The sequence below is a fragment of the Microbacterium algihabitans genome, assembly GCF_032464975.1.
GTDB classification, from domain to species: domain Bacteria; phylum Actinomycetota; class Actinomycetes; order Actinomycetales; family Microbacteriaceae; genus Microbacterium; species Microbacterium algihabitans.
This window is the reverse complement of record NZ_JAWDIU010000005.1, coordinates 1-113,898: the sequence shown is the minus strand read 5'-3', so window position 1 is coordinate 113,898 and position 113,898 is coordinate 1. Positions and strand designations below refer to the sequence as shown.

Genomic DNA, 113,898 nt, shown 5'->3' with positions numbered 1-113,898 from the left:
GAACTCCTCGGCGTTCGACACGGTCGCCGACAGCGACACGAGCTTGACCGACGGCGGGAGGTGGATGATCACTTCCTCCCACACCGCCCCGCGGAAGCGGTCGGCGAGGTAGTGCACCTCGTCCATCACGACGAACCGCAGTCCGCGCAGCGCCGGGGAGTCGGCGTAGAGCATGTTGCGCAGCACTTCGGTGGTCATCACGACGATGCGCGCCGAGGCGTTGATGTTGGTGTCGCCGGTGAGCAGGCCGACCTCGTCGTCGCCGTAGATCTCCTGCAGCTCGTGGAACTTCTGGTTCGACAACGCCTTGATGGGCGTGGTGTAGAACGCCTTGTCGCCGGGCTCGAGCATCGCGAGGTGGATCGCGAATTCGCCGACGATCGTCTTGCCGGCACCGGTGGGAGCGGCCACCAGCACGCTCCGGCCATCCTCGAGGGCGTGGCATCCGGCGATCTGGAAATCATCGAGCTCGAAGCGCTGCATCTCGGCGAAATCCGCCGTGTGCGGGTGCGTGGAACGGGCGGAGGCGCGCGCGAAACGCTCGGCCGGACTCGGCGAACTCACGCGAGAGGCCCCGACGGCATCTCCGCCGCGGCGAGTCGGCGGGCCTTGCGCCGGTCGAACAGCATCGAGACGCCGGCGGCCGCGAAGAACAGCACGGTGAGGATGCCGGCGAGCAGGAACATGCTGATGATGTCGGCCGCGGGGGTGGCGAGGGCCGAGAACAGGGTGGCGATGAGGATGGCCACGCGCCAGCCCTTGAGGATCGCCTTGCCGCTCATGACGCCGGCCACGTTGAGGGCGACGAGGAACACCGGCAGCACGAACGCGACGCCCACCACGATCAACAGCTTGAACACGAAGTCGTAGTAATCGACGGCGTTGTAGAAATTGACGCCGCCCTCGGGGGTGAAGCCCCACATGAGCTCGATCACGTGCGGGACGATCAGCAGGCCCACCCAGCAGCCCACGAAGAAGAGCGGGACGGCGGATGCCACGAACCCGACCGTGTAGCGGATCTCTTTGCGCGTGAGCCCGGGCATGATGAACGCCCAGATCTGCCAGAGCCAGACCGGCGCCGAGAGGAAGATGCCGATCGTGAAGGCGATGCGCATGCGCAGATCGAACGCCGAGGTCACCGAGGTGAAGTTCAGCGCCGAGAAGTCGTCGCCACGCCTCTCAGCGATCACGCGGATCGGCTCGGTGATGAGGTGGATGATCGGGTCGGTGATGACGAAAGCCACCACCATGCCGACGACGAGCGCCAGCGCGGCGATCATGAGCCGCTTGCGCAGCTCGACCAGGTGCGCCCCGATCGACATGCGCTTGTCGCGCCGCGGCCCTTCGGGCACGTCGATGCGCGGCGGACCTGCCGTCACCACGGGTTAGACGGTGGGGTCGGTCGACCTGCGCGGCTCGGGGGCGACAGACGGCGCAGTGCCGGCGTCGGTGGCGCGCGGGGCTTCGGGGGCGGCAGCGACCTCGTCGTCGCGCTTCATCTCTTTCATCTCGCTCTTGAACACGCGGGCCGACTGGCCCATGCTCTTCGCGAGCGCCGGCAGCTTGGCGGCACCGAAAAGAAGGAGGATCACAGCGAGAACGGCGAGCAGGTGCCATCCGGTCAGACCTTGCAACATGAGGACTCCTCGACTCGTTCGTGCGGAGCTTCAGTCTAACCCGCGTGGTTGCGGCGGGCTTCAGCCACGGCGCGCGGGCGGAAAACGGCCGCGATCAGCGGTACTGCGCCAGTCCGGCCGCCGCCCAGGCGGCCGCGGCACGACGTGCCCCGGCCGGTTCGAGCAGTTCGACCTCTCCCCCGCGGCGGGCGGCGAGGCGTTTGAGGCTCTGCTCGTCGGCGAGGCGGAGGGATGCCACGGCGGTGCCGTCATGATCGTCGTCGACCTCGGCGCGCTCGAGGTAGTCGGCCAGCAACGGCGCGACCGCGCGGGGGAAGCGGAAACGCGCGACCACCTCGTCGTCGCTTGGGGCGAACAGCTCGGGCACCGGGTCGGCTCCGTGGATCGCCGGGGTGTCGGTCACGCTCGGCGCGCTCACGCGGTCGAGGTGGAACGTGCGCACCGCCTTCCGAAGGTGGTCCCAGCCCTGCAGGTACCACTGGTCGTTCGCGATGTGCACCTTGATCGGATCCACCGTGCGGGTGGTCGGCTCGGCGCCCGGCGCGCGGTAGGTGAAGGTGACGGCCACGCGGGCGCGCAGCGCGCGGTCGACCACGTCGCGCACGCCGTCGACCGGGCCGGGCGCCACGATCACCGGCGGCGGTGCGGTGGCGGCCCCTCGCGCGAGCTTGGCGAGCAGCGCCGTGACGAGTTCGCTGTCGCCGAAGCCCGGCAGGCTGCGGGCGAGCTGGAGCCCGGCGAGCAGAGCAGCGGCTTCGCGCGCGGTCAGCCGCGGCGACCGTTCGAGGCCCACGGTGTTGGTGATGGCGATGACGTCGTCGCGGTCGAGCAGATCCCAGTCGATGTCGAACAGGTCGTGCGGCAGCTGCCAGTAGCCGCGTTCTCCGGGAAGACCGATCACGGTGAGCCGCTCGACCATCGCGCGCATCTCGTCGGGGGTCACGTCGAAGTCGGCCGCGGCCTCGGCCACGGGAACTTCGCCCTTGCCGAGCAGGTAGGGCACGAGCTGCAGCAGCAGGGCCGCCCGGTCGAGGGCGGCGACGGGGCGTTCGGGGATCACGCGGCGCCCCCGTGCAGCACGACGGTCGCCTCGAGGCGGCGGATGACCTCGGCCCGCAGGTCGGCGGGCTCGACCACGCGCACCTCGGGTCCGTACGAGGCGAGTTCGTCGGCGAAGACGTGCAGGTCGACGTAGGGCACGACGATCCCCTGCGGGGCGTCCTGCGGCGCCTCCTGGGCCCGACGCGCGAGACGCAGCGAGGCCTCGGTGCCTGGGTGCACCTCCAGCAGGGCCCGCTGACGGGCGGCGACCGCACGGAGCCCCGCCACCGCGCGCTCGCCCGCGCCCGCGAGCAGCTCGGGGGCGAACTTCTCGCGGCGCACGGTCACGTCGCCGACGATCCGCGAGAGCAGGAACGTGCGATCGGCGTCCATGTTGAGGTCGAACCCGTACACGTGCCAGCGCGCCTCGTACTCGACCAAGGCGAGGGGGCGGATGCGCCGCTCGCGCGGCTGCGCCTCGCCCGGGCGCAGGTAGGTGAAGGTCACGACGCGGTTCTGCTCGATCGCGCGCTGCAGCGTCGGGAACGAGGCGTCGCGCACGCGGATGCGCGGGGCGTAGCCGATGATCGGCTCGTCGACGACGATGCCGAGCGCGCGGATCTTGCGCAGGCCGCTGCGCGCGTCGGCCGAGAGTGATTCGCTCCCCCACACGCCGCCGGCGATGTTGAGCAGCGCGACCTCGGCCGGACTGAACACGATGTCGTCGGGGAGCGCGTACTCCGCCGTGGGCACGCGGTAGCGCGCCTCGCGCAGGTCGTCGGGGTCGGCGCGGTTGCCGATCGTCTCGATCGGCACGCCGAGTCCGCGGAGGTTCTCTTTATCGCGCTCGAACATCTTCTCGAGCGCGTCTTTGGAGGCTCCGGCCTCGAGCTGCTCTCGGTAGCCGGTGACCGACGACAGGATCGTGTCCTTGGTGAGCCCCTGCTCGGTCGCCATGAGCGCGACCACGAGGTTCACCAGGCGCTCTTCGGGAGCGCTACGAGACGCAGTGGCGGACACTCGCCCATCCTAGGCGCGGTTGCGCGGCCCGCCGCGGTGCCGCGGCAGGCGGATCGTCGGGCTCAGCCGACGGTGCCGAGGATGTCGACCACGTAGACCAGCGCGCTACCGGCCGGCGCCTTGAGGATCTGCTGGTCCTGGTCGGTCTGATCGGCGGGGACGACGACGAGCACCTGGGAGCCGACGGTCTGCCCCTCGAGGGCGCTCGCGAGCGCCGGCGGCAGGCCCGAGACCTTCGCCTGTCCGGGCGCGCCGTTCTTCCAGGTCGACGCGAACGTCGTCTTGGCGCCCCACGCGACACCCTGCAGGTGGATGATCACCGAGGAGTCGGCGGTGACGGTCTCGCCGTCGCCCTTCTCGATCGTCTGCGAGCGCTCCTGGGTGGGCGCGTCTCCGGCGGGCATGACCACACCGGGCGTGCCGTCGGGTGCGCGCACGACCGAGGGCATGCCCGAGTCGGCGTTGTACTGGTCGGCGCCGTTCGCAGCCGGGAGGAACACCTTGCGCACGTCGAAGACGAAGATCGCGCTGTCGCCCTCGTCGATGCCGAGCGCCTGCGCACCCTGCGCGCCGAGCTGGTCGCCGGGGAGGGCCACGGCCACGCGCGAGCCCTCGGCCACGCAGTGCAGCATCGGGGTGAGCGAGGGGATCGCCTGCGTGAGACGCACGATCGGGGTCGCCGAGGCCACGTCGGACGGGTACTGCGTCGCGATGACCTGCGAGCCCGTGGTCGCGTCGAGCACGGTCACGTCGACGAACGCCAACTGGTCGTCGGCGGTGATGCGCTGACCGTCACCCTCGATGAGGGTCTGCGTCCCGGCCTGCGAGGGGACGAAGGGCGAGCGCACCGAGACGGTGGGCGCGGAGCCGAAGTCGCCACTGGCGTCGACCACCGCGGCGATCGAGCTGTCGGTGGGGGTCGGGCACGACGAGGCGGCGGATGCCGAGCACCCGACGAGGCCCATTCCGGCCAGGGCGGTCACGGCAACGAGAGCGGGGAGTCTGCGCACCGGAACAGTTTAGGCGGTCGAACCTGTGTCCTCCGACGCAGCCCCCGCGACGGACTGCCGCACGCCCTCGGCCGACTTCTGCGCCTCGCGCACGCGCTTGCGCAGGTTCTTGTCGGTGATCTCGCGATCGCCCACCGCGCCGGGGGTCCACAGCTCCACGTCGTCGTCGCCGTAGCTCGACTTCGACGCGCGGCGCTTGACCTCGGGCGGGATCGCTCCGGGTGCGAGACGGCGCGCCGTGATGAGGAAGCCCGTGTGCGCGACCATGCGGTGATCAGGGCGCACCGCGAGACCCTCGACGTGCCAGCCGCGCACCATCGTCTCGCTGGCATCCGGCTCGGTGAACAGCCCCGTCGCGCGGATGTACTCGGCCACGCGGCTGAGCTGCGTGGCGGTGGCGATGTAGCAGAGCACGACGCCGCCGGGGGTGAGCGCGTCGGCGACGGCGTCGATGCACTCCCACGGGGCGAGCATGTCGAGCACGACGCGATCGACGGATGCCGGCTCCACGGCATCCGGAAGGCTCTGCACCAGATCGCCCACGACGACCTCCCACGTGGCGGGGGCCTCACCGTGGAACGTCTCGACGTTGGCGCGGGCGACCTCGGCGAACTCCTCGCGGCGCTCGAACGACAGCAGACGGCCGGCCGGTCCGATCGCGCGCAGCAGCCACAGCGAGAGGGCGCCGGAGCCGACGCCGGCCTCGACGACCGTGGCCCCGGGGAAGATGTCGGCCTGCGCGAGGATCTGCGCGGCGTCCTTGGGGTAGACGATCGCCGCTCCGCGCGGCATCGACATCACGAAGTCGCGCAGGAGCGGGCGCACGGCGAGGTAGTCGTGGCCTGCGCTGTTGGTGACGACGCTGCCGTCGGGCTGGCCGACGAGCAGCTCGTGCTTCAGCACGCCGTTGTGGGTGTGCAGCTCGCCCGCCTCGCGCAGGGTGATGGTGTGCATGCGACCCTTGGGGCCGGTCAGCTGCACCCGGTCGCCGACCCGGAAGGGGCCGCTCAGGTGGGGGGTCTCGCTCATCGGGTGATCCGCGTCTCGTCGGGGTGGATGGGGGTGTGCGCGGCGTGCAGCGCGCGGAGGTCGGAGGCGGTGCGTCCGGAGAGGCTGGGCCACAGCTGCGCGGCGCCGACGCCCTCGAGCGACACCATGTGCGGCACGCCGAGGCTCACGGCCCCGCTGGCGATGGCCGAGCGCAGCCCGTTGGGCGAGTCCTCGATCGCGACGGTGTCGGCGATGTCGACGCCGAGCGCCGCGGCCGCCTGCAGGTAGGGGTCGGGGAAGGGCTTGGGACGTTCGACGTCGTCGCCGGCGACCACGACGTCGAACGCCGGGAAGTCGATCAGGTCGGCGACCGTCAGCGCCATGCGGCGCATCGACATGGTCACCAAACCGGTCTTCACACCCGCCGCGCGCAGGTCGGCGAGCAGCTCGTACGCGCCCGGGCGGAACGGCACGCCGACGGTCGCGAGCTGGCGCAGCACCTCGTCGGTCAGGTACGCGATGATCTCGTCGACGCTCCACGGCACGCCGGCGTTCTGCAGGAGCCCGGCCGAGTCTTCGAGCGCGAGGCCGACCATGCCGAGGGCCTGTTCGTGCGACCACGTGCCGCCGAAGCGCTCCACGAGCGGGGTCTCCGCGGCCATCCAGTACGGCTCGGTGTCGACGAGCGTGCCGTCCATGTCCCATAGGACCGCGGCGAGGGCGGGAGAAGTCATCGTTCCATCGTATCGAGCGCGGGTGTCGCGCCCGCACCCGCTCCCCACCACCGTCGGCGCTTCAGCGGTCGGACCCTCCGGCCGCGGTCTCGCCCGTACGCCTATTCTGGAAGTCAGCCCCGACGGGGCAGAGGAGGTTGCGTGGACGCACTGGGTCGCCGGATCATCGTCGCCGCTTTCGACGGCTGGAACGACGCCGGAGAAGCCGCGTCGGCCGCCGCCGCGATGCTGCGGGCGGATGCCGAGTACGAGGTCGTGCACACGGTCGACCCCGAGCTCTACTTCGACTACCAGTACACGCGCCCGCAGGTCGGACTCGACGCCGAGGGGCGTCGCACCCTGACCTGGCCCGAGGCGAAACTGCTGCGCCCCGTCGAGCGCTCCGACGACGCCGAGATCTGGCTGCTCGTGGGAGTGGAGCCCGCCCGCGCGTGGCAGGCCTTCGCCGCCGAGTTCATCGACGTCGCGCTGCGCGAAGACGTCACCGGCTTCGTCGCGCTGGGCTCGATGATGTCCGACGTGCCGCACACCCGGCCCATCTCGGTCTTCGCCGGCAGCGACAACGAGGTGGTCCGCCAGGAGCTCGGACTCGAGCGGAGCCTGTACGAGGGACCGGTCGGCATCCTGAGCGCCATCGGCGTCGTCTCCGAGACCGTGGGCATTCCCACCGCCAGCCTTTGGGCGAGCGTGCCGCACTACGTCGCCGGTCACACCCCGTCGCCCAAGGCCACCCTCGCCCTTCTCGAGAAGCTCGAGGCCGTCACCGGCATCACCGTGCCGCGCGGCGACCTCGAGGTCGAGTCGCGCGCGTGGGAGGCCTCGATCGACGCCGCCGCCGCGGACGACGAGGAGATGACGGAGTACATCCACCAGCTCGAGCAGACCCGCGACACGTGGGACTCCCCCGAGGCCTCGGGAGACGCGATCGCCCAGGAGTTCGAGCGGTACCTGCGTCGGGGCGGCGACGGCCCGACGAAGCCCGGCCGCGACGACCCGCCGCGTCGCTGACCGCCGGGTCCCGGCCCTTCGACAAGCTCAGGGACCTCGCGTTGCAAGGTGGCTGAGCCTGTCGAAGCCACCGCACCCCACCGCGCCGCCCGGCCACTGACCGCCGGGTCCCGGCCCTTCGACAAGCTCAGGGACCTCGCGTTGCAAGGTGGCTGAGCCTGTCGAAGCCACCGGACCCCACTGCGCCGCCCGGCCGCTGACCAACGGGCCCCGGCCCTTCGACAAGCTCAGGGACCTCGCGTTGCAAGGTGGCTGAGCCTGTCGAAGCCACCGGACCCCACTGCGCCGCCCGGCCGCTGAACGCCTGGTCCCGGCCCTTCGACAAGCTCAGGGACCTCGCGTTGCAAGGTGGCTGATCCTTTCAGGGACCCCTCCACCGCACACGACGACGGCGCCGCCCCGATCGGGACGGCGCCGTCGTGGCATCCGGGATCAACTGGCGATGATCGTCGACTCCGCGGGGATGACGCCGAGCACCAGCAGCACCATGATCAGCACGCCGAGGGCGACGCGGTAGATCACGAACGGCAGGAAGCTGCCGCGCTTGAGGTACTGCATGAGGAACGCGATCACGACGTAGCCCACGACGAACGCGATGATCGTCGCAATGGCCGTCTCGCCGAGCGTGTACGGGCCCGTGCCCTCGTCGAAGCTCTTGTAGAGCTCGAACAGACCGCTGGCGAACACCGCGGGCACGGCGAGCAGGAACGAGTACTCCGCCGCGGCGGTGCGCTTGTATCCGAGCGCGCGGCCGAGCGTCGTGGTGGCACCCGAGCGCGAGACGCCGGGCACGAGCGCGAGGGCCTGGGCGAAGCCGTAGGCGATGCCGTGCGGGTAGGTGAGGTCGTCGAGGTCTCGGCGACGCTTTCCGTAGTGGTCGGCGAGACCGAGCAGGATGCCGAAGACGATGAGCACGATGGCCGTGATCCACAGGCTCCGGAAGTTGTCGCGGATGAGGCTCTGCAGCAGCACACCCAGAAGGGCGATGGGGATCGTGCCGATGATGACGAGCCAGCCCATGCGGGCGTCGGGGTCGTTGCGCGGCACCTTGCCGGTGAGCGAGCCGAACCACCGCGAGATCACGCGGACGATCTTCTTGCGGAAGTAGATCAGCACGGCGAGCTCGGTGCCGATCTGGGTGATGGCGGTGAAGGTCGCACCCGGGTCGGTCTGCGACGGGAGGAACTCGCCCACGATGCGCAGGTGCGCACTGGAGGAGATGGGGAGGAACTCGGTCAGGCCCTGGACGAGCCCGAGGATGATCACCTCGAAGATGTGCATTCGGTCCTTCAGTACGTTCGGAGGAGGTCGGCGAGAACTCGTCGACCGAACTCGAGCGCGTCGACGGGGACGCGCTCGTCGACACCGTGGAACATCCCGGTGAAGTCGAGATCGGCGGGGAGTCGCAGCGGCGCGAATCCGTAGCCGGCGATGCCGAGGGCCGACAGCGCCTTGTTGTCGGTGCCGCCTCCCATCAGGTACGGCAGCACGGGCACGCCCGGGTCGTGTCGGCCGAGCTGGGCGACCATGGCGTCGACGAGGTCGCCCGAGAACGGCACCTCGAGCCCGATGTCCTGGTGCACGATCTCGATGTCGACGTCGGGTCCGACGATGCGGCGGATGTCGGTGAGGGCGGCCTCTTCGGTCCCCGGCAGCACGCGCACGTCGATGAGTGCCTCGGCGCGGTCGGGGATGACGTTGTGCTTGTAGCCCGCGGTGAGTCCCGTGGGGTTGGTGGTGGTCCGCAGCGTCGAGCGGATGAACGCGGATGCCGCGCCCGTGCGCAACGCGAGGGCGTCGGGGTCGCCGGCGTCATCACCGGTGATGTCGGCGAGGCCCGCCAGCAGCTGGGAGGTCGTGTCGGTGAGGCGAATGGGCCACTCGGTGCGGCCGAGGGCGGCGACGGCCTCGGCGAGCTTCGTCACGGCGTTGTCGGGGTGCAGGCCGCTGCCGTGGCCGGCGCGACCGCGGGCGACGAGCTTGAGCCAGACGAGGGCCTTCTCGCCGACCTGCAGCAGGTAGGCGCGACGACCGCCGACGGCGATCGAGTAGCCCCCGACCTCGCTGATGGCCTCGGTCGCGCCAGCGAACCACTCGGGGCGGTCGCGGATGACGAGGGCCGACCCTTCGACCCCGCCGTTCTCCTCGTCGGCGAAGAAGGTCACGATGATGTCGCGCTCGGGCTGCTCCCCCGCGCGCACGAGCTCGGCCACGGCGGTGAGGATCATGGCGTCCATGTCCTTCATGTCGACCGCGCCGCGGCCCCACAGCACGCCGTCGCGGATCTCTCCCGCGAACGGGTCGACGCTCCAGTCCTCGGCGACGGCGGGCACGACGTCGAGATGCCCGTGCAGTACGAGGGCCGGCTTGTCGCGGTTGCGCCCCGGGATGCGCGCGCACACGTTGGTGCGGCGCTCGATCGGCTCGTAGTACTCGGTTTCGAGGCCGAGGTCCTCGAGGTAGGCCCCGACGTACTCGGCGGCCTCGCGTTCGCCGTTCGCCCGGCCTCCGCCGTAGTTGGAGGTGTCGAACCGGATGAGCTCGGATGCGACGTGCGCGACCTCGGGCAGGTAGGGGACGACCTTGGGCATGGCCACTACGGTACCTGCGGCGGGGCCGCTCCCCCGACGCGTGACGCCCCGCGACGCGCTCCGCCGGCGCGCAGGACGCGCCCGGGCTGCTGCACCGGTTCGAGGCGCGGCCCCGGGCATGGTAATGTCGTTCCTCGTTGCGAAAGCGACAAATCACCCAGATGCGCGGGTGGCGGAATAGGTAGACGCGCTAGCTTGAGGTGCTAGTGCCCTTTAACGGGCGTGGGGGTTCAAGTCCCCCCTCGCGCACACACGAGAAAGACCCCCCGGGTTCATCCCGGGGGGTCTTTCTCATTTCTGCGACAGGGTGGGGCTTGGACCCGTGCGGGGTTGGACCCCTGGCGCCCGAGAGGCTCCGCTCGGCTCAGGCCATGCGCCCGAAGGTCGCGTCGATGTCGGCCATCTCCATCGCGGCGGTGGCCTCGATCAGCTCACGCAGGTCGGCGTCGGCTCCGGGCGAGAACTCCTCGAGGCGTTCGGGCGAGATCGTCATCGGCGCTCCCGCGGGAGCCTGCTCGCTGGCGTCCAGCTGCGTCCCGTCATTCGAGGGCGAGGCGCCCTGGAAGATCTTGCCGGCTTCGGACTGGTTGCCGAGGTCGAACGAGTACTGCTTGCTCTGGAGTCCCAGATCGACCAGCCGCTTGACCTCCGGGAACTGCTCGGCGTTGGTCTTCGGGATCGGCAGCGAAGTGCGCCAATTCACCCCGAGCGTCTCGAGCGCCTTGGCGTAGGCGTTCTCGTGAGCCTGATCGCGGACGATCAGGTACGAGATCGTGCCGCGCGCCATCTTGTTGTCGGTCATCTCGTAGAGGCGGCACTTCTGCAGACGGCCGGTCGATTCGAGCATCAGGTTGTACAGCAGGTCGAGGACGAGATTGCCCGAGTTGTACACGTAGCTCCCCGACCAGGGGTTGCCGACGGAGTCGACCGGAAGCGCGCCCTGCGCTCCGACCAGGTAGTGGTGGATGTTCCCGTGGTCCACGGCGATGCTCAGCGGGGTGGCTCCGCCCGCCCCGGGCTGGTCGACGGGGTCGGCGGGCGTGCCGTGGTAGCCGGGCGAACCGTCGAGAAGGCGAGAGATCGTGGTGCCGATCAACTCGACGTGGCTGATCTCCTCCGTACCGATCCCCTGGATGAGGTCCTTGTAGGCCTTTCCCGACGGACCGCGGAAGTTCATGCTTTGGAAGAGGTACTGCATCATGGTGCGCATCTCGCCGAACTGCCCGCCGAGCCCTTCTTGGAGAGCGTTCGCGGCGGCCGGATCCGGCTCGTCCTGAGCGATGTCGTTGATGAATTCCTGCAGGTGAAAATACATGTTTCCTCCAAGGGGGTCGGTGGCCGACAGTGCGCCCGAAACGCTCCGTCGCCGAGCCCGTAGCCATGGCGGGCGTCGGCGACTACCCTGCCCGGTGGCCAGCGGCGCCATCCGCTCTCCCACCCCCACGGCATCCGGAACCCCCGTCCCCGATCCCGTGACGCTGCGGAAACACAGATGTGACATCGCGCGCTTAGCGTCGGGCCATGGCTTCTTTCCACGTGCCCACGATCGACATCTCGGCGTGGGTGGGTCCCGGTCCTGACCATGCCCGCGCGGCGGTGGTCGCGGCGGTCGACCACGCGTGCCGCACCGTGGGATTCATGCAGATCGTGGGGCACGGGGTTCCGGATGCCGTGATGCACGACCTCGAGGACGCACTGGACGAGTTCTTCGGCCTCCCGCTCGAGGCGAAGAAGGCGTACGTGCGACCGGCGGGCGAGAACCGCGGGTACAGCCCGCCCAAGAGCGAGTCGCTCAGCTACAGCCTCGGGGTGGATCCGGTGACGCGCATGAACGACTTCTTCGAGGCGTTCAACGTCGGCACGTCGTGGCAGGAGTATCCGGGGGCGTCGGTGTCGCCCGACGATTACGCGACGAACACGTGGCCCGCCGAGACGGCGCTGTTCGAGCCGGCCGTTCGCACGTACTACGACGAGGCGCGACGGGTCGCCCACACGCTCACCCGCATCTTCGCGGCGGCGTTGCGCGTGCGCGACGACTTCTTCGACGGGCTCACCGACCACTCCATCGACGTGCTGCGGATGAACAACTACGCCCTGCCGCCGGGGTCGATCGAGCTCGGCGCCGAGTTGACGGGCATGGGCGAGCACACCGACTTCGGACTCGTCACGGTGCTGTGGGCCGATCAGGTGGCGGGCCTGCAGGTGCTCGGGCTCGACGGTTCGTGGAACGACGTCGCGCCCGCCGATGGCGCGCTGCTGGTCAACCTCGGCGACGTCGCCGCGCGACTCACCAACGACAAGTGGCTGTCGACCCTGCACCGGGTGAAGCCGCCGGTGATCGACGGCACGATCGAGCGGCGGCGTTCGGCGGCGTTCTTCCACGACGGCAACGCGGATGCCGTGGTGGGCCCCCTTCCGCACTTCGTCACCACCGAGGCTCCCGCGCTGTACGAGCCGGTCACGGTGAGCGAGCACATCGCCGCGAAGCTGGCCGGGTCGCGTGCCGGGCGCAAGAACGTCTCGGCGGTGCGCGAGGCCGCGCGGGTGACCGCGGCGAGCCGAGCCTGAGCGCGGGTGGCGCTGCCCGAGGGCAGCGCCACGCCCGGCGTCAGGCCGCGGACACCCCGAACAGCAGGCCCAGCACGTAGGTGACGGCGGCGGCGCCGAAGCCGATCGCGAGCTGGCGCAGACCCCGCTTCAGCGGCGACGCACCCGAGAGCAGGCCGACCATGGCGCCCGTGCCGAGCAGCGCGATGCCGACGAGCCCCAGCGCGAGGGCGACGGCCGGGAAGCCGGCCATGCCGAAGATCCACGGCAGCACCGGGATAATCGCGCCCGAGGCGAAGAACAGGAAGCTCGACAGGGCCGCTCCCCAGGCGCTGCCGACCACGTCGTGCGAGTTCTCGCCCGGGGCGGCGGCGACCGGTGCGGAGCCCGCCTGCGCGGCGGTGACGACCTCGCGGGCCTTGTCGAACGCGGCATCCGGATCCATTCCGCGCGTGCGGTAGACCAGGGCGAGCTCGTTGGCGTCGAGGTCGAGGTGGGGCAGGGCCGAGTCGGCGAAGTCGCTCTCTTCGGTGGCCTCGAGCAGTTCGCGCTGCGAGCGCACCGAGACGAACTCCCCCGCGCCCATCGACAGGGCGCCGGCGAGCAGACCGGCGATTCCGCTGAAGAGCACGAAGCTCGGCGCGACGCCGGTCGCCCCGACGCCCATCACGAGGGCGAGGTTCGAGACGAGTCCGTCGTTGGCGCCGAACACGGCGGCGCGGAAGGTTCCCGACAGTCGGCGGCGGCCGCGCGCGGCGAGTCCGCGGACGACCTCGTGGTGCACGCGCTCGTCGGCGGCCATCGCGGCCGTGGCGTAGGGCTCGTCGGCATAGGGCGAGCGCGCTTCGGCGTTCTGCGCGAGGGCGAGCACGAAGATCGAGCCGAACCGGCGGGCCATCCAGGAGAGCAGGCGTGTTCCGATGCCGGGCGACGGCAGGCGCTTCGGCGTCTCGCCGAGGAGGTCGATCCAGTGCTGCTCGTGTCGGCCTTCGGCTTCGGCGAGCTCGAGCAGGATGTCGCGCTCCTCGCCGGTGCGGCGCGACGCGAGCTCGCGGTACACGCGCGCTTCGGCGCGTTCGTCGACGAGATAGCGCGCCCAGCGGCGGCGATCGCGGGCGGTGGGTGTGGCGAGGTTCGTCACGGGGCTCCTTCAGGTCGTCCCCCACCGTAATGAGGGCGATCCGGGCCCCCGGGCGCGTCGGTCGATACTGACAGCATTTCGGCTCCCCGAAGCCCGGAAAGACGCGGATGCCGAGGGGCCCATGCCAGCATTTCGGGGTCGCGAAAAGCGGGGTCGCGGGGCCGAGGTCGGGTGACGCGGCCGGCGGCGAGGCGCATCGCTCGGGCAACGGCGTCGGGCCCTCTGTGGCCTTGAAACTGCAGTTCGCTGACGAGTCGGTTGCAGCCTGTCACCGGAATGTCAGCGAGATGCAGTTTCGCGACGCGGAGCGCGCGGGCGGCCCACGCCGACCCGCAGCCCGAACGAGACCGCAACCCGCCCGGATCAGGAGTGCACGCGCCGGCGCAGCACGTCGATGCGCGCCTGCAGCTGAGCGACGGTGGCGTGCGAGACGGCGGGGCCTCCGCAGATGCGGCGGAGCTCTGCGTGCACGAGGCCGTGCGGCTCGCCGGTCTGGCGGGCGTACAGCCCGACCATGGTGTTGAGCAGCTGACGCTGCTCCTTGAGCGTGCGGTGGAGAGGGGCGGGGAGCCCGCCGTCGTCGACCGAGGCCGGCTCGACACCGCTCTCCTTCTCGGTCGCCTCGCGGGTCGAACGGTGGCGCGACTGCCGCGTCGCGCGCGACATGAGCACCTCGTGCACCTGCTCGGGCTCGAGAAGGCCCGGGATGCCGAGGAACTCCTCCTCCTCGATGGTTCCCGGGACCGCGAGCTGCCCGAACTCCTGCCCGTCGAACAGCACGCGATCGAAGTGCGCGAGCGAGCCGAGCGCCTGGTACTCGAATTCCTGCTCGAGCGCGTCGGAGGCTTTGTCCTCGCGCTCGGCGGCATCCATCATGTCTTCTTCGGCGTTCCACTGGTCTTCCGCGTCGCTGTCGCGGTCGAGGGCGTGGTCGCGCTGCGCCTCCATCTCGCCGGCGAGGGCGAGCAGTTGCGGGACGTTCGGCAAAAAGACGCTCGCGGTCTCACCGCGACGACGCGCGCGCACGAAGCGGCCGATCGCCTGCGCGAAGAACAGCGGGGTCGAGGCGCTCGTAGCGTATACGCCGACGGCGAGGCGCGGCACGTCGACGCCCTCCGACACCATGCGCACGGCGACCATCCAGCGCGTCGTCCCCTTCGAGAACGTCTCGATGCGTCCCGAGGCCTCCGCCTCGTCGGAGAGCACGACGGTGACCTTCTCGCCGCTGATGTCTTCGAGGATGGCGGCGTAGGCGCGCGCGGCGGTCTGATCCGTCGCGATGACCAGGCCACCGGCATCCGGAACCGTCTCGCGCACCTCGGTGAGGCGGCGATCGGCGGAGCGGAGCACCGCGGGGATCCAGTCGCCGTTCGGGTCGAGCGCGGTGCGCCAGGCCTGCGAGGTGATGTCCTTGGTGTTGTCTTGCCCGAGCTGGGCCTCCATCTCCTCGCCCGCCTTGGTGCGCCAGCGCATCTGACCGGCGTAGACGAGGAAGAAGACGGGGCGCACGACGCCGTCGTCGAGGGCGCGGCGGTAGCCGTAGGCGTAGTCGGTGCGCGAGAGGCGGATGCCCTTCGAGTTCGGGTGGTACTCCACGAACGGGATCGGCGCGGTGTCGCTGCGGAACGGGGTTCCCGACAGCAGCAGGCGGCGCGTGGCGCGGTTGTAGGCCTCGCGGAGGGCGTCTCCCCAGCTGAGGGCGTCACCGCCGTGGTGCACCTCGTCGAGGATCACGAGAGTCCGGGCATCCATCGTCAGGCGCTGGTGCACCTCGGCCTTCACCGCGACCTGCGCGTAGGTCACCGCGACGCCGTGGTACTGCCGCGAGGGTGTGGCGTGCCGATTGGAGAAGAAGGGATCGAGACGGATGCCGACGCGTGCCGCCGCTTCCGCCCACTGGGTCTTCAAGTGTTCGGTGGGAGCGACGACGACGATGCGGTCGATCACGCGACGACGCATGAGCTCGGAGGCGAGGCGGAGGGCGAATGTCGTCTTACCGGCGCCGGGGGTGGCCGCCGCGAGGAAGTCGCGGGGACCCTTGCCGACGCCGTCGGGCCCGTCGGAGCCGAAGTATTGATCCAGCGCTTCGGCCTGCCATGCGCGCAAGCGCTGCGCGGTTCCCCACGGGGCGCGCTGCGGGAACGACGGAGACAGGTGCTCGGCGGCGAACGAACCGAAATGCGGCTCGGTGCCGTCGAGCGATCCATCGATCTGCGGGTCGGCGATCGCCCCGGGCGCGGGGGCGTCGGCGACGGGTGCGGTGGCGTGCGCCGGGTCGACGGGGGCGTCGGGGGATGTGGGGGCTTCGGGGGCGGATGCCGGGGACGCGGCATCCGGAGTCGTTCTAGGAGGCGCGGGGGCGCCGAGGGTGGCCGGGGCGGGGGTTGCGACCGGGCCGGGGCTGGCGATCGGGCCGGGGGTTGCGACGGGGCCAGGACTTGCGACCGGACCGGGACTCGCGACCGGACCGGGACTCGCGACCGGGCCGGGAGAGGCGATGCGGGGAGTCGCCGTTTCGGCGGCGGGGCTCGTGTGCGGGAGGGCCGAGGTGCGGGCTTCTTCTTCCAGCATCGAACCTCCATCCCTCGCGAGCGCGAACATCCACGATAGGTCACTCCCGCGCTCCCCGTCGCGGGGCGCGGATGGCGGCCCGCCGCCTGTGCGTCGGTCGGAGGTCGCCGGGCGGGCAGAACGCAGGAATTGAGGCATCCGCCCCGTGTCGTGGCCAGTTTCTCTGCATGGCCGGGTCGGGCGCGTCGGAAACTCCTGCGTTGTGGACGTCGGCGCGGGCGGCGGGCGGCGCCGGGGCGGGCCGACGGGGCGCCCGGGGCACGCACCGCTCGCTCGCAGTGTCGGAGGCCGGGGGTACCGTGGAAGGCGGAGGTTTCGATGACACTCGATCCGCACTCGCCCCGCACCTCGCCCACGCCCGACAATCCCGGCCCCCACCCGTGGCGCCGCTTCGTCGCCCTGGGCGACTCGTTCACCGAGGGCATCGGCGATCCGCTGCCCGACGGCGGCCATCGCGGCTGGGCTGATCGCGTCGCCGAGGTGCTCGGCGCGCAGGTCGACGACTTCGCCTACGCCAACCTCGCCGTGCGCGGGAAGCTCATCGCGCAGATCGTGGCCGACCAGATCGAGCCCGCACTCGCGCTCAAGCCCGACCTCATCACCATCTCGGCGGGCGGAAACGACGTCATCCGGCCGGGCAGCGATCCCGACGCGGTATCACGGCAGTTCGAAGACGCCATCGCGCGCCTCAGCACCAGCGGGGCGACCGTCGTCGTGTTCACCGCGATCGACACCGAGTTCACGCCGGTGTTCCGCGGCATCCGGGGCAAGGTCGCGATCTACAACGAGAACATCCGCTCGATCGCCGACCGTTACGACTGCGTCGTCGCCGACCAATGGGGTCTGAAAGAGGTGCAGGACATGCGCTTCTTCGACGACGACCGCCTGCACTACAACTCCCTCGGTCACCACGAGGTCGCCCGCATGGTGTTGCGGGCGCTCAACGTGCCGAACGACCTCGAGCCGATGAAGGCCGAGACCATGGCCATCACCACCTGGCGCGCCGCCCGCGAGAAAGACTTCGTGTGGGCGCGCGAATACCTCGTGCCGTGGGTGCTGCGGCGCCTGCGTCACCAGTCGTCGGGCGATCACATCCGGGCCAAGCGACCCGAGCCGCTCCCGATCGTGACTCTCGCCCCGGGTCCGGATGCCGCGGGCCCCCGCGAGACGCAGGTCTGACCCCCGTGCGCACTCTTCCCGACGCGGTGGGCGCTCTCCTGCAGGCGGCTGATGCCGACACGCTGCTGCGCGACGCCGACGCGCTCGCCGAGGCTCTCGCCGACGCCGGCTGGGCTCCCGAGGTCGAAAGCGGTCGCTTCAGCGCCGACGGATGGGACGTCGTGTCGTCGGCCTGGCCGCCGAACCTGTCGGTGTTCCGCGACGGCGACCTGCTCGATGTGCGTCGAGACGCCCTCGCGATCGCCGCGACGCTGAACGCCGAGCCGCAGCGGTGGGCCTTCGAGACCGAGGGCCCCGACTGGTCGGGCTGGACCACCGACGACCCGCGGTGGGACGACGACCAGATCGACTGGCTTCTCTGGCACGGGCAGGGCGTCGTCGTCGAGCTGTTCACCGCGCCCGCGGTTGCGGGTGAGGTGCCCGCGCACCTGCACCTCGCGATCGAGCGTGCCGACTCCCCGCCCGAGGGGCTGCCGCGAGACGATGTGCGCGACCTCCGCGTGGCATCCGAGGGGAGCATCGTCGAGCGGTGGTTCCTCGTGGGTGAGAGCGACCTGCCCGACGAACTACTCGCCACGCTCGAGGCCGACCCCGATCAGCGCGTCAGCGCAGCCGCGGCGTCGGAGCGCCGGATGCGCGACGGCGGGTTCGACGACCCGACCGGCTGAGCCGCTCTAGGCGGGTCTCCGTCTCAAACCCGCCGCCCCCGCCCGAGCTCCCACAGCGCCACCGCGCTGGCAGCTGCGACGTTGAGCGAGTCCACTCCCCCGGCCATCGGGATCGTCACGACGGTGTCGGCCGCGGCGAGCGCGTGACGGCTGAGTCCGTCTCCCTCGGATCCCATCAGCAGGGCGACGCGTTCGTGCCCGGCGGCCGAGAAGGCGTCGAGGGTGACGGCGTCGTCCGACAGGGCGAGGGCCGCGAGGTGGAATCCGGCGTCGTGCAGAAGGGGCGCGGCATCCGACCATTCGGGCAGGCGCGTCCACGGCACCTGGAAGACGGTGCCCATGCTCACGCGGACGCTCCGCCGGTAGAGCGGGTCGGCGCAGCGCGGCGTGACGAGCACCGCGTCGGCGCCGAGGGCGGCTGCGGAGCGGAACGCCGCACCGATGTTGGTGTGGTCGACGATGTCTTCGAGCACGACGACGAGCCGCGCGTCGCGCACGATCTCTGCGACGGATGCCAGGGCGGGGCGATGCATCGAGGCGAGGAGCCCGCGGTGCACGGTGTACCCGGTCACCTGCTCGGCGATCTCGGCCGCGACCACGTAGACCTCGGCGTCGTCGCCGACCAGGGCGAGCGCGTCGGCGAGGAACTTCTCCTGCACGAGCACCGATCGCGGGCGGTGCCCGGCACGCAGCGCGCGGTCGAGCACCTTGGCGGACTCGGCGATGTACAGCCCACCCGCGGGCTCGCTCACCCGGCGCAGCGAGACGTCGGTGAGGTCGCGATAGTCGGCGAGGCGCGGGTCGTCGGCGGAGTCGAGCGGGATCACGGGCATTCCCCCATCCTCCCAGCACGCCCCGCACGCCCCGCCCGCGCGTTGAGTGTCCACAACACCCCGCCCCCGTCCGTTGCATACGGCGTGCCGTGGACCCTCAACCCCCCGGGGGGGGGGGGGGGGCGCGCCGCGCGTCACGCGACGTGCAGTGCGCGGCCTCCCGCGATCACCAGGGCCCGCTCGGGTTGGCGCACGAGAGCGTCCATGGGGTTCTCGGCATCCACCAGCACGATGTCGGCGCGAGCGCCCTCGACGAGGTCGTGCACGTCGCGGCCGACCGCCCACGCTCCCGCGCTCGTGGCCAGCTTCACCACGCGCAGCAGGTCGTCGTCGCGCACGAGTCCCCCGGCGCGGGCGTACTGCCAGGCGATGCCGAGCGTGTCTCCGGTGCCGTAGGGGCTCCACAGATCGCGGATGCCGTCGGTGCCGAGCCCCAGCGCGACTCCGGCCGCGTCGAGTTCGGCGAGGGGCAGCTGCGTGTTGCGCAAGGGCGCGACGGTGGTCATGCTGACTCCCGCCTCGCCCATCGCCGCGAGGAGGTCGCGACGGCGGGCGGGCGCGAGGTCGGCGACGGCGAATCCGTGCGCGATGTTCACGCGTCCGCCGAGTCCGTGCCGCTGAGTGCGTTCGATGAGGAGCTCGATCTGGAACGCCCCGAGCTCGGCGGGGTCGTGCAGGTGGATGTCGATGCCGACGCCCGTGTCGGCGGCGAGCGCGACGAGGGCGTCGATCTGGCCCACGGGGTCGCGGTCGATCGTGGCGGGGTCGAGCCCGCCCACCCAGTTGACGCCGTCTCGCCCCGCGGCCTCTCGCAGCAGGTCGAGCACACCCGGGCGGCGCAAAATCCCGTCTTGGGGGAACGCGACGATCTGCACGTCGAGGGCGCCCTCGTATCGCGCGACCGCCTGTTCGACCGCCTCGATGCCGCGCAGGCCCACGCCGAGGTCGACGTCGACGTGCGAGCGGATCGCCGTGGTGCCGTGACGCACGAGTTCGCGCAGCACGACGGCCGAGCGTTCGATCGACGGGATGCCGAGGGCATCGCGCTGAGCGCGCTCGTGGCGGATGCGCCCGTCGGTGCCGCCCTCTCCCCCGTACGACTGCCACGGCAGGCCCCACCACGACTTGTCGAGGTGCGCGTGCGCGTTCACGATGCCCGGGAGGGCGAGGAGCCCCCGCCCGTCGAACTCGCGCACACCGATCGGATCGATGGCCGCGGGCCGGATGGCGGTCATGCGACCGTCGGCGATGTCGATGTCGACGGCATCCGCTCCCCACGGCCGCACGCGGCGGAGACAGGTGACATCGAGCATGGCCGGAGGCGACAGGGGGGTCATGGCCCCAGTATCCGTGGGCGAGCGCGCGGCTCGGGGGTGCCGCGCTCGACGAGCGGTGATCCGGATGCCACGACCGGGGCACCCACCGGCCCCTCCCCGCGCGGGTCCGGGTCTGCGGCTCGGGGGTGCCGCGCTCGACGAGCGATGATCCGGATGCCACGCCCCGGGCACCCACCGACCCCTCCCCGCGCGGGCACGGGTCTGCGGCTCGGGGGTGCCGCGCTCGACGAGCGGTGATCCGGATGCCACGCCCCGGGCACCCACACCGACCCCTCCCCGCGCGAGCCGGGGTCGGCGGCCCGCCATAGACTCGATACGACGGAGGTGCGCATGACCGACACGGTGCAGGATGCCGAGTTCTCGGCATCCGTCGATCGTGCCGTCGAGGTTCTGGCGGGCCGTCGCGTGGCCGTGCTGACGGGCGCGGGGGTGTCGACCGATTCGGGGATCCCCGACTATCGCGGCAAGGGTGCTCCCACGCGCACGCCGATGACGGCGCAGCAGTTCCTCTCGAACGCCGATGCGCGTCGTCGGTACTGGGTGGGCAGCCACCTCGGCTGGAAGGTGTTCGCCGCCGCCGAGCCGAACGACGGCCATCGCGCGCTCGCCGCGCTCGAGACGGCGGGTGTCGCCAACGGCGTGATCACGCAGAACGTCGACGGACTTCACGTGCGCGCCGGCAGCGGACGCGTCGTCGAGCTGCACGGCACGATGCGCCGCGTCGGGTGCCTGCAGTGCGGGCAGGTATTCGACCGCCGCGATCTGGCCGAACGCGTCGAGGCCGACAACCCCTGGATCTCCCTCCCCGAGAACGTCGAGCTCGGCCCCGACGGCGATGTCACCCCGGCGAGCGCCGACGGCTTCGTCGTTCCCGTGTGCTCGGTGTGCGGGGGCACTCTCAAGCCCGACGTCGTGTTCTTCGGCGAGTACATCCCGGTCGAGAAGTTCCGCGAGGCCGAGCAGCTGGTGCACGCCAGCGACGCGCTCGTCGTGGCGGGGTCGTCGCTGGTGGTCAACTCCGGTATCCGGCTCGTCGAGCGGGCACGGCGCAAGCGTCTTCCGGTCGTGATCGTCAACCGTGGAGCCACGCGCGCCGATCAGCGCGCGGCCGTGAAGATCGACGGTGGCACGAGCGACGTGCTGAAGGCCTTCGCCGAGCGGCTGCCCGGACTGCTCTGACTCCGGCGACGTCCGCGGCGGCACGAGCGACGTGCTGAAGGCCTTCGCCGAGCGGCTGCCCGGACTGCTCTGACGGCCCGACGCCTCTCGGCATCCGGTCATCCCGCGCCGGTTAGGCTCGAACCGTGACGATTCTGACTCTGGTGCGGCATGGCGAGACGGCGTGGAACTACGAGGGGCGCATCCAGGGGTCGACCGACATCCCCCTGAACGACACGGGTCGTCTGCAGGCCCGTGGCATCGCCGACACCCTCGCCGCGGAGTACGCCGGCCGTGAGGTCGTCGTCGTCTCGAGCGACCTGGGCCGTGCCGCCGAGACGGCCGACATCATCGCCGCCGCCCTCGGCACCGAGGTCTCGCACCGCTTCCCCGGCCTGCAGGAGCGCTCCTACGGCGAGGCCGAGGGCATGGACGCGCCCACCTTCTACGACACCTACGGCCCGTGGCACGCGGCCGATGTGCCCGGCGCCGAGACCTGGCCGGTCGTGCGCGAGCGTGCGCTGGCCGCGCTCGCCGAGGCCGTGGCATCCGCCCCCGACGGCGTCGACGTGATCGCCGTCGCGCACGGGGCGCTCATCCGCGAGGTCATCATGTTCGCCACCGACGGCGAGTTCCCCCGCGAGGGCGAGCGCCTGCCGAACTGCTCGGCGACGACGTTCCGCCTCGATGGCGACCGTTGGGAGATGCTGGCCTACGCCGGCGTCGCGAGCTGACCCGAGCCCAGGTCCCTGAGCCTGTCGAAGGGACCGGAACCCGCGGACACCCCGGACCCCAGGTCCCTGAGCCTGTCGGAGGGACCGGAACGCGCAGACCCAGGACCCCAGGTCCCTGAGCCTGTCGAAGGGACCGGAACGCGCAGACCCAGGACCCCACGTCCCTGAGCCTGTCGAAGGGACCGGAACGCGCAGACCCAGGACCCCAGGTCCCTGAGCCTGTCGAAGGGACCGGAGACCGCGGACACCCGGAACCCGCAGACACCCGGTGGCTTCGACACGCTCAGCCACCTCCCACGCGCGAAACCCGGTCGCTGACCCCGGTGGCTTCGACACGCTCAGCCACCTCACTCGCGCGAACCCCGGTCGCTGACCCCGGTGGCTTCGACACGCTCAGCCACCTCACTCGCGCGAACCCCGGTCGCTGACCCCGGTGGCTTCGACAAGCTCAGCCACCTCCCACGCGCGAACCCCGATCGCTGACCCCGGTGGCTTCGACAAGCTCAGCCACCTCACTCGCGCGAACCCCGATCGCTGACCCCGGCGGCTTCGACACGCTCAGCCACCTCACCCGCTCACCCCGCCCGCGCGATAAGCGAGCGGGCGTGGCGCAGGATCGGCTCGTCGATCATGCGCCCCTCGTGGCGGAACACTCCCCGCTCCCCCTCGGCCGCGGCGAGCACTCCGCGCGCCCACTCGACCTGCTCGGGGGGCGGGGCGTACGCCTCGCGGATCGTCGCGACCTGCCCGGGGTGGATGCACGCGGTGGCCGTGAATCCGGATGCCACCGCATCCCGCGCCTCGTCCGAGAGCCCGTCCAGGTCGGCGATGTCGACGTGCACGGCGTCGATCGCCCTCTTGCCGAACGCCCCGGCGGCGAGCAGCACCCGGGCCCGCGCGAGTCGAGCGATGTCGCGGTACGAGCCGTCGTCGTGGCGGCTCGAGGTTCCGCCGAGGCTCGCCACGAGGTCTTCGGCACCCCACATGAGGGCGACGACCTGCGGGAGCGCGGCGATCTGCTCGGCGGCGACCACTCCGCGCGCCGTCTCGCACAGGGCGATGACCTCGTACTCCTCGAGAGGGGCGAGGGATGCCGGGTCCTCGGCCTTCGCGACCATCACGCGCCGCACGCGCGTCCGCGCGAGGGCATCGAGGTCGAGCGCGAAGTCGGGCGTCTCGGGTCCGTTGACCCGCACGATCACGCGGTCGGGGTCGGGATCGGCGGCGATCAGCTGCGCGCGGGCGTCGGCCTTGGCATCCGGGGCCACGGCGTCTTCGAGGTCGAGGATCGCGGCATCCGCCCTCTCGAGCGCCTTCGACAGCCGCTCCGGGCGGTCGCCGGGCACGAACAGGAGTGCGGGCCCGAGCGCGAAACTCACGCCGCCGCCTCCTGCGCCCACACCAGCACCGTGCGGGTCGCGGTGGCGACCACCTCGTCGTTCTGCGAGCGTCCGGTGTGCTCCATCACGACGATCCCCTGTCCGGGGCGCGACGCCGACGGCCGTACCGAGACGATCTCGGTCTCGGCGATCAGGGTGTCGCCGACGAACAGCGGGGCCGGGAAGCTCACGTCGGTCAGCCCGAGCTGCGCGACGAGCGTGCCCTGGGTGAGCTGTCCCACCGACAGGCCCACGAGGGTCGACAGCGTCCACATCGAATTCACCAGCGGACGCCCGAACGGCTGGGTCGCCGCGTACGCCGCATCGAGGTGCAGCGCCTGCGGATTCATCGTCAGGGTCGTGAACACCACGTTGTCGGCATCCGTCACCGTCCGCCCGGGCCGGTGCGCGTACCTCTCACCGACGACGAACTCCTCCAGATACAGGCCGCGCTGCTCGATCATGCCGCCACGGTACCCGTGAGCCCCAGCGCACGCGAGATCACCATGAGCTGCACCTCGGTCGTTCCCTCGCCGATCTCGAGGATCTTGGAGTCGCGGTAGTGGCGCGCCACGGAATACTCGTTGATGAACCCGTTGCCACCGAACACCTGTGTCGCATCCCGCGCGTTCGCCATGGCGGCATCGCTCGCGGTCATCTTGGCGACGGCGGCGTCGACGGTGAACGGCTTTCCGGCGTCGCACAGGCGCGCGGCGTGCACCCACGCGAGGCGGGCGGTGTGCACGCGGGCGTGCATGCGCGCGAGCAGGAACTGCATGTTCTGGCGCGTCGACAGGCGCTCGCCGAAGACGGTGCGGCTGCGGGCGTAGTCGACGGCGGCTTCGAGGCAGCCCTCGGCGGCTCCGGTGGCGAGCGCGGCGATCGCGACGCGGCCCTCGTCGAGCGTGCGGAGGAAGTTCTTGAACCCGTGCCCGCGCTCACCGAGCAGGTTCGCCTCGGGAACCCGCACGCCGTCGAAGGTGAGCGGATGCGTGTCCGAGGCGTTCCAGCCGACCTTGTCGTACGCGGGACCCACGGTGAAGCCCGGCGTGCCGTTGGGCACGATGATCGTCGAGATCTCGGGGCGGCCCGCATCGGTGCGCCCGGTGACCGCGGTGACGGTCACGAAGCGGGTAATGTCGGTGCCGGAGTTGGTGATGAACTGCTTCGTCCCATCGATCACCCATTCACCGCCCTCGAGCCGCGCAGTCGTGCGGGTGGCGCCGGCGTCGCTGCCGGCCTCCGCCTCGGTGAGTCCGAATCCGGCGAGCGCGCGACCGGCGACGAGGTCGGGCAGGTACTCCGCCTTCTGCGCGTCGGTGCCGTAGCGGTAGATCGGCATGGCACCCAGGCCGACTCCGGCTTCGAGGGTGATGGCCATCGACTGGTCGACGCGCGCGACGCCCTCGATCGCGACGCACAGGCTCGCGTAGTCGCCGCCCTGTCCGCCGACCTCTTCGGGGAACGGCAGGCCGAAGAGCCCCAGGTCGCCCATCTGCTCGACGAGGTCGAGGGGCAGCATGTGGGCGCGGTCGGCTTCGTACGAGCGCGGCGCGATCACCTCGTCGGCGAACTCGCGCACCATCGCGCTCAGTTCGCGCTCGTCGTCGGTGAAGGCCTGCTGGCTGTCGATGCTCACGAGAGGGACTCCTTGTGGGAAGGGATGGGGGCGGATGCCGGGATGCCGGCGGAACCGTGCGGTTCGGGGTGGGAGGAGGGTGAGGTGACTGAGACGGCACTGCGGGTCCCGGACCCTTCGACAAGCTCAGGGACCTCGGTAGCGGCGGTGGCTGAGCCTGTCGAAGCCCCCGGCGCGAGAGCACTGCGGGTCCCGGGCCCTTCGACAAGCTCAGGGACCTCGGTAGCGGCGGTGGCTGAGCCTGTCGAAGCCCCCGGCGCGAGAGCACTGCGGGTCCCGGACCCTTCGACAAGCTCAGGGACCTCGGTAGCGGCGGTGGCTGAGCCTGTCGAAGCCCCCGGCGCGAGAGCACTGCGGGTCCCGGACCCTTCGACAAGCTCAGGGACCTCGGTAGCGGCGGTGGCTGAGCCTGTCGAAGCCCCCGGCGCGAGAGCACTGCGGGTCCCGGGCCCTTCGACACGCTCAGGGACCGGCGTTACGGGCGTCACCGTCGCGACAACCGCGTCTCGCGCGACCTGCGCGCCGGCCGCCGTGCGCAGGCGCACCGTCCCCGCGTGCGGGCTCACGACCGTGTGCTCCATCTTCATCGCCTCGATGGTGGCGAGCCGGGCGCCCGCGTCGACGGCGTCTCCGTCGGCGACGTGCACGGCGACCACGGTGCCGGGGAGCGGAGCGACGAGGTCGGGGGCGACGGCCCCGGGCGCGCGGCCCGCGGCGACGCGGCGACGCTCCGTGGCATCTCGCCGCGACACCACTCGCAACCGGTGCGCTCCCCCGTCGGCGTGCACCCAGTACTCGACCGGTCCGCCCGTCACGACCGCCTCTCCAGCGGTACCCGGCGCGACAGCGTGCACCTGCCCGGCGTCGTCTTCCAGCGACACCGTGCGCGCAGCCACCGCTCCGCCGGCACGCCAGGCCCCCACGCGTCCCCAGACCGAGCCGTCAGCCGGGTTCCCGGCATCCGCGACTCTCTGCGCCACGGCGGCGAGCGCGGCCGGCGACGGTTCCGGAGCCTCCGGAGTCCCGCGCCGATCGAGCAGCCCCGTGTCGAGGTCTCCCGCGCGCACGGCGGGATCGGCGAGCAGAGCCCGCAGATCCGCGATGTTCGTGTCGACGCCGAGCACGATCGTGTCGGCGAGGGCGGCGTCGAGTCGCGCGAGGGCGGTCTCGCGGTCGGGTCCGTGCGCGATGACCTTGACGATCATCGGGTCGTACAACGAGCTGATGACACTGCCCGTCTCGACGGCGCTGTCGACGCGGGCGGATCCCGGATGCCACAGGCCCACGGTCCCGGTCGCGGGGAGGTATCCGCGGGCCGGGGTCTCGGCGTACACGCGTGCCTCGATCGCGTGTCCGTCGAGGCGGATCTCGCCGAGCTCGAGCGCGAAGCCCGCCGCGACCCGCAGCTGCTGCTCGACGAGGTCGATGCCGGTGACCATCTCGGTCACGGGGTGCTCGACCTGCAGGCGCGTGTTCATCTCGATGAAGAACGGCTCGTCGAGCCGGTCGCCCGCGACGAGGAACTCCACGGTGCCCGCGCCGAGGTAGCCGACGCTGCGGGCGGCGGCGACGGCGGCCTCGCCCAGGCGGGTGCGCGTCTCGGCATCCACGACGGGTGAGGGGGCCTCTTCGATCACCTTCTGGTGCCGCCGCTGCAGGGTGCACTCGCGCTCGCCGAGCGAGAGGGTCGTGCCGTGCGCGTCGGCGAGCACCTGCACCTCGATGTGGCGCGGGCGCTCCAGCAGCCGCTCGAGCAGCAGGGTGTCGTCGCCGAAGGCCGCGGCGGCGACCCGTCGTGCGGTCGCGAGGGCGTCGGCGAGGTCGTCGGGCCCGGTGGCGACGGTCATACCCTTGCCGCCCCCGCCGGCGGAGGGCTTCACGAGCAGGGGGTATCCGGCGCGATCGGCTTCGGCGGCGATCTCGGCGTCGGAGAGACCGGTCGCCGAGAACCCCGGCACGGTCGGCACGTCGTGGGCCGCGACGTGCTCCTTGGCGCGGATCTTGTCGCCCATCACCTCGAGCGCCTCGACTCCGGGGCCGACGAAGACGATCCCCGCCGCGGCGCACGCGCGGGCGAAGCCGGCGTTCTCGCTGAGGAACCCGTAGCCCGGGTGCACGGCATCCGCCCCGGACGACACCGCGGCGGCGACCACCGCGTCGACGTCGAGGTACGAGGGCACGCGCACAGCGTGGTCGGCTTCGCGGGTGTGGGGCGCGTCGGCATCCGCGTCGGTGAAGACGGCGACCGAACGGATGCCGAGACGCCGCAGCGTCCGGAACACCCGGCGCGCGATCTCGCCGCGGTTGGCGACGAGAACGGTGGAGAAGGGGCGAATGGTCATGTTCACATCCGGAAGAGGCCGAAGCCCCGGTCAGCCAGCGGCACGCGGCTGACGACGTCGAGCGCGAGCCCGAGCATCGTGCGGGTGTCGGCGGGGTCCATCACGCCGTCGTCCCAGAGCCGGGCGGTGGCGTAGTACGGGCTGCCCTGCTCTTCGTAACGGTCGCGGATGGGTTTCTGGAAGGCCTGGTCGTCGGCATCCGTCCACTCCTCACCGCGCGCGGCGCGCTGATCGCGCGTGACGGTCGAGAGAACGGATGCCGCTTGCGCCCCGCCCATGACCGAGATGCGGCTCGAGGGCCAGGTCCAGAGGAACCGCGGGTCGTACGCGCGGCCGCACATGGCGTAGTTGCCGGCGCCGTATGAACCGCCGACGAGGACCGTGAGCTTGGGGACGCGGGTGGTCGCGACGGCGGTGACCATCTTGGCGCCGTCTTTCGCGATGCCTCCGGCCTCGGCATCCCGCCCCACCATGAACCCGGTGATGTTCTGCAGGAAGAGCAGGGGGATGCCGCGCTGATCGGCGAGCTCGATGAAGTGCGCGGCCTTGAGCGCCGACTCGCTGAAGAGAACGCCGTCGTTCGCGATGATCGCGACCGGGTGCCCGTGCAGGCGCGCGAAGGTCGTGATGACGCTCTCTCCGTACAGCGCCTTGAACTCGTGCAGGGTGCCGGCGTCGACGAGGGTGTCGATGATGGCGCGCATGTCGACGGGCTGCGTGACGTCGGCGGGGACGATGTCGTAGAGCTCCTGCGGATCCCGAGCGGGATCGTTCGGCGCCTCGACCTGCCAGACCGGCGCGGGCGTCTGCGGAAGGGTCGCGACGATGTCGCGGACGATCTCGAGCGCGTGCTCGTCGTCGTCGGCGAGGTGGTCGACGACTCCCGAGCGGCGGGCGTGCAGGTCGCCGCCGCCGAGCTGTTCGGCGGTGACGTCTTCGCCGATCGCGGCCTTGACCAGGGGTGGTCCGCCGAGGAACACCGTGCCCTGGTTGCGCACGATCACGCTCTCGTCGCTCATCGCGGGGACGTAGGCTCCACCCGCGGTGCACGAACCCATGACGGCGGCGATCTGCGGGATGCCGCGGGCCGACAGCTGCGCCTGGTTGCGGAAGATGCGGCCGAAGTGCTCGCGGTCGGGGAACACCTCGTCCTGCATCGGCAGGAACGCCCCGCCCGAGTCGACGAGGTAGATGCACGGCAGGCGGTTGTCGAGAGCGATCTCCTGCGCGCGCAGGTGCTTCTTCACCGTCAGGGGGAAGTACGCCCCGCCCTTCACGGTGGCGTCGTTGGCGACGACCATCACGTGGCGCCCGTGCACGAGGCCGATCCCGGCGACGACCCCGGCCCCGGGAGCCCCGCCGTCGTAGAGGCCGTGGGCGGCGAGGGGCGCGACCTCGAGGAAGGGGCTGCCCTCATCCAGAAGGCGGTCGATGCGGTCGCGGGCGAGGAGCTTGCCGCGGGCGGTGTGACGCTCTCGCGCGGCGTCGGATCCACCGCGGGCGGCCGTGGCGAGGGTTGCGCGCAGCTGTTCCGCGAGGTCGCGCTGGGTGGGCGGCGCGGGGGTGGCGGGCGCGGCGTTCGGTGACGTCTCGGGCGCTGGCGCGGTGACCGGTGCTGTGCTCATGGCGGCTCCGTCTCGGGGCCGCATCGTCGACGGCACCGTCGTTCCGGTCGGGGTCGTTTCCGCCGGAGGGGTTTTCAGTTAATGTTGGCTAACTGAGATTCCAGGCTAGCCCGAACGGATGCCGATGACAAGAGCAAACGACGAGCCTTCAGGGGCCGACGGCGAGACGCGCGCTGACGCGGTGACCGCGGTCGCCCCCGCTCGCGTCGACGTCTCGCCGGACGACGCCTCCGGCGCGGCACGCGACCGCGCGACGGGCCCGACGCCTGACCCCGCTTCCGGCACCGCCCGCGACCGCGCCAAGGCCGACCGCCGCGCGGCCCTGCTCGCCGCCGCCGCCCGCCTGTTCGCCGAGCGCGGGTTCGACGGCGTGACCCTCGGCGACATCGGCGAAGCCGCCGGAGTGAGCGGCCCGGCCGTCTATCGCCACGTCGCGGGCAAGCAGGCGTTGCTGGGCGCGATCCTCGTCGACGTCAGCGAGCGGTTGCTCGAGGGCGGGCGCCGGGTTGCCGGGTCCTCCGTCGCGCACACAACCGCAGACCCGGCCCCCACCTCCCGTGGGGCCGAATCCCTCCGCGATCCTGCACACACGGCATCCGCCCCCGACCGTCCTGCGGATCGCGGCGCCGACGCGCCGTCTCTCGCAGCCCCAAAGCCGCGTGTCGCGGCTGATCTCCGCACGACGGCGGCGCCCGCCGACACCACGCTCCGCGCGCTCGTCGACTTCCACGTCGCGTTCGCGCTCGCCGAGGCCGATGTGATCCGCGTGCAGGACCGCGACCTGGATCGCCTCTCCCCCGACGACCGCCGCACGGTGCGCAATCTGCAGAACGCCTACGTTGCGGTGTGGACGGAGGCGCTCGCCACAGCGCTCCCGGATGCCGAGTCCCCCGCCGAGCGCCGCGTGCGAGCCCTGGCGTGCTTCGGTCTGATCAACTCGACCCCGCACAGCGTGCGCGGAGTGCCCGCGGCTCGCGTGCGCCCCACTTTGACCCGCATGGCGCTGGCGGCGCTGACGGCCTGAGTCCCCGCCATCCGCCCCGCAGCCGGCGCCCGGCGAGGCGCGCCCGCCTGGCACCCCTCAAAACCGGAAGGTGCCGAGGGCGACCACTCCCCCGGCACCCCGTCGATGCACCGCGCGACGACCGCGCCGCCGCGGGTCGCTCAGCGCAGCAGCATCGCCCTCCCGGGCTCGCGCAACACGCCGGCGACGTCGGTGAGGAATCGCGCCGCCTCGGCCCCGTCGACCAGCCGGTGGTCGAACGAGAGGCTGAGGGTGAGCACGTCGCGCAGGGCGATCTCGCCGTGATGCTCCCACGGCGTGCGCCGCAGGGCGCCGACCGCGAGGATGCCCGCTTCGCCGGGATTCAGGATGGGCGTTCCGGCATCCACTCCGAACACGCCGACGTTGGTGATCGAGAACGTCCCGCCGGTCATCGCGGCCGGAGCGGTGCGTCCGGCGCGGGCCGTCGCGGCGAGCTCGGCAATCGCGTCGGCGAGGTCGACGAGGTCGAGCCGGTCGGCATCCGGAATCACGGGAACCACGAGACCGCGGTCGGTCGCGGCGGCGATCCCCAGGTTGACGTAGTGGTGCTCGACGATCTCACCCGCCGCTTCATCCCACTTGGCGTTGAGCGCGGGAGTCCGCCCGAGCGCCAGGCACACGGCCTTCGCGACGATCGCGAGCACGCCGATGCGGTGCCCGTCGAGCGCGCGGTCGGTCTTGAGCGACGCGAGCAGTTCGGTGGTCGCGGTGACGTCGAGGGTGAGGAACGTCGTCGCGTGCGGAGCCGTGAACGCGCTCTGCACCATCGCCGCGGCCGTGTGCTTGCGCACTCCGCGGATCGGCGTGCGTGTCACCCGGTCGCCGGACCGGCCGGTCGGGGGGACCGTCGACATCGAAGCGGGGGCGGATGCCGTGACCTCGCCCACCTGGCCGCGCGCCACCGTCCCACCGGGGTGCGCGGGGGCGGATGCCGCGACCTCGGGCATCGCCGGAGTGCGCGCAGCGAACTCCTCGACGTGGCCGCGCGTGACCATCTCACCCGGGTGGGCTGCGGCGACCAACACGAGGTCGACCCCGAGGTCTTTCGCGAGCTTGCGCACCGGCGGGGTCGAGCGCGGACGCTCGAGGGGCAGGTCGATCGGACCGGTCTTGACGACGTCGTGGGGAGCGGCCTCGCGCACGGCGTGGTCGGAGTCGATCACCGCGGTCCCACCGCCGCGCGCGCGTCGCTTCGGACGGTTGCCGGATGCCGGGGCGGCGCCGTACCCGACGAGGTTCGGGGTCGCGCGGGCGGCGATGTCGTCGGCGGGGGCATCGAGCGGTGCCTCGGTGACCGTCTCGACGGCGAGGCCGGCCCCGGCCTCTCGAGTCGCCTCAGCAGGAGGGGCCGCCGGGGTGCCGGCATCCGTCCCGCCGAGGTCGAACGACACCAGGGGTGAGCCGACCTCGACGACGTCTCCGGCCGCGGCGTGCAGACCCTGCACGGTGCCGGCGTACGGCGAGGGGATCTCGACGATCGCCTTCGCCGTTTCGACCTCGGCGATCGTCTGGTTGAGGGTGACGGTGTCACCCTCGGCCACGTGCCACTGCACGATCTCGGCCTCGGGAAGCCCCTCGCCGAGGTCGGGAAGCAAGAACTCCGCGATCATCGAACGCCTCCTTCGATCGTGCCCGCGATCCGCCCTGCAGCACTGCGCTCCGCGATCATCGAACGCCTCCCTCGACGGTCGCGGCGGATGCGCCGCCGGTGGGCGAAGAGCCCGCACTGCGCTCCAGCACCAGATCCACCGCGTGCAGGATCCGGTCCAGATCGGGCACGTGGTGCTTCTCGAGCTTCGACGGCGGATAGGGGATGTCGTGCCCGGTGACGCGCCGCGGCGGCGTCTCGAGGTAGTGGAAGCACTCCTCGGTGATGCTCGCGATGAGCTCCGCGCCGACTCCCGCTTCGCGCGCGGCCTCGTGCGTGACGACGACGCGTCCGGTCTTGCGGACGGATGCCGCAACCGTGTTCATGTCGATCGGCGAGAGCGAGCGCAGGTCGATGACCTCGAGCGAGATCCCGTCGTCTTCGGCGGCGACGGCGGCGTCGAGGGCGGTTCGCACCTGGGCGCCGTAGGTGACGATCGTGGCATCCGTGCCCTCGCGGGCGACGCGCGCGAGGTGCATCGGCGGGGCGTCGGCGAGGTCGGCGTCGAGATCGACCTCGCCCTTGGAGTGGTACAGGCGCTTGGGCTCGAAGAAGATCACCGGGTCGTCGGAGGCGATCGCCTGCTGCAGCATGACGTAGGCGTCCTGCGGGTTCGAGGCGGCGATCACGCGGAGTCCGGCGGTGTGCACGAAGTACGCCTCGGGCGACTCGGAGTGGTGCTCGGCCGCGCCGACGCCTCCGGCCCACGGGATGCGGATGACCAGCGGCATCCGGATGCGACCGTTGCTGCGGTAGTGCAGCTTCGCGACCTGGCAGACGATCTGGTCGAACGCCGGGTAGACGAAGCCGTCGAACTGGATCTCGACGACGGGCCGATAGCCGCGCAGGGCGAGGCCCACCGCGGTGCCGACGATGCCGGCCTCTGCGAGCGGGGTGTCGACGACGCGCTGCGCACCGAAGCGCTTCTGCAGGCCGTCGGTGACGCGGAAGACGCCGCCGAGCTTGCCGATGTCCTCGCCCATGAGCAGGACTTTGTCGTCGCTCTCGAGTGCCTTCGACAGGCCCGCGTTGATCGCGGAACCGAGGGTCAGGGAAGTCATCGCGACATCTCCTTCTCGTCGCCGTGAGGAGCTTCGGGCACTGCCGCGTTGATCGCGGAACCGAGGGTCAGGGAAGTCATCGCGACATCTCCTTCTCGTCGCCGTGGGGAGCTTCGGGCACTGCCGCGTTGATCGCGGAACCGAGGGTCAGGGAAGTCATCGCGTGCCCTCCTGCTCGAACCCCGCGAGGTATTCCATGTACTCGGCCTTCTGCCTTTCGACTCCGGCATGCGGTTCCGCGTACACGTGGTCGAACATGGTCTCGGGCGCACGCGTGGTCGCTCCGATGCACGCGGCGCGCACGTCGGCGGCGAGGGCGTCGGCGGCCCGGGCGACCTCATCCATGCCGGAGTCGTCGAGCATGCCCTCGGCCCGCAGGTAGGCCTCGAGCCGGGCGATCGGGTCGCGACCGGCCCACCGCTCCACCTCGTCGGCGTCGCGGTAGCGGGTGGGGTCGTCGCTCGTGGTGTGCGGACCCATGCGGTAGGTCACGGCCTCGATGAACGAGGGCCCTTCGCCGCGGCGGGCACGGTCGAGGGCCCAGCGCATGGCGGCGACGCAGGCGATGGCGTCGTTGCCGTCGATGCGGAGGCTCGGGATGCCGAAGCCCGGCGCTCGGCCCGCGATGGGGTACTTGGCCTGCACGGTGACGGGCTCGGAGATGGCCCACTGGTTGTTCGAGCACACGAACACCACGGGGGCGCCGTACGACGAGGCGAACACCATCGCCTCGTTGACGTCGCCCTGGCTGGTGGCACCGTCGCCGAAATACGCCACGGCCACATCGGTCGAGCCGTCGCGCTGCGCACCCATGGCCCAGCCCGTCGCGTGCAGCGAGTGCGCGCCGATGATGATCTGGGGCGGGGCGACGTTGATCGACGCGTGGTCGTAGGCGGAGTGCTCTTCGCCGCGCCAGGCGAGCACGTAGCCCTCGGGCTTGGCGCCGCGGGCGAGCAGCACGCCGTGCTCGCGGTAGCTGGGGAAGGCGAAGTCGCCGGGAGCCATGGCGTGGACGGTGCCGACCTGCACGGCCTCCTGGCCGCGGCAGGGCGCCCACAGGGCGAGCTGACCCTGGCGCTGCAGCGCGACGCCCTCGGCGTCGAGGCGACGGGTGAGCACCATGTCGCGGTGGAGGGAGCGCAGCTCGTGCGGCGAGAGGTCGGCGATCCAGGGATCGAGCTCGGCGTCGGCGATACGAGTGCCGTCCGGCTCGAGCAGGCGGAGGACGTCGTCGACGTCGTCCTGGGGGTCGTGGTCGTCGGCTCTTCCGATCGAAGAGTCTCGCGTCTGGGTGTACGTCATCGTCATCCCTCCAGGTGCGGCCCGTGGCTCCTCGTGAGAGCCGGGGCGATCCGGGTGTCGGCAACAGCGCCGACGTGGCCGACCGTACGCGCGGAATGCACCCCGCTCAAGACCTCGTCGTCATATTGAGCACTGTGCCCATTGCAGACGGCCCCGGCGCTGCTAATGTTTCGCAGCATGAGCAAGCTCGACGCGGTCGACCTCGACCTCCTCCGCGCCCTGTCCGCCGATCCGCGCGCCACCGTCGTCGCGCTCGCCGAGAAGCTCGGCCTCTCGCGCAACACCGTTCAGGCGCGCATGAGCCGCCTCGAACGCGGTGGGGTGTTCCTGTCGTACGAGCGGACGTTGTCGGCGGAGGCGCTGGGCTTTCCGATCGAGGCGTTCCTGCAGGTGACTGTGCGCCAGGCCGAGCTGCCGATCATCCGCGAAGAACTCGCCAAGGTTCCCGAAGTGCTGCAGGCGCACGGGCTGAGCGGTCAGGTCGACCTGCTCGTGCGCGTCGCGTGCCGTGACACCCAGCACCTGTTCGACACCGATGCGCGCATCCTCGCGATCGAGGGCGTCGAGCGCACCGAGACCTCGCTGGTGATGGGCGAGGTGATCGGCTACCGCGTGGGCCCGCTGATGCAGCTGGCACGCGAGGAGAACTAGCCCGCGAGGTCCCTGAGCCTGTCGAAGGGACCGGAACCCCTGAAAGACCGGTGGCTTCGACAGGCTCAGCCACCTCCGAACCGAAGGTCCCTGAGCCTGTCGAAGGGACCGGAACCCGCGCCGGCCTACGGCGCGGGCACCACCGGGATGCTTGCCGTCTCGGTCTTCTCCTCGACCGCGCCGCCGGCGTCGAGCCGCACGAGCACGACGCCGACGAGGATCAGCGCACCGCCGACGAACTGCACGGGAGCGGGCGTCTCGCCGAGCAGCAGCCAGGCGAACCCGAGAGCGAACAGCACCTCGCTGAGCCCGACGAATGACGCGAGGCGCGAGCCGATGAGCGGCACCGCGATCACCCCGAGGGCGTACCCGACAGTGGTGGCGACGCCGCCCACCCAGAGCAGGGGCAGGATGCCGGGAACCTCGAGCCCCGCGAGCGACACCGTGATCGAGGGTGCGGCGAAGGGCAGGATCCCGGTGGCGACGAGGATGCCCATCAGCACGGTTCCGGTGATCAGGCCTCCCGCGGCGAGAGCGAGGGGCGGGAGGTCGTCGCCCGCGCGCCCGGCGATGACGAAGTAGGCGGCCGCGCACACGGCGGCGCACAGCGCGAAGATCGTCCCCAGCAGGTCGAAGCGCGCCCCGCTGATGTCGACCACGAGCACGAGGCCGACCATCGCCACGACGGAGCCGATCAGCACCGCCTTCGAGGGAGCCGTGCGGGTGCGCACCCAGACCGCGAGCACGAGCAGCACCGGCGCGATGTACTGGATGAGCAGGGCGACGGCCACCGGCATCCGCTGCATCGCGGCGAAGTAGAACAGCTGGCATCCGGCCACGGCCGTGAGGCCGAAGGCGAGGATGAGCAGTCCGTGTCGGCGGATGAAGCCACGCTGCCGGCGGATCGCGAGGATCAGCGCGGGCGACAGCAGGAGCGCCGCGACCCCCATCCGCACGAGCAGGACCGCCCCGAGCGACCAGCCCCCGTCGAGCAGGGGCTTCACGAACGGACCGCTCGACGAGAACGCGAGGGCCGAGGCGACGGCGATCACGAGCCCGGTGACGGCTCCGGAGCCGTGTCGGGTGGGGCGCGGAAGGGTGACGGACGACGTGGTCATGCGAGCCTGCTGTCAGGAGTGAAGAACGTTTACACTCGTGACAGTACGACCCGCGCCTGTCAGGAGTCAACATGGTCTTCATCCGTGACACCGAACTGGTGCTGCGCGCTGCCGTCGAGCTGGTCAACACCCTGCCGCAGACCGACGTCAGCGGCGTCGACACCCTCGAGGAGGTCGAGGCCCTCGAGGCCTTCACCGAGCGTCACGGCTACACCGGGTCGCGCACGCGCGATGCGCGCGAACTCGCGGCGGTCCGTGGCATCCGCCCCCGTCTTCTCGAGCTGTGGAGCACGGATCGCGACGGGGCGGTGCCCCTCGTGAACGCCATGCTCGCCGACGGGCGGGCGCTCCCGCAGTTGGTGCGGCACGACGGGCTCGACTGGCACATCCACGCGAGCGATCCGGCCGATCCGTTGGCGACGCGCATCCTCGTCGAGTCGGCGTTGGCATTCGTCGACGTCATCCGTGCGGACGAATACGCGCGCGTTCGCGTGTGCGACGCCGACGACTGCGCGGGCGTCTACGTCGACTTCTCGAAGAACGGCTCGAAGCGCTACTGCGACGCCGGCAATTGCGGCAACCGTATGAACGTCAACGCGTACCGTCGCCGCAAGGCCGAGGCTCCGGCCTGACCGCGGGGCGGGGATCTTCCCCTCTTCTGCGGCGATGACACCTGCCCGGGGGGGGGGGGGTGACGCGCCGCACTGATCGCGATCGCGTGCGGACCCACGTTCGCCGTATGGATCGCCGACCCGTGATGCGCGTTTCGTGGGCGGATGCCGAGAACCCGCCCGACCTTCCCTCGGGCGCTCCGTCTCGACGCCGTCGGCGCTCGGCCGTCTCGCGCTCTCGTCTACGGTCGAGGCATGAGCAGCACCGCGACGGTCCGCCCAGCCACCCTCGACGACGCGGACGCGATCGCCGCCGTTCATGTCGAGACGTGGTGTGAGACCTACACGGGTCTCATGCCCGATGAGATGTTCGACGACACCGCCCTCGAGCGGCGGCGTGGGGCGTGGGCGTTCATGCTCGGCGCCGACGCGCCCCCGCTGACCATCGTGGTCGCCGAACGCGACGCGCGGATCGTCGGGTTCGCCCTCGCCGGGGCGTCGAAGGGCGCCGACGCGACGAAGGGATTCGAGCCGACGCGCGATCTCACCCTCTTCGCGATCTACCTGCTGGCTTCAGAGCACGGCACCGGTGTCGGTCACGCCCTGCTCACGGGGGCCATCGCCGACCGTCCCGCTCAGTTGTGGGTCGCGAGCGCGAATCAGCGCGCGCGGGCGTTCTACGAACGGCATGGCTTCCGCGAAGACGGGGTGTCGTTAGAGGATGCCCACATCGGCGGCATCGTCGAACTGCGCATGGTGCGGTAGCGAGCCCGCTCGAGCCGAGCCCGATGTCTCCAGCCTGGCTCGGCACCTTCGCTCAGCACGAGCCCCCACTCACTCCGCGTCCACGAACCCCCGGATCGCCGCCGCCGCAGCCTGAGGCGTCTCGTAATGGATGAGGTGTCCGACGTCGGGGATCTCGACGAGCTCGGCCCGCGGGAACAGCGTCGCGAGGTGACGTTCCGCTTCGATCGGCGTGATGTCGTCTTTCTGCGCGGCGATGAGCAGCGTGGGTTGAGCGATGCGCGGCGCGAACTCGCGCACGTCGTGCGACACGCTCGTCACGAAGGCCTCGTGCAGCACATCGCGGTCGGCGAACCGCGAGAAGTATTCGTCGTGCTGCTCGTGAACGAACCGCCGCAGTTGCGGGTCGCGTGTCTTCGCCATGGCGTTGCTCATGACGCGGACGATGAGTCCGTTGCGCAGAAGCCCCTCGCCGATCGCGCGAGGAAGCTTCGCCCCGGCCAGGTAATAGAACACGGCGAGGCGGGTCAGAATCCCTCGCGGCCCCTCGAGCGCGGGTGCACCGATCGGGTTGACGAGGATCAGTCTGGGCGTCGACAGCCCTCCGGCGACAGCGGCCGACGACACGATCGAGCCGAACGAGTGGCCGAGGATCACGGCATCCGGAGCGACGTCTTCGACGAAAGCGCGCAGCCACGCGGCGTAGGTGTCGAGGTCGTGCGGGTGTCCGACGAGAGGGGCCGTCTCGCCGAACCCGGGAAGATCGGGCGAGATGACCCGGATGCCGGGAAGGTGCGCCACGACGGGATCGAGCCCGTGGTGCTCGCCGCGGAAGCCGTGCACCGCGACGATCGTGGTCGCTGCGGAATCGTCGCCGTAGACCCAGTACGCGGTCGTGCCACCGAGCACGTGCGCCTCGCGTCGCGTCACGGGGATCGCGGCGAGCAGTTCGGCGTACGGATTCGGCATGGGTCGAGTCTAGGAGGGGGTTCCGACATCGACCTGGGCGCTGCGACGGAGCCCCTCCGCGCCCCGCGCGAACGCGTCCGACCCGCGCCCCCACGTTCGGGCATCCGGGCGCCGCGACGGAGCCCCTCCGCTCCCCGCGCGAACGCGTCCGACCCGCGCCCCCACGTTCGGGCATCCGGGCGCCGCGACGGAGCCCCTCCGCTCCCCGCGCGAGCGCGAATCCGGCCCCCGGCCGAGCCGCGGCATCCGCCCCGGTCCTCCCCCGTCGACCCCGGTGCCTGCGCGCCTGGCCGCCCATGTCGGAACCCCGCTCTACCGTGGGCGCATGACCACGTGGCAGGCCGAGCCGCTTCCTTTGTTTCAGACGCCCGAGTGGGCGCGCCTCATCGGCGTGTTCGATCTCGAGACCACCGGGATCGACGTCGAGAACGACCGCATCGTCACCGCGCACGTCGGCGTTCTCGACGTCGACGGACACGTCGTCGACGCCCGCGACTGGCTGGCCGATCCGGGTGTGGAGATCCCGGCCGGGGCGGCCGCGATCCACGGCATCAGCACGGAACGCGCCCGGGCCGAGGGCGCTCCGGCGCCCCGCGTGGTCGGCGAGGTCGTCGAAGCGCTGTCGGCGCTGTTCGCGGCGGGGATCCCGGTCGTGGCCTACAACGCGCCGTTCGACTTCTCGCTGTTGAAGAACGAGGCGATCCGGCACGGCGTCGAGGCCATCGCCGCTCCGTCGCCGGTGATCGATCCGCTCGTCGTCGACAAGACGTACGACCGGTATCGGCGCGGAAAGCGCACGCTGTCGGTCGTCGCCGAGCACTATTCCGTGCCGCTCGAGTCGGCGCACGAGGCCTGTGCCGATGCCGTCGCGGCGGGTCGGCTCGCCCTCGCGCTGGCCGAGAAGTTCGGCCCCTGGATGCCGTCCACCCTCGACGAACTCCACACCCACCAGATCGGGTGGGCCCGGGCGCAGGCGGCGAGCCTCACCGAGTACTTCATCAAGATCGGGCGACTGGATGCCACGGCTCCCCCGGTCGACGGAGCGTGGCCGATCCGCTGAGTGGTGCTAGCGAGGTTTTCTGCGTCGCGAGCGGTTGCCTGATCCGCTGAGCGGGACCAGTTGCGACCTCGCCACGGCTTCCCCGCTCGATGACGCGTCAGTGTTCCCGTGAGCGGTCAGGACCGTGATCTCGGCCGGTGCCCCCGGTCGACGGCGTCTCGCAGAGCCGCCACCCCGGTTCGGCTCCCCGGTCGACAGCGCCGGGCAGCCCCACTGCGTGATCTCGACTCGGCTCCCCGGTCGACAGCGCCGGGCAGCCCCACAACGCGATCTCGACTCGACTCCCCGGTCGACAGCGCCGCGCAGCCCCACTGCGCGATCTCGACTCGACTCCCCGGTCGACAGCGTGGGGCCGGCCCGCCCCTCGATCTCCCCTGCCGGTCCGATCCTGCCGAGCGGTCCTGCCACCGATTCAGCCTGGCCCTCAGGGCCGGTGCGAACTGCAGTCCCCGTCCCCGATCCCGCCCGTGGCCTGGACTTCTCCCGACCACGAACCCAATGTCGGAGGTCCCCGATACCGTTCTCCCATGACCAGCACCGCCCCTTCCGAAGACCGGCCGCGACCGGTGTTCCGCGAGACCGACGGCGCGCCCTGGCCCAGCGACGACGAGCTCGAGATCGAGGCCCGATGGGCGGCGATACGCGAGTCCGCAGACGTCGACTGGTGGCCGTACGATCAGCCCACGCACCAGTCCGACGCACTCAGCGCAGTGCCCGAGGTCGAGTGGCGGGCGGATGCCGACGACGACGCCCCCTGCGCCGTGAACGGCGTGGTCATTCCGCTCCTCGTCGGCGACTCGCCCGCGTCCGAGTGGGCGGATATCGCGGGAGCACCGTCGGAAGTCCCCCGCGAAACGTCCAGCGAGACCGCCCCGCAGAACGCCGTCGATCCGTTCGACGAGTTCCTGTCGGCGGATGCCGATGACGGCGACGTCGACGCCCCTCTCCATCGGCTGAAAGCCGTCGCGCGGGTGCGCCAACGGGCGACCGCGGAGGAGTACCGACTCATCGCGTCCATCCTGCAGGCGGCTGCCGAAGACCCCACTCCGTGGGCGGGACCCGATCCGACCCGTGACCCCTCATGGAGCGACGCACGTCGGCGCACCATCCGCGCCGTCCGCCGCGATCGCGCGGACATGGCCGAACGCGCCGCCGTCGCCGAAATCGCCGTGCGTCTCCGCCTGTCCGAGCAGACCGTCCGCACGCGCGCGGCGCACGCCCGCACCCTCGACGAGCGCACCCCTGCGGTCTGGCAAGAGTTCAGCGAGGGGCGCATCTCGGAGCGCCACGCGGTCGAGGTCGCTCGACTGGCGTCGTCCCTGCCCGACGAGCCCGAGCCGTTGCAACGATTCGATGAGCAGGTGTGCGAGCGAGCCGTGGTGCTCACACCCGCGAAGTTCGCCGTCGCGGCGCGCGTCATCCGCGAGCGCGTCCACGCGGAGTCCCTCGAAGAGCGTCATCGTCGCGCGGCGGCAGATCGCGGCGTCTGGATGTCCGCCGAGCTCGACGGCATGGCCTCGCTGAGCGCCCTCCTCCCTGCCGATCGGGCTCGTGCCGTGATGTCGCGCCTCGACGGAGTGGCTCGCTCTCTCCGCGCCCTCCCGGACGAAGATCGGACTGTCGCGCAGCTGCGTGCTGATGCTCTGGCCGATCTCGTCGCGACGGTGCCCTCCGGCGCCCCCGAGCCGGCACGAGTGGAAGCCGCCACCTCGGACTCACCGCCGGCAGGGGCATCGATGTCGACTCAGCCCGCGGTCGCTCCGCCGCAGGTCGCTCCGCCGCCGATCGATTCACCTACGATCGATGCACCCTCGTTCGATTCCCCCCCCGGTCGCTCCGCCGCACGTCGCTGTGCCCCCGGTCACTCCGCCGCACGTCGCTGCGCCCCCGGCCGCTTCTCCCCAAGCCGCTTCGCCACCCGCCTCGGCCGCACCGCGTTCCACGCCCTCCGCAACGGTGATCGTCACCGTCCCCGCCCTGACGCTGCTCGGCGCATCCGCCGAACCCGCCACGCTGGAGGGCTACGGCCCCATCGATCTCGACACGGCCCGTCGCCTCGCCGGCAATGCGACCTCGTGGATCCGTCTGCTCACCGACCCCGTGACCGGCGCGCCCCTCGCTCTCGACCGCAAGACCTATCGAGTTCCGCTCGCGCTTCGTCGTTGGCTCGGCGTGACGCATCCGACGTGCGTCTTCCCCGGATGCAATCGGGCCGCCCGCGAATGCGACATCGATCACCGCACGGCGTGGGTCGAAGGCGGAACGACCGACGAAGACAACCTCGACCCGAAGTGCCGCCATCACCATCGACTCCGACACGAAACGCTGTGGGAGCCGTCCGCCTCGCCCGACGGTGACCTGACATGGCGTTCGCCGCGGGGCGAGACCTTCGACGCGGATCCGCCGCCGTTCTAGAACTCGCGCGCGCATCCGGGGAAAGCTCATGCCCGCGGTCGTGTCCCCTGCGTCCGAGCCCGCCCGGTCAAGTCCACAGGAGCGAGCCCACACTGTGGAGCACACGAACCCGCCAGCTCGACTCACTCCGCCTGCAGCGCCCGCCTCCACGCCACTTCCCGCTCCAGCTGCCCCGTACGACGGAACATCCGCACCTGATGCGTATTCGCGAGAACGCCCGCAAGCTCGTCCCGATCCGCGGGCACGAACCCGAGGCTCTGCCAGAACCCTCCCGACCGACGGCTGAAGAGCCAGGCCGTATGCGCACCCTCGGCGGCTGCTCGCTCGAGAGCGAAGACGGCCAAGGCGCGACCGTGGCCCAGCGATCGTCGCTCGGGCGCGACCGCGACGCTCCGGATCAACACATGCCGCCCGTCAGCGCTGACTTCCCATCCCGTGCTGCCGATGATCCGACCGGCGCCAGCCCGAGCGGCGTCAGCCGTATCGGCGCCAGCCCGAGCGGCGTCAGCCGTATCGGCGCCAGCCCGAGCGGCGTCAGCCGTATCGGCGCCAGCCCGAGCGGCGTCAGCCGTATCGGCGCCAGCCCGAGGAACATCAGCCCGACCAGCGCGAACCTCATCGGCACCAACACCAAGAGCACCACCCCGACCAGCGCCACGCCCTTCGGCACCACCATCACCGGCCTCAACCCGACCAGCACCGACGCCACAGGCACCGTCCCCACCGGCCCTCTTCCCACCGACGCCCTCGCGCTCCACCCACAGGCGCACCGTCGGCGCGTCGAGGCCGGCCACGGTCAGATCCGCCTCGCGCAGAAAGACCTCGATCTCCGCGATCTCCTCCGCCGTCCGGCACCGCTGCAACTTCATCGCTCCAGCAAACCAGCCCGGCGCAGACACCGACCACCCGCCCCACCACCCCCCTCCAGCCACACGCCCAGCCCCACACTTCCGACCACACCCGCCCACCCCACACTCCCGACCACGCGCGCCTGCCCCACGCCCTGCCACACTGATCCGGTGACCTTCCGCATCGCCACCGTGCAGGCCGAAGCCCGACCCGGAGCCCTGCTCCACAACGTCTCGCGAGCGGCGCACCTCATCGCCGCGGCGGCGGAGGCGGATGCCGATGTCGTGGTGTTCCCGGAAGCGTTCCTCACCGGCTACGCCGACGAGGTCTTCGCGGCGCCCCTTCCCGACCTCCACGACCTGCAGTGGCAGGATCCTCTCCGACGCATCGTCGACGAGACCGGCGTCATCGCCATCGTGAACACCGCCCTGCAGTCGAGCGGCAGACGGACCCTCACCGACGTGGTGTTCACTCCCGGACGTCCACCGTTCGCCGCCTACGCCAAACAGCACCTCCACGCCCCCGAGCGCGAGATCTTCGACGCCGGCGAGCGGGGCTTCTCGTTCGAGGTGCAGGGCGTCCGCGTGGCGTTGTCGGTCTGTTACGACGCGAATTTTCCCGAGCATGCGGCCGCCGCCGCGGCATCCGGTGCTCTCGTGTACGTGAACAGCGGCGCGTACTTCCCCGGGGGCGAGCGGCGACGCGACCTGCACTACGCCTCGCGAGCCCTCGACAACGGCATGTACGTCGTCTTCAGCGGACTCGTGGGCGCGCCCAGCGACTTCATCGGCGGTTCGGCCGTGTTCGATCCGCTCGGTCGCCGCATCGCGCACGTCGAAGGTCGTGAGGGGGTCGCGGTCGCCGCCATCGACCTTGCCGTCGTCGCCGAGGCGCGCGCCGAGCAGCGCATGTGGCGCGACCGCCGCGACGACCTCGGAGGACACGAGAAGGCGGGAAAGCTCACGTCGAGGGTCTGAGGGCAGGCACGCATTCGCGTGGACACACACGCGACGACGGGGCAGCGGGCGCAGTTCGTCGTGACCGGCGCTCGTCGCCAGAACGACCCTGAAGGATGCGAGACCGCGCGACACCGCGCCGTCCGCTGCACTCCGCAGCCGAGCCCGCCGCCCGACGCACCCCACGCACCGACGCACCCCACGCAACCAATTCGGAAAAGCGAAAGCCCCCCATCCCGAAGGACGAGGGGCTTTCGCTGCGAGAACCGCTGCGGATCAACGACCGCCGAAGTTCTTGAAGCGCTGGTTGAACTTCTCGACGCGACCGGCGGAGTCCATGATGCGCTGCTTACCCGTGTAGAAGGGGTGCGAAGCGGACGAGATCTCCACGTCGATGACGGGGTACTCCACGCCGTCGAGCTCGATCGTCTTGTCGCTCGAGACGGTCGAACGGGTGAGGAAGGTGTCGCCCGAACCGAGGTCGCGGAAGACGACGGCCTTGTACGTGGGGTGAATGTCAGTCTGCATGGGAGGTCCTTTGAGAAGTGGTGTCCTGGATTCTGCCAGGACGTCAAAGTCTGCGGCGCCGAAGGCACCAACGTCAGAGTCTATCAGGCCCGAGCAGTGCCCTGACACGAGGGCGCCGGTTCAGCCGACACCCGGATCCGAACTCTCAGACCGCCCGCGCCGCGTAGCGCCCGGCCTCGCGCGTCAGCGAGATCTCGAGCCCGACCGACAGACGGAGTCGAGCGCGAGAAACACCCGGATCCGAACTCTCAGACCGCCCGCGCCGCGTAGCGCCCGGCCTCGCGCGACAGCGAGATCTCGAGCCCGACCGACAGACGGAGTCGAGCGCGAGAAACACCCGGATCCGAACTCTCAGACCGCCCGCGCCGCGTAGCGCCCGGCCTCGCGCGTCAGCGAGATCTCGAGCCCGACCGACAGACGGAGTCGAGCGCGAGAAACACCCGGATCCGAACTCTCAGACCGCCCGCGCCGCGTAGCGCCCGGCCTCGCGCGACAGCGAGATCTCGAGCCCGAACGTCTTCGTGAGGTTCTCGGCCGTGAGGGCCTCCTCGAGAGGACCGGACGCCACGACCTCGCCGTCGCGCAGCAGCAGCACGTGCGTGAAACCGACCGGGATCTCCTCCACGTGGTGCGTGACCATCACCATGGCGGGCGTGGTCGGCGCCTGCGCGTAGCCCGACAGCAGGGTGAGCAGCTCTTCGCGCGCACCCAGGTCGAGGCTCGCGGTGGGCTCGTCGAGCAGCAGCAGCTCGGGGTCGGTCATGACCGCTCGAGCGATCTGCACGCGCTTCTGCTCGCCGTCGCTGAGGGTGCCGAAGGTGCGGTCGGCGAGGTGGTCGAGCTTCCACTCGGCGAGCACGCGCAGTGCACGACGCTCGTCGATGTCGTCGTAGTCTTCGCGCCAGCGACCCACGACCGAGAACGCGGCCGTGAGCACGACGTCGAGCACGGTCTCTTCCGGCGGCACGCGACGCGCCATCGCCGACGAGGCGAAACCGATGCGCGGACGCAACTCGAACACGTCGGTGCGACCGAGACGCTCCCCGAGGATCGTCACCGAACCCGACGTGGGGTGCAGCAGGGTGTCGGCGAGCTGGAGCACCGTCGTCTTGCCCGCGCCGTTCGGCCCGAGCACGACCCAACGCTGGTCGTCCGACACCTCCCAATCGAGGTGGGACACGATGTCCCGCGCGTTCCGGCGGACGACGACGTCGGAGAACTCGAGCACCTGGGGCATGGCTCTAGCCTACTGTCCGAGACAGGGGCTCCCGGATGCCACGCGGCCCCTGTGGAGAGTGCCGGAGCGCCCCCGCGCCCGTCGCGCGCGGCGATTTCCGAGACGTCCCCGGTCGTCGTGCCGCACATCGCGACCGCGGCCGCCTACTTCCCCGCGACCTCCGCGTAGAGCGCCGCGGTGGTCTCCGCGATGGCCGCCCAGCTGAAGTCCTCGACGGCTCGCGTGCGACCGGCTTCTCCGTAGGCCCGGGCGGTATCGGCATCCGTCACGACCTCCGTCAGCACGCGGGCGAGATCGTCGACGAACCGCTCGGGATCGACGGGCGTTCCGGTCCCGTCCTGCACCTGCTCGATCGGCACGAGACGCCCGGTCACGCCGTCGACGACGACCTCGGGGATGCCTCCGGTCGCCGTCCCGACGACCGCTGCGCCACACGCCATGGCCTCGAGGTTCACGATGCCCAGCGGCTCGTACACCGAGGGACAGACGAACGTCGTCGCCGAGGTGAGGATCGCGCTGAGCTCGTTGCGCGGCAGCAGCTTCTCGATCCACACGACCCCGTCGCGGGTGGCCTGGAGCCCCCGGACCAGCTCCTGCACCTCGGCCATGATCTGCGGGGTGTCGGGGGCGCCGGCGCACAGGATGAGCTGCACCTCGGGCGGCAGCTGCTCCGCCGCGCGCAGCAGGTAGGGCAAGCCCTTCTGGCGGGTGATGCGACCGACGAAGACGACCGAGGGGCGCGACGGATCGATCCCCTGCGACGCCAGGAACGCGTCATCCGACACCGGATGCCACGATTCGGTGTCGATGCCGTTGTAGATGACCCGCACCTTGGCGGGATCGAGCGAGGGGTAGCTGCGCAGGATGTCGTCGCGCATGCCGGAGCTCACCGCGACGACCGCGGCGGCACCCTCGTAGGCGGTCTTCTCGATGTAGCTCGAGACGGCGTAGCCGCCCCCGAGCTGCTCGGCCTTCCAGGGGCGCAGCGGTTCGAGGCTGTGCGCGGTCACGACGTGCGGGATGCCGTGGAGCAGGGATGCCAGGTGCCCGGCGAAGTTCGCGTACCAGGTGTGCGAGTGCACGACGTCGGCGCCGGCGATGTCGGACACGATCTCGAGATCGGTGCCGAGCGTCTGGATCGCGCCGTTGGCGGAGGCGAGCTCTGCGGGCACACCGTATGAGGTCACGTCGGCTTCGTCACGGTCGGCGCCGAACGCGCGGACCTGCACCTCGGTGCCCTCGGCGCGCAGCGCCTTGACGAGCTCGGTGGCGTGGACTCCGGCTCCGCCGTAGATCTCCGGCGGGTACTCCTTGGTCACGATGTCGACGCGCATGACACGAACCGTAGTACAGCGAAAGGCGCGCCGCAGACGTGTTTCCGCAGCCGCATCCGCCCCTTAGTGTGGTGCCATGCCTGCAGCGCCGAAGGTCTTCGGAATCATCCTCGCCGGCGGCGAGGGAAAGCGACTCATGCCCCTCACGGCCGATCGCGCCAAACCCGCCGTTCCGTTCGGCGGCCAGTACCGCCTGATCGACTTCGCCATCTCGAATCTCATCAACTCGGGGCTGCGGCAGTTGGTCGTGCTCACGCAGTACAAGTCGCACAGCCTCGACCGTCATATCTCTCAGACGTGGCGCATGTCGCCGATGCTCGGCTCGTACGTCGCCTCGGTCCCCGCGCAGCAGCGACTGGGCAAGCGCTGGTTCTCGGGCTCGGCCGACGCGATCCTGCAGTCGATGAACCTCATCCGCGATGAGAAGCCCGACATCGTCGTCGTCATCGGTGCCGACCACGTGTACCGCATGGACTTCAAGCAGATGCTCGACGCCCACATCGCCTCGGACGCGAAGGCCACCGTCGCCGGCATCCGTCAGCCGATCTCGCTCGCGAACCAGTTCGGCGTCATCGACACCGACCCCAGCGACCCGACGAAGATCCGCGCGTTCCTCGAGAAGCCGCAGAGCCCGGCAGGCCTCGCCGACTCGCCGCACGAGGTGCTCGCTTCGATGGGCAACTACATTTTCGACGCCGACGCCCTCGTCGACGCCGTCACGCACGACGGCGAGCTGCCGACCTCGGCCCACGACATGGGCGGCGACATCGTCCCCTACTTCGTCGACCGCGGCGAGGCGGCCGTCTACGACTTCCAGCGCAACGACGTGCCCGGGTCCACGCCCCGCGACCGGTCGTACTGGCGCGACGTCGGCACGATCGAGTCGTTCTACGACGCGCACATGGATCTGATCTCGACCCTGCCGATCTTCAACCTGTACAACAACGACTGGCCGATCTTCTCGCAGACCTTCAACGCCCCTCCGGCGAAGTTCGTGCGCGACTCGGTCGGGCGCATCGGCAACGCGATCGACTCGATCGTGTCGCTGGGCTCGGTGCTGTCGGGAACCCACCTCGAGCGCAGCGTCGTCGGCCCGTGGGCCCTCGCGGGCGGCGGATCGACGATCACCGACTCGGTGCTGTTCGACAGCGTCCAGGTGGGTGCGGGAGCGCGGATCCACCGCGCGATCCTCGACAAGAACGTGGTGCTCGAGCCCGGGGCGACCATCGGCGTCGATCGCGAGCGCGACCTGGCCCGCGGTTTCACCGTCACCGAGACGGGCATCACCGTCGTCGGCAAGGACGTGCACGTCCACGCCTAGTCGTGAAACGCGGTTCCGGATGCCGAGAAGCTCCGGATGCGAAGAGGGGGCGGTGACCGCGAAGGTCGCCGCCCCCTCGCGTTCGTAGCGGTAGGAGGTGAGGAGCTTGCCGCTCCGCGTCAGAAGCCCACGCGCTTGAATGCGTCGCGCGAGACTCGGCCTGCCGGGTACCCGTTCAGCTCAGCGTCGGACGCCCACTCGCTCGAACGCGTCGCGCGAGACTCGGCCTGCCCGCTACCCGTTCAGCTCAGCGTCAGACGCCCACGCGCTCGAACGCGTCGCGCGAGACTCGGCCTGCCAGGTACCCGTTCCGCTCAGCGTCAGACGCCCACTCGCTCGAACGCGTCGCGCGAGACTCGGCCTGCCCGCTACCCGTTCAGCTCCGCGTCAGACGCCCACGCGCTCGAATGCGTCGCGCGAGATGCCCTTCTCGAGCACGACCTTCGACCATTCCCTGGCCGTGTGCAGGCTGTGATCGCGGTAGTTGCCGCAGCTGAACGCGTCGGTTCCGGGCACGTCGTCCCACTGCACGTCGTCGACGATGGCGCGCAGCGAATCGCTGATCGCATCGACCAGGGCGGCCACGTCGGGCTCGCCCCACATGATGACGTGGAAACCGGTGCGGCATCCGAACGGCGAGATGTCGATGAGGCCGTCGATGCGGTCGCGTACGAGGCTCGCGAGCAGGTGCTCGATCGTGTGGAGTCCGGCCGTCGGGATCTCCTGCTCGTTGGGCTGCACGAGACGCAGATCGAAGTTGGAGATGACGTCACCGCGCGGCCCCGACTCGGTGCCGATCAGGCGGACGTACGGCGCCAGAACGGCGGTGTGGTCGAGGGTGAAGCTTTCGACATCGGCCATGAGGGGTCCCTTCTCAGGAGTCGGCGGTGCGAAAAGCCTACGCGGGGGCTCCGACATCGCCCCCGCGCATGACGCCGTGCGACGAGAGCGCAGTTGCGCAGATGCGACCGGTCGTGGACCTCGCGACCCCCGACTCACCCGCTAGGGTCGAGCGCGTGCCTGCGCCCGCTCGTTTCCTCGTCGTGCTCGATGCCGACTCCACCCTGATCCGCAACGAGGTCATCGAACTCCTCGCCGACGAAGCCGGCCGCGGTGCCGAGGTCGCTGCGGCGACCGAGGCGGCCATGCGCGGCGAGGTCGACTTCGCCACGAGCCTGCGCTCACGCGTCGAAGCCCTCGCGGGCGTCTCGACCGAGGCCTTCGCTCGCGCGATCGCACGCATCGAGCCGACTCCCGGCGTGCGCGAGCTCATCGCCGCGGTGCACGAACGCGGAGGGATCGTCGGAGTCGTCTCCGGAGGCTTCCACGAAGTGCTCGACACCATCGCGCCCGACCTGGGGGTCGACGTCTGGCGCGCGAACCGGCTCGTCGCCGACGACGGCCGCCTCACCGGCGAGGTCGACGGAGAGATCGTGGATGCCACGGCCAAGGCCGGCACGCTCCGCCGCTGGGCCGACGAGAACGGCGTCCCCCTGCGGTCGACGTTCGCGATCGGCGACGGCGCGAACGACCTCGAGATGATGAAGACGGCCGGCCTCGGTCTGGCGTTCAACGCGAAGCCCGCCGTACGCGAGCGGGCCGATCTGGTCGTGGGCGACGTGGATCTGGTGCAGGTCATCGCCCTCCTCCCCCGCTGACGCAGGGATCCCGCGCGAATCCCAGAGCGGGCGGATGCCGTGGGGCTCTCGGGTCGCGCGGACGGCAGGAGCGGTCGAACCGACGCCTGATCTGCTCTTTATCAGATGCACTCGCCGATGTCGGAACCCCGTCCTACGCTCGCAATATGGACGTCATCCTCGTACCCGGACTCTGGCTCACCGCGTCGTCGTGGGACGACATCGTTCCCGCTCTCGAGGCGGCAGGGCATCGCCCGCACGCCCTGAGCATGCCCGGCCCCGCCGTCGGCGACCTCGTGATCGACGACTGGGTCGACGCCGTCGTCACCGAGATCGACCGTCTGGACCAGCGCGTCGTGCTCGTCGGACACTCGGGCGGGGGCAACGTCGTCTGGGGCGCGGCCGACCGACGCCCGGACCGTGTCGCGCGGGTCGTCCTCGTCGACACGATCGTGCCCCACCCCGGCGCGATGATCTCGGAGTTCCCCGTCGAAGACGGCGTGGTGCACTTCCCCGGGTGGGAGTTCTTCGACGCCGACGACACCGCCGACATCGACGAAGAGACGCGCACCCGCACGGCGACGCAGGTCGTCGACGTACCGGGTCGCGTGCCGACCTCGCCCATCACTCTCGGCGACGAACGACGCTTCGAAGTCCCTGTGACGGTGCTCTCAGGTCAGCTCGACGCCGAGTCACTGCCCCGCGTGCTCGCCGACTGGGGTGACTACGCCGATGAGTTCGGCAAGATCCGCGACGTCGAGGTCGTGCGACTCGGGTCGGGCCATTGGCCACAGTTCTCGCAACCCGAGAAGTTCGCCGAGAAGCTGGTCGCCGCCGTGCGCTGAGAGGCACAGCGGCTCGAGAAGCCGATCGAACGAGCGTCCTTCCAGCCGCGCCGGGTTTGGTGGCCCGCGCCGTCGCTGTAGGGCGCCGGGGTTGGTGACCCACGCTCTGGGGCGCCGGGTCAATGACCGACAATCTGGGGCGTCGGGGTTGGTGACCGACGCTCTGGGGCGCCGGGGTTATTGACCGAGGCTCTGGGGCGCCGGGGTTGATGACCGACGCTCTGGGGCGCCGGGTTCAGTGACCGACGCTCGCGGGCGTCGGGGTCAGTGCCCCATGCCGAGGCCACCGTCGACCGGGATGACCGCGCCCGAGATGTAGGCGGCGTTATCTCCGGCGAGCCAGGTGACGACGCCCGCGACCTCATCAGGCGAAGCGAAACGACCGGCGGGGATGTTCTTCTTGTACTCCGCCTGCGTGTCGGCGGGGAGCTCAGCCGTCATGTCGGTCTCGATGAACCCGGGAGCCACGACGTTGGCCGTGATGCCGCGACCGCCCAGCTCGCGCGTGAGCGAACGGGCGAAACCGACGAGGGCGCTCTTGGACGCCGCGTAGTTGATCTGTCCGGCCGAACCGTAGAGGCCCACCACGCTCGAGATGAGGATGACGCGACCCCACCGCGCTTTGAGCATGCCCTTCGAGGCGCGCTTGACGACGCGGAACGCGCCGCCGAGGTTGGTGTTGACCACGCTGTCGAAGTCGTCCTCGCTCATGCGCAGCAGCAGGGTGTCCTTGGTCACTCCGGCGTTGGCGACGACGACGGCGATCGGTCCGAGCTCAGCCTCGACCTGCGAGAACGCCGCGTCGACAGCAGCGGCATCGGTCACGTCGGCGCGCACGGTCAGTGTTCCCTCGGGGCCTTCGCCCGAACGGGCGGTGACGGCGACCTTCCAGCCCTCCGCGACGAAGCGCTCGGCGATGGCCCGACCGATCCCCCGGTTTCCTCCGGTGACGACGACGACGCGGTCCTGAGACATGGTGAGACTCCTGCGCTTGCGGGTGACGGAACCGGCCCAGCCTACCGACGACCGGGCCGGGACACCGCGAGCACACCGAAGCAACGACAGCCCGCCCGACATCTCGCCGCCCAGCCGTTCCCGACTCAGCCGTTCCAGACTCAGTCGTTTGACACGGGTGGAGACGCGCTGGAACGCTGGTGAAGACCGCAATGAAAGGGACTCCCGTGAGCGACGACCGCACGACCGATCCGAACCAGCCCGGATACACTGACGGCGCCTCGCCCTCGAACGACGCCCCCTCCGCGTCGCCCTACGCCCCGCAGAGCGACACCGACTCCACGAGCGCCACCGCGAGCGGAACCGGCGACGCCGCGGCATCCGGGACCACGGCCTCCGAAAACACGGGCTCCGGACACGCGGCATCCGGAAACACCACTCCCGACGCGCCCGCCTACGGGGCTCCCCCGGCTCCGCCGTACGGGGCCCCCGATGCCCCGTCGGCACCTCCCGCGCCGCCCTACGGCTCGGCCTACGACGCTCCCGCGCCCGACGCCGCGGCATCCGCCTACGGCTCCGCCCCCGCAGCTCCGGCCTCCGACCAGCAGGGCTACGGCCAGACGGCGTACGGCCAGCAGGCCTACGGGCAGCCCGCCTACGGACAGGCATACGGACAGCAGGCGTACGGACAGCAGGCCTACGGACAGCAGTACGGCTACACCGCCCCGCCGAAGACCAACCTGCTCGCGATCCTGTCGCTGATCGCCTCGCTCGTCGGTTTCATCATGTTCCTGCCCGTGATCGGACAGATCGCCGGCGTGATCATGGGCCACATCTCGCTCAAGCAGATCAAGACCACCGGAGAGCGCGGCCACGGCATGGCCCTCGCCGGTCTGCTGATCGGCTACATCAGCCTCGGCCTGATCGTCCTGTTCGTCATCGGCATCTCGATCCTGATCGCCTCGACCGCGAACTCGACCAGCTCGGGCTACGGCGTCTGACGCCCCCGTCGCGCACGACGAGCCGCCGGACGCAAGGCGTTCGGCGGCTTGTTATGACGTCGAACAACCGGCACCGCAACCCCGCCCCATGACATTCCTGCGGGCGTACCCTGAGACCACTGTGAAGACATCGCATCGAGCCCAATCCGCGACGTCGCTTCCCCAGGCTCCCCGGGATGACGCCGACACCCGTTTCGCCAAGTACATGGTGATGATGGGTATCCGTATCGCGTGCTTCATCGCCATGGCGGTCATCACCCCGTACGGCTGGTACACCTTCGTCTTCGCCGCCGGGGCGATCTTCCTCCCCTACCTCGCCGTGATCGTCGCCAACGTCGGCCAGGACGCCTCCAACCGGACCGTCATCAACCCCGAGCGCGCGATCGAAGCCCCGGTGACGCCCACGGCGACCGTGGCCCCCGCCGAGGGTCCGATGGTCATCCGCATCGCCGAGACCCCGCGTCAGGATCCCCCGCGCGACGACCGCCCGTGACGGCGTCGACGTCAGCGGGAAGCGCGCGCGTCGAATGCTCCCGAGCCGGATGCCGCGACGACGCCGTCTGGGCTGTGCACTGGCGCAACCCGCGCATCCACTCCGCCGACCGCCGCAAGACCTGGGTCGCGTGCGATGCACACGTGTCGTACCTGCGCGAGTTCCTGAGCGCCCGCGACTTCCCCGTGCGGGTGGAGGCCCTGTCGAACGAACCGGCGTGAGCGCCGCGCCGACCGACGTACCCTGGAAGACGTGACCGGAGCATTCGACGACGCAGCGCGACACGGTGCCGGGTCGTCGATCGTGAGCCGGTCGTCGAGCTTCCGCGGCATCCGGATCGTCCGTGACGACGCCGCCGTTCACCGAGGACACCGCTCATGAGCCGCCGCGAGACCCCCGCCGCCGCCCGGTGGGCGATGTACGTCGGCGTGGCCATCCTCTTCGCGATCGCCTGCGGATTCCTCTCGAACTGGCAGTTCTCCCGCAACGCCGAGCGCAGCGAGCAGCTCGAGCTCGTCGCGAACAACTACGACGCCCCGCCCGTCGCCCTCGGGGATCTGCTCGCCCCCGGGGCGCAGCTGACGCCCTCCGACGAGTGGCGCCCCGTGCGCATGCAGGGCGAGTACCTCACCGACGAACAGCTGCTCGTGCGCAACCGCGCGCACGGCGGCTCGGCCGCGTTCGAGCAGCTCGTACCGTTCCGCCTCGACGACGGACGCACCTTCCTCGTGGATCGCGGATGGCTGCCGCCGGGCAACCAGCAGTCCGTCCCCGATGTCATCCCCGATCCGCCGTCGGGTCAGGTGACCGTCGAGGTGCGCCTCCGCCCCGAAGAGGCCGCGCCCACCTCCGGTCGCAGCGCCGATCCGGGTCAGGTGCCGACGATCAACCTGGGCCTCGTCGCCGAGCAGACCGGCCCCCTCGAACCGGGCGCGTATGGACTGCTCATGTCGGAGACGCCCGCGCCGCAGACCGCGCCGAACACGGTGGATCCGCCCAGCAACGACCCCGGCCCGTACCTGTCGTACGCGGTGCAGTGGATCCTCTTCGCCGTCATGGGCTTCGGCTTCATCACCTATGTGATGGTCAACGAACGCAAGCTGCGCCGCGAAGAAGCGGAAGACGCGGACGAAGAGGGTGACGAGCTCATCGAGGCGACCCCCGAGCCCGAGAGCGTCACGACCGAGAAGCGCCGCGTCGACCCCGTCGCCCTCCACCGCGCACGAAAGCGCCCGAAGGATCGCGACGCCGACGACGAAGACGCGCTGCTCGACCAGCGCTGAACGAGAGCCCGCCCCCGCGGCATCCGGAACGAACGCGCGAAGCGCCGCGGGCTGTTACGCCAGAGTGATCAGATCCGCGTAATCGCGGCCCCAGATGTCTTCGACACCGTCGGGCAGGATCAGCACGCGCTCGGGGTTGAGCGCCTCGACCGCACCCTCGTCGTGCGAGACGAGCACGACGGCACCCTCGTAGTGCGACAGGGCGCCGAGGATCTCTTCGCGCGAGGCGGGGTCGAGGTTGTTCGTGGGCTCGTCGAGCAGCAGCATGTTCGCCGACGACACCACGAGCGTCGCGAGAGACAGACGCGTCTTCTCGCCACCCGAGAGCACACCGGCGGGCTTGAGCACGTCGTCGCCGACGAACAGGAACGAGCCGAGCACCTTGCGGGCCTCGGTCGCGGTGATGTGCGGCGCCGACGACATCATGTTCTCGAGCACCGAGCGATCGACGTCGAGGTTCTCGTGCTCCTGCGCGTAGTACCCGATCTTCAGGCCGTGACCGGGCTCGAGCTGTCCGGTGTCGGGCTGGTCGACGCCGGCGAGGATGCGCAGCAGCGTCGTCTTTCCGGCACCGTTGAGGCCGAGGATGACCACGCGCGACCCGCGGTCGATCGCGAGGTCGACGTCGGTGAAGATCTCGAGCGAGCCGTACGACTTCGACAGACCGGATGCCATCAGCGGAGTCTTGCCGCACGGTGCGGGCTTCGGGAAACGGAGCTTGGCGACGCGCTCGTCCTGACGCACGTCATCGAGGCCCGACAGCATCTTCTCGGCGCGGGCGACCATCTGGTGGGCGGCCGCGGCCTTCGAAGCCTTCGCACCGAAGCGCGCGGCCTGCAGCTGCAGCGCCGTGGCCTTCTTCTCGACGTTGACGCGCTCCTTCTTGCGGCGCTCCTCGTCGGCCACCCGCTGGCGCAGGTAGTTCTTCCAATTCATGTTGTAGACGTCGATGACCTGGCGGTTCGCGTCGAGGTAGAACACGCGGTTGACGGTCTCGCCCACGAGCTCGACGTCGTGCGAGATCACGATGAGCCCGCCCTTGTAGCCCTTGAGGAACTCGCGCAGCCAGACGACGCTGTCGGCGTCGAGGTGGTTGGTCGGCTCGTCGAGGATCATCGTCTGCGCGTCGGAGAAGAGGATGCGCGCGAGCTCGATACGGCGACGCTGACCACCCGAGAGGGTCTTCAGCGGCTGGTCGAGGATGCGGTCGGGAAGCGACAGGTTGTGCGCGATCGACGCCGCTTCCGCCTCGGCCGCGTATCCGCCGGCCGACTCGAACTCCTCGGTGAGGCGGCCGTACTTCTTCATCGCCTTCGCCGCGACGGCGGGGTCGTCGTCGCCCATCGCCATCGACGCCTCGTGCATGCCGAGGGCGAGCGAGCCCAGCCCGCGGGCGTCGAGGATGCGCGTGCGTGCGAGCATCTCGGGATCGCCCGAGCGGGGATCCTGGGGCAGATAGCCGAGCTCACCGGAGCGGTCGACGCCCCCGTTGGAGGGCAGCAGGTCGCCGGCGAGCACCTTGGTGAGGGTGGTCTTTCCGGCGCCGTTGCGTCCGACGAGGCCGATCTTGTCGCCGTCGGAGACGCGGAACGCCACGTCTGACATGAGCACACGGGCACCCACGCGGATCTCGAGGTCGTGCACGGCGAGCACAGCGAACGTCCGTTCTTCGGGGATGGGGAAGCAGGCCGACATGGCCAGCCACCCAGTATAAGACGCGCCCCTGCATGCCCGCCGACAGCCGAATCCCCCGAGCCCGCTCCCGCCCACGGGAGGTGGGCGCGAGGGTCGACGAACATCCCGGATGCCGTTGTCTCGGCGTCGAGATGAAGGCCCGGGTCCGGCGGCGTCCGGGTTTGCATTCTCACCCGACCCCTGACCTAAACTAAGCCTATCCTTACCTAACACGCAGGAGGCTCTTCGTGTCCCGATTCCGCGCACTGGCGGCACTCGCCGTCGGTTCCGCCCTCGTCCTCACCGGCTGCGCCGGCACCTCGGCCGCCCCCGGAGACGAGGCGGCGCAAGGCTCCGACGACGTCTTCCCCGTCACCGTCGACAGCGCTCTTGGCCAAGCGGTCATCGAGAAAAAGCCCGAGCGCGTGGCCACCGTCGCGTGGTCGAACCAGGAGGTCCCCCTCGCTCTCGGCATCGTGCCGGTCGGCATGGCGAAGGCCACGTGGGGCGACGACGACGGAGACGGCATCCTCCCCTGGGTCGGAGACAAGCTGACCGAGCTCGGCGGTGAGACCCCCGTGCTCTTCGACGAGACCGACGGCATCGACTTCGAGGCCGTGGCCGACACGCAGCCCGACGTCATCCTCGCCGCCTACTCGGGACTCACGCAGGAGGACTACGACACGCTGTCGAAGATCGCGCCCGTCGTCGCCTACCCCGACGCCGCGTGGGGCACCACCCTCGACCAGATGATCCAGCTCAACTCCAAGGCCCTCGGTCTCGAGAGCGAGGGTGAGGCCCTCATCGAGCAGATCAAGACCGAGTCGCAGGCGGCCTTCGACGCCCACCCCGCTCTCGCCGAGGTCGCGCCCCTGTTCGCGTTCACCGACCCCACCGACCTCAGCACCATCACCTACTACACCTCGCACGACCCCCGCGCGGGGTACCTGCACGAGTTCGGCATGCCCGAGCCCGAGCAGGTGACCAAGACCTCGAGCGAGATCGACGCGTTCTACAGCGACATCTCCTCGGAGCAGGCCGACGTCTTCAACGATGTGGGGCTGTGGATCACCTACGGCAACACCGACGGCTCGACCCTCGCGCAGCTCCAGGCCGACCCGCTCCTGTCGAAGATCCCCGCCGTGGCCGCCGGCCACGTCGCGGTGCTCGAAGACGGCACGCCTCTCGCGGCCTCGGCGAACCCCTCTCCCCTCTCGGTGAGCTGGGGCCTGTCGAAGTACCTCGACGTGCTGACCGCCGCCCTCGGCTGATCCCCGCCCCCGGACACCTCGAATCGCGCCCACCGTGAACTCCCGCACCGCCGTCGCCGACGCCCCACCCGACACCGCTGATCTGCGGCGATCGACGGGCCGTCGACTCGGCTGGCTGCTGGCGCTCACGGTGGGCGTGGTCGTGATGTGCGCGGCATCCATCGCCTTCGGCACGCGTGACGTGTCGATCGGCGAGATCTTCTCGGCGTTCTCGGGGGGCACCGGGGTCGGTGAGGCAGTGGTCGCCACCCGCATTCCGCGCACGGTGCTCGGGCTGCTCGTCGGGGCAGCCCTCGCGATGGCCGGGCTCACCATGCAGGCGGTCACCCGCAACCCGCTCGCCGACCCCGGCATCCTCGGCGTCTCCGCCGGAGCGTCGCTGGCCGTCGTCACGGGCATCGCGTTCTTCGGCCTGTCGAGCTCGCTCGGATACATGGGATTCGCCGTCGTGGGAGCGGCCGTGGCCGCGGTGTTCGTCTACACGGTCGGCTCGCTTGGGCGCGGCGGCGCCACTCCCCTCAAGCTCGCCCTCGCCGGGGCGGCCACCACCGCCGCGTTCGGCTCACTGTCGAGCGCGATCCTGCTGCCGCGCGTCGACCTTCTTGAGGTGTTCCGCTTCTGGCAGATCGGTGGCATCGGCGGTGCCACGTGGGACCGTGTGCAGATCGTGCTGCCGGTGCTCGCCGCCGGAGCCCTCGTGTGCATCCTCTGCTCACGCGGCATGAACTCCCTCGCCCTCGGCGACGACGTCGCGACCGGGCTCGGCGAGCACGTCGGACGCACGCGCCTCATCGCCTCCGCGGGTGCGGTCGTGCTGGTGGGCGCCGCCACCGCCGTCGCCGGCCCCATCGCGTTCGTCGGTCTCGTCATCCCGCACATCTGCCGACTGCTCATCGGGACCGATCACCGGTGGCTCGTGCCGTTCTCGGCGCTCGGAGGCGCGATGCTCCTCGTGGGAGCCGACGTCGTCGGTCGCCTCGTCGCGCGCCCCACCGAGATCGAGGTGGGCATCCTCACCGCCCTCATCGGCGCCCCCTTCTTCATCTGGATCGTCCGCCGGCAGAAGGTGCGTGAACTGTGAGCATCGTCCTGCAGCGCCCGGCCGCGGTCGGCGCCCTCGCCCGCGGACGCCGAGCCCGCACCCGGCGCCGGATCGGCGTGACCACCGTGCTCGCCGTCGCCGTCGTCGTCGTCTTCGCGGTGACGCTCATGGTCGGCAACACCTTCTACACCCCCGATCAGGTATTCCGCGTCCTGCTGGGCCAGACGGTCCCGGGCGCCTCGTTCACCATCGGCGAGCTGCGCCTGCCGCGCGCGAGCCTGGGCCTGCTGTCGGGACTCGCCTTCGGCATGGCCGGAGTCACGTTCCAGACGATGCTGCGCAACCCTCTCGCCTCCCCCGACATCATCGGCATCTCCTCCGGGGCGAGCGCGGCCGCCGTCATCGCGATCATCGGCTTCTCGCTGTCGGACGCCCTCGTCTCGACCTTCGCCCTCGTCGGCGCCCTCGCCACCGCCGGCGCGATCTACCTGCTCTCGCGAAAAGGCGCCTTCACCGGCACGCGACTCGTGCTCATCGGCATCGGCGTCGCCGCCATGCTCGACAGCGTCACGACGTACATGCTGAGCCGCGCCGCCAACTGGGACCTCCAGACGGCGATGCAGTGGCTGACGGGGAGCCTCAACAACGCCTCCTGGGGTCGGGTGCTCCCCCTGGCCCTCGCGGTCGTCGTCATCGTCCCGCTCATGATCGGCAACACCCGCTCGCTCTCGGTCCTCCGCCTCGGCGACGACTCCGCCGCGGGTCTCGGCGTCCGTGTGGAACGCACGCGTCTGCTCCTGATCGTCGGGGCGGTCGTGCTGCTGGCCGTGGCGACGGCCGGTGCCGGGCCCATCGCCTTCGTGGCCTTCATGGCCGGTCCGATCGCTGCGCGCCTCATCGGCCCCGGCGGATCCCTCCTGGTGCCGGCCGGGCTCGTCGGTGCCCTGCTGGTCATGTTGTCCGACCTCGTCGGCCAGTTCGCCTTCGACAACCGCTACCCGGTGGGTGTCGTCACGGGCGTGCTCGGCGCGCCGTATCTCATCTACCTGCTCATCAGGACCAATCGCTCCGGAGGCTCGCTATGACCGCGAACCGCACTCTGTCGGCCGAGGGTCTCACCCTCGCCTACGCCGACCGCACCATCGTCGACGACCTCGATCTCGTGCTCCCCGCCGGGCGGATCACCGCGATCGTCGGCGCGAACGGGTGCGGCAAATCGACGCTGCTGCGCGCGCTCGCTCGCCTGCTCCCGCCGAAGGCCGGTCGCGTGATCCTCGACGGCAAGGCGCTGCACGAGCGGCCCACGAAAGAGGTAGCGCGCATCCTGGGGCTGCTTCCGCAGAGCCCCATCGCTCCCGAGGGCATCGCCGTCGCCGACCTCGTCGGCCGTGGTCGCCACCCGCACCAGCGTGCCCTCGCCCGCTGGAGCGCCCGCGATTACGAGGTCGTGGCCGAGGCGCTCGCCGCCACGGGGATCAGCGACCTCGCCGACCGCGCGGTCGACGAGCTGTCGGGCGGCCAGCGGCAACGCGTGTGGATCGCCATGGCGCTCGCTCAGGAGACCGACATTCTGCTGCTCGACGAGCCGACCACCTTCCTCGACGTCGCCCATCAGGTCGATGTGCTCGACCTGCTCACCGACCTCAACCGCGACCGGGGAACGACCACCGTCATGGTGCTGCACGACATGAACATGGCGGCCCGCTACGCCGACCATCTCGTGGCCCTGCGCGACGGACGCGTCGTGGCCGCCGGCGACCCGAGCGCCGTCATGACCAGCGAGCTCATCGCCGAGGTGTTCGGGCTCGACGCTCTGGTCGTGCCCGACCCCGTGTCGGGAACCCCCCTCGTCCTTCCGCGCGGACGCCACCACGTCAGCGTCCGCACGCCGTCCGTCGCCACCACCCGGGAGTCCCACGATGTCGTCCCCTCTTGAGACTTCGCGGTTCTTCCGCGTCCGCGTCGCCCGCATCACCGACCTGACCCCGAGCTTCCGCCGCTTCACGTTCGTCGGCGATGACCTGCACGAATACGGCGACCCCGGTTTCGATCAGCGCGTGAAGATCGTCTTCCCCACCGCCACGGCCGATCTCGACACGATGCCGACCGGCGGCGACTGGTGGACGGCGTGGCGCGAGCTTCCCAATGATGCGCGCCCGCCGTTCCGCACCTACACGACCCGCGCCGTGCGTCGCGCCGAGCGGGAGGTCGACATCGACATGGTCGCCCACGAGGTGCTCGGCCCGGCATCGGCGTGGATCGAGAACGCACGGCCGGGCGACGAGGTGCTCATCTTCGCCCCCACGGTCGCGCTCACCGACGTGAGCTTCGGCGTCGACTTCGTCCCGCCCGCGCAGACCGGCGACTACCTCCTGGCGGGCGACGAGACCGCCGCCCCCGCGATCGCCGTCATCCTCGAGCAGCTCCCCCCGGAGGCCACCGGAACCGTCGTGCTCGAGGTCCCCACCCCCGAGGACTGCTCCTATCTCCCCCGGCATCCGGGATTCGACTTCCGTCTGGCCGCGCGGTCCGCGGGCGACCGCCACGCGCACCTCGTCACGGCCACGCGCGACGCCGCGTTCGCCCTCACCCCCGACGGCCACGGCGACGAGGTCGAAGAGGTCGACATCGACGAGGGCATGCTGTGGGAGGTCCCGCGCACCGCCAAGGGCGGAGCCGCGCTGAAGAAGGCGCCGCTGTACGCCTGGCTCGCCGGCGAGGCCTCGGCGATCAAGACCCTCCGACGCCACCTCGTCACCGAGCGCGGAGTCGACCGTCGCGCGGTCGCGTTCATGGGCTACTGGCGCACCGGACGAGCCGAGGTCTGATTCCGGATGCCGTGACCCGGTGTCACCCCTCGGTCGCGCCCCGCGTTCTCTCGACGCGCCGACCGCTCATCCTTGTCGAGCCAGCGCGCCGATGCGCGTGATCGCCTCGCGCAGCACCTCGGGCGCGCACCCGACGTTGATGCGCACGTGGCCGATGCCCTGCTCTCCGAACAGCGGTCCGTGGTGCAACGCGACCTTCGCCTCGCGGCGGATGTGCGGCGACGGGTTGTCACCCCACCCGTACGCCGACACGTCGACCCAGGCGAGGAAGCCCGCGTCGGGCAGACGGTAGCGCGCCAGCGGGAGGTGCTCGGCGAGCAGCTCGGCGAGCAGACGGCGGTTGTCGTCGAGCGCGACCAGGAGCGATGCGAGCCAGCCGTCGCTCTCGGCCGCGAAGGCCGCGCGATTGGCGATCACGCCGAACAGACCCGCGCGCCACTCCACCTCCCACGGCAGTGACCGCACGACCGCGGCCGTCTCCTCCGAGCCGGTGACGATGACCGCGCACTTGAGACCGGCGAGGTTGTAGGTCTTGCTCGCGCTCGTCACGGCATAGCCGACCGCGGCGGCCTCGGGCGCGGCATCCAAGAACGGCGTGAACACCGCGGGGGCGTGCGTGAGCGGAGCGTGGATCTCGTCGCTCACGACGCTCGCCCCGTACCGCTCGGCCAGGCGGGCGAGGTCGGCGAGAGACTCGCGCGAGTGCACAGTGCCGGTCGGGTTGTGCGGATTGCAGAGCAGGATCGCCCGCGCCCCCCGCGAGAACGCGCGCTCGATGCCGGCCAGGTCGAGACTCCACCTCTCGCCGTCGTCGATCAGGGGCACGCGTTCGACGACGGCCCCCGCCTCCTCGACGGTGTCGTAGAACGGCGGGTACACCGGCGGCGTCACGATCACGCGATCACCGGGCGAGGTCACGGCCCGCAGCACCTCGACGACGCCCATCATCACGTCGCCGGTCCACCGGATCCTCGACGGGCCGATCGTCCAGCCCCACATCCGCTGGGCGTACGCGGCGAAGTCGACGTCGATGCCGGGCCGCGGCGGGGTGTACCCGGTGTCGCCGATCTCGACGGCGCGATGAAGAGCCGCGGTGATCGCCGGTGCGAGCGGGAAGTCGGTCTCGGCGACGAACATCGGGATCACGTCGTCGTCGTACGAGCGCCACTTGGTGCTGGAGCGCTGACGCAGAAGGTCGAGAGGCAGGGCCTGCAACGGGGTGACGCTCATCCGGAAAGCCTAATCAGGGCACCGGATGCCGCGGAACCCGGCGCGTCAGAGGAAGACACACGGGCGCGGGCCTGCGTTCGTCGCGGTGCTCGACGCCCGCGAAGCGCCGGGACCTCGGCATCCGGAAACCACGAACGCCCACCCCGTGAGGGATGGGCGTTCGCGTGAGTTCTTCGTTCAGATCGCGAAGCCGAGGGCGCAGGTCTCTCGAGCGGTCGGATTCGGATCCTGCGTTCAGATCGCGAAGCCGAGGGCGCAGGTCTCTCGAGCGGTCGGATTCGGATCCTGCGTTCAGATCGCGAAGCCGAGGGCGCGCATCATGTCGCGGCCGTCGTCGGTGATCCGCTCGGGGCCCCACGGCGGCATCCACACCCAGTTGATGCGGAAGCGATCCACGACGTTGTCGAGGGCCTGGGCCGTCTGCTCTTCGAGCACATCGGTCAGCGGGCAACCGGCCGAGGTGAGGGTCATGTGGATGACGAGCGCGTCGTTCTCGTCGTCCCACGCGAGATCGTAGATGAGGCCGAGGTCGACGACGTTGATCCCCAGTTCGGGGTCCATGACGTCTTTGAGAGCCTCGGTGACCTCGTCGTACTTCTCGGGAGCGAGGGTTGCGGTCATGTAACGATCCTACGCGTCGATCGGGGTACCGGCCGCGAGGAAGCGGTCGTAACCCTCTTCTTCGAGTCGGTCGGCGAGCTCGGAGCCGCCCTCTTCGACGATCCGGCCCTTGACGACGACGTGCACGAAGTCGGGGCGGATGTAGCGGAGGATGCGGGTGTAGTGCGTGATCAGCAGCACACCGAGGTCGGTCTGCTCCTTGGCGCGGTTGACGCCCTCCGACACGATCTTCAGCGCGTCGACGTCGAGGCCGGAGTCGGTCTCGTCGAGCACCGCGATCTTCGGCTTGAGCAGCTCGAGCTGGAGGATCTCGTGGCGCTTCTTCTCGCCACCCGAGAAGCCCTCGTTGACGTTGCGCGCGGCGAACTTCGGGTCCATGCGGAGGTTCTCCATGGCGCCCTTGACGTCCTTCGTCCACGAGCGGATGGCCGGAGCCTCGCCGTCGATGGCCGTCTTGGCGGTGCGGAGGAAGTTCGTCACGGTGACGCCGGGAATCTCGACCGGGTACTGCATGGCGAGGAAGAGGCCCGCGCGGGCGCGCTCGTCGACACTCATCGCGAGCACGTCTTCGCCGTCGAGCGTGATCGAGCCGCTCGTCACGGTGTACTTGGGGTGACCGGCGATCGTGTACGCCAGGGTCGACTTGCCGGAGCCGTTGGGGCCCATGATGGCGTGGGTCTCACCGGTGCGCATGGTCAGCGTCACGCCGTTGAGGATCGGGGTCGTACCGTTCTCCGTCTCGACCGTCACGTGGAGGTCGCGGATCTCGAGGACAGACATGGTGTTCCTTACTCGTAAGTCTTCAGGTCGTGGGCGTTGTCGTGAGCGGCGCTCAGGCCGTCGCCTTGGTGACGGCGGGATCGATGAGCACGTCGTCTCCGTCGATCACGACCTCGTACACGGGGACCGGCTCGTAGGCCGGGAGGTTCAGGGGGCGACCGGTCTTCAGCGAGAACGCCGAGCCGTGCGCCCAGCACTCCAGCGTCTCGCCCTCGACGAAGCCGTCCGACAGCGAGATGTCGCCGTGGGTGCAGACGTCGCCGATCGCGTGGACCTCGCCGTTGCCGTCGAGCACGACGGCCATGGCGACGCCGTCGATCTCGACGCGGCGGGCTTCGTCCTGCACGAGCTCACTCAGGGCGCAGGCGCGCGAGGCGCTCACGCGGCGGCCCCTTCGGCCAGCTCGTGCTCGATGGCCTCGATGAGCTCGGTCTCGAGCTCGGGGATGCCGATGCGCTGCACGATCTCGGTGAGGAAGCCGAGCACGACGAGGCGACGGGCCTCGTCTTCGGTGATGCCTCGAGCCTGCAGGTAGAACAGCTGCTCGTCGTCGAAGCGACCCGTGGCGCTGGCGTGGCCGGCGCCCTGGATGTCGCCGGTCTCGATCTCGAGGTTCGGGATCGAGTCGGCGCGGGCGCCGTCGGTGAGCACGAGGTTGCGGTTGGCCTCGTACGAGTCGGTGCCCGTGGCATCCGGTCCGATGAGCACGTCGCCGATCCAGACGCTGCGCGCGCTCTGGCCCTGCAGCGCACCCTTGTAGAGCACGTCGCCGACGGTGTGCGGACCCTTGTGGTGCAGGTAGACCTGCGACTCGAGGTGCTGACCGGCGTCGGCGAACGACAGGCCGTACAGACGCCCCTCGGCGCCGGGGCCCGAGAGCTCGACCGACGGGTTCACGCGCACGACGCCGCCGCCGAAGCTCACCACGACGTGCGTGAGCTTGGCGTCGCGGTCGACGCGGGCCTGGTGCGATGCCGCGTGCACGGCATCGTCGTTCCAGCGCTGCACCGACACGACCGTGAGGTCGGCACCGTCGCGCACGATGATCTCGACGTTCTGGGCGTGGTCGGCGGTGCCCTCGTGACGCAGCACCACGGTGCCGCGCGAGTTGGGCTGCGCGTCGATCACGACGTGGGCGTGCGCGAGGCCGCCCGTGCCGGTCAGGCGCACAACGACGGGCTCGTCGAGCTCGACGCTCGCGGGGATCCGCAGCAGCGGAGCCTCGGTCTCGTGGGTCCAGGCGAGGGCCGCGGGCAGGTCTTCGGGGCGGAAGTGCTCACCGCGCGGCGCGTCGCCGGCCGCGAGGCGCAGCTGCTCCACGGCATCCGGCGCCTGCACGTCGACGGTGATGACGCCGGTGGGGCCTGCCTCGTCGACGAACAGCGGAGCCAGGCGCGCGATCGGGCTGAGCTTCCAGTTGACCTCGCGCCCCGTGGGGGTGCCGAAGTCGGCCGGGTCGAACGAGGTCAGACGCTCCGAGCGCGTCTGCACCGGAACGACGGATGCCACGAGGGCTGCCGGGTCGATGTGACCCTCGGCGGCTGCGGGTGATTCGGTCGCAGTCGTCATTTAGCCTACGGATCCTTCCATGCCCATTTCGATGAGCTTGTTGAGTTCGAGCGCGTACTCCATGGGGAGCTCCCGCGCGATGGGCTCGATGAACCCGCGAACGATCATGGCCATGGCCTCGTCTTCGGGCATGCCGCGCGACTGCAGGTAGAACAGCTGCTCTTCGCTGACCTTCGAGACCGTGGCCTCGTGACCGAGCTGCACGTCATCGACGCGGATGTCGATCGCGGGGTACGTGTCGCTGCGCGAGATCGAGTCGACCAGCAGCGCATCGCAGCGCACGGTGTTGGCGGAGTGGTGCGCGTTGGCGTCCACCCGCACCTCGCCTCGGTATCCGGCACGACCGCCACCGCGGGCGATCGACTTCGAGACGATCGACGACTGCGTGTACGGCGCCATGTGGATCATCTTCGCGCCGGCGTCCTGGTGCTGACCGGGACCGGCGAAGGCCACCGAGAGGGTCTCGCCCTTGGCGTGCTCGCCCATCAGGTAGATGGAGGGGTACTTCATCGTCACCTTGGAGCCGATGTTGCCGTCGACCCATTCCATGGTCGCGCCCTCGTGGGCGACGGCACGCTTGGTGACGAGGTTGTACACGTTGTTCGACCAGTTCTGGATCGTCGTGTAGCGAACGCGGGCGTTCTTCTTCACGATGATCTCGACCACGGCCGAGTGCAGCGAGTCGCTCTTGTAGATCGGAGCGGTGCAGCCTTCGATGTAGTGGACGTAGCTGTCCTCGTCGGCGATGATCAGCGTCCGCTCGAACTGACCCATGTTCTCGGTGTTGATGCGGAAGTACGCCTGCAGCGGGATCTCGACGTGCACGCCCTTGGGGACGTAGACGAACGAGCCGCCCGACCAGACGGCCGTGTTCAGCGCCGCGAACTTGTTGTCACCGGCGGGGATGACGGTGCCGAAGTACTCCTCGAAGAACTCGGGGTGCTCGCGCAGAGCGGTGTCGGTGTCCATGAAGATGACACCCTGCTGCTCGAGGTCTTCGCGGATCTGGTGGTAGACCACCTCGGACTCGTACTGCGCGGCGACGCCGGCGACGAGGCGCTGGCGCTCGGCCTCGGGGATGCCCAGCTTTTCGTAGGTGTTGCGGATCTCTTCCGGGAGGTCTTCCCAGGTCTGCGCCTGCTTCTCGGTCGAGCGCACGAAGTACTTGATGTTGTCGAAGTCGATCTCCGACAGATCGGCACCCCACGTGGGCATGGGCTTCTTGCCGAAGAGCTGGTAGCCCTTGAGACGCGTCTTGAGCATCCATTCGGGCTCGGACTTCAGGGCCGAGATGCCGCGCACGACGTCTTCGTTGATGCCGCGCTGGGCGAGGGCACCCGCCGCGTCGGTGTCGTGCCAGCCGAACTCGTATTGCCCCAGACTTTCGAGCTCTGGTCGGTCGATGAGGACATCGGACATGGTGATCACTCTCCTTCTCGGGCCACAACGGTGTCATCCGCCCCGACATTCCGGACTCCGGTCGAAGTCCCAGGAATGTCGCTGGTGGGCCCGCTCGAAGGCGCTGGCTGCGCGCCTAGACTGTCGTGGGTGCGGTTCGCGCGAGCGCTGCACCCGGACCCTTCGATTCTACAGGCAACACCCGCTCCCGGCATGGCACCCCCGCTCTCCCGACGGCCCGGAGCACTTCGACGCCAGGAAGCCGTACGCATGCCCTCCGCCTCGTCCCCCACCGCTTCGACCGACGCCGCCGCGTCCCGCGTGCCGGTCCCTCTGCGCCGCATCGTCGCGTGGCTGCCGACCGAGGTCGACGCCCGCGTGCGCGTCTTCGCGTGGCTGTCGTTCGTGGCCGAGGTGCTCATCATCGGCACCGGCGGCGCGGTGCGTCTGACGGGGTCGGGCCTGGGCTGCCCCACGTGGCCGCGCTGCACCCCCGACTCCCTCGTCAACACCCCCGAGATGGGCATCCACGGCATCATCGAGTTCGGCAACCGCACCCTGACCGGGCTCGTCGGCATCCTGGCCCTCGCCGTCGTCGTGCTGGTGTGGCGCATGCGTCACGAGCGCCGGGTGCTGTTCGTGCTCTCGCTCATCGTGCTCGTCGGGATCGTCGCGCAGGCGGTCGTGGGCGGCATCACGGTGCTCACCGGCCTGAACCCCTTCATCGTCGGCTTCCACTACATCGCCTCGGTGTCGATCGTGGCGGTGTGCGCGGCATTCCTCGTCTTCATGAACCAGCCGGCCGGCCCCCGCGCCCTCGCCGTGCCGCGCGGCTTCGCCGCCCTCGTGCACGCCGCCACCGGCGTGCTCGCCCTCACGATCGTGTTCGGCGTGCTCACCACCGGCGCCGGCCCCCACTCCGGAGACGCCGCCGCGGGCCGCAACGGCTTCGACGCCGAGGTGCTCGAGCACGTGCACTCGTGGCCCGGATACGCCCTGTTCGTGCTGACGCTCGCGATCGTCGTGCTCGCCTGGCGCCTGCGCCTCGACGTCCGCCGCTGGGCCGTCGCGCTGCTGGCCGTCGAGCTCGTGCAGATCGCCGTCGGGCTGTACCAGGCCCGCAACGGCCTGCCCGAGATCGCCGTGGGCACCCACATGGTGCTCGCGGCCCTCGCCGCCGCGACGATGACCGTCGTCGTACTGCGCCTGAAGCGCCCCGCCGTCGTCGAGGCGCCCGCCGCGCGTCGCTCCACGGCATCCGCCCGCAGCTGACGCTCTCGAACCGCACGGGCGGGGCGTTCCGGATGCCGGGAACCCGGCCCATCGCGAGGCGTCACCCGGGCGCACCGACCCTTATACGCTCATAGGCCATTCATCGGCGACCCCTATCTCGCGCACCGACGGGTGGGTCATGGTTGACCGTGGCACTTCGGTGTCCGCCGTCCCGTCGTCCCCCGCTTCGGGACCCGTACCCGACACCCCCTGTCGGAACGACAAGGAGTACTCCCCATGAAGACCCGTCCCCGCTTGGTGACCAGCATCCCGTTCTGGGTGCTCGTCGTCGCATCCCTGGCCGCCGTCGCCGGCGGACTCGCGATCGTCCTGAACGGGATCGACGCGATGGAGCAGGTGCTCAACGATCCCAACGCCACGGTCGTGCAGGTCTACGTCGGCCAGTCGTGGGTCGTCGTGGGCGCCGCGGTGCTCGGCGCCGGCGCGATCGGCATCGCTCTGGCGCTGGCGCTCGGTGCTGCCGCCACGCTGACCCGTCGCCCCGACGTCGCGATCGAGACCATCGACTGGAACAGCGACGACGAGACCGTCGCCGAGAGCGCTGCCCCCGTCGCTCCATTCGCCCCGGCCACCACCGCCACCCCCCTCGCGGTGGAGGATGCTGACATCGAGACCCCCTCGACCGCGACCGCTCCCCCGCAGGCCGCCGCCGCAGCGAACCACGACGCCCCCAAGCTCGACACGGGGGACGACGCCGCGCGTCGCTGATCCTGCGAGACCGAGAACGCCCGCTCCCCTCCTGGGGGCGGGCGTTCTCGCGCGTGGGCGGGGCTCAGGGCGAGCGGCGCGGGCGGGCGGGCGGGTGGAGCAGGTCCAAGGGGCGGATGCCGCGGAGTCGGGTCACGCACACTGCGGAGCCGGGCCACGCCTCGCGGCCCCTCGAGCTCACGGCATCCGGAAACGCGAACGCCCGCCCCGCGAACGGGACGGGCGTCGACGGGACGGATCAGAAGGGCAGCAGCGGGTCGACCGCGATGGCCACGAACAGCAGCGTCAGGTAGGTGATCGAGGCGTGGAACACGCGCATCGGCCGCGGCTCGCCCCCGCGCACGGCGCGGGAGTAGAGGCGGTGCGACTCGTAGATGAACCAACCGCCGAAGACGAGGGCCGAGACGGTGTACACCAGGCCCATCGGCGCGACGGGGATGAGCAGCAGCGAGCACGCGACGGTCGCCCACGCGTACAGGATGACCTGCAGGCCGACCTGCGAGCCGCTGCGCGTGGCGCCGAGCATCGGCACGTCGACCTCGTCGTACTGGGCCGCGTATTTCATCGACAGCGGCCAGTAGTGCGGCGGCGTCCACAGGAACACCAGCGCGAACAGGATGAACGGCACGAGCGACAGTGAACCGGTGACCGCCGACCAGCCGATCAGCACCGGGAAGCAGCCCGCGATGCCGCCCCACACGATGTTCTGCTCGGTGCGGCGCTTGAGGATCATTGTGTAGATCACGACGTAGAAGAAGATCGCGGTCGCCGACAGGGCGGCGGCGAGCAGGTTGGTGAAGGCCCACAACCAGATCGTCGAGACCGCCGCGAGCGTCCACGCGAACGTCAGCGCGCCGCGCGGTGAGACCTCGCCCGTGACGAGGGGGCGGTTGACCGTGCGCTGCATGTGCGCGTCGATGTCGCGGTCGAGGTACATGTTGAACGCCGCGGCCGAGCCTGCACTGAGGGAGCCGCCGATGACCGTGGCGAAGATGAGCCACAGGTTGGGCAGACCCTGCTGCGCGAGGATCATCACCGGCACGGTGGTGACCAGCAGAAGCTCGAGGACGCGGGGCTTCGTCAGAGCGACGTAGGCCCGGAGAGTGCGTCCGACGGAGCGGCGATCGGTCGTCGCAATGACGTGCGACGTCGTCGAGATGTCCATCGTCCCCCGGGGTAAGCGCGTATAGAACCTCAACGATTCTAAGCCATCCCCACCACAGGTCCGGCCGCCTGTCGACCCCCGTCACAGACGGCAACCGCGACGGGCGATCTCGCTATGCTGGCCAGTGAACGCGCGCCCCGCGCCGACACCCCACCCCACTCCCACTCCTACGGTGGTGAGCGCGACGTCGGATCGTGAACCGGGCGCAGTATCGAGAAAGGCGACCCTGTTGTCGGACTTCGAATGGGATGACATCGATCGGCGCGCGGTGGACACCGCACGCATCCTGGCGGCGGACGCCGTCGAGAAGGTGGGCAACGGCCACCCGGGGACGGCCATGTCGCTGGCCCCCGCCGCCTACCTGCTCTACCAGCGGGTGCTGCGCCACGACCCGGCCGACACGCACTGGCCCGGCCGCGACCGCTTCATCCTCTCCGCCGGACACTCCTCGCTCACGCAGTACGTGCAGCTCTACCTCGGCGGCTTCGGCCTCGAGAAGAAGGACCTCGAGGAGCTGCGCACCTGGGGCTCCCTGACCCCCGGCCACCCCGAGTACGGCCACACCGACGGCGTCGAGATCACGACCGGACCGCTCGGCCAGGGCCTGGCCTCGTCCGTCGGCTTCGCCTACGCCGCCCGCTACGAGCGCGGCCTCTTCGACGCCGAGACCCCCGCCGGCGAGAGCCCGTTCGACCACTTCGTCTACGTGATCGCCGGTGACGGCGACCTCCAGGAGGGCGTGACCAGCGAGGCCTCCTCGCTCGCCGGCCACCAGGAGCTCGGCAACCTCATCGCGATCTACGACTCCAACCAGATCTCGATCGAAGACGACACCAACGTCGCCTTCACGGAAGACGTCCAGAAGCGCTACGAGGCCTACGGCTGGCACGTGCAGACGGTCGACTGGAAGAAGACCGGCCAGTACGTCGAAGACGTCGCCGAACTGCACTCCGCGATCGAGGCCGCCAAGGGCGAGACGAGCAAGCCCTCGCTCATCATCCTCAAGACGATCATCGGCTGGCCCTCGCCCGGCAAGCAGAACTCCGGCAAGATCCACGGCTCCGCCCTCGGCGCCGACGAGCTGAAGGCCACGAAGGAGGTGCTCGGCTTCGACCCCGAGCAGCACTTCGCCGTCGCCGACGACGTTCTCTCGCACACGCGCCAGCTCGTCGAGCGCGGCGAGGCCGAGAAGGCCGCCTGGCAGGAGAAGTTCGACGCGTGGGCCGAGGCCCACCCCGAGCGCAAGCAGCTGTGGGACCGCCTGCAGGCCCGCGAGCTGCCCGGCGACATCGCCGACGCGCTGCCCGCCTTCGAGGCCGGCAAAGACGTCTCGACGCGTGCCGCCAGCGGCACGGTGATCAACGCCCTCGCCGCCGAGCTCCCCGAGCTCTGGGGCGGTTCGGCCGACCTCGCCGAGTCGAACCTCACCACGATCAAGGATGCCAAGTCGTTCATCCCCTCGTCGTGGTCGACGCACGAGTGGTCGGGCGACCCCTACGGCCGCGTTCTGCACTTCGGCATCCGCGAGCACGCCATGGGCGCGATCCTCAACGGCATCGTGCTGCACGGTCCCACGCGTCCGTTCGGCGGCACCTTCCTCATCTTCAGCGACTACATGCGCCCGCCGGTGCGTCTGGCCGCCCTGATGAACATCCCCACGATCTTCGTCTGGACGCACGACTCCGTCGCCCTCGGTGAGGACGGCCCCACGCACCAGCCGATCGAGCAGCTCGCGACGCTCCGCGCCATCCCGAACTTCGCCCTCGTGCGTCCGGCGGATGCCAACGAGACCTCGGTCGTGTGGCTCGAGATGCTGCGTCGCACCGCCGGCCCTGCCGGCATCGCCCTCACCCGCCAGAACATCCCCGTCTTCGCCCGCGGCGAGGGCGAGGCGTCCGGCGACGAGTTCGCCTCCGCGGCGAACGCCGTCAAGGGTGCGTACGTGCTGGCCGAGGCCGCGAACGGCGAGCCCGACGTGATCCTCATCGCCACCGGCTCCGAGGTGCAGCTGGCCGTCGAGGCCCGCGAGAAGCTCGCCGCCGAGGGCGTGCACGCCCGCGTCGTGTCGGCTCCCTCGCTCGAGTGGTTCGCCGAGCAGGACGAGGCCTACCGCGAGTCGGTGCTGCCGTCGTCGGTGAAGGCGCGCGTGTCGGTCGAGGCCGGCTCCGCCCTGAGCTGGGCGGGCATCGTCGGCGACGCAGGCCGCTCGGTCGCGATCGACCACTTCGGTGCGTCGGCCGACTACAAGACCCTGTTCCAGAAGTTCGGCATCACCACCGAGCACGTCGTCGAGGCCGCGCGCGAGTCGCTGGCCGCCGCGAAGAAGTAATCAGAGGAGAACCAGAATCATGAGCACTCCCACCGCCGACCTCGCCGCCCAGGGCGTCAGCATCTGGCTCGACGACCTGTCGCGTCAGCGCATCCAGTCCGGCAACCTCGCCGAGCTCATCGAGTCGCGCAACGTCTCGGGTGTCACCACGAACCCGACCATCTTCGCCGGCGCCCTCTCGAAGGGCGAGGCGTACGAGGGTCAGGTCAAGGAGCTTGCGGCCGCCGACGCCAGCGTCGACGAGGCGATCTTCTCGATCACCACCGACGACGTGCGCGACGCGTGCGACATCTTCACCCCGGTCTTCGACGCCACCAACGGCGTCGACGGTCGCGTGTCGATCGAGGTCTCCCCCGACCTCGCCCACGACACCGAGGGCACCGTCGCGCAGGCGAAGGACCTCTCGGCCCGCGTCGACCGCAAGAACGTGCTGATCAAGATCCCCGCGACCAAGGCGGGCCTGCCCGCCATCACCGAGGTCATCGGCGCCGGCATCTCGGTCAACGTCACGCTCATCTTCAGCCTCGAGCGCTACGAAGAGGTCATCGACGCCTACCTCGCCGGTGTCGAGAAGGCGCAGGCCGCCGGCCACGACGTCTCGACCCTGCAGTCGGTGGCGTCGTTCTTCGTGTCGCGCGTCGACACCGAGATCGACAAGCGTCTGGCCGCCATCGGCACCGACGAAGCAGCCGCGCTCAAGGGCAAGGCCGGCATCGCCAACGCGCGCCTGGCCTACGAGCTGTACGAGAAGAAGTTCTCGGAAGACCGCGCAAAGAAGTTGCTGGATGCCGGCGCCACGGTGCAGCGTCCGCTCTGGGCCTCGACCGGCGTCAAAGACCCGGCGCTGCCCGACACGCTCTACGTCACCGAGCTCGTCGCCCCCGGCACCGTGAACACGATGCCGGAGAAGACGCTCGAGGCCACCTTCGACCATGGCGTGATCGAGGGCGACACCGTGACCGGTGCCTACGCCGACGCGCACGACGTGTTCGACCGCCTGGCCGCGGCCGGCGTCGACGTCGCCGACGCGACGCAGGTGCTCGAAGACGAGGGTGTCGAGAAGTTCATCGCCTCGTGGCACGAGCTGCAGGACACCGTCAAGACCGCTCTGCAGGCCGGAAGCGCCCAGGCCGCGAAGTGAGCTTCGCCGTCAAGGTCACCGGCCACGTCAAGTCGGTCGTCGACGCCGAGCTGCCGGGACTCACCGGCTCGCTCATCGCGTCGGGGATCACGGCGTCCGACCCCACACTGCGGGGCACGGCCGCCGAAGACGAGGCGTCGCGTCGGTTGGGGTGGGTGCGGGCGGTCACCGTCTCGCGCCCCCTCGTGCCCGAGATCACGGCCCTGCGCGACGAGCTCGTCGCGCAGGGCGTGACCCGCGTCGTGCTGGCGGGCATGGGCGGATCCTCGCTCGCCCCCGAGGTCATCGCGCAGTCGGCCGGTGTGCCGCTCGTCATCCTCGACTCGACCGCTCCGGGCCAGGTGCTCGCCGCGATCGACGGCGATGCCGAGTCCGGCGGGCTCGAGAAGACCGTGCTCGTCGTGTCGAGCAAGTCGGGCTCGACCATCGAGACCGACTCCGCGAAGCGTGCGTTCGAGGCCGCCTTCCGCGACCTCGGCATCGACCCGGTGCAGCGCATCGTCGTGGTCACCGACCCCGGTTCGCCGCTCGAGCAGTCGGCTCGCGCCGACGGCTACCGCGTCTTCACCGCCGACCCCACGGTCGGCGGTCGCTACTCCGCGCTCACCGCCTTCGGCCTCGTGCCGGCCGGCCTCGCCGGAGTCGACATCGACGACCTGCTCGACGAGGCGGACGCCACGCTGCTCGAGGTCGCGATCGACTCCCCCGAGAACCCGGCGCTCGTGCTGGCCGCGGCCATCGCGGGTGGCGGAGAGTTGCGCCGCGACAAGCTCGGCCTCGTCACCGACGGCAGCCACCTGATCGGCCTGCCCGACTGGATCGAGCAGCTGATCGCCGAGTCCACCGGCAAACAGGGCACCGGCATCCTGCCCGTCGTCCTGCTCCCGGTCTCGCCCGAGCTCGAGTCGACGCCCGACGACCTGCAGGTCGTGCGCTTCGTCGACGACGCGGACGCCTTCCACCTGTTCGACCGCCACACCGGCGAGGTGCTCGTGAGCGGCTCGCTCGGTGCGCAGTTCGTCGTGTGGGAGTACGCCACCGCGATCGCCGGTCGCCTGCTCGGGATCGACCCCTTCGACCAGCCCGACGTCGAATCGGCGAAGGAGGCGACGCGCGGTCTGCTCGGCGCGCAGCCCGCCCCCACCGCCCCGGCGTTCGTCGTCGACGGCGTCGAGGTGCGCGTGTCCGACCCGGCCCTGGCCGCCGACGGCACCATCGCGGGCGTGCTCGACGCGCTCTGGCGCACGGTGCCCGCAGACGGCTACGTCAGCGTGCAGGCGTACGTGAACCGACTCGACCTCGCGCAGCTCGCGGGGTTGCGCGAACTCGTCGCCGCCGACTCCGGCCGGCCGACGACCTTCGGGTGGGGACCGCGCTTCCTGCACTCCACCGGGCAGTACCACAAGGGCGGACCCGCCAACGGCGTGTTCCTCCAGATCATCGAACGCACCGACGTCGACCTCGAGATCCCGGGGCGACCGTTCACGTTCGGACAACTCATCCAGGCACAGGCCGCGGGCGACGCGAGCGTGTTGGCGGAGGGCCACGGCCGTCCCGTCGTCACGCTGACGCTGACCGACCCGCAGGTCGAAGTCCTCTCACTCTTCGAGGCGGCACAGTAAGCATGGTCGTAGAGATCACACCGGGTCACAATCCCCTCCGCGATCCCGAGGATCGCCGACTGAACCGGATCGCCGGGCCCAGCGCCCTCGTGATCTTCGGCGTCACCGGCGACCTCTCGCGCAAGAAGCTCATGCCGGCGGTCTACGACCTCGCCAACCGCGGCCTGCTCCCTCCCGGCTTCGCGCTCGTGGGCTTCGCCCGCCGCGACTGGGAGGACCAGGACTTCGCGAAGGTCGTGTACGAGTCGGTCAAGCAGCACGCGCGCACGGAGTTCCGCGAGGAGACGTGGAAGGAGCTCCTCGAGGGCATCCGCTTCGTGCAGGGCGAGTTCGACGACCCCGAGGCGTTCGCGCGCCTGCGCGAGACCGTCGACAAGCTCGACGTCGAGCGCGGCACCATGGGCAACCACGCCTACTACCTGTCGATCCCGCCGAAGGCCTTCCCCCTCGTCACCACGCAGCTGAAGGCGTCGGGACTCGTGGGCGACAAGGCCGACGGCGTCAACGGCTGGCGACGCGTCGTCATCGAGAAGCCGTTCGGTCACGACCTGGCATCCGCTCGCGAGTTGAACGAGGTCGTCGAGAGCGCGTTCCCCGCCGACTCGATCTTCCGCATCGACCACTACCTCGGCAAAGAGACGGTGCAGAACATCCTCGCGCTGCGCTTCGCGAACGAGCTGTACGAGCCGATCTGGAACCGCAACTACGTCGACCACGTGCAGATCACCATGGCCGAGGACATCGGCGTGGGCGGTCGCGCCGGGTACTACGACGGCATCGGTGCGGCGCGCGACGTCATCCAGAACCACCTCCTGCAGCTGCTCGCGTTGACCGCGATGGAGGAGCCGATCAGCTTCAACGCCGCCGACCTGCGCGCCGAGAAGGAAAAGGTCCTCGCGGCGGTGCGCCTGCCCGAGAACCTCGCCGAGGCCACCGCCCGCGGGCAGTACGCCGGCGGATGGCAGGGCGGAGAGAAGGTGCTCGGCTTCCTCGAAGACGACGGGATGAACCCCGACTCGGTCACCGAGACGTACGCGGCCATCAAGCTCGAGATCAACACGCGCCGCTGGTCGGGCGTTCCGTTCTACGTGCGCAGCGGAAAGCGGCTCGGACGACGCGTGACCGAGGTCGCCGTGGTATTCAAGCGCGCTCCCCAGCAGCTGTTCTCGCACAGCCAGACGCAGGAGCTCGGTCAGAACGCCCTGGTCATCCGCGTGCAGCCCGACGAGGGCGTCACGATCCGCTTCGGCTCGAAGGTCCCCGGCGACGGCACGCAGGTGCGCGACGTCACCATGGACTTCGGCTACGGGCACGCCTTCACCGAGGCAAGCCCCGAGGCCTATGAGCGCCTCATCCTCGACGTGCTGCTCGGCGACCCGCCGCTGTTCCCGCGTCACGAGGAGGTCGAGCTCAGCTGGAAGATCCTCGATCCCATCGAGGAGTTCTGGGCCGCTCAGGGCGGTCCGCTCGAACAGTATTCGCCCGGGTCGTGGGGGCCGGCATCCGCCGACGAACTCCTCGCCCGCGACGGCCGCACCTGGAGGCGCCCGTGATCATCGATCTGCCCGACACCACCGTCAGCGCGATCTCGAAGAGTCTCGTCAGCGTGCGCGAAGAGGGCGGCGCCGTCGCCCTCGGTCGCGTGCTGACGCTCATCATCGTCACGCACCACGGCGCCGAAGAAGAGGTCATCGCCGCCGCGAACGACGCCTCGCGCGAGCACCCCATGCGGGTGATCGCGGTCTCCCTCGGCGACAGCGACGAGGAGCCGCGTCTCGACGCGCAGATCCGCGTGGGCGGCGACGCCGGCGCGAGCGAGGTCGTGGTGCTGCGCGCACACGGCCCCGCGGGATCCAACGCCGAGAGCCTCGTGACCGGACTCCTCCTGCCCGACGCCCCCGTCGTGGCGTGGTGGCCCGCCGAGGCTCCCGAGACCCCGTCGACCTCCGCGATCGGTCGCATCGCGCAGCGTCGCATCACGGATGCCTCGTCGCAGGCCGATCCGGCGGCGTGGGTCGCGCAGCTCGGCGAGCACTACGCGCCCGGCGACACCGACTTCTCGTGGACCCGCGTGACGCGCTGGCGCGAACAGCTGGCCGCGGTCCTCGACCAGCCGCCGTTCGAGCCGGTCACCGCGATCGAGGTGCGCGGTGCGGCGGATTCCCCGTCGACCGCCCTGCTGGCGGCCTGGCTCGGCATGAAGCTCGACGCGCCCGTCGACTACGCCTACCTGCCCGCCGACGAGTGGGCCAGCGGCATCAAGTCGGTGCGCCTCACCCGTCCGAGCGGCGACACGCTCCTCGAGCGGCCCGAGTCCGGTGTCGCGGTGCTGACGCAGCCCGGTCAGCCCACGCACGATCTGGCGTTCCCGCGCCGCACGCTGCGCGAGTGCCTCGCCGAAGAACTGCGCCGCCTCGACCCCGACCTGCTGTACGGGCGGGTCATCACCGAGGGTCACGACCTGCTCCTCGCCGCGAGCGAGCGGAGTGCATCGTGACCGAGAACGGCGCCGTCAAGCAGGTCATCATCAAGGCGGACGCCGACGCCCTGGCGTCGTACGTCGCGACGCGGTTCATGAACCGCGTCGTGAAGCGCGTCGCCGAAGGCAAGCGCATGCACGTCTGCCTCACCGGTGGCACGATGGGCGGAGCCGTGCTGCGCACCGCGGCGAAGGACGAGCGGGTCGGCGAGATCGACTGGTCGCTCGTGCACTTCTGGTTCGGTGACGAGCGGTTCGTGCCGCGCGACTCCGACGACCGCAACGAGAAGCAGGCCCGCGAGGCGTTCCTCGACCACCTCGACATCCCGGCCGAGAACATCCACGTCGTCGCCTCGACCGACGACGGGCTCGACCTCGATGCCGCCGCGATCGCCTACGCCGACGAGCTCGCGCAGTTCGCCCCCTCGGACCGCAGCGAGACCGGCCCCTGGCCGTCGTTCGACATCTGCTTCCTGGGCGTGGGTCCCGATGCGCACATCGCGTCGCTGTTCCCCGACCGGCCGGAGATCTCGGTCACCGACCGCGCAACCGTGCCGGTGCGCAACTCCCCCAAGCCGCCGAGCGACCGCGTCTCGCTGACGCGGCCGGTCATCAACTCGTCGAAGCGCGTCTGGATGGTCGTGGCGGGAGCCGACAAGGCCGCCGCCCTCGGTCTCGCCCTCGCGGGCGCGAGCTACCAGAGCGTCCCGGCCGCCGGGGCGAAGGGCCGCCGTCGCACGGCGTTCTTCGTCGACGAGGTCGCCGCCGATCAGGTGCCCCCGCAGCTCATCGACCGCGAGTACTGAGCCTCGACCCTTCTGCAGAGACCGGATGCCATGGCATCCGGTCTCTGCTTCTTGCTCGGTGTACTCGCGGCTGACGTCTCTTGTCGTGGGCGGCCCGTGCTCGTACGATTCGGGTGGGGGGCATCCTGATTCGCGCGAGGAGCGTTCGGATGCCATTTATTGGACGTGAGCGAGAAGTACGGGTCGCGTCGGACCTGGTCGGGTCGGGCAGTGGATCCGCGGGCCTGTTCGTCGGCGAGAGCGGGTCGGGCAAGACGGCCCTGGCACGTGAGCTCGCCGCTCGACACGGGGCCGTGCTGGTCACCGTCAGCCCGAACGAGCGCATGTGGCCGCTGTCGGGCCTCACCGCGGTGGCCGCCGCCCTCGACGACGGACGCCGGGCGGCTGTCGACGGCGTGCTGGCTCGCGGTCGCGACTGGCCCGAGCACCTCATCGCCGAGGAAGTCAGCCGCACCCTGCACCTCGTGCGCGGCGGAGCGTGCGTCGTGGTGATCGACGACCTCGACGACATGGACAGCGCGAGCATCACGGTGCTGTCGTACGTGTTCGGGCGCCTCCGCGGCACGGGCGTGAGCGTGCTGGCCACGAGCGGGACCCTGGAGGAGCGCCACGACTTCGCGGGCATGATGCAGACGCGCATCCGTCGGCTGTCGTTCGACGAATCGGTGGATCTCGCCCGCTCCGCTCTCGGCGACGCCTCGGCACCCGCCGTGCTGCGCATCGTCGCCGAGCTGTCGGCGGGTGATCCGGGCGTGCTCGCGGGACTCCGCCTGAGCGCCGCGGAGGCGACCGGCGACGAGCCGCTGAACGTGCCGCTGCGCCTGAGCGATCAGGCCCCCAGCCGCCGGCAGCGGCGCGAGGTCCGGGCGTTGGATCCGCGGTGGGGCGAGCTTCTCGACCTGCTCGCGGTCGGACCGGTGTACGGCACCGATCGTCTGCGGCGCGCAGCGCGTGAGAGCGGCGCTGACGTCGACGACCTCGTGGAGGAGGGACTCGTCGTCGTCCGCGGCCAGCTCGCCCGCATCGCCGACCCGGCGCGCCGCCTGCGCCGCCACGCCGGCCTCGGAGCCGACGACCGGCGGCGCCTGCACGCGCGCGCAGCCGACGACCACGCGGGGGCGTACCCCGCCATCCGCGGGTGGCACGGCAGCTTCCTCGAGCCGCACGCCGACCGCGAGCCCCTCCTCGCGGGAGCCGTCCTGCTGGCCCGCGAGGGCGAGGCGATGGCGGCCGTCGAGTTCGCCGAGCGGGCGCTGGCCGGTGACATCGACGAGGCCCTGCGTTCGAGGCGTCTCGTCGACCTCGGCGAGGCCCTCGTGTTCGGCGGGCACGACGAGCTCGGGCAGCACTACCTGCGCCGCGCCGGGGCGAGTTCAGACCCCGACACGCGCGCCCGCGGGGCGATGGCGCGGCTGCGCGCGCTCTCGGTGGTCGACCACGTCGTCGACGACAGCGTCCTGACGCACGTCGCACCCGGCGTCGGCGCCGAGGCCGCGGCATCCGAGAGACTCCTCTGCGAGAGCGCGGCCCTGCACCTGCACCGCGGAGAGGTGCACCTGGCCGCCGAGCGGATCTCGACCGCCGTGGAGATCGGCGTCGCCTCCACCCGCACGGCGCTGCTGGCGCACATGACGCGCGAGTTGGGCGGCCACTGCCCGGAGGTGTCCCCCGTGCACCTCATCGAGGCGGGCGAATCCCCCGCCGACGAGGCGATCCTCACCGCCGGCGTGCAGCTGCTGCGCGAGGATTACGCGTCGGCGCGACAGACGATCCGCGCCCAGCTCGACCGCCGGCCGCGGCTCGCTCCGCTGTGGCGCGAGCACCTCCTGCGTCAGCTGGTCACCGCCGAGGTGCGCGCCGGCGACCCGACCGCCGCGCGCGAGGCGGTCACGGCCTGGCAGCACGAATGGCTGCCCGGTCGTCGGCCCGACGCGGCGAGCACGCTCATCCTCGCCGCGGCGGCGCTCCTGGAGACTCCACCCTCGCGTACCGCCGAGCTCGTCCGCCAGGGACGCGAGCGTGCGCGTCGCGAGCGCGCGACGGCGCTGCTGCCGTGGTTCTGCGCCATCGACGGACTGCTCGCCCTCCGAGAGGGACGACCCGCGGATGCCGTCGACCAGCTCCGCACCGCGCAGGCGACGGCCCCCGACGCCGACCCCGCCGTCATGCGCATCGCCGCCGATCTCGTCGAGGCCCTGTGGCTCGCCGGACGCCGCGCCGAGGCCCTGCACGAACTCGACCGCCTCGAGCGGCTCGCCGCCGCCTCTCCCCGGCGGTGGACGCAGCTCGCGCTCGCCCGCGCCCGCGCCGTGTGCCGCTCGGCGCACGAGGGGGCCGCCGCGTTCTCCGAGGTCGCCGCCCTCTTCCGGCCCGACGACGCCCCCTTCGAGCGCGAGAACCTGCGTCTCGCGCGGCTGCGCTGCCTGCCCGACGACCCCACGGGCGCGATCCGCGCCCTCACCCCGGCGTCCGAGGGGTCGCTCGACACCGGCGCGCTCTCGCCGAACGAACAGGACATCGTCGCTCTCGTGGAGCGCGGCCTGCGCAATCGCGAGATCGCCGCAGCCCTGTACATCTCGCTGCGCACCGTCGAACTGCGCCTGACCGGGATCTACCGCAAGCTCGGGATCACCTCGCGCGTGCAGCTGATCGCGCACTTGCACGGCGCGGTGGGCTGAGCGGGAGGTTCTGCACCCTCGAGGTCACCTCGCGTGCACGGGCGGTCGCGCGCGTGGACGGAGCGTCGGGCTGAGCGCTGGCCCCCGCATGCGGGAATCACCGCACCTGCACGGCTCGGAATCACCTCGCGTGTGCAGCCGATCGCGCATCTGCGCGGAGCGCGAGCCGCGCCGTCGCCGCCGGGACCGCGGCGGGGCGTCGGTCGGGACTGCGCCAGCGACCGTCGGAAGGTCGCCCGAGCGCCGCGGTGAGCGCGCGCAGGCACAGGGCCGCGTCCCAGACCCGCATGAGCGGGTACAGCAGCATCGCCACGCGCGGCCGGGTTCCCGACATCAGGCAGACGAAGGCGCTCATCGTGAGGTCGACGAGCAGGAACCCCAGCAGGAGCGGGCCCACCGGCAGCACGGCGGCGACGTCGGCGGCCGTGGCGGCGACCTCCCCGCTGCCGAGCGCGCCCACCAGCGCCGCCGCGGTCGCGACGAGCAGCACCGGCAGCATGGCCACGAGCACGAGGCTCGACACCACCGTCTCGAGGGCGAAGAGACCGACCGAGGCCCAGAAGACCCCGCGGTGAGGACCGTGCCGGCGCACCGTCTGCCAGAAGCCGAGGCTCCACCGCCGCACCTGCGATGAATAGTCGCGCAGCACGTCGGGATCCTGGGTCTCGGCGATCGCGCACTCCGGGTGGAAGGCGATGCGTCCGAGCTTCTTGGCGTGCACCTCGAAGGTCATGTTGAAGTCCTCGATCGACAACCCGGGCGCGTCGATGTCGATGCGGTCGAGCACATCCGTGCGGTACAGGCTCGCGAAGCCGGGGACGATCGCCACGGCATCCGCCCCCTGCGCCGCCTGGCCGAACTTGTGCAGGTACTGCGTGCACACGTAGGTGCGCTCGCGGTACGCGGTGAGGAAGCGCCCCATGCGCGTGGCAGGGGCCTCCGTCGACGTCGTCGCCCGCCCCGCGACGGCCACGACGCCGTCGTCGGTGAACTGCGGCAGGGCCGTGCGCAGGTAGTCGGGGCGTGGGCGGGAGTCGGCGTCGAGCAGCAGCAGCAGGGCGAAGCGCTCGGCGATGCGGAAGTGCTCGAGTCCGGCGCGGATCGCCCCGGCCTTGCCGCGGTTGGGCCGCAAGTCCCACGCCACGGCCCCCGCGTCGCGCGCGCGGGCGACGGTGGCATCGCTCGAGCCGTCGGAGACGACGAAGACGTTCCCCTCCGGCACCAGTCGACGGGCCGCGAGCACGGCGTCGGCGATGACGAGCTCCTCGTTGTGCGCCGCGATGAGCACGGCGACGTCGGCGGGGCGGTAGTACATCGACGGCGTCAGCAGGGTTGCCGCTGGCCGTCGTTCCGCGACGAGCCGGCAGAGCGCCGCCAGGCCCCAGACGAGCGTGGACACGCCCACCGTGCAGACGGCGACGAGCACGACGAGAGCGGAGGTCATGGCATCCCACCTCTTCGGGTCTTCGGGGCGAGGGTTTCGGGTCGCGGTTTCGGGTCGCGGGGCGGCGGCGGCATCCGGATCGCGTGTACGAGACGAGCGAGCGGATGCCGTGTCGAGCCCGACCGTACGCGAGCAGGGCCCCGCTGCGACCGCGTCGGCCCGCAGTCGCTGTTGCGGTTTCCCGCATATCCGGTTGCGGTCCGCGGGACCCCGCATGATCGCCCCGGGTTCCTTGACCCGCCCGTGCCCGGCGCAGCACTGTGAACCGCGGATCAGCTCCGATACCACCTCGCCAGCTGACGCACCACCCGATTCGTCCGAGGGGGCGCCGCATTTCCCCCGCCGTCCTCTCGGACCCGCTGTTGGAGGATGAAGATGTCCACGATCGACGTCCGCGCTGACGAACTCGCCCCGTCTCAGCCGCGTACTCACGACACCGCCCCGCTCACCCCGCCCTCGCCGGCGTTCGACTTCGACGTCGCGATCGTGGGGCTCGGCTACGTCGGACTCCCGACGGCCCTGGCCTACCACGCCAGCGGCTCGCGGGTCCTGGCGCTCGACGTCTCGCCCCGCCGGCTGCGCACCATCGCCGCGCGCGGCGCCGACCTCATCGACACCGACCGCGAACGCCTCGACACGGCGCTGCGGACGCCCGCGGCGTTCCGCCTCACCAGCGACACCGCCGAGCTCTCGCGGGCCGCCGCCATCATCGTGTGCGTACCGACTCCGGTCGACCACCAGCAGGTCCCCGACCTCGCCCCGCTGCGGGCGGCATGCGCCACCGTCGTCGCCGCCGCCCGCCCCGGTCAGCTCGTCATGCTCACCTCGACCACCTACGTCGGCTGCACGCACGACCTCGTCGAGGCTCCCCTGCGCGAGCGCGGGTTCGAGATCGGCCGCGACGTGTTCGTCACCTTCAGCGCCGAGCGCATCGACCCCGGCAACATCGGCTTCGCGCAAGAGGTCGTCCCCCGCGTCGTGGGCGGCGCCACCCCGCAGTGCGAGGAGGAGGGCGCGCGCCTGCTCGCCCGCTACGCCGCGCGGGTGCACCGGGTGTCGAGCCTGGCCACCGCCGAGATGACGAAGCTGCTCGAGAACACCTTCCGCGCCGTCAACATCGCCCTCGCCAACGAGTTCGCCGACATCTGCGGGGCCCTCGACGTGCCCGTCACCGAGGTGATCGAGGCCGCGAGCACCAAGCCCTACGGCTTCATGGCGTTCTACCCCGGTCCCGGGGTCGGCGGCCACTGCATCCCGTGCGATCCGCACTACCTGCTCTGGCAGCTCAAGGCGCTGCACGTCGACGCGGGGGTCATCACCGAGGCGATGACGCGCATCGCCGCGCGTCCGCGCCGGGTGGTCGACCGCATCCGAGACGTGCTCGGTCGCGCCGGCAAGGGCACGCTCGGCGCCCGCGTGCTCGTCGTCGGCGTCACCTACAAGCCCGACGTCGCCGACCTGCGCGAGTCCCCCGCCCTCGAGATCATCGACCACCTCATCGACGTCGGCGCCGAGGTGCAGTACGTCGACACGCACGCCCCGCACATCCACCTCGATTCCGGTCGCGAGCGCGACTCGCTGCCCGATCCGGCGGCGTTCCACCCCGACATCGTGCTCGTGCACACCCGCCACCACGACGCCGACCTGGCGTGGCTCGACGGCGACGCGGTCGTCGTCGACGGCACTTACCGCAGCTCCGACATCGCCGGGCGGGTGCTCCTGTGAGCGGCGTTCCGGTCTACCCCGCATCCGGAGGATCGCACATGAAGACACTCGTCACCGGCGGCGCCGGCTTCGTCGGCAGCCACCTCGTCGAACACCTGCTCGATCGCGGCGACGAGGTCGTCGTGCTCGACGACCTGTCCACTGGGTCGGCGCGCAACCTCGCGGGGGTGGCCCACGACCCGCGGCTCGAGATGATCCACGGCTCGATCCTCAACGCCAAGACCGTCGACACCGCCATCCGCGGCTGCGATCGCGTGTTCCACCTGGCCGCTGCGGTGGGCGTCAAGCTCATCGTCGAGCAGCCGTTGCGGGGCCTGCGCATCAACATCCACGGCACCGAGAACGTGCTGACCGCCGCGATCGAGCATCAGGCCTCGGTCCTTCTGGTGTCCACGAGCGAGGTCTACGGCAAGAACACCGCCGACCGACTGCGCGAGGACTCCGACCGCATCCTCGGCGACCCGCTGCTGTCGCGCTGGACCTATGCCGGAGCCAAAGGCATCGACGAGGCGTTCGCGAAGGCGTACTGCGACCAGGAGGGTCTCGACGTCGCGATCGTGCGCCTGTTCAACACCGTCGGTCCGCGCCAGACCGGGCGCTACGGCATGGTGCTGCCCAACCTCGTGGGCCAGGCGCTGCGCGGGCACCCGCTGACGGTGTTCGGCGACGGCCTGCAGACGCGGTGCTTCTCGGCCGTCGAAGACGTCGTCCCTGCGATGGTGCAGATCGAGCGCGACCCGCGGGCGCGTGGGCAGGCCTACAACCTCGGCGGGGCGCGCGAGATCTCGATCCTCGATCTGGCGCGCGAGATCATCGAGACCCTCGACAGTCGCAGCGAGATCGCGCTCGTGCCCTACGAGCAGGCCTACGCCGCCGGGTTCGAAGACATGCGCCGGCGGGTGCCCGACAACACCAAGGCCCACGACCTGGTGGGCTACGAGCCGCACACCTCCCTCACCTCGACGATCATGCGCGTCGCCGCCGATCTGCTCGCCCGCGAGAGGCTGGGGTCGGATGCCATGCCCCTGGCCGGCGCAGGGACGTTCCGGGGCGTGGTCTGATGTGCGGCATCACCGCGTACCGCGGCCCGTCCGCCGCCGCGTCGCGGGCGCGCGCCGCTCTCGAGCGGCTCGAGTATCGCGGCTACGACTCGGCCGGCGTCGCCGCACGTCACCCCGACGGGACCCGCGTGCACCTGCGCACGCTCGACGGCGTCGCGGCGCTCGCGGAGCCCGTGGGCGAGAGGGCGGCGGATGCCACGACCGCGGCGATCGGCCACACCCGCTGGGCCACGCACGGTGGGGTGACCGAGTCGAACGCCCATCCGATCGAGGACTGCGGCGGGCAACTGTTCATCGTGCACAACGGCATCGTCGAGAACGCCGACGTGCTGCGGGCCCACCTGATCGCGGCGGGGCACCGCTTCGCCAGCGAGGTCGACAGCGAGGTCATCGTGCACCTCGTCGAGCAGGCCCACCGCCCGGGTGTCGGCCTCGGCGACGCGCTCGCCGACGCGGTCACGCGTCTCGAGGGAACGTGGGCCGTCGTCGCCCTCGACACCCGCACGGGCGCTCTGGCCGCGACCGCGCACGGCTCTCCCCTCGTGTTCGCCGAGGGCGACGAGGGGGCGTACTTCGCCAGCGACGTCGGGGCGATCACGCCGGTCGTGTCGGCCTTCCGCGTGCTCGAAGACGACGACGTCGTCGAGGTGTCGGCCGAGGGCATGCGGTGGCATCGCGCGGGCGGCAGCTGTCGTCCGCGGGGCCTCTGGCCCGTGCCGAAGACGGCCCTGCTGTCGACCAAGGGGCGTCACCGCGACCACATGGGCAACGAGATCGACGAGCAGCCGCTGGTCGCCCAGCGCGTGGTCGACGCCCTCGCCCCCGCGATCACCGACGGACTGCTGTGGCGCGGGCTCGGCCTGCCGCCCCTCGACGAGATCGACCGCGTCGCCATCATCGGCTGCGGTACCTCGCTGCACGCGGGGCGCGCGATCGCGGGCGTCTTCTCGCGCGTCGGCGGTCTGCCCACGCGCGCCCTCGTCGCCAGCGAAGCCGCGCACGAGGTGTGGGAGCCCCGCACGCTGGTGATCGCCATCAGTCAGTCCGGAGAGACCGCCGACGTGCTGCGGGCCCTGCAGGGGCTTCCTGCCGAGCACGGCACGGTGCTGGCCCTCACCAACAACCCCTCGTCGTCCCTGGCCCGGCGCGCCGACGCCGTGATCGACTGCCTCGCCGGTCCCGAGATCGGGGTCGCGGCGACGAAGACCTTCGTCGCGCAGGTGCTCACGGGTGTCTGCGTCGCGCTGTCGGGGCTGACCGTCTCGCATCGGGCGGATGCCACCCTGCTCGACGCCGACGTCCGTGCCCTCACCGCGACCCCCGAGGCGCTGTCGACGGCGCGCGACACGTGGCGGGGCCCTGCCGCGACCCTCGCGGCCGAGTTCGCCCGGGCGTCGGGCTTCCTCTTCCTCGGCCGCGGCGCCGGACTCGTCTACGCCGCGGAGGGCGCGCTCAAGCTGAAGGAACTGTCGTACCGCTGGGCCGAGCACCAGCCGGCGGGTGAGCTCAAGCACGGGCCGTTGGCCCTGGTGGATGCCGGCACTCCGGTGTTCATCGTCGACGACGGCGACCCGCGCCTCGAGGTCGACATCGCCGAGGTGACGGCGCGCGGGGGCCGCGTCATCCGGCTCGGTGAACGCATCCTCCGCGTGGGCGGACTCCCCCTCCACCTCCCCCGCACCGGGCCGTCGTGGGGGCCGCTCGAGACCGTCGTGCCCCTGCAGATGTTCGCCCGCGAACTCGCCCTGCGCCTGCATCGCGACGTCGACAAGCCCCGCAACCTGGCCAAGTCGGTGACGGTGTCCTGAGCCTTCCTCCCCCCACCTCGCCCCGCACGAAAGGCAGTCCTCCATGACCCGACGAGACCTCCGTATCGCCCGGCGGCGCCCACCCACGTCTCCACGCCGACCGTGGGTGCGCGCCCTCGCGGTGCTCGCGACCCTCGGGGTGGCGGTGGCGGGCTCCGTCGCGCTCGCCCCCGCCCCCGCCGAGGCGGCCACCCGCACCGTCGTCAGCCTCACGTTCGACGACGGCAACGCCGATCAGCTGAAAGCGCTGCCCGCGCTCCAGGCCAACGGCATGAAGGCGACCTTCTACATCCCCTCCGGCTACATCGGCGCGTCGACCTACATGACCCGCACCGACCTGACGAACCTCAAGAACGCCGGCATGGAGATCGGCGGGCACACCGTCAACCACGCCGATCTGACCGCGGTCAGCCTCGACGAGGCCACGCGCCAGATCTGCCAGGATCGCAAGAACCTCACCTCGTGGGGCTTCAACGTCCGCAGTTTCGCCTATCCCTTCGCCGACGCGAACGCCGACGTCGAGAAGGCCGTCGCGGCGTGCGGGTACAACAGCGGCCGCCTGCTGGGCGACATCAAGAGCCGCTTCGGCTGCTCCGACTGCGGGTACGCCGAGAGCATCCCGCCCGCCGATCCCTACGCCCTCGCCGCTCTCGACCAGGTCGACTCGACGTGGACGCTCGCCGACCTGCAACAGGGCGTGACGAACGCCGAGAAGAACGGCGGCGGATGGGTGCAGTTCACGTTCCATCACGTCTGCGACGACGCGTGCGACGATCTGGCGATCTCCACCTCGGTGTTCAGCCAGTTCCTGTCGTGGCTCAAGACCCGGCAGGCGGCGGGCACCGTCGTCAAGACCATCGGCAGCGTCGTCGGAGGCACCACGAAGCCCGTCGTGAACGGCCCCTCCGTGCCGGCGGCGACCGGATCGACCAACGGCATCGTCAACCCGAGCATGGAGACCGGCGCCCCCGACTGCTGGATGCGCGGGGGCTACGGCAGCAACACCGCCGGCTTCAGCACCGGCTCCCCCGCGCACACGGGCAACATCGCCAGCGGGATCACGATGAGCGACTACGTCGACGGCGACGCGAAACTCCTGCCGCAGTTCGATCTCGGCCAGTGTTCGCCGACGGTGACACCGGGGCGCACCTACGCGCTGCGCGAGTGGTATCAAGCCAGCGGACCGACGCAGTTCGCGGTCTATCTGCGTTCGACGACGGGCACGTGGTCGTACTGGACCTCGAGCCCCTGGTTCGCCTCGGCGACGGCGTGGACCGAGGCCGACTGGACGACCGCGGCGATCCCCGCCGGCTACAACGGCATCAGCTTCGCCCTGAACATCTTCGGCAACGGAACGCTGCGCACCGACGACCTCGGTCTGTACGACAGCGCGAGTGCTCCGCCGGTGACCGCCCTGACGAAGACCGCTCCGCTCGCGAAGACCACTCCGGGCACCCCGCAGGGCCCGATCGAGACCGTGCACCCGACCGAGAGCGACCTCAGCGGATGACGCGACCCCCTCGCCGGACGGCGGCGATCACCCCCGCGGTGGTCGCCGCCGTCGGCGGGGTGGGACGACGATCCCGGATGCCGCGCCGGCACCGCCCCGCCACGGCGGTCGCCCTGGCGGTGCTCGCCGTCGTCGGCGTGACGGCGTGCACCCCCGCGCAGCCCGACCGTCCGCAGACGGGATACCCCTGGCACACCGACATCGTCTCGACGACGTTCTGGGTAGGTGAGGTCTTCGACCCGAACGCCTCTGATGGCAGCCAGCGCATCTCGACCTACGACTCCGACTGGCTGGGGTCGTACGGCGGATGCGACGGCGTCGTCGACGGCGACTCGTGCCGCACCGAGGCCCGCACCGCGGCCGACGACTACTTCCCCACGCGCATGACACCGCGCGAGAACCCGTTCTACCTCGACCTGCCCTTCGACGACGTCAACGACGACGAGGGCTTCGCGACCCGGGGAGAGGTGGTCCCGTGGGCGGACAGCGGGCCGTATGCGGCCATCGCCGACGATCCGACGCAGAGCCTGATGAAGAATCGCTGGGTGGTCCTGCGCAAGGGCGACCGCACCTGCTACGGCCAGATCGAAGACGCCGGCCCCGGCGAGTACCGAGACGCCGCCTACGTCTTCGGCGCCGACGACCGGCGCCCCGCGAACGCCCGCTACAACGGCGCGGGCCTCGACGTGTCGCCCGCTCTGAACGGCTGCCTCGGCTTCGCGGAGCTCGACGGCGACGACGACACGGTCGACTGGGCCTTCGTCGACGACGCCGACGTGCCCGACGGACCGTGGACCAGGATCGTCACGGATTCCCCCGTCCGCTGAGCGGATGCCGTGCACGAGGGCGTCTGCTCGCCGGACGCCGAGAAAGCAGAAGGGCCGGATGCCATGGCATCCGGCCCTTCTGTGAGATCAGGCGCGTCGGGTCACTGTCCGCGACGGTCGCGCAGCTGCTGCAGCGCGTCGTCGAGGAGCGAGGCCGCCTCTTCGTCGGAGCGGCGCTCCTTCACGTACGCGAGGTGCGTCTTGTAGGGCTCCGCCTTGGCGAGCGCCGGCGGGTTGGCCTTGTCGCGCCCGGCGGGAAGGCCGGAGTGCGGGGAGTCGATCGTCTCGGGGATCTCATCGTCGGGAATGCCGGCGGCGAAGTAGCGCACCGTCTCGTTGCCGAGGGCGTCCCAGTACGACACGGCCACGCGATCCGCGTGGAAGCCGTGATCCTGCTCGCCCATGGGGCCCGCGCCGACGCGCGAGCCACGGATGGCATTGCCGCCAGTGGCCATGTCAGATCTCCGCGAATTTGGTGAGGAGACCGAGACCGACGATGGTGACGAACCACACCAGCGCCAGCACGATCGTGAATCGGTTGAGGTTGCGTTCAGCCAGGCCCGACGAACCGAGGGCGGAGCTCATGCCGCCGCCGAACATGTCGGACAGACCGCCACCGCGACCCTTGTGAAGCAGGATGAGCAGGGTCAGCAGGAGGCTGGTGATGCCCAGGAGCACCTGCAGGACGAACTCGAGAATCTGCACTGTCAAAAGCCTTTCGCGAGCGGCCAGTCGACCGCACAAGCGTCAAGTATACGGGGACGCGTCTCAGACGCACGGATGCCCGCGGCGGTGAGCCGCGGGCACCCGGGAGAAGGCGTCAGACGCCGACGTGCTTCTGGAAGCGGATGATCGCCGCGAACTCGTCGACGACGAGGCTCGCGCCACCCACCAGGGCACCGTCGACATCGGGCTCGCGCATGAAGCCGGCGATGTTGCCCGACTTCACCGATCCGCCGTAGAGCACGCGGGTGCGCGCTGCGGCATCCGCACCGAGCTTGTCGGCGACGACCGCGCGGAGCTTCGCGCAGACCTCCTGGGCCTGATTGGGCGTCGCGGCCTGACCCGAGCCGATGGCCCAGACCGGCTCGTACGCCACGACGATGTCGGCGTCGGAGGACACGCCCTCGAGAGCGACCTCGAGCTGACCCACGGGAACGGCGCTCGCGCCGAACTTCTCGAGGTCTTCCGAGGTCTCACCGACGCAGATCACCGGGACGAGACCGTGGCGGAGGGCCGCCTGGGTCTTCGCCGCGATGACGTCGTCGGTCTCGTGGTGAAACTGGCGACGCTCGGAGTGCCCGATGATCACGTACTTCGCGTCGAGCTTGGCCAGGAACTGGCCGGAGATCTCACCGGTGTACGCGCCGGAGTCGTGGGCCGAGAGGTCCTGACCGCCGAGGGCGAACTCGATCTTGTCGGCGTCGAGCAGCGTCTGCACGGTGCGCAGGTCGGTGTAGGGCGGGAACACCGCGACCTCGACACTGCCGTTCTCGTGCTTGGCTTCCTTCAGCGTCCAATGCAGCTTCTGGACGAACGCGACCGCCTGCAGGTGGTCGAGGTTCATCTTCCAGTTGCCGGCGATGAGGGGGGTTCTGGTCACTGCCATCCGAGGACCTCCAGTCCGGGGAGCTTCTTACCTTCGAGGAACTCCAGGCTGGCGCCGCCACCCGTGGAGATGTGACCGAACGCCTCGTCGGCGAAGCCGAGCTGACGCACGGCCGCCGCGGAGTCTCCGCCGCCGACGACGCTGAGGCCGTCGACCTCGGTGAGCGCCTGGGCGACGGTCTTAGTGCCGGCTTCGAACGCCTTCATCTCGAACACGCCCATCGGGCCGTTCCAGAAGACGGTCCGCGAGCCGCGCACGGCCTCGGCGAAGATCTCCGCCGTGCGGGGTCCGATGTCGAGGCCGAGACCGGACGCACCGAAAGCGGTGTCTTCGAGGGCGTCCGCGTCGGCGACCACGTGGTCGGCGTCCGCCGAGAACGAGGCTGCGACGACGGCGTCCACCGGCAGCACGATCTCGACGCCGCGCTCCTTCGCCGAAGCGATGTAGCCCTTCACGGTGTCGATCTGGTCCTGCTCGAGCAGGCTCGCGCCGACCTTGTGCCCTTCGGCGACGAGGAAAGTGAACATCATGCCGCCACCGACGAGGAGCTTGTCCACGCGCGGCAGCAGGTGCTCGATGACGCCCAGCTTGTCGCTGACCTTCGAGCCGCCGAGAACGACCGTGTAGGGGCGCTCGGGGTTCTCGGTGAGACGGTCGAGGACCTCGAGTTCCTTCTGGATGAGAAGACCGGCGGCCGAGGGCACGAGCTGGGCGAGGTCGTAGACGCTCGCCTGCTTGCGGTGCACGACACCGAAGCCGTCCGACACGAGGGCGTCGCCGAGACCGGCGAGCTCACGGGCGAAGGCCTGACGCTCGGACTCGTCCTTCGAGGTCTCCCCCGCGTTGAAGCGGAGGTTCTCGATGACGGCGACCTCACCGTTCTCGAGCGAGGCGACGGCATCCCGAGCCGACTCGCCCACCGTGTCGCGCGCGAACGCGACAGGCTGGCCGAGAAGCTCGGACAGGCGCTGCGCGACCGGCTCGAGGGAGTACTTCGGGTCGGGGGCCCCGTCGGGGCGGCCCAGGTGCGAGCACACGATCACACGCGCGCCGGCGTTGATCAGTGCGTTGAGGGTCGGCAGCGACGCGCGCACGCGGCCATCGTCCGTGATGATCCCGTCCTTGAGAGGGACATTGAGATCACAACGGACGATGACGCGCGTGCCGGCCAGCGACCCCAGCGAATCGAGGGTGCGCAGAGCCATGGAGGGTCAGAGACGCTCGGCGACGTACTCGGTCAAGTCGACGAGACGGTTCGAGTAGCCCCACTCGTTGTCGTACCACGACGAGACCTTGACGAGGTTGCCGCTGACGTTGGTCAGCTCGGCGTCGAAGATCGACGAGTGCGGGTTGCCCTGGATGTCGCTCGAGACGATCGGGTCTTCGGTGTACTGCAGGATGCCGTTGAGGCGACCCTCGGCAGCGGCCTTCTTGTAGACCTCGTTGACCTGGTCGACGGTCAGACCCTCGGTGGGCGTGACGATCGTGAGGTCGACGATCGAGCCGGTGGGAACCGGAACGCGGTACGACGAGCCGCTGAGCTTGCCGTTGAGCTCGGGCAGCACCAGGCCGATGGCCTTGGCGGCACCGGTCGAGGCGGGGACGATGTTGATCGCCGCACCGCGCGCGCGACGGAGGTCGCTGTGCGGGCCGTCCTGCAGGTTCTGGTCGGCGGTGTAGGCGTGAGCGGTCATCATGAAGCCGCGCTCGATGCCGAAGGCCTCGTTGAACACCTGGGCGAGGGGCGCCAGGCAGTTCGTGGTGCACGACGCGTTCGAGATGATGACGTCGGTCTCGGGGTTGTAGGTCTCTTCGTTGACGCCCATGACGATGGTCGCGTCGTCGCCCGTGGCGGGAGCCGAGATGAGGACCTTCTTGGCACCACCGGTGATGTGCTTCTTGGCGTCTTCGGCCTTGGTGAAGCGACCGGTCGACTCGATGACGATGTCGACGCCCAGCTCGCCCCAGGGGAGGTTGGCGGGGTCGCGCTCTTCGAAGACCTTGATGGTCTTGTCGCCGACCGTGATGGAGTCAGCGGTGTACGAGACGTCCTCGGTCAGCACGCCGCCGACGGAGTCGTACTTGAGGAGGTGCGCCAGCGACTTGTTGTCGGTGAGGTCGTTCACCGCCACGATTTCGAGGTCGGCACCCTGCGCGAGAGCCGCGCGGAGGTAGTTGCGTCCGATACGGCCGAAGCCGTTGATTCCGATCTTGACGGTCACGGAATATCTCCTGAATCAGTTGTGCGCGAGAAGCGCGTGATTGCGGTGTTCGCTGGCGGACAACGGCGTCCCGGTGGGGTGCCCCACCGGGACGCCGCACCATTTACGACAGTACCAGCAGACCCGCGGTCTTCTCTCGGGCGGCCGCGAAGCGGTCCTGGGCGTCGGCCCAGTTGGCGATGTTCCAGAACGCCTTCACGTAGTCGGCGCGCACGTTCTTGTAGTCGAGGTAGTACGCGTGCTCCCAGACGTCGAGCAGGAGGATCGGCACGGTGCCCGCGACGATCTGGCCCTGCTGGTCGAAGAACTGCTGGATGACGAGGTTCTCGCCGATCGAGTCCCAGAACAGACCCGCCCAGCCCGAACCCTGCACGCCGAGGGCGGCGGCGGTGAACTGCGCGCGGAACGCGTCGAACGAACCGAACTGGTCGTCGATGGCCGACTCGAGGTCGCCGGTGGGCTTGTCGCCACCGTTGGGCGAGAGGTTCGTCCAGAAGATCGAGTGGTTCGTGTGGCCGCCGAGGTTGAACGCGAGGTCCTTCTGCAGGCGGTTGATGTTGGCGAAATCGTTCTTCTCGCGCGCTTCGGCGAGAAGGTCGAGAGTGGTGTTGGCGCCGTTGACGTAGGTCTGGTGGTGCTTGCTGTGATGCAGCTCCATGATCGTCGCGCTGATGTGCGGCTCCAGCGCCGAGTAGTCGTAGGGCAGTTCGGGCAGCGTGTACTTCGCCATGTTCTCTACTTCCGAATCGGGCGCTGCCCCAGACCTCTGTATCGAGACGACTTGCCGAGACGACGTGCCGAGACGACGGTCGAGGAATCGAGCAGCGAGGGTGACGTCTTCATCCTATTGAGGGTCAACGCCGCACCCCCAGGGTTGCTTCCCCGAATGACGGAGAGTAGACGGCCCGGGCGCGTCGCGAGGGGCTGGCCGGAGGTCGCGAGACCCTGACGACGGCAGGACCATCGGGGGCGGATGCCGCGGAACCGGTGTCAGCGCGAACGCGCGGATGCCGTGAGCTCACGGCATCCGGGGAGATCTTCTCTCCGTCGTCGGCGCCGACGGGCACGGCGGCCTCGGTGCCCGGGATCCCGTCGACTTCGGCAGGTCTGATCCGGGTCAGTCGTCGGCGCCGACGGGCACGGCGGCCTCGGTGCCCGGGACCCCGTCGACTTCGGCCTTCTTGTCGGCCATCGCGAGCAGGCGGCGGATGCGACCGGCGACGGCGTCCTTCGTGAGGGGCGGGTCGGCGTGGTGGCCGAGCTCGTCGAGGCTCGCATCGCGGTGGGCGAGGCGCAGCTCGCCCGCCTGCTGCAGGTGCGGGGGAACCTCGTCGCCCAGGATCTCGAGCGCGCGTTCGACGCGGGCGCACGCGGCGACGGCCGCCTGGGCGGAACGCCGCAGATTCGCGTCGTCGAAGTTCACGAGGCGGTTGACCCCCGCGCGGACCTCGCGGCGCTGGCGCATCTGGTCCCACTCCCCCGCGGTGCGACGTGCGCCCATCTCGTAGAGCGCGCCGCGGATCGCCTCGCCGTCGCGCACGACGACGCGCGGCACTCCGCGCACCTCGCGGGCCTTGGCCGGGATGCCGATGCGGTGCCCGGCGCCGACGAGGGCCATCGCGGCCTCCGACGAGGGGCACGAGATCTCGAGAGCTGCGGAGCGGCCCGGGTCGCTGAGGGTTCCGGCGGCCAGAAACGCGCCGCGCCAGATCGCGCTCAGATCGGAACGCGAGCCGGTCGTGAGCTTGTTCGGCAGGCCGCGCACGGGGCGACGGCGCTGGTCGAGAAGACCCGTCTGGCGCGCGAGGGTTTCGCCGGCTTCGATGACCCGCACCGCGAACAGCCCGCCCGTGCGTCCGCCGGAGCCCTGCACGTGATGCAGCTCGGGGCGCACGCCGTAGAGCTCCATGAGGTCGCGGGCGACACGGCGCGCGAGCACGTCGGAGTCGAGTTCGGCCTCCACGGCGACGCGGTTGGCGATGGAGTGCAGACCCCCGGAGAAGCGCAGGAGGGCCGTGAGCTCGGCGACGCGCGCGGTCGGGCGCGGGTCACGGACGGTGATGAGCTCGGCCTTCACGTCGGCGGTCAGGGGCACGGTTCTCCTCGGGTGGGGGGGGCGGCGGGGACGACGTTACAGCCTACTCGCGACCGAGGTCGCGGTGAGCCACCCGCACGGCCACCCCGGGCACATCGGCCAGACGTGCAGCGAGCTCGCGCGCCATCACCACCGATCTGTGCTTACCCCCCGTGCAGCCCACGGCCACCACGGAATGACGCTTGTTCTCGCGTTGATATCCCTCGAGCACGGGGCGCAGCGCCGCCGCGTACGACCCCAGGAACTCCTCGGCGCCCTGCTGGCCCAGCACATATTCCCGCACGCGGGGATCCTCACCGGTGAGCGGGCGCAGCTCGTCGTTCCAGAACGGGTTCGGCAGGAATCGCATGTCGGCGACCAGGTCGACGTCGGGCGGCAACCCGTACTTGAACCCGAAGCTCATGAGGGTGACGGTGTGACGCGCCGCGCCCTCTTCGCCGAACAGCTCGACGGTGCGCAGCGACAGCTGGTGCACGTTGAGGGCCGAGGTGTCGATGACCACGTCGGCGGCCTCGCGCACCGGGGCCAGACGCTCGCGCTCGCGCCGGATGCCGTCGAGGATCGTGCCGTCGTGCTGCAGGGGGTGCGGGCGGCGGACCGCCTCGAAGCGCCGCACGAGCACGGCGTCGGAGGCGTCGAGGAACACCACGCGCACCTGCCGACCGGCCTGTAGGGTGCGCATCGCCTCGGGGAGGTCGCCGAACAGCGTGCGCCCGCGCACGTCGACGACCACGGCCACGCGGGGCACGGCACCGCCCGCGAGTTCGGTGAGCTCGAGCAGGGGCCGCAGCATGCGCGGGGGTAGATTGTCGACCACATACCAGTCGAGGTCTTCGAGCGAGTTCGCGACGGTCGATCGCCCGGCGCCCGACATGCCCGTGACGATCAGCACCTCACCTGGCTCGTCTCGTGCCGGTTCCATGGGTGACCGCCTCCCGTCGTGTCGTTCCAGCCTACCGAGCCAGATGGGTGTGGATGTTCTCGGCGAGGGTCGGTCCGATGCCCGGGAGCTCCATGATCTCGTCGGGTGTGGCGTTCTTCAGCGCCGACACCGAGCCGAAATGCCGCAGCAGCGCCTTGATCCGCGAGTCGCCCAGGCCGGGGACCTCGGCGAGGACGCTCGTGATGTCGCGCTTGCGGCGCTTGCGCTGATGCACGATCGCGAAGCGGTGGGCCTCGTCGCGCAGGCGCTGCAGCAGGTACAGGGCCTCGGAGGTGCGCGGCAGGATCACGGGGTACTCCTCCCCCGGCAGCCAGACCTCTTCGAGGCGCTTCGCGATGCCGCACAGCGCGATCTCCTCGTGACCGACGTCGGCGAGGGCGCGGGCGGCCGCGGCGACCTGCGGCTGACCGCCGTCGACCACGAGCAGCTGCGGGCGATAGGCGAAGCGCGGGCGCTTGCGCGCCGTGACGACCTCGCCGTCGGCCGTCGCCTCCGCCGAGTCGGGGGCGGTGACGATCGCTCCGCCCATCGTCTCGGGCTCGATCTCGTCGGGCCTGTCGAGGTAGGCGAGGCGCCGCGTGAGCACCTGGTACATCGAGTCGGTGTCGTCGGTGGTCTCGGCGACCCCGAACGAGCGGTACTGGTCTTTGCGCGGGAGCCCGTCTTCGAAGACGACCATGGATGCCACGACGTTGGTGCCCGCGAGGTGCGAGATGTCGAAGCACTCGATGCGCAGGGGCGCCTCGGTCATGCCGAGGGCCTCCTGCAGGTCGGTCAAGGCCTGCGACCGCGCCACGTAGTCGCTCGTGCGGCGGGTCTTGTGCAGCATGAGGGCCTGCTGGGCGTTGAGCGTCGCGGTCTTCAGCAGGTCGGCCTTGCGTCCGCGCTGGGCCACCTGCAGCGTCACGGGCCGGCCGCGACGCTCGCGCAGCCAGTCCTCGAGCTGTTCGGCGTCGTCGGGCAGCTCGGGAACGAGCACCTGACGCGGGATGTCGGTGGCATCCGCGTCGCCGTAGGTGCGCTGCAGCACCTGATCGACGAGCTCGGCGCCGGAGATGTCGATCTCCTTCTCGATCGTCGTCGCCCGCACACCGCGCACGCGCCCGCCGCGCACGACGAAGTGCTGGACGGTCGCGGCGAGCTCGTCCTCCGCGATGCCGAAGAGGTCGGCATCCGTGTCGGAGGCCAGCACGAGGGCGCTCTTGCCGAGCACCGCGTCGATGGCCTGCAGGCGGTCGCGGTAGTGCGCGGCCGACTCGTAGTCCATCGCCGCCGAGGCCTCTTTCATGCGGGCCGTGAGCTCGCGTGCGAAGCGCTGGTCGCCGCCCGACATGAACGAGACGAAGTCATTGACGATCGCGCGGTGCTCCTCGATCGTCACCTTCATCGAGCAGGGGCCGCCGCAGCGACCGATCTGGCCCGGGAAACACGGTCGTCCGGATGCCATCGCCTTCTTGTACGACGAGTCGCTGCACGTGCGGATCGGGAAGACCTTGATCATCAGGTCGATGGTGTCGTGCACCGCCCAGACCTTGGGGTACGGCCCGAAGTACTTCGCCCCCCGGATCTTCGGGTTGCGCGTGACGATGACCCGCGGCGCCTCGTCGGCGAGGGTGATCGCCATGAAGGGGTACGACTTGTCGTCTTTGTAGCGGACGTTGAAGGGCGGATCGAACTCCTTGATCCACATGTACTCCAGCTGCAGCGAGTCGATGTCGCTCGGCACGACCGTCCACTCCACGCTCGCGGCCGTCGTGACCATGCGGCGCGTGCGCTCGTGCAGCGAGTGCAGCGGAGCGAAGTAGTTCGACAGACGCGCGCGCAGGTTCTTCGCCTTGCCGACGTACAGCACGCGCCCGTCGGCGTCACGAAACCGGTAGACCCCCGGGTTGGTGGGGATCTCTCCGGCCTTCGGTCGGTACGAAAGCTGCGACATCCGTTCTCGGGATGCCACGGCTCAGCCCGCCGCGCCCACGAGCTCCCGCTCGGCGCTTCCGGCGTCCGTCGCGGTGTTGCGCTGCGCGCCCGTGCGACCCGTCTCGAGCAGCTCGGCGAGGAACGCGCCCGTGTGGCTCTCGGGCACCTTGGCGACCTGCTCGGGGGTGCCCGTCGCGACGATCGTGCCGCCGCCCGCGCCGCCCTCGGGCCCGAGGTCGATGACCCAGTCGGAGCTCTTGATCACGTCGAGATTGTGCTCGATCACGATGACCGTGTTGCCCTTGTCGACGAGACCGTTGAGCACCTTGAGCAGCAGCGAGACGTCTTCGAAGTGCAGACCGGTCGTGGGCTCGTCGAGCACGTAGATCGATCGGCCGTTGCTGCGGCGCTGGAGCTCGGTCGCGAGCTTGACGCGCTGCGCCTCGCCGCCCGACAGCGTGGTCGCGGACTGGCCCAGGCGCACGTAGCCGAGGCCCACGTCGACGAGGGTCTTGAGGTAGCGGTGGATCGCCTGGATCGGCTCGAAGAACTCGGCGGCCTCGGAGATGGGCATCTCGAGCACCTCGGCGATGTTCTTGCCCTTGTAGTGCACCGACAGGGTGTCGCGGTTGTACCGCTTGCCGTGGCAGACCTCGCAGTCGACGTAGACGTCGGGCAGGAAGTTCATCTCGATCTTCAGCGTGCCGTCGCCCGAGCAGGCCTCGCAGCGTCCGCCCTTGACGTTGAAGCTGAAGCGCCCGGCCTGGTAGCCGCGGACCTTGGCCTCGGGCGTCTCGGCGAAGAGGCTGCGGATGCGGTCGAACACTCCGGTGTAGGTCGCGGGATTCGAGCGCGGGGTGCGGCCGATGGGCGCCTGGTCGACGTGCACGACCTTGTCGAGGTTGTCGAGCCCCGTGACGCGGGTGTGCTTGCCCGGCACGCGCCGCGCGCCGTTGAGCTTCGACGCGAGGACTTCGTACAGGATGCCGTTGACCAGGGTCGACTTGCCCGAACCGCTCACGCCGGTGACGGCGGTGAGCACGCCGAGCGGGAAGTCGGCGGTGACGTTCTGCAGGTTGTTCTCGCGCGCACCGACCACGCTGACCTGGCGCTTCTTGTCGATCTTGCGGCGCTTCTTGGGTGCCTCGATCGAGCGGCGACCCGAGAGGTAGGCGCCGGTGAGCGAGGCCTCGTCGTCGAGGAGCCCGGCCAGCGGACCGGAGTGCACGACGTTGCCGCCGTCGACGCCGGCGCGGGGTCCGATGTCGACGACCCAGTCGGCGGCGTGGATGGTTTCTTCGTCGTGCTCGACGACGATGAGGGTGTTGCCGAGGTCGCGCAGCGTCTCGAGGGTCTGGATGAGACGGCGGTTGTCGCGCTGGTGCAGGCCGATCGACGGCTCGTCGAGCACGTAGAGCACGCCCGTGAGTCCGGAACCGATCTGCGTGGCCAGGCGGATGCGCTGCGCCTCACCGCCCGAGAGCGTGCCCGCCGCGCGACCGAGGCTGAGGTAGTTGAGTCCGACCTGCAGCAGGAAGTCGAGTCGCGCGCGGATCTCGCGCAGCACCGCCGCGGCGATGGTCGCTTCGCGGTCGGTGAGCGTGAGGTTCGAGAAGAACTCGCGCGCGTCGGCCAGGCTCATGCGCGAGGCCGCGGCGATCGAGGTGTCGTCGACGAGCACGGCGAGCACCTCGGGCTTCAGACGATCGCCGTCGCACACGGCGCAGGGCACCTCGCGCAGGTACTCCGACCAGCGCTGGCGCTGCGTGTCGGACTCGGCCTGCAGGTACTGGCGCTCGATGTAGGGGACGACGCCCTCGAAGCCCGAGGCGTAGCGCATCTCGCGGCCGTAGCGGTTCTTCCACTTGACGGTGACCTTGTAGTTCTCACCGCGCAGCACCGCCTGCTGGACGTCGTGCGAGAGGTCTTTCCACGGGGTGTCGAGCGAGAAGTCCAGGTCGCGGGCAAGACCCTCGAGGAGGCGCTCGTAGTACTGGAACAGTCCCTTGCCCTGCGTGGTCCAGGGCAGGATCGCGCCCTCGCGGATCGAGAGCTCCTCGTCGCCGAGCATGAGGTCGACGTCGACCGACATGCGGGTGCCGAGACCGGAGCAGACGGGGCAGGCGCCGAACGGCGCGTTGAACGAGAACGTGCGGGGCTCGATCTCGGTCAGCTGCAGCGGGTGCCCGTTGGGGCACGCGAGCTTCTCGGAGAACGACTGCCACGCGTCGTCGCCCTCTTCGTCGACGTAGTTGACCTGCATGATGCCGCCGGCGAGGCCCATCGCCGTCTCGACGGAGTCGGTGACGCGGCTGAGGTTGTCTCCGGATGCCACCAGCCGGTCGACCACCACGGCGATGTCGTGCTTGTAGCTCTTCTTCAGCGTCGGGGGCTCCGACAGCTGCACGAGCTCACCGTCGACCACCGCGCGGGCGTAGCCCTTGGCGCTCAGTTCTTTGAAGAGATCGACGAACTCGCCCTTCTTCTGCGTGACGACGGGGGCGACGATCTGGTAGCGCGTGCGCTCGGGCAGCTCCATGAGCTGGTCGGCGATCTGCTGCACCGTCTGACGCTGGATGCGCGCGCCGCAGTCGGGGCAGTGCGGCACGCCGATGCGCGCCCAGAGCAGACGCATGTAGTCGTGGATCTCGGTGATGGTGCCCACCGTGGACCGAGGGTTGCGGTTGGTCGACTTCTGGTCGATCGACACCGCGGGGCTGAGCCCCTCGATGAAGTCGACGTCGGGGCGGTCGACCTGGCCGAGGAACTGACGCGCGTAAGCGCTCAGCGACTCCACGTACCGACGCTGGCCCTCGGCGAAGATCGTGTCGAACGCGAGGCTCGACTTGCCCGAACCCGACAGCCCCGTGAAGACGACGAGGGAGTCGCGCGGGATGTCGAGGTCGACGTTCTTCAGGTTGTGGACGCGGGCACCCCGGACACTCAGCTTTCCGCTGGAGCCGGAATTCGCCGCAGAGGAGGGCGAGGAGACGGGAACGATGGGCACCTGTTAAGTCTAGGTCGGACCTCCGACATCGGCCCCGGGTTCGCCCCGGGCGCACGAATGTGCGAAGGTGCGAGCCCTCCGATCACGGCCTCGGATCCGCCGCGAAGGGGGCGAGCCCGTCGCGCAGCGCCCGCAGCGCGCGCTCGTCGACGCCCACGCGCTCCATGATCTCGCCTGGGACCTCGAGAGCCGCCTCACGCAGCGCCCGGCCCTCGTCGGTCAGGTCGATGTCGAGCACGCGCTCGTCGTCGGCGCGACGGGAGCGCACCACCCGCCCTTGCGCCTCCAGGCGCTTGACCAGCGGCGAGAGTGTCGCGGGTTCCATGGCGAGCTCTCCGGCCAGGGCACCCAGGGAGCGCGGCGCCTGCTCCCAGAGAGCGAGCATCACGAGGTACTGCGGGTGGGTGAGCCCCAGCCGCTCGAGCACCGGCCGGTAGATCGACACCACGTTGCGCGCGGCCGTGACGAGCGCGAAGCACACCTGGTTCTCGAGCTTCAGTGGATCGTCCACGCACCCTCCCAAATACTTAGTACACTAATGATCATGACACGAAAGGATCCGGAACGCCCGCCGCTGCGCGAGCGCGTCCGCGAGGCCGGGGGCTGGTACCAGTACCTCAACACGCGACTCATCCGCGTCGCCGGGCCGGCGTCGGTCGGCCCGTACGAGACCACGCCCGAACCCGTGCGAACGGGACGCCCCTGCCCGCTGTGCGGTCACGCGATGACCGAGCACAGCGTCGACCGGTCGGGACCCAAGCCCCTGCTGCACTGCCCCTGAGCCACCCAGCGCCGGTGGGCTGACGCGCAGGAACACCCGTCCGACGGCACCACCGGTTGCCCCGAGGACCTCGGTGCTGCGCTCAGCGCACGGGTCCGCGGGCAACGGCGCGGCGCTCAGCGCACAGACCGGAGAGCCACCGCGGCGCTCCGCGCGCAGGCCGCAGGGCTTCGGCGCTGCGCTCAGCGCACACTTCCGGCGCCGCACGCGACGCTCAGCGTCCAGCCGACGGCGGCCCGTTCAGTCGAGGTCGGGCCTGCCCTGCTCGTCCAAGGGCCAGCCGGGATTGACGGCGATCTCCCACGGGTGCCCGTCGGGATCGACGAACACCCCGGAATAGCCACCCCACGGCGTCTCCGCGCCTGTCCGCGCGAGTCGCGCCCCGGCCGCTTCGGCGTCGGCCAGAATGGCATCGACCTCGGCGACGTCATCGACGTTGTGGGCCAAGGTCACTCCGCCCCATCCTCCGCCGTCCTCGACTCCCGAGTCCGCGGCGAGCTCTGCGCGACCCCACAGCGCGAGCACCTGGCCGCCGGTGTCGAAGAACGCCACCTCGCCGGCGACCGACGAACGGTGCTCCCGCCACCCGAGCGCGCGGTAGAACGCGACAGCGCGATCGAGATCGGCCACTCCGAGAGTGACGAGCGTGACGCGCTGCTGCATGACGACCCTCCCGGTCTCAGGCGTGACCCGCGCGCTCCATGGCGCGCAGCTCCTTCTTCATGTCCTGCACCTCGTCGCGAAGGCGTCCGGCGAGCTCGAACTTCAGCTCCGACGCGGCCGCCAGCATCTGCTGGGTCAGGTCAGCGATCGTCGACTCGAGCTGGTCGGCACCCTCGGCCGCGATCCCGGTCCGGCGCAGAGACGGTGTGGGCGACTTGCCCTTACCCGCCTTGTCGTTGCGTGCCAGCAGCTTCTTCGTGTCGGAGGCCTCGCGGTTCAGCACCTCGGTGATGTCGGCGATCTTCTTGCGCAGCGGCTGCGGGTCGATGCCGTGCTCGGTGTTGTAGGCGATCTGCTTCTCTCGGCGACGCTCGGTCTCTTCGATGGCCTTCGCCATCGAGTCGGTCATCTTGTCGGCGTACATGTGCACCTCGCCCGACACGTTTCGGGCGGCACGGCCGATGGTCTGGATGAGGGACGTGCCGCTGCGCAGGAATCCCTCCTTGTCGGCGTCGAGGATCGCGACGAGCGAGACCTCGGGGAGGTCGAGACCCTCGCGGAGCAGGTTGATGCCCACCAGCACGTCGTACACGCCGGCGCGCAGCTCGGTGAGCAGCTCGACGCGGCGGAGCGTGTCGACGTCGGAGTGCAGGTAGCGCACGCGCACCCCGTGCTCACCGAGGAAGTCGGTGAGCTCCTCGGCCATCTTCTTGGTCAGGGTGGTGACCAGCACGCGTTCGTCTTTCTCGACGCGGATGCGGATCTCTTCGAGCAGGTCGTCGATCTGCCCCTTCGAGGGCTTCACGATGATCTCGGGGTCGACGAGTCCGGTGGGGCGGATGATCTGCTCGACCACGCCGTCGGCGATGCCCATCTCGTAGCGTCCCGGGGTCGCCGACAGGTAGACCGTCTGCCCGACGCGCTCCTTGAATTCGTCCCACCGCAGCGGGCGGTTGTCCATGGCGCTGGGCAGGCGGAAGCCGTGCTCGACGAGCGTGCGCTTGCGCGACGCGTCGCCCTCGTACATGGCACCGATCTGCGGCACCGTCACGTGCGACTCGTCGATGACGAGGAGGAAGTCGTCGGGGAAGAAGTCGAGCAGAGTGTGCGGCGGATCGCCGGGCATGCGGCCGTCCATGTGCCGGGAGTAGTTCTCGATGCCCGAGCAGAAGCCGAGCTGCTGCAGCATCTCGAGGTCGAACGACGTGCGCATGCGCAGTCGCTGGGCCTCGAGGAGCTTGCCCTGCATCTCGAACTCTTTGAGGCGCTCCTCGAGCTCGTGTTCGATCGTGCCGATCGCGCGCTGCACGGTCTCGGTGCCCGCGACGTAGTGCGACGCCGGAAAGATCGGCACCGAGGCCATCTTCTCGATCACGTCGCCCGTGAGCGGATGCAGTGTGTACAGCGCCTCGATCTCGTCGCCGAACATCTCGATGCGGATGGCGTACTCCTCGTACACCGGGATGATCTCGATCGTGTCGCCGCGCACGCGGAAGTTGCCCCGCGAGAAATCGACGTCGTTGCGGTTGTACTGCATGGAGATGAACTTGCGGATGAGCGCGTCGCGGTCGTAGCGCTCCCCCACCTGCAGCGCGACCATCGCGCGCAGGTACTCTTCGGGCGCGCCGAGACCGTAGATGCACGACACGGTCGAGACCACGACCACGTCGCGGCGCGAGAGCAGCGAGTTCGTGGTCGAGTGGCGCAGGCGCTCGACCTCGGCGTTGATCGAGCTGTCCTTCTCGATGAAGGTGTCCGTCTGGGGCACGTAGGCCTCGGGCTGGTAGTAGTCGTAGTACGACACGAAGTACTCGACCGCGTTGTTGGGCATGAGCTCGCGGAACTCGTTCGCGAGCTGCGCCGCGAGGGTCTTGTTATGGGCGAGCACGAGGGTCGGCCGCTGCACCTGCTCGACGAGCCAGGCCGTCGTCGCCGACTTTCCGGTACCCGTGGCACCGAGCAGCACGACGTCGGTCTCACCCGCATTGATGCGCCCGGCGAGCTCGGCGATCGCCTGCGGCTGATCGCCGGACGGGGTGTACTCGCTGATGACCTCGAAGGGACGGACGGAACGCGTGGCCTGCATGATTCCAGCGTAGGCGGGACCTCCGACATCGGGGTCGGCTTGCGTTCGCCCAGCGCGAGCGCGACAGCCGGAACGCACCGGCGTGCGGTCTCAGCCGGCGGTGATCCGTTCCCAGAGCCGGTCGACCTGCGCGCGGGTGTCGTCCATCGTCGTCGCCGTGTCGATCACCACGTCGGCCAGCGCGAGACGCTCGTCGTCGCCGACCTGCGAGCCGATGCGGGCTCGGGCGTCGGCATCCGTCATCCCGCGCTCGTGCACGAGGCGGTGCACCCGCTGCTCGGCCGGGGCGTGGGCGACCACGACGAGATCCCACGCGTCGCCGCCGCGCGCCTCCGCGAGCAAGGGCACGTCGTAGACCACCACCGCAGCGGGATCCGCGGCGAACGCCTCCTGGAACCGGCGCTCCGACTCGCCGCGGACCGCGGGATGCACGAGGGCGTTCAACGCCGCGAGCCGCTCGGGATGCTCGAACACGCGCGCGCCGAGGGCAGCGCGATCCAGCGCTCCGTCGGGGCGGATGACCTCGGCCCCGAACTCGCGCTCGATCGCGGCGAGCACCGGGGATCCCGGAGCCTGGACCTCGCGCACGATGGCGTCGGCGTCGACCACGACGGCACCGTGGGCAGCGAGGAGAGAGGCGATGGTCGACTTGCCCGAGGCGATGCCGCCGGTCAGCGCGAGAAGAGGCACCCGACGAGGATGCCACACGCGCCACCCCCCAGCGGCGATCCGCCGCGTCGTCTAGCATTCGAGAAGGCCGCCGCCCGCTCGGCCCTGAAAGCTCCGCCATGTCCGCCACGCGCACCACGGTCGTCATCGAAGACGACCTCGACATCCGTCTTCTCGTGTCGACGGTGCTCGAGGGAGCCGGGTTCGTCGTGCACGCCGCCGCGACCGGACTCGACGGGATCGAGCTGGTCCGTCGACACGATCCGTCCGTGGTCACTCTCGACGTGAGCATGCCCGGCATCGACGGGTTCGAGACCGCTCGGCGCATCCGCGCGTTCAGCACGACGCGCATCCTGATGGTCAGCGCCCGTGCCGACGATGCCGAGCAGCGCGCCGGACGCGAGGCCGGCGCCGACGACTACCTCACCAAGCCGTTCCGCCCACGCGAGCTCCGCCAGCGCGTCGAATCGCTCCTCGCCGCCTCCGCCTGAGCGCTCAGACCACCCCGAAGGGCTGCGCGCCGGTCACGGCGGCCTGCGCGGCAGCCTCGTCCGCGCGCGCGATGAGCGCGGCGGCGTCGAACCCGTGGTCGGCGGTGAGCGCCATGCCGGTGCCCACCACCGGAACCACCGACGGCCCGAGACGGGCGAGGTCGGCGACGACCCGCTCGTGCAGGATGCGCGCGATCCGCCTCACATCGGTGGTCGCCGTCGTGGTGAACGCCACCGCGACCCCGGCGGCATCGACCTCTCCCACGAGGGCCATGGTGGGCGCGTGACGACGCACCGACGCGCGGAACTCCCCCGCGATCGAGTCCGCCTCGTCGGGCCCGAAGGCCACGGCGACGCGCCGCAGGTCGTCGATGCGCACGCCGATCAGGCCGACGCCCTCATCGGCGCTCTCGGCGCGCGCGCAGACGATGGTCATCGTCGCCTCGAACGATTCGCGGAACAGCACGCCGTCGGCATCCACCGACAACGACTTCGCCGTGCCCGGCCCGCGCAGGGCGGACTCGTTGGCCCGCAGAGCCGAGGTCACCACGACCGCCGCGATCACCAGCGTGATCGTGAGAAGCGACGACACCCGCGTGTCGAAGACCGTCCGGAACAGCTCGCTGTCGGGACCCACGCTGAGGAAGACGACCGTGCGGACCACGAACCACACCGCCTCGATCCCCAGGACCAGCGTCAACCCGGTGGAGCTCCACCGGCGTCGGATCGCGCCGCGACGGGTTTCGACGGCACCGGCCACAGCGAGGGCGGCGTTGCCGAGGAACAGCGCCACCGCTCCGGCCCAGTCCCCGCCGTCGGGACCCGCGGCGAGGGCCGCGACGACGACGATCAGCCCGACGGCCACGACGATCAGCGCGGGAATGCGCACCGAGCGCCTGTTGAAGGCGACGCACCCGAGCCAGATGAAACCGGTCGCCGCGACGAAGGCGCCGTTGCCGAGCGCGATCGTGAGGAAGACGTCGGGCAGCAGGAGCCAGCCCAGGTAGCAGAGGGCCGAGAACGTGCCCGCCAGATACGCACTGGCCCAGAGCCGGCCGGGCAGGCCGTCCTTGAGCATGAGCGTGTCGAGCAGGTACATCACGGCCGACACGACGATCACCACCGATGCGGCGGTCTGCAGGCTCAGCAGGTCGAGGTTCATGCGCCCTCCTTCGGGTCGCGCGGCAGCCGCACGGTGAATGTGGCGCCTTCGCCCGAGGCGGTGCGCACGGTGATCTCCCCGCCGTGCGCGCGCGCGAGGTCGCGACTGATGGCGAGCCCGAGGCCGCTGCCGTGCGTCGAGGTCTTGCGTACGGCGTCTCCGCGGAAGAATCTTTCGAACAGGCGCGCCTGCTCGCTCGGTGAGATCCCCGGGCCGTCGTCCGCGACCACGATCGACAGCGACTGCACGTCGGCGGTGACCGTCACGGTGATCGAGGCGCCGCGGGGGATGTACTTGACGGCGTTCGAGAGCAGGTTGTCGACGATCTGACGCACGCGTCGGGCATCGACGACGGCGCGGATCGGGGCCATCTCACCGGTGAGGATCCGGATGCCGTGATCTCGGGCCCGCGGTTCGATCGACTCGATCGCGGCGCGGACCAGCGCGGCGATGTCGGTGGGGCTGCGGTCCAGTTCGATGGCACTCCCCCCGCCCGAGGCCGTGGACTGCGAGAGGATGTCGGCGACCAGTTCGAGCAGTCGGGAGGCGTTCCGCTCCGCGATCTCGAGCCGGTCGCGCGCAGCGTCGCCGAGGGTGTCGTCGTCGAGCACCAGGTCGAGGTAGCCGATGATCGAGGTCAGCGGGGTGCGGAGTTCGTGCGAGACGCTCGCGACGAGGTCCTCGCGCGCACGGCGGGCCTGCTCCTCGACGGTGACATCGCGCGAGACGACCACTCCCCCGGCGTCCACCCCGCCGGGGGCGGGGAGGCGGCGCGCGGTCACGCTGAGGGCGCGCCGGTCCTCACCCGGGAGCCCGTACCAGACCATCTCGCTCTCGAACACCTCGCCGGCGCGCGCGCGGGCGAGCGGGCTCGCCGAGGCGGCGATGGCCGTCGAGCCGTCCGCGGCGAAGACGGCGATCTCGTGCCCGAAGGCGTCGGTCGTGTTGAGCAGCAGCCCGTGCGCGGTGTTCGTCACGGCGAACTCGCCCGTCGCGGTGATGCGCGTCACACCGAAGTCGACGGCATCCAGCACCTCCGTCACGAGGTCTTCCTGCCGTTGCGCCCGCTCGACGGCGCGACGCAGCTCGGCCGACTGCTTCTCGAGAAGGGCGCGTTGCGCTCTCGCCCGGCGCGCAGTGAGGTGGGCCATCGACGACAGCGCCGCGATGATGAACGGCAGGATGAACGTCGACGACGCGAAGCGCTGCTCGTTGTCGGTGATGGTCTGGTGCAGCAGCAGGATGCTGACGACGCTCGAGACCCCGACCACTCCCCGCAGTCCGAACGACCCGCCGATCCATAGCGCCGGGAACGCCCACAGCAGCCCGAGGCCGGCGACGGGGGCGCTCTCGCGCATCACGGCGATGACGACCACGTCGGCGCCGGGCAGGAGCAGGAGCGCCCAGCGCGGCAGCGTCTCCCAGCGCACCAGCACGGCCGCGATCGTGCCCGCGTAGACGACGGCCGCCCCGACGAAGAACAACGCCGGATCGCGCACCTGTCCGAGCACGATCGACACGATCACGCCGATCGTGGCCGCTGCGGCGAGCAGCGATTGGTTCGAGACGATGCTGCGCCGCAGGCCGAGACCTTCGCTCGGGTTGAAGGGCGCCATGGCCTCGACCATAGCGTTCTCCCAGGCGCCGCCGCGGGAGGTGGGAGCGGTTTCTCGCGCGGACCCTCCGGTGAGGCGCCGTCTCGGTCCCGCCGGCCGGCTCAGAAGCCGAAGTCGCCCCCACCGAAATCGCCGCCGCCGAAGTCGCCACCGAACCCGCCGCCGGCGTCGCCGCCGAATCCACCGCCGATGTCGCCACCGGCATCCGCTCCCCCGGCATCCGTCGCCGAGGCATCGGCCGCGCCCGCGTCGCCCGCGGCGTCATCGGCCGCTGCACCGTCGGCGTACCCCGCGTCGTACCCGGGATCGAAGAGGGCTCCGACCAACGCGGACCCGACGACGTATCCGCCGATCGTGCCGAGCATCGAGGCGCCGAGCATCGAGCCGAAACCGGGGCCGTTCGAGAACGAACGGCCGGCGAACGTGCGCTCCATGAAGCCCGGCTGCCGGTACTCGGCGCGGGTGGCGGCTCGCGCCAGCGCGTCGGGGTCGTCGGTGCGGGGTCGCTCCGCGGGGTCGAGCCCCGACGACAGCTCCTGCAGCACCTGCCGGCGCTGCTCCGGGGAGAGCTTGCCGAACGCCTCGGCGTGCACCTGCTCGACGGTCTCGGGCGGAGCGGTGCGCAGCAGATAGCGGTATCGCTCGATCGCCTGCTCGTCGGCGGATGATCCGGATGCCGCGGGCGCGGCGCCCTGCACGGCCTGAGCCTGCGGCGGGGGCGGCGCGTACCGGCCATCGGTGTCGCGCAGCTCGCTCGCGGTCCCGCGGGGCGCGGGAGGGACATCGGCGCGTCCGGAGTCGTCACCGGAACCGAAGAGTCGATCGAGGAAGCCCATGCTGGTCGCCTTTCTGCGGGTGTGCGCCCACGCTACGGGGCGCGACACGGCCGAGACAGGGCTTGCGCCCGCATCCTCAACCGCGCCGCGCGAGGGCCTCGCTCACCCAGCGCGCGTACCGCGCCCACGGGTCGTCGACACCCGCGGCGAGGCCGGCGATGTGCGCGTCGAGCGCGGGACTGCGGCGGAACCACTCGGTCCGCCCGAACCGCTCGTCGGCGAACAGCGCGTGTCGCCGGCGCTCGACGAGCCGGTCGCCCGGCTCGAACGCGAGGAGCTCGTCGTGCCAGATCGCAGCGAGGCGGCGACGCGGGTGGGCCGTGGTGCCGATCTTCACGCGGTCGTCGAAACGCAGGTAGTAGACGACGTCGACCCGCGGAGGGGGGAGTTCGTCGTCGAGCGGTTCTCCGTGCCGCCACTCGCACACCGCGCACAGCCATCCCGACGGCCAACGGACGCCGAGACGCGATCCGCACACGAGGCACGGGGTGGGGAGGACGTCGGTGACGCCCTCGCGGGCGGCCGACCAGTCCGAACTCACCGCGAGGTGCCAGGCGCACAGCGCAATGGGCGCGTCGGGCTCGACGACGCCGACGCAACCGACGACGAGACAGGGAGGAGAGGGGGGCACGGCGTCAGGCTACGCGCGGCCTCCGACATCGCGGGCGGCCGCCGTCCGTCACCGGTGGCGGCCGCCCGCAGACGTCAGTCCTCGACGGTCGGCGCCTCGAGCAGCAGGAAGAGGCCCGCGTAGGGTCCGAGCTCGAGCGAGAAACTCTGCAGCTCGTCGACCCGACCGACCGTCTCGCCGGTGGAGGCGTCGACAGCGGTGCTCTGCGGCACGAGCCACTCCGAGCGCACGGTGCCCTCGATCGTCTCGTTCGAGAAGTTCAGCACCGTGATCTGCAGAGGCGCCGTGTCGTCGCGACGGTCGCCCCCGTCGAGGCGGTGCACCATGACGAGCATGCTCGGGTGACCGACCTGCGGGATGTCGACCTGCGACGCGACGGCGATGCCGTTCTCGCTGCGGATGCGGAGAACCTCGCGCAGCCCCGAGAGGAACGACTCGGGGTCGTTCTGCTGGGTGCCGAGCGAGCCGTACAGCGACCGCGCGCGCGGGATCCCCGACATCGACGACGACGCCTCGGGCGCGACGTCGAGCAGATCGTGCCCTCCGCGCTCGATCCACCGGGTGTCGCCCGACGAGATCAGGTGCCGCACGTCGTCGGCGGGGAGCGTCAGCGACCCGGTGAGGTCCCACCCCGAGAGGGCGAACACACCGGGCTGCCACGAGTTGTACTTCGCGAGAAGCAGGTGCGCGTCGCGGATCGCCGGGATGTCGGCTTCGGTGATGTCGTCGAGGGTCGCCTTGCCCTGGGTGGCCGCGATCAGCGAGGCCGAGGTGCAGGCGATGCCGTTCTGCGTGAAGACGAGGTTGTAGTCGGCCTCGACCGTCAGCTTCTCGGTGAGGTCGGCGCGCACCATCTCGGCGATCTCTCCGCCGCTGTACTCCTCGTGGCGGAAGGGGTAGAGGGTGTCGCGGTGCGTGGTCGCCCAGTGCACGAGCTCGTAGGTCAGCTCGTCGTGGTTCTGCAGACCGTGCACGAGCTGCACCGGCTCCACGCCCGTCTCGAGAGCCGTGTTCAACGCGAGACGGAGGAACTCGGTGTTCGCCGTCGCGAGCGCGTGGTGGTATCCGGGCCGGGTCACGAAGTCGTAGGAGAGGTCGGCTCCCACCGCGCCGGTGTCGCGGATGTCCTCCATCGTGAGGTTGAGCTCCTGGAAGGTGAACCCGCCCACCTTGCGGACCATGCCCGCGATGATGTGGTTCGCCGCGTGCGAGAGCGGGTGTCCTTCCGACCACGCCGGAAGTCCTTCCGCGCTCTTCTCGACCCCGAGGAAGCCGTTCGCGTCGAGACGCAGGGCGCTCGTGCCGAGGTCGCCCAGCGAGTGCAGGGCATCGCCGATGACGAGGCGCATGCCCGCGAACGTGGGGTCGAGCCAGTTGATGGAGGGCTGTCCCTCCTTGAAGTAATGCAGGTAGACCCATCGGCGCTCGAGGCCGTCGGTTCCCACGACCGGAGCGGTGGTGCTCCAGTTGGTCTCTTTCACGCCGGGGGTGTAGAAGATCACGCGCTGCAGCTCGCCGATGATGTAGCCACGGGCGCTGAGTTCGCGCTCGGTCTCGGAGTCGAGGTTGACCGAGTCGCGACCGGCGGGGACCTCGGGCAGCAGGTCCCAGTCCTCACGCGGGATCTCGACCATGTGGTAGATGCCCGGGTAGTCCTTGTACGCCATCTCGGCGAGGCGGAAGTCGGCGCCCTTGCCCGTGTGACCGGGCACGATGTCGTCGATGACGCTGCCGCCGTGCGACTCCGCCACGTCGGCGACGCGGCGGAAGGCGTTCTCGTCACCGAACTCGGGGTCGATCTGCGTGCTGATGCGGTCGAAGTGGCCATCGACGCTGGGCGTCTCCTGCCAGCCCGTGATGCCGCCGGCGCGCTTGACCGGACCCGTGTGGATGCCGTTGATCCCGACCCACTCGAAGGCCTCCCACAGCGCCTCGTCACCGAGTGCTTCGAGGAACGACTCCCCCGGGCGCGTGATCAGCGAGATGGGGTAGGCCGTGAACCAGACGTCGGTCGACTCGATGGCGCGGCGCGCATCGGGCCGGGCGTACGGGTTGCGCCACATCGACGGCTGACCCGACAGCTGCCGGCTCAACACGTCGGCATCCTTCAGCATCGACTGGCGGACCAGCCACTCCACGTAGGAGGGGTTGCCGCCGTTGGCGTTGCGCGGATCCGTGAGGAAGCGGCGCAACGTGCCACCGCGGAACTGATCCCGCGGGCGAAGGCGCCGCGGCCGCGCCGGATAGCGCTGCTCGTCGTAACTGATCTCGGTCGTGGCCTCCGCCACGTCGTCAGCCTCGACACGCTCCGCGTCGAAGTGATCCGCATCGACCACGGCGTCATCCGCCATGCTCCGCTCGTCGGCGTCATCCACGCGCGACCTCCCTCTCACGTCACTATCGACGCTAGTCGGTTCCCCCGACATCGAAGGTGGCCATTGACCTCGCCCATCGGTGTGTCGGTGAATCCGTGGGTCACGCGGCGCCGCGCGGCGCCCGCAGAGCCGCCACCGCGAGCACGAACGCCGCACCGCACATCACCAGGACCGCTCCGACGAACGGCGCCCACCCGAGCGAGCCGAACAGCAGTCCCAGCGCCCAGCCGAACACGCTGGAGCCGGCGTAGTAGCCGAGGTAGTACAGAGACGACGCCTGGGCGCGCGCGCTCGGCTCGGCGGCGACGGGTGTCCATCCGGATGCCACGGCGTGGGCGCCGAAGAAGCCGGCGGTGAACAGCAGCAGGCCGGGGACCACGGCGATGAGCGTCGGCACGAACATCAGTGCGGCGCCGGCGCTCATCACCCCAATGCTCCAGAGCAGCACGGGGAGCCGGCCGTGCCGAACCGCCAATGCTCCCGCGCGCGGCGATGACGCCGTGCCGGCGAGGTAGGCGAGGAACAGCAGGGTCACGAGCGCCGGCGCGAGGGCGAACGGCGGAGCCGTCAGATGGAAGCCGAGGTAGTTGTAGACCGCGACGAAGGCCCCCATCAGAAGGAAGCCCTGCGCATAGAGCGCGAGTTGCACGGGCGATCGCAGGTTGGAGGCCAGCCGTGCGCGGATCGTCGGCCCCCGCTCCCGCCGGGCGCGGCCGGGGACGAACCCGCGTGCCTTCGGAACGAGGCCGAGGAACAGTACGGCCGCGAGCACGCAGAGCACGACGACGGATGCCACTCCCCACCGCCACCCGGCGAGTTCGCCGATCCAGCCCGAGAAGACGCGTCCCGACAATCCGCCGACCGTCGTTCCCGCGATGTAGGAGCCTGCGGCCGCGGCCACGTGGCGCGGCGACACCTCTTCACTGAGGTAGGCGAGCGCGACGGCGGGGACGGCGCCGAGCGCCGCTCCCTCGAGGAGGCGGAGCGCCAGCAGCACACCCATGTCACCGGCGAACGGCGTGAGCGCCCCCAAAACGGTGGCGACGAGGAGGCCAATCGTCATGGCGGGGACCCGACCGATGCGATCCGCGACGATCGACCACGGGATGACGGCCGCCGCGAGACCCAGCGTCGACGCCGACACGGTCAGCGCGGCCGCCGCGGGGCCGCCGCCGATGTCGGTGGCGATGGCGGGAAGGACCGCCTGGGTGGCGTACAGCTGCGCGAAGGTCGCGACTCCGCCGAAGAAAAGACCGATGAGAAGACGTCGGTACTCGCGGCTGCCCGGTACGTGCCCCGAGAACCCGCTCACGTTCTCGACCCTACCCGGCCCGGAGACGACGAAACGCCGTCGCATCCCCTCCGGTCGGTGGGGGTGCGACGGCGTCATGCCGAGTGCGGGCGTGTGAGCACGCCTGTAAATGCGAAATGGCCACCCAGCTTTGGGTGGCCATTTCGACTTAAAGGAAGTCCGGCGGTGTCCTACTCTCCCACAGGGTCCCCCCTGCAGTACCATCGGCGCTGAGAGGCTTAGCTTCCG

102 protein-coding genes, 1 tRNA gene, 1 rRNA gene and 1 pseudogene (1 of these 105 only partly in view) are annotated in these 113,898 nt (G+C 70.5%); 43 read left to right on the top strand and 62 right to left on the bottom strand.

Annotated elements, in window-relative coordinates; translation table 11 throughout:
* The 8 genes from RWH43_RS13715 to RWH43_RS13680 all read right to left on the bottom strand — a co-directional run.
* On the bottom strand, positions 1-564 hold the beginning of the coding sequence (locus RWH43_RS13715) for a DEAD/DEAH box helicase (protein WP_144833331.1). Its footprint begins 1,920 nt before the window's first position; 564 of the gene's 2,484 nt are visible here — the first part of the coding sequence; the start codon lies at positions 562-564; its stop codon lies beyond the left edge, outside the window.
* Positions 561-1,322, bottom strand: coding sequence for a twin-arginine translocase subunit TatC (gene tatC, locus RWH43_RS13710; RefSeq protein WP_154096784.1), 762 nt, complete (start codon positions 1,320-1,322; stop codon positions 561-563). Before tatC ends, RWH43_RS13715 begins: the two co-directional genes overlap by 4 nt.
* 63 nt (positions 1,323-1,385) lie before the next feature.
* Entirely contained in the window at positions 1,386-1,637 is a 252-nt protein-coding gene (gene tatA / locus RWH43_RS13705) for a Sec-independent protein translocase subunit TatA (protein WP_144833330.1), read from the bottom strand.
* Positions 1,638-1,731: 94 nt separating this feature from the next.
* On the bottom strand, positions 1,732-2,694 hold the full coding sequence (locus RWH43_RS13700; protein ID WP_144833766.1) for a helix-turn-helix transcriptional regulator: 963 nt from the start codon (positions 2,692-2,694) through the stop codon (positions 1,732-1,734).
* The gene (locus tag RWH43_RS13695; RefSeq protein ID WP_316001746.1) at positions 2,694-3,698 is read right to left on the bottom strand and encodes a helix-turn-helix transcriptional regulator; all 1,005 of its coding nucleotides are present in this window, start codon (positions 3,696-3,698) and stop codon (positions 2,694-2,696) included. Before RWH43_RS13695 ends, RWH43_RS13700 begins: the two co-directional genes overlap by 1 nt.
* A 62-nt stretch (positions 3,699-3,760) precedes the next feature.
* Positions 3,761-4,708: an FKBP-type peptidyl-prolyl cis-trans isomerase gene (locus RWH43_RS13690; protein WP_144833326.1), complete on the bottom strand. Its 948-nt coding sequence runs from the start codon at positions 4,706-4,708 to the stop codon at positions 3,761-3,763.
* A 9-nt stretch (positions 4,709-4,717) separates the two neighbouring features.
* Positions 4,718-5,737, bottom strand: coding sequence for a tRNA (adenine-N1)-methyltransferase (locus RWH43_RS13685; RefSeq protein ID WP_144833324.1), 1,020 nt, complete (start codon positions 5,735-5,737; stop codon positions 4,718-4,720).
* A complete protein-coding gene (locus RWH43_RS13680) occupies positions 5,734-6,432 on the bottom strand; it encodes an HAD family hydrolase (protein WP_144833322.1) in 699 nt (232 codons plus the stop codon). Before RWH43_RS13680 ends, RWH43_RS13685 begins: the two co-directional genes overlap by 4 nt.
* Before the next feature lie 141 nt (positions 6,433-6,573).
* Here RWH43_RS13680 and RWH43_RS13675 point away from each other — a divergent pair, with 141 nt between their 5' ends.
* Positions 6,574-7,440, top strand: a complete 867-nt coding sequence (locus tag RWH43_RS13675; protein ID WP_144833320.1) for a PAC2 family protein — start codon at positions 6,574-6,576, stop codon at positions 7,438-7,440.
* A gap of 432 nt (positions 7,441-7,872) precedes the next feature.
* On the opposite strand, the gene RWH43_RS13670 is transcribed toward RWH43_RS13675, so the two are convergent.
* Positions 7,873-8,721, bottom strand: a complete 849-nt coding sequence (locus tag RWH43_RS13670; RefSeq protein ID WP_144833318.1) for an undecaprenyl-diphosphate phosphatase — start codon at positions 8,719-8,721, stop codon at positions 7,873-7,875.
* A gap of 8 nt (positions 8,722-8,729) precedes the next feature.
* Positions 8,730-10,031 carry a M20/M25/M40 family metallo-hydrolase gene (locus tag RWH43_RS13665; protein WP_154096699.1) on the bottom strand — a complete coding sequence of 434 codons (1,302 nt, stop codon included), beginning with the start codon at positions 10,029-10,031 and terminating at the stop codon, positions 8,730-8,732.
* A gap of 163 nt (positions 10,032-10,194) precedes the next feature.
* Here RWH43_RS13665 and RWH43_RS13660 point away from each other — a divergent pair.
* Positions 10,195-10,280, top strand: a tRNA-Leu gene (locus RWH43_RS13660).
* A 115-nt stretch (positions 10,281-10,395) separates the two neighbouring features.
* On the opposite strand, the gene RWH43_RS13655 is transcribed toward RWH43_RS13660, so the two are convergent.
* Positions 10,396-11,346: a manganese catalase family protein gene (locus tag RWH43_RS13655; RefSeq protein WP_230704585.1), complete on the bottom strand. Its 951-nt coding sequence runs from the start codon at positions 11,344-11,346 to the stop codon at positions 10,396-10,398.
* Positions 11,347-11,552: 206 nt separating this feature from the next.
* Between RWH43_RS13655 and RWH43_RS13650 the strand changes: the two genes are divergently transcribed.
* Positions 11,553-12,599, top strand: a complete 1,047-nt coding sequence (locus RWH43_RS13650; RefSeq protein WP_144833312.1) for an isopenicillin N synthase family dioxygenase — start codon at positions 11,553-11,555, stop codon at positions 12,597-12,599.
* Positions 12,600-12,639: 40 nt separating this feature from the next.
* Here RWH43_RS13650 and RWH43_RS13645 read toward each other — a convergent pair whose 3' ends face one another.
* Positions 12,640-13,719, bottom strand: coding sequence for a VIT1/CCC1 transporter family protein (locus RWH43_RS13645; protein WP_144833310.1), 1,080 nt, complete (start codon positions 13,717-13,719; stop codon positions 12,640-12,642).
* 363 nt (positions 13,720-14,082) lie between these two features.
* Positions 14,083-16,290, bottom strand: a complete 2,208-nt coding sequence (locus RWH43_RS13640; protein WP_437127391.1) for a DEAD/DEAH box helicase — start codon at positions 16,288-16,290, stop codon at positions 14,083-14,085.
* Between the two features lie 318 nt (positions 16,291-16,608).
* Between RWH43_RS13640 and RWH43_RS13635 the strand changes: the two genes are divergently transcribed.
* Positions 16,609-17,469 carry an SGNH/GDSL hydrolase family protein gene (locus RWH43_RS13635; protein WP_230704583.1) on the top strand — a complete coding sequence of 287 codons (861 nt, stop codon included), beginning with the start codon at positions 16,609-16,611 and terminating at the stop codon, positions 17,467-17,469.
* A 5-nt stretch (positions 17,470-17,474) separates the two neighbouring features.
* Positions 17,475-18,137: a hypothetical protein gene (locus RWH43_RS13630; RefSeq protein WP_230704582.1), complete on the top strand. Its 663-nt coding sequence runs from the start codon at positions 17,475-17,477 to the stop codon at positions 18,135-18,137.
* 23 nt (positions 18,138-18,160) lie between these two features.
* Here the strand turns inward: RWH43_RS13630 and RWH43_RS13625 are convergent, their stop codons facing one another.
* Both RWH43_RS13625 and RWH43_RS13620 read right to left on the bottom strand, forming a co-directional pair.
* Positions 18,161-18,970, bottom strand: a complete 810-nt coding sequence (locus RWH43_RS13625) for a TrmH family RNA methyltransferase (RefSeq protein WP_154096703.1) — start codon at positions 18,968-18,970, stop codon at positions 18,161-18,163.
* A gap of 134 nt (positions 18,971-19,104) precedes the next feature.
* On the bottom strand, positions 19,105-20,307 hold the full coding sequence (locus RWH43_RS13620; protein WP_144833302.1) for an amidohydrolase family protein: 1,203 nt from the start codon (positions 20,305-20,307) through the stop codon (positions 19,105-19,107).
* 330 nt (positions 20,308-20,637) lie between these two features.
* On the opposite strand from RWH43_RS13620, the gene RWH43_RS13615 reads away from it, so the two are divergent.
* A complete protein-coding gene (locus RWH43_RS13615; RefSeq protein WP_144833300.1) occupies positions 20,638-21,486 on the top strand; it encodes a Sir2 family NAD-dependent protein deacetylase in 849 nt (282 codons plus the stop codon).
* A 125-nt stretch (positions 21,487-21,611) separates the two neighbouring features.
* Positions 21,612-22,199, top strand: coding sequence for a histidine phosphatase family protein (locus RWH43_RS13610; RefSeq protein WP_144833298.1), 588 nt, complete (start codon positions 21,612-21,614; stop codon positions 22,197-22,199).
* Between the two features lie 575 nt (positions 22,200-22,774).
* Here the strand turns inward: RWH43_RS13610 and RWH43_RS13605 are convergent.
* The 5 genes from RWH43_RS13605 to RWH43_RS13585 are packed head-to-tail and all read right to left on the bottom strand — an operon-like array spanning position 22,775 to position 29,184.
* Complete coding sequence (locus RWH43_RS13605) at positions 22,775-23,578, bottom strand: HpcH/HpaI aldolase/citrate lyase family protein (RefSeq protein ID WP_316001745.1); 804 nt, start codon at positions 23,576-23,578, stop codon at positions 22,775-22,777.
* Complete coding sequence (locus RWH43_RS13600) at positions 23,575-24,042, bottom strand: MaoC family dehydratase (RefSeq protein ID WP_144784845.1); 468 nt, start codon at positions 24,040-24,042, stop codon at positions 23,575-23,577. The genes RWH43_RS13605 and RWH43_RS13600 overlap by 4 nt, the downstream gene beginning before the upstream one ends.
* Positions 24,039-25,217 (bottom strand): acyl-CoA dehydrogenase family protein, encoded by a 1,179-nt coding sequence (locus RWH43_RS13595; protein WP_144833294.1) that lies wholly within the window; start codon positions 25,215-25,217, stop codon positions 24,039-24,041. Before RWH43_RS13595 ends, RWH43_RS13600 begins: the two co-directional genes overlap by 4 nt.
* Positions 25,214-27,559, bottom strand: a complete 2,346-nt coding sequence (locus RWH43_RS13590) for an ATP-binding protein (RefSeq protein ID WP_316001744.1) — start codon at positions 27,557-27,559, stop codon at positions 25,214-25,216. The genes RWH43_RS13595 and RWH43_RS13590 overlap by 4 nt, the downstream gene beginning before the upstream one ends.
* 2 nt (positions 27,560-27,561) lie before the next feature.
* Positions 27,562-29,184, bottom strand: coding sequence for a carboxyl transferase domain-containing protein (locus tag RWH43_RS13585; protein WP_316001743.1), 1,623 nt, complete (start codon positions 29,182-29,184; stop codon positions 27,562-27,564).
* 124 nt (positions 29,185-29,308) lie between these two features.
* Here RWH43_RS13585 and RWH43_RS13580 point away from each other — a divergent pair, with 124 nt between their 5' ends.
* A complete protein-coding gene (locus RWH43_RS13580; protein WP_144784837.1) occupies positions 29,309-30,208 on the top strand; it encodes a TetR/AcrR family transcriptional regulator in 900 nt (299 codons plus the stop codon).
* Positions 30,209-30,348: 140 nt separating this feature from the next.
* Here RWH43_RS13580 and RWH43_RS13575 read toward each other — a convergent pair whose 3' ends face one another.
* From RWH43_RS13575 to pdhA, 3 genes are all read right to left on the bottom strand, one after another.
* Positions 30,349-31,839, bottom strand: a complete 1,491-nt coding sequence (locus tag RWH43_RS13575) for a dihydrolipoamide acetyltransferase family protein (protein WP_316001742.1) — start codon at positions 31,837-31,839, stop codon at positions 30,349-30,351.
* Between the two features lie 55 nt (positions 31,840-31,894).
* Complete coding sequence (locus RWH43_RS13570; RefSeq protein WP_316001741.1) at positions 31,895-32,938, bottom strand: alpha-ketoacid dehydrogenase subunit beta; 1,044 nt, start codon at positions 32,936-32,938, stop codon at positions 31,895-31,897.
* A 156-nt stretch (positions 32,939-33,094) separates the two neighbouring features.
* On the bottom strand, positions 33,095-34,246 hold the full coding sequence (gene pdhA, locus RWH43_RS13565; RefSeq protein WP_437127390.1) for a pyruvate dehydrogenase (acetyl-transferring) E1 component subunit alpha: 1,152 nt from the start codon (positions 34,244-34,246) through the stop codon (positions 33,095-33,097).
* Positions 34,247-34,417: 171 nt separating this feature from the next.
* Here pdhA and RWH43_RS13560 point away from each other — a divergent pair, with 171 nt between their 5' ends.
* Entirely contained in the window at positions 34,418-34,891 is a 474-nt protein-coding gene (locus RWH43_RS13560) for an Lrp/AsnC family transcriptional regulator (RefSeq protein ID WP_144833281.1), read from the top strand.
* Positions 34,892-35,016: 125 nt separating this feature from the next.
* Here the strand turns inward: RWH43_RS13560 and RWH43_RS13555 are convergent, their stop codons facing one another.
* Entirely contained in the window at positions 35,017-36,009 is a 993-nt protein-coding gene (locus RWH43_RS13555) for an EamA family transporter (protein WP_316001739.1), read from the bottom strand.
* A gap of 71 nt (positions 36,010-36,080) precedes the next feature.
* Between RWH43_RS13555 and RWH43_RS13550 the strand changes: the two genes are divergently transcribed.
* Both RWH43_RS13550 and RWH43_RS13545 read left to right on the top strand, forming a co-directional pair.
* A complete protein-coding gene (locus tag RWH43_RS13550) occupies positions 36,081-36,641 on the top strand; it encodes a CGNR zinc finger domain-containing protein (protein ID WP_144833277.1) in 561 nt (186 codons plus the stop codon).
* A gap of 234 nt (positions 36,642-36,875) precedes the next feature.
* On the top strand, positions 36,876-37,385 hold the full coding sequence (locus RWH43_RS13545; protein WP_316001738.1) for a GNAT family N-acetyltransferase: 510 nt from the start codon (positions 36,876-36,878) through the stop codon (positions 37,383-37,385).
* Positions 37,386-37,454: 69 nt separating this feature from the next.
* On the opposite strand, the gene RWH43_RS13540 is transcribed toward RWH43_RS13545, so the two are convergent.
* Complete coding sequence (locus RWH43_RS13540) at positions 37,455-38,333, bottom strand: alpha/beta fold hydrolase (RefSeq protein ID WP_316001737.1); 879 nt, start codon at positions 38,331-38,333, stop codon at positions 37,455-37,457.
* 325 nt (positions 38,334-38,658) lie between these two features.
* Between RWH43_RS13540 and RWH43_RS13535 the strand changes: the two genes are divergently transcribed.
* The 3 genes and pseudogenes from RWH43_RS13535 (at position 38,659) to RWH43_RS13525 (ending at position 41,808) form a co-directional block, all read left to right on the top strand.
* Positions 38,659-39,393: an exonuclease domain-containing protein gene (locus tag RWH43_RS13535; protein ID WP_316001736.1), complete on the top strand. Its 735-nt coding sequence runs from the start codon at positions 38,659-38,661 to the stop codon at positions 39,391-39,393.
* Positions 39,394-40,529: 1,136 nt separating this feature from the next.
* A pseudogene (locus tag RWH43_RS13530) lies at positions 40,530-41,000 on the top strand (DUF222 domain-containing protein); the annotation flags it as partial.
* Between the two features lie 349 nt (positions 41,001-41,349).
* Positions 41,350-41,808, top strand: a complete 459-nt coding sequence (locus RWH43_RS13525) for an HNH endonuclease signature motif containing protein (RefSeq protein WP_316001735.1) — start codon at positions 41,350-41,352, stop codon at positions 41,806-41,808.
* Between the two features lie 122 nt (positions 41,809-41,930).
* Here RWH43_RS13525 and RWH43_RS13520 read toward each other — a convergent pair whose 3' ends face one another.
* Together RWH43_RS13520 and RWH43_RS13515 are read right to left on the bottom strand one after the other, a co-directional pair.
* Positions 41,931-42,212, bottom strand: coding sequence for a GNAT family N-acetyltransferase (locus RWH43_RS13520; protein WP_316001734.1), 282 nt, complete (start codon positions 42,210-42,212; stop codon positions 41,931-41,933).
* On the bottom strand, positions 42,206-42,517 hold the full coding sequence (locus RWH43_RS13515) for a hypothetical protein (RefSeq protein ID WP_316001733.1): 312 nt from the start codon (positions 42,515-42,517) through the stop codon (positions 42,206-42,208). The genes RWH43_RS13520 and RWH43_RS13515 overlap by 7 nt, the downstream gene beginning before the upstream one ends.
* A gap of 310 nt (positions 42,518-42,827) precedes the next feature.
* Here RWH43_RS13515 and RWH43_RS13510 point away from each other — a divergent pair, with 310 nt between their 5' ends.
* Positions 42,828-43,634 (top strand): carbon-nitrogen hydrolase family protein, encoded by an 807-nt coding sequence (locus tag RWH43_RS13510; RefSeq protein WP_316001732.1) that lies wholly within the window; start codon positions 42,828-42,830, stop codon positions 43,632-43,634.
* Between the two features lie 255 nt (positions 43,635-43,889).
* Here the strand turns inward: RWH43_RS13510 and RWH43_RS13505 are convergent, their stop codons facing one another.
* The 3 genes from RWH43_RS13505 to glgA form a co-directional block, all read right to left on the bottom strand.
* Positions 43,890-44,141: a type B 50S ribosomal protein L31 gene (locus RWH43_RS13505; protein ID WP_055837630.1), complete on the bottom strand. Its 252-nt coding sequence runs from the start codon at positions 44,139-44,141 to the stop codon at positions 43,890-43,892.
* Between the two features lie 454 nt (positions 44,142-44,595).
* Positions 44,596-45,378: an ABC transporter ATP-binding protein gene (locus RWH43_RS13500; protein ID WP_251507425.1), complete on the bottom strand. Its 783-nt coding sequence runs from the start codon at positions 45,376-45,378 to the stop codon at positions 44,596-44,598.
* A 143-nt stretch (positions 45,379-45,521) separates the two neighbouring features.
* On the bottom strand, positions 45,522-46,712 hold the full coding sequence (gene glgA / locus RWH43_RS13495) for a glycogen synthase (RefSeq protein WP_316001731.1): 1,191 nt from the start codon (positions 46,710-46,712) through the stop codon (positions 45,522-45,524).
* A 76-nt stretch (positions 46,713-46,788) separates the two neighbouring features.
* Between glgA and glgC the strand changes: the two genes are divergently transcribed.
* On the top strand, positions 46,789-48,033 hold the full coding sequence (gene glgC / locus RWH43_RS13490; RefSeq protein ID WP_144833261.1) for a glucose-1-phosphate adenylyltransferase: 1,245 nt from the start codon (positions 46,789-46,791) through the stop codon (positions 48,031-48,033).
* Between the two features lie 387 nt (positions 48,034-48,420).
* Here the strand turns inward: glgC and RWH43_RS13485 are convergent, their stop codons facing one another.
* Complete coding sequence (locus tag RWH43_RS13485; protein ID WP_316001730.1) at positions 48,421-48,894, bottom strand: S-ribosylhomocysteine lyase; 474 nt, start codon at positions 48,892-48,894, stop codon at positions 48,421-48,423.
* 155 nt (positions 48,895-49,049) lie between these two features.
* Between RWH43_RS13485 and serB the strand changes: the two genes are divergently transcribed.
* Together serB and RWH43_RS13475 are read left to right on the top strand one after the other, a co-directional pair.
* A complete protein-coding gene (serB, locus tag RWH43_RS13480) occupies positions 49,050-49,691 on the top strand; it encodes a phosphoserine phosphatase SerB (RefSeq protein ID WP_260979741.1) in 642 nt (213 codons plus the stop codon).
* A gap of 146 nt (positions 49,692-49,837) precedes the next feature.
* Entirely contained in the window at positions 49,838-50,515 is a 678-nt protein-coding gene (locus RWH43_RS13475) for an alpha/beta fold hydrolase (protein WP_144833255.1), read from the top strand.
* Positions 50,516-50,779: 264 nt separating this feature from the next.
* Here RWH43_RS13475 and fabG read toward each other — a convergent pair whose 3' ends face one another.
* Positions 50,780-51,490, bottom strand: a complete 711-nt coding sequence (gene fabG / locus RWH43_RS13470; protein ID WP_230704566.1) for a 3-oxoacyl-ACP reductase FabG — start codon at positions 51,488-51,490, stop codon at positions 50,780-50,782.
* Between the two features lie 206 nt (positions 51,491-51,696).
* On the opposite strand from fabG, the gene RWH43_RS13465 reads away from it, so the two are divergent.
* The 4 genes from RWH43_RS13465 to RWH43_RS13450 all read left to right on the top strand — a co-directional run bounded on the left by RWH43_RS13465 (position 51,697) and on the right by RWH43_RS13450 (position 54,246).
* Complete coding sequence (locus RWH43_RS13465) at positions 51,697-52,470, top strand: DUF4190 domain-containing protein (RefSeq protein ID WP_262346228.1); 774 nt, start codon at positions 51,697-51,699, stop codon at positions 52,468-52,470.
* Between the two features lie 211 nt (positions 52,471-52,681).
* On the top strand, positions 52,682-52,963 hold the full coding sequence (locus RWH43_RS13460; RefSeq protein ID WP_230704564.1) for a DUF3099 domain-containing protein: 282 nt from the start codon (positions 52,682-52,684) through the stop codon (positions 52,961-52,963).
* Positions 52,960-53,184 carry a hypothetical protein gene (locus tag RWH43_RS13455; protein ID WP_230704563.1) on the top strand — a complete coding sequence of 75 codons (225 nt, stop codon included), beginning with the start codon at positions 52,960-52,962 and terminating at the stop codon, positions 53,182-53,184. Before RWH43_RS13460 ends, RWH43_RS13455 begins: the two co-directional genes overlap by 4 nt.
* A gap of 156 nt (positions 53,185-53,340) precedes the next feature.
* Positions 53,341-54,246, top strand: coding sequence for an SURF1 family cytochrome oxidase biogenesis protein (locus RWH43_RS13450; protein WP_316001729.1), 906 nt, complete (start codon positions 53,341-53,343; stop codon positions 54,244-54,246).
* 54 nt (positions 54,247-54,300) lie between these two features.
* Here the strand turns inward: RWH43_RS13450 and RWH43_RS13445 are convergent, their stop codons facing one another.
* Entirely contained in the window at positions 54,301-55,899 is a 1,599-nt protein-coding gene (locus tag RWH43_RS13445) for an ABC-F family ATP-binding cassette domain-containing protein (RefSeq protein WP_144833760.1), read from the bottom strand.
* Between the two features lie 269 nt (positions 55,900-56,168).
* On the opposite strand from RWH43_RS13445, the gene RWH43_RS13440 reads away from it, so the two are divergent.
* Genes RWH43_RS13440 through RWH43_RS13420 form a run of 5 tightly spaced genes read left to right on the top strand, consistent with a single transcriptional unit; the run spans position 56,169 to position 61,061 of the window.
* On the top strand, positions 56,169-57,191 hold the full coding sequence (locus RWH43_RS13440) for an iron-siderophore ABC transporter substrate-binding protein (protein ID WP_316001728.1): 1,023 nt from the start codon (positions 56,169-56,171) through the stop codon (positions 57,189-57,191).
* A 34-nt stretch (positions 57,192-57,225) separates the two neighbouring features.
* The gene (locus tag RWH43_RS13435; RefSeq protein ID WP_230704561.1) at positions 57,226-58,272 is read left to right on the top strand and encodes a FecCD family ABC transporter permease; all 1,047 of its coding nucleotides are present in this window, start codon (positions 57,226-57,228) and stop codon (positions 58,270-58,272) included.
* Positions 58,269-59,318 (top strand): FecCD family ABC transporter permease, encoded by a 1,050-nt coding sequence (locus RWH43_RS13430; RefSeq protein WP_144833237.1) that lies wholly within the window; start codon positions 58,269-58,271, stop codon positions 59,316-59,318. The genes RWH43_RS13435 and RWH43_RS13430 overlap by 4 nt, the downstream gene beginning before the upstream one ends.
* Positions 59,315-60,169, top strand: a complete 855-nt coding sequence (locus tag RWH43_RS13425; RefSeq protein WP_144833235.1) for an ABC transporter ATP-binding protein — start codon at positions 59,315-59,317, stop codon at positions 60,167-60,169. Before RWH43_RS13430 ends, RWH43_RS13425 begins: the two co-directional genes overlap by 4 nt.
* Positions 60,153-61,061: a siderophore-interacting protein gene (locus RWH43_RS13420; RefSeq protein ID WP_144833233.1), complete on the top strand. Its 909-nt coding sequence runs from the start codon at positions 60,153-60,155 to the stop codon at positions 61,059-61,061. The genes RWH43_RS13425 and RWH43_RS13420 overlap by 17 nt, the downstream gene beginning before the upstream one ends.
* A gap of 66 nt (positions 61,062-61,127) precedes the next feature.
* Here the strand turns inward: RWH43_RS13420 and RWH43_RS13415 are convergent, their stop codons facing one another.
* The 6 genes from RWH43_RS13415 to sufB form a co-directional block, all read right to left on the bottom strand.
* Positions 61,128-62,291: a MalY/PatB family protein gene (locus RWH43_RS13415; RefSeq protein ID WP_316001727.1), complete on the bottom strand. Its 1,164-nt coding sequence runs from the start codon at positions 62,289-62,291 to the stop codon at positions 61,128-61,130.
* A 291-nt stretch (positions 62,292-62,582) separates the two neighbouring features.
* Complete coding sequence (locus RWH43_RS13410) at positions 62,583-62,912, bottom strand: metal-sulfur cluster assembly factor (protein ID WP_013586729.1); 330 nt, start codon at positions 62,910-62,912, stop codon at positions 62,583-62,585.
* 9 nt (positions 62,913-62,921) lie between these two features.
* Complete coding sequence (sufC, locus tag RWH43_RS13405; protein WP_316001726.1) at positions 62,922-63,692, bottom strand: Fe-S cluster assembly ATPase SufC; 771 nt, start codon at positions 63,690-63,692, stop codon at positions 62,922-62,924.
* Between the two features lie 52 nt (positions 63,693-63,744).
* Positions 63,745-64,074 carry a non-heme iron oxygenase ferredoxin subunit gene (locus RWH43_RS13400; RefSeq protein ID WP_144833227.1) on the bottom strand — a complete coding sequence of 110 codons (330 nt, stop codon included), beginning with the start codon at positions 64,072-64,074 and terminating at the stop codon, positions 63,745-63,747.
* Positions 64,071-65,261, bottom strand: coding sequence for a Fe-S cluster assembly protein SufD (gene sufD / locus RWH43_RS13395; RefSeq protein WP_230704559.1), 1,191 nt, complete (start codon positions 65,259-65,261; stop codon positions 64,071-64,073). The genes RWH43_RS13400 and sufD overlap by 4 nt, the downstream gene beginning before the upstream one ends.
* Complete coding sequence (gene sufB, locus RWH43_RS13390; RefSeq protein ID WP_144833223.1) at positions 65,262-66,680, bottom strand: Fe-S cluster assembly protein SufB; 1,419 nt, start codon at positions 66,678-66,680, stop codon at positions 65,262-65,264.
* A 249-nt stretch (positions 66,681-66,929) separates the two neighbouring features.
* Here sufB and RWH43_RS13385 point away from each other — a divergent pair, with 249 nt between their 5' ends.
* Positions 66,930-67,931: a COX15/CtaA family protein gene (locus RWH43_RS13385; RefSeq protein ID WP_230704558.1), complete on the top strand. Its 1,002-nt coding sequence runs from the start codon at positions 66,930-66,932 to the stop codon at positions 67,929-67,931.
* A gap of 237 nt (positions 67,932-68,168) precedes the next feature.
* On the top strand, positions 68,169-68,660 hold the full coding sequence (locus RWH43_RS13380; RefSeq protein ID WP_144833218.1) for a dinucleotide-utilizing enzyme: 492 nt from the start codon (positions 68,169-68,171) through the stop codon (positions 68,658-68,660).
* A gap of 238 nt (positions 68,661-68,898) precedes the next feature.
* Here the strand turns inward: RWH43_RS13380 and RWH43_RS13375 are convergent, their stop codons facing one another.
* On the bottom strand, positions 68,899-69,825 hold the full coding sequence (locus RWH43_RS13375) for a heme o synthase (protein ID WP_144833216.1): 927 nt from the start codon (positions 69,823-69,825) through the stop codon (positions 68,899-68,901).
* A 229-nt stretch (positions 69,826-70,054) separates the two neighbouring features.
* Here RWH43_RS13375 and tkt point away from each other — a divergent pair, with 229 nt between their 5' ends.
* From tkt to RWH43_RS13340, 7 genes are all read left to right on the top strand, one after another.
* Complete coding sequence (tkt, locus tag RWH43_RS13370) at positions 70,055-72,154, top strand: transketolase (RefSeq protein WP_230704557.1); 2,100 nt, start codon at positions 70,055-70,057, stop codon at positions 72,152-72,154.
* A gap of 19 nt (positions 72,155-72,173) precedes the next feature.
* Positions 72,174-73,295, top strand: coding sequence for a transaldolase (gene tal, locus RWH43_RS13365; protein WP_316001725.1), 1,122 nt, complete (start codon positions 72,174-72,176; stop codon positions 73,293-73,295).
* Positions 73,292-74,917, top strand: coding sequence for a phosphoglucose isomerase-related protein (locus tag RWH43_RS13360; RefSeq protein ID WP_316001724.1), 1,626 nt, complete (start codon positions 73,292-73,294; stop codon positions 74,915-74,917). Before tal ends, RWH43_RS13360 begins: the two co-directional genes overlap by 4 nt.
* 2 nt (positions 74,918-74,919) lie before the next feature.
* Positions 74,920-76,470 carry a glucose-6-phosphate dehydrogenase gene (zwf, locus tag RWH43_RS13355; RefSeq protein WP_144833208.1) on the top strand — a complete coding sequence of 517 codons (1,551 nt, stop codon included), beginning with the start codon at positions 74,920-74,922 and terminating at the stop codon, positions 76,468-76,470.
* Positions 76,467-77,414 (top strand): glucose-6-phosphate dehydrogenase assembly protein OpcA, encoded by a 948-nt coding sequence (locus tag RWH43_RS13350; RefSeq protein ID WP_144833206.1) that lies wholly within the window; start codon positions 76,467-76,469, stop codon positions 77,412-77,414. The genes zwf and RWH43_RS13350 overlap by 4 nt, the downstream gene beginning before the upstream one ends.
* Complete coding sequence (gene pgl, locus RWH43_RS13345; RefSeq protein WP_154096733.1) at positions 77,411-78,202, top strand: 6-phosphogluconolactonase; 792 nt, start codon at positions 77,411-77,413, stop codon at positions 78,200-78,202. The genes RWH43_RS13350 and pgl overlap by 4 nt, the downstream gene beginning before the upstream one ends.
* 149 nt (positions 78,203-78,351) lie before the next feature.
* Positions 78,352-80,880: a helix-turn-helix transcriptional regulator gene (locus tag RWH43_RS13340; protein ID WP_316001723.1), complete on the top strand. Its 2,529-nt coding sequence runs from the start codon at positions 78,352-78,354 to the stop codon at positions 80,878-80,880.
* Positions 80,881-81,001: 121 nt separating this feature from the next.
* Here RWH43_RS13340 and RWH43_RS13335 read toward each other — a convergent pair whose 3' ends face one another.
* Positions 81,002-82,324: a glycosyltransferase family 2 protein gene (locus tag RWH43_RS13335; RefSeq protein ID WP_316001722.1), complete on the bottom strand. Its 1,323-nt coding sequence runs from the start codon at positions 82,322-82,324 to the stop codon at positions 81,002-81,004.
* A gap of 375 nt (positions 82,325-82,699) precedes the next feature.
* On the opposite strand from RWH43_RS13335, the gene RWH43_RS13330 reads away from it, so the two are divergent.
* Genes RWH43_RS13330 through RWH43_RS13310 form a run of 5 tightly spaced genes read left to right on the top strand, consistent with a single transcriptional unit; the run spans position 82,700 to position 89,255 of the window.
* A complete protein-coding gene (locus RWH43_RS13330) occupies positions 82,700-84,049 on the top strand; it encodes a nucleotide sugar dehydrogenase (RefSeq protein WP_144833198.1) in 1,350 nt (449 codons plus the stop codon).
* Positions 84,050-84,087: 38 nt separating this feature from the next.
* Positions 84,088-85,110 carry an NAD-dependent epimerase/dehydratase family protein gene (locus tag RWH43_RS13325; protein WP_144833196.1) on the top strand — a complete coding sequence of 341 codons (1,023 nt, stop codon included), beginning with the start codon at positions 84,088-84,090 and terminating at the stop codon, positions 85,108-85,110.
* Positions 85,110-86,918 (top strand): glutamine--fructose-6-phosphate transaminase (isomerizing), encoded by a 1,809-nt coding sequence (gene glmS / locus RWH43_RS13320; RefSeq protein ID WP_316001721.1) that lies wholly within the window; start codon positions 85,110-85,112, stop codon positions 86,916-86,918. Before RWH43_RS13325 ends, glmS begins: the two co-directional genes overlap by 1 nt.
* Positions 86,919-86,961: 43 nt before the next feature.
* A complete protein-coding gene (locus RWH43_RS13315) occupies positions 86,962-88,428 on the top strand; it encodes a polysaccharide deacetylase family protein (RefSeq protein ID WP_316001720.1) in 1,467 nt (488 codons plus the stop codon).
* Positions 88,425-89,255 (top strand): hypothetical protein, encoded by an 831-nt coding sequence (locus RWH43_RS13310; RefSeq protein ID WP_316001719.1) that lies wholly within the window; start codon positions 88,425-88,427, stop codon positions 89,253-89,255. Before RWH43_RS13315 ends, RWH43_RS13310 begins: the two co-directional genes overlap by 4 nt.
* Before the next feature lie 101 nt (positions 89,256-89,356).
* On the opposite strand, the gene RWH43_RS13305 is transcribed toward RWH43_RS13310, so the two are convergent.
* The 11 genes from RWH43_RS13305 to RWH43_RS13255 form a co-directional block, all read right to left on the bottom strand.
* Positions 89,357-89,710: an RNA polymerase-binding protein RbpA gene (locus RWH43_RS13305; protein ID WP_144833188.1), complete on the bottom strand. Its 354-nt coding sequence runs from the start codon at positions 89,708-89,710 to the stop codon at positions 89,357-89,359.
* A gap of 1 nt (position 89,711) precedes the next feature.
* Positions 89,712-89,960, bottom strand: coding sequence for a preprotein translocase subunit SecG (secG, locus tag RWH43_RS13300; protein ID WP_056232190.1), 249 nt, complete (start codon positions 89,958-89,960; stop codon positions 89,712-89,714).
* A 115-nt stretch (positions 89,961-90,075) separates the two neighbouring features.
* Positions 90,076-90,864 carry a triose-phosphate isomerase gene (gene tpiA / locus RWH43_RS13295; protein WP_316001718.1) on the bottom strand — a complete coding sequence of 263 codons (789 nt, stop codon included), beginning with the start codon at positions 90,862-90,864 and terminating at the stop codon, positions 90,076-90,078.
* Positions 90,855-92,069 (bottom strand): phosphoglycerate kinase, encoded by a 1,215-nt coding sequence (locus tag RWH43_RS13290; protein WP_154096738.1) that lies wholly within the window; start codon positions 92,067-92,069, stop codon positions 90,855-90,857. Before RWH43_RS13290 ends, tpiA begins: the two co-directional genes overlap by 10 nt.
* A gap of 6 nt (positions 92,070-92,075) precedes the next feature.
* On the bottom strand, positions 92,076-93,086 hold the full coding sequence (gap, locus tag RWH43_RS13285) for a type I glyceraldehyde-3-phosphate dehydrogenase (RefSeq protein WP_094734144.1): 1,011 nt from the start codon (positions 93,084-93,086) through the stop codon (positions 92,076-92,078).
* A gap of 103 nt (positions 93,087-93,189) precedes the next feature.
* On the bottom strand, positions 93,190-93,816 hold the full coding sequence (locus RWH43_RS13280; RefSeq protein WP_144833183.1) for a superoxide dismutase: 627 nt from the start codon (positions 93,814-93,816) through the stop codon (positions 93,190-93,192).
* Positions 93,817-94,203: 387 nt separating this feature from the next.
* A complete protein-coding gene (gene whiA, locus RWH43_RS13275; RefSeq protein WP_230704546.1) occupies positions 94,204-95,181 on the bottom strand; it encodes a DNA-binding protein WhiA in 978 nt (325 codons plus the stop codon).
* A 43-nt stretch (positions 95,182-95,224) separates the two neighbouring features.
* Positions 95,225-96,103, bottom strand: a complete 879-nt coding sequence (gene rapZ / locus RWH43_RS13270) for an RNase adapter RapZ (RefSeq protein WP_144833179.1) — start codon at positions 96,101-96,103, stop codon at positions 95,225-95,227.
* Positions 96,104-96,134: 31 nt separating this feature from the next.
* On the bottom strand, positions 96,135-98,060 hold the full coding sequence (uvrC, locus tag RWH43_RS13265) for an excinuclease ABC subunit UvrC (RefSeq protein ID WP_316001717.1): 1,926 nt from the start codon (positions 98,058-98,060) through the stop codon (positions 96,135-96,137).
* 21 nt (positions 98,061-98,081) lie between these two features.
* Positions 98,082-101,048: an excinuclease ABC subunit UvrA gene (uvrA, locus tag RWH43_RS13260; RefSeq protein WP_186325513.1), complete on the bottom strand. Its 2,967-nt coding sequence runs from the start codon at positions 101,046-101,048 to the stop codon at positions 98,082-98,084.
* Positions 101,049-101,130: 82 nt separating this feature from the next.
* Positions 101,131-101,559, bottom strand: coding sequence for a MarR family winged helix-turn-helix transcriptional regulator (locus tag RWH43_RS13255; RefSeq protein WP_316001716.1), 429 nt, complete (start codon positions 101,557-101,559; stop codon positions 101,131-101,133).
* Between the two features lie 27 nt (positions 101,560-101,586).
* Between RWH43_RS13255 and RWH43_RS13250 the strand changes: the two genes are divergently transcribed.
* Positions 101,587-101,829 (top strand): hypothetical protein, encoded by a 243-nt coding sequence (locus RWH43_RS13250; protein ID WP_144833174.1) that lies wholly within the window; start codon positions 101,587-101,589, stop codon positions 101,827-101,829.
* Between the two features lie 240 nt (positions 101,830-102,069).
* Here the strand turns inward: RWH43_RS13250 and RWH43_RS13245 are convergent, their stop codons facing one another.
* The 3 genes from RWH43_RS13245 to coaE all read right to left on the bottom strand — a co-directional run bounded on the left by RWH43_RS13245 (position 102,070) and on the right by coaE (position 105,268).
* A complete protein-coding gene (locus RWH43_RS13245; protein WP_144833172.1) occupies positions 102,070-102,492 on the bottom strand; it encodes a VOC family protein in 423 nt (140 codons plus the stop codon).
* Positions 102,493-102,508: 16 nt separating this feature from the next.
* Positions 102,509-104,578: an excinuclease ABC subunit UvrB gene (uvrB, locus tag RWH43_RS13240; protein WP_144833171.1), complete on the bottom strand. Its 2,070-nt coding sequence runs from the start codon at positions 104,576-104,578 to the stop codon at positions 102,509-102,511.
* Positions 104,579-104,668: 90 nt separating this feature from the next.
* Complete coding sequence (gene coaE / locus RWH43_RS13235) at positions 104,669-105,268, bottom strand: dephospho-CoA kinase (RefSeq protein WP_316001715.1); 600 nt, start codon at positions 105,266-105,268, stop codon at positions 104,669-104,671.
* A gap of 98 nt (positions 105,269-105,366) precedes the next feature.
* Between coaE and RWH43_RS13230 the strand changes: the two genes are divergently transcribed.
* Positions 105,367-105,738 (top strand): response regulator transcription factor, encoded by a 372-nt coding sequence (locus RWH43_RS13230; RefSeq protein ID WP_154096742.1) that lies wholly within the window; start codon positions 105,367-105,369, stop codon positions 105,736-105,738.
* Between the two features lie 4 nt (positions 105,739-105,742).
* On the opposite strand, the gene RWH43_RS13225 is transcribed toward RWH43_RS13230, so the two are convergent.
* From RWH43_RS13225 to rrf, 7 genes are all read right to left on the bottom strand, one after another.
* A complete protein-coding gene (locus tag RWH43_RS13225) occupies positions 105,743-106,900 on the bottom strand; it encodes a hypothetical protein (protein ID WP_316001714.1) in 1,158 nt (385 codons plus the stop codon).
* Positions 106,897-108,516: a sensor histidine kinase gene (locus RWH43_RS13220; protein ID WP_316001713.1), complete on the bottom strand. Its 1,620-nt coding sequence runs from the start codon at positions 108,514-108,516 to the stop codon at positions 106,897-106,899. Before RWH43_RS13220 ends, RWH43_RS13225 begins: the two co-directional genes overlap by 4 nt.
* 101 nt (positions 108,517-108,617) lie before the next feature.
* Complete coding sequence (locus RWH43_RS13215; RefSeq protein ID WP_316001712.1) at positions 108,618-109,352, bottom strand: hypothetical protein; 735 nt, start codon at positions 109,350-109,352, stop codon at positions 108,618-108,620.
* A 76-nt stretch (positions 109,353-109,428) separates the two neighbouring features.
* Positions 109,429-109,983, bottom strand: coding sequence for a GIY-YIG nuclease family protein (locus tag RWH43_RS13210; protein WP_154096744.1), 555 nt, complete (start codon positions 109,981-109,983; stop codon positions 109,429-109,431).
* Positions 109,984-110,057: 74 nt separating this feature from the next.
* Entirely contained in the window at positions 110,058-112,334 is a 2,277-nt protein-coding gene (treS, locus tag RWH43_RS13205) for a maltose alpha-D-glucosyltransferase (protein ID WP_269074284.1), read from the bottom strand.
* A 124-nt stretch (positions 112,335-112,458) separates the two neighbouring features.
* Complete coding sequence (locus RWH43_RS13200; protein ID WP_316001711.1) at positions 112,459-113,670, bottom strand: MFS transporter; 1,212 nt, start codon at positions 113,668-113,670, stop codon at positions 112,459-112,461.
* Between the two features lie 157 nt (positions 113,671-113,827).
* Positions 113,828-113,898 (bottom strand): 5S ribosomal RNA (gene rrf, locus RWH43_RS17710); the annotation flags it as partial.

What these genes read in the sequence shown, in the direction of transcription:
- RWH43_RS13685 (WP_144833324.1), bottom strand. Translation starts at nt 5,737, where the DNA reads ATGAGCGAGACCCCCCACCTGAGCGGCCCCTTCCGGGTCGGCGACCGG.
- treS (WP_269074284.1), bottom strand. Translation starts at nt 112,334, where the DNA reads ATGGCGGATGACGCCGTGGTCGATGCGGATCACTTCGACGCGGAGCGT.
- RWH43_RS13450 (WP_316001729.1), top strand. Translation starts at nt 53,341, where the DNA reads ATGAGCCGCCGCGAGACCCCCGCCGCCGCCCGGTGGGCGATGTACGTC.
- RWH43_RS13665 (WP_154096699.1), bottom strand. Translation starts at nt 10,031, where the DNA reads ATGCCCAAGGTCGTCCCCTACCTGCCCGAGGTCGCGCACGTCGCATCC.
- rapZ (WP_144833179.1), bottom strand. Translation starts at nt 96,103, where the DNA reads ATGGAACCGGCACGAGACGAGCCAGGTGAGGTGCTGATCGTCACGGGC.
- RWH43_RS13230 (WP_154096742.1), top strand. Translation starts at nt 105,367, where the DNA reads ATGTCCGCCACGCGCACCACGGTCGTCATCGAAGACGACCTCGACATC.
- uvrB (WP_144833171.1), bottom strand. Translation starts at nt 104,578, where the DNA reads ATGCAGGCCACGCGTTCCGTCCGTCCCTTCGAGGTCATCAGCGAGTAC.
- RWH43_RS13500 (WP_251507425.1), bottom strand. Translation starts at nt 45,378, where the DNA reads ATGCCCCAGGTGCTCGAGTTCTCCGACGTCGTCGTCCGCCGGAACGCG.
- RWH43_RS13545 (WP_316001738.1), top strand. Translation starts at nt 36,876, where the DNA reads ATGAGCAGCACCGCGACGGTCCGCCCAGCCACCCTCGACGACGCGGAC.
- RWH43_RS13415 (WP_316001727.1), bottom strand. Translation starts at nt 62,291, where the DNA reads ATGAGCGTCACCCCGTTGCAGGCCCTGCCTCTCGACCTTCTGCGTCAG.
- sufC (WP_316001726.1), bottom strand. Translation starts at nt 63,692, where the DNA reads ATGTCTGTCCTCGAGATCCGCGACCTCCACGTGACGGTCGAGACGGAG.
- glgC (WP_144833261.1), top strand. Translation starts at nt 46,789, where the DNA reads ATGCCTGCAGCGCCGAAGGTCTTCGGAATCATCCTCGCCGGCGGCGAG.
- RWH43_RS13600 (WP_144784845.1), bottom strand. Translation starts at nt 24,042, where the DNA reads ATGATCGAGCAGCGCGGCCTGTATCTGGAGGAGTTCGTCGTCGGTGAG.
- pdhA (WP_437127390.1), bottom strand. Translation starts at nt 34,246, where the DNA reads ATGACGATGACGTACACCCAGACGCGAGACTCTTCGATCGGAAGAGCC.
- tatC (WP_154096784.1), bottom strand. Translation starts at nt 1,322, where the DNA reads ATGTCGATCGGGGCGCACCTGGTCGAGCTGCGCAAGCGGCTCATGATC.
- RWH43_RS13650 (WP_144833312.1), top strand. Translation starts at nt 11,553, where the DNA reads ATGGCTTCTTTCCACGTGCCCACGATCGACATCTCGGCGTGGGTGGGT.
- sufD (WP_230704559.1), bottom strand. Translation starts at nt 65,261, where the DNA reads ATGACGACTGCGACCGAATCACCCGCAGCCGCCGAGGGTCACATCGAC.
- RWH43_RS13585 (WP_316001743.1), bottom strand. Translation starts at nt 29,184, where the DNA reads ATGAGCACAGCACCGGTCACCGCGCCAGCGCCCGAGACGTCACCGAAC.
- sufB (WP_144833223.1), bottom strand. Translation starts at nt 66,680, where the DNA reads ATGTCCGATGTCCTCATCGACCGACCAGAGCTCGAAAGTCTGGGGCAA.
- uvrC (WP_316001717.1), bottom strand. Translation starts at nt 98,060, where the DNA reads ATGTCGCAGCTTTCGTACCGACCGAAGGCCGGAGAGATCCCCACCAAC.
- RWH43_RS13245 (WP_144833172.1), bottom strand. Translation starts at nt 102,492, where the DNA reads ATGCAGCAGCGCGTCACGCTCGTCACTCTCGGAGTGGCCGATCTCGAT.
- fabG (WP_230704566.1), bottom strand. Translation starts at nt 51,490, where the DNA reads ATGTCTCAGGACCGCGTCGTCGTCGTCACCGGAGGAAACCGGGGGATC.
- RWH43_RS13460 (WP_230704564.1), top strand. Translation starts at nt 52,682, where the DNA reads ATGATGGGTATCCGTATCGCGTGCTTCATCGCCATGGCGGTCATCACC.
- RWH43_RS13290 (WP_154096738.1), bottom strand. Translation starts at nt 92,069, where the DNA reads ATGGCTCTGCGCACCCTCGATTCGCTGGGGTCGCTGGCCGGCACGCGC.
- RWH43_RS13570 (WP_316001741.1), bottom strand. Translation starts at nt 32,938, where the DNA reads ATGACTTCCCTGACCCTCGGTTCCGCGATCAACGCGGGCCTGTCGAAG.
- RWH43_RS13620 (WP_144833302.1), bottom strand. Translation starts at nt 20,307, where the DNA reads ATGACCCCCCTGTCGCCTCCGGCCATGCTCGATGTCACCTGTCTCCGC.
- RWH43_RS13550 (WP_144833277.1), top strand. Translation starts at nt 36,081, where the DNA reads ATGGTCTTCATCCGTGACACCGAACTGGTGCTGCGCGCTGCCGTCGAG.
- RWH43_RS13680 (WP_144833322.1), bottom strand. Translation starts at nt 6,432, where the DNA reads ATGACTTCTCCCGCCCTCGCCGCGGTCCTATGGGACATGGACGGCACG.
- RWH43_RS13385 (WP_230704558.1), top strand. Translation starts at nt 66,930, where the DNA reads ATGCCCTCCGCCTCGTCCCCCACCGCTTCGACCGACGCCGCCGCGTCC.
- RWH43_RS13655 (WP_230704585.1), bottom strand. Translation starts at nt 11,346, where the DNA reads ATGTATTTTCACCTGCAGGAATTCATCAACGACATCGCTCAGGACGAG.
- RWH43_RS13555 (WP_316001739.1), bottom strand. Translation starts at nt 36,009, where the DNA reads ATGACCACGTCGTCCGTCACCCTTCCGCGCCCCACCCGACACGGCTCC.
- RWH43_RS13580 (WP_144784837.1), top strand. Translation starts at nt 29,309, where the DNA reads ATGACAAGAGCAAACGACGAGCCTTCAGGGGCCGACGGCGAGACGCGC.
- RWH43_RS13505 (WP_055837630.1), bottom strand. Translation starts at nt 44,141, where the DNA reads ATGCAGACTGACATTCACCCCACGTACAAGGCCGTCGTCTTCCGCGAC.
- RWH43_RS13560 (WP_144833281.1), top strand. Translation starts at nt 34,418, where the DNA reads ATGAGCAAGCTCGACGCGGTCGACCTCGACCTCCTCCGCGCCCTGTCC.
- RWH43_RS13380 (WP_144833218.1), top strand. Translation starts at nt 68,169, where the DNA reads ATGAAGACCCGTCCCCGCTTGGTGACCAGCATCCCGTTCTGGGTGCTC.
- RWH43_RS13250 (WP_144833174.1), top strand. Translation starts at nt 101,587, where the DNA reads ATGATCATGACACGAAAGGATCCGGAACGCCCGCCGCTGCGCGAGCGC.
- tatA (WP_144833330.1), bottom strand. Translation starts at nt 1,637, where the DNA reads ATGTTGCAAGGTCTGACCGGATGGCACCTGCTCGCCGTTCTCGCTGTG.
- RWH43_RS13315 (WP_316001720.1), top strand. Translation starts at nt 86,962, where the DNA reads ATGACCCGACGAGACCTCCGTATCGCCCGGCGGCGCCCACCCACGTCT.
- glmS (WP_316001721.1), top strand. Translation starts at nt 85,110, where the DNA reads ATGTGCGGCATCACCGCGTACCGCGGCCCGTCCGCCGCCGCGTCGCGG.
- RWH43_RS13625 (WP_154096703.1), bottom strand. Translation starts at nt 18,970, where the DNA reads ATGCCCGTGATCCCGCTCGACTCCGCCGACGACCCGCGCCTCGCCGAC.
- RWH43_RS13340 (WP_316001723.1), top strand. Translation starts at nt 78,352, where the DNA reads ATGCCATTTATTGGACGTGAGCGAGAAGTACGGGTCGCGTCGGACCTG.
- RWH43_RS13310 (WP_316001719.1), top strand. Translation starts at nt 88,425, where the DNA reads ATGACGCGACCCCCTCGCCGGACGGCGGCGATCACCCCCGCGGTGGTC.
- RWH43_RS13280 (WP_144833183.1), bottom strand. Translation starts at nt 93,816, where the DNA reads ATGGCGAAGTACACGCTGCCCGAACTGCCCTACGACTACTCGGCGCTG.
- RWH43_RS13215 (WP_316001712.1), bottom strand. Translation starts at nt 109,352, where the DNA reads ATGGGCTTCCTCGATCGACTCTTCGGTTCCGGTGACGACTCCGGACGC.
- RWH43_RS13540 (WP_316001737.1), bottom strand. Translation starts at nt 38,333, where the DNA reads ATGCCGAATCCGTACGCCGAACTGCTCGCCGCGATCCCCGTGACGCGA.
- RWH43_RS13225 (WP_316001714.1), bottom strand. Translation starts at nt 106,900, where the DNA reads ATGAACCTCGACCTGCTGAGCCTGCAGACCGCCGCATCGGTGGTGATC.
- RWH43_RS13590 (WP_316001744.1), bottom strand. Translation starts at nt 27,559, where the DNA reads ATGACCATTCGCCCCTTCTCCACCGTTCTCGTCGCCAACCGCGGCGAG.
- RWH43_RS13335 (WP_316001722.1), bottom strand. Translation starts at nt 82,324, where the DNA reads ATGACCTCCGCTCTCGTCGTGCTCGTCGCCGTCTGCACGGTGGGCGTG.
- RWH43_RS13305 (WP_144833188.1), bottom strand. Translation starts at nt 89,710, where the DNA reads ATGGCCACTGGCGGCAATGCCATCCGTGGCTCGCGCGTCGGCGCGGGC.
- RWH43_RS13220 (WP_316001713.1), bottom strand. Translation starts at nt 108,516, where the DNA reads ATGGCGCCCTTCAACCCGAGCGAAGGTCTCGGCCTGCGGCGCAGCATC.
- RWH43_RS13375 (WP_144833216.1), bottom strand. Translation starts at nt 69,825, where the DNA reads ATGGACATCTCGACGACGTCGCACGTCATTGCGACGACCGATCGCCGC.
- tal (WP_316001725.1), top strand. Translation starts at nt 72,174, where the DNA reads ATGAGCACTCCCACCGCCGACCTCGCCGCCCAGGGCGTCAGCATCTGG.
- RWH43_RS13420 (WP_144833233.1), top strand. Translation starts at nt 60,153, where the DNA reads ATGTCGTCCCCTCTTGAGACTTCGCGGTTCTTCCGCGTCCGCGTCGCC.
- RWH43_RS13535 (WP_316001736.1), top strand. Translation starts at nt 38,659, where the DNA reads ATGACCACGTGGCAGGCCGAGCCGCTTCCTTTGTTTCAGACGCCCGAG.
- zwf (WP_144833208.1), top strand. Translation starts at nt 74,920, where the DNA reads ATGGTCGTAGAGATCACACCGGGTCACAATCCCCTCCGCGATCCCGAG.
- tpiA (WP_316001718.1), bottom strand. Translation starts at nt 90,864, where the DNA reads ATGGCAGTGACCAGAACCCCCCTCATCGCCGGCAACTGGAAGATGAAC.
- RWH43_RS13485 (WP_316001730.1), bottom strand. Translation starts at nt 48,894, where the DNA reads ATGGCCGATGTCGAAAGCTTCACCCTCGACCACACCGCCGTTCTGGCG.
- RWH43_RS13330 (WP_144833198.1), top strand. Translation starts at nt 82,700, where the DNA reads ATGTCCACGATCGACGTCCGCGCTGACGAACTCGCCCCGTCTCAGCCG.
- RWH43_RS13615 (WP_144833300.1), top strand. Translation starts at nt 20,638, where the DNA reads ATGACCGACACGGTGCAGGATGCCGAGTTCTCGGCATCCGTCGATCGT.
- RWH43_RS13670 (WP_144833318.1), bottom strand. Translation starts at nt 8,721, where the DNA reads ATGCACATCTTCGAGGTGATCATCCTCGGGCTCGTCCAGGGCCTGACC.
- RWH43_RS13475 (WP_144833255.1), top strand. Translation starts at nt 49,838, where the DNA reads ATGGACGTCATCCTCGTACCCGGACTCTGGCTCACCGCGTCGTCGTGG.
- glgA (WP_316001731.1), bottom strand. Translation starts at nt 46,712, where the DNA reads ATGCGCGTCGACATCGTGACCAAGGAGTACCCGCCGGAGATCTACGGC.
- RWH43_RS13640 (WP_437127391.1), bottom strand. Translation starts at nt 16,290, where the DNA reads ATGCTGGAAGAAGAAGCCCGCACCTCGGCCCTCCCGCACACGAGCCCC.
- RWH43_RS13325 (WP_144833196.1), top strand. Translation starts at nt 84,088, where the DNA reads ATGAAGACACTCGTCACCGGCGGCGCCGGCTTCGTCGGCAGCCACCTC.
- RWH43_RS13575 (WP_316001742.1), bottom strand. Translation starts at nt 31,839, where the DNA reads ATGATCGCGGAGTTCTTGCTTCCCGACCTCGGCGAGGGGCTTCCCGAG.
- RWH43_RS13425 (WP_144833235.1), top strand. Translation starts at nt 59,315, where the DNA reads ATGACCGCGAACCGCACTCTGTCGGCCGAGGGTCTCACCCTCGCCTAC.
- RWH43_RS13410 (WP_013586729.1), bottom strand. Translation starts at nt 62,912, where the DNA reads ATGACCGCAACCCTCGCTCCCGAGAAGTACGACGAGGTCACCGAGGCT.
- RWH43_RS13635 (WP_230704583.1), top strand. Translation starts at nt 16,609, where the DNA reads ATGACACTCGATCCGCACTCGCCCCGCACCTCGCCCACGCCCGACAAT.